The following is a 112157-nucleotide window of genomic DNA, read 5'->3' as shown; positions in this document are numbered from 1 at the left end:
TCTTGGCCGCGAGCGCCGCCGCAGTCACGAAAGACTCCTCGCAGGCAACGCCCGTCGGCAGCAGCACTCCGGAATAACCGAGCCGGTCGACCGCCTGGGCGATCTGCGTGAGATAGCCGATTTCCGGCGCGCGATTGAGATCGGCTGAGCCGAGATAGGTGCCATCGCCCGAGGTCGGGATGAACCAGAGGAAGTTGATGGGATCGGAAGTGGCGGTCATGGAAGACGGTCCTTTGCTGCGGAATTCAAAAATCTGAGTAGCTCGGGTAGCTGACAACGTCAGCTTTTCCAGAACTAGCTGGCCTTGGGGTGCCAGACGATGTCGCTGATCTTGAGTTTCTTCGGCACGATGCCGAGCGCGTGGAAATCGTCGGCAAGTCCCTGCTGGTAGGTGAGTGCCTGGTCGGGGAAGAGCGAGATTTTGCCGAGATCGGCCTGACTACGCGTCAGTGTCACCCGCGTGATGGTTTCCGGCACGCCCGTTATCTCGGACAGCGCCTTCACAGTGCCGTCGAGATCGGCCTGGGCAGCGGCGCCTACCTTGGCGAGTTCGTCGATCACCTCGGCGATCACCTCAGGATTGGCTCCGGTGTAGGCACCATTGCCGAGGAAATAACCCCAATTATCGAGCAGGCCTTCGGAAGTCGTCAGTAGCCGCGTCTGAGGATCTGCCTCGGCGACGGCAAAGAACGGATCCCAGATCGCCCAGGCATCGATGCTGCCGGTCTTGAAGGCGGCACCCGCATCCGGCGGAGGCAGATCGATCTCGGTAATGTCGGAGCGCGACAGCCCGGCCTTAGCGAGAACCTTCAGGGCGAAATTATGCGCACTCGAACCGCGCTTGTAGGCCAATTTTTTGCCCTTCAGATCCTGAAGCGTCTGGATCGGCGAATCCTTCTGCACCAGCAGTCCATGGAAAGCCGCCGGACCTCGATAGGCCCCGACATAGAGCAGGTCGCCGCCGGCCGCCTGGGCAAAAAGCGGCGGTACGTCACCGGAAACGCCGAAATCAAGCGCGCCGGCGCCGACCGCCTCGAGCAAAGGTGGGCCTGATGTGAACTCGTTCCATTCGACACTGACACCCTTGGCTGAAAGCCGTTTCTCCAGCGCGCCCGATGCCTTGGCAAGCGGCAGCACCCCGAACTTCTGCCAGCCGATACGCAGGGTCGTCGCTGCTCGTGCCGGGCGAATGCTTGGGAGGATCGCGGTGGCGGCGGAGGCTGTAAGAAGGCCGAGTGTCTGTCTGCGCGTGAACATCTGAAATATCCCTGTCGATCGAATGGCGATTGGTGTCCGCCTCCTGTTGAGGATATTGACATAGACTACCAATTAGATCGACAATATCAATTTGCCATTCTAATCCGCTTCGGAGAATAATTTTTCGCGCGAGGCGGCATGGAGGCCCTCCCCATGCCGCCTCGCGCAAATCATGGCCCAAGCTGAAAAATCAACTTGCCCCGGCAACTAATGCATGTCGCCCGGAAGTGTGCAGCGTTTCCGGGGTTACAACATGCATCAGAACAAAAAGCTAAAATGCGTCGCATGGATCAAGTTTGATGCGACGCGCTTTAGCTGGCCTTGGGACGCCAGATGATATCGCCGGTCACCAGCTTCTTCGGCACGATGCCGAGATTATAGAATTCGTCGGCGAGACCCTGCTGATAGGCGGCGGCAGCGTCGGTGATCGTCGAGACGCTACCAAGATCGGTGCCCTTGCGCGTCGCCGTCACGCGCGTCACTTCGACCGGCACGCCGGTGATCTCGGAAAGTTCCTTCACCGTCTCGTCGAGATTGCTCTGTGCCGACTTGCCGACCTTGGCAAGCTCGTCGATGACATCGACAATCACCTGACCGTTGGCATCGGTGAAATTGCGGCTGGCGAGGAAGAAACTGTAGGAGTCGACGATGCCTTCGGCGGTCGTAAGGACACGCGTCTCCGGATCGGCTTCTGCAATCGCCAGATAGGGGTCCCAGATCGACCATGCATCGATGCTGCCGTTCTTGAATGCGGCCGCCGCATCCGGGGGTGAAAGATCGATCTGCTCGACATCCTCGGGCTTGAGACCCGCGTGGCGTAAGACCTTGATTGCAACGTTGTGGGCGCTCGAGCCGCGCTTGAAGACGACCTTCTTGCCCTTGAGGTCCTCAAGTGTCTTGATGGGCGAATCCATGCGCACCAGGATGGCCGACGCCGCAGGGCTGCCGCGGTAGAGGCCGACATAATAGAGCTGCGCCCCCGCGGCCTGGGCAAAGAGCGGCGGCACATCGCCGGTCGCGCCGAAATCGAGAGCGCCGGCGCCGAGCGCTTCGAGAAGCGGTGGGCCTGAGGTGAATTCCGACCAACTGACGGTAATGCCGCGGTCGGCAAGCCGCTTTTCAAGGGCGCCGCGACGCTTGGCAAGCGCCAGCACACCGTTCTTCTGCCAGCCGATACGAAATTCCGTGGCGGCGGCGCGTGCCGGCTTCATGGCGGGCAACAACCCTACGGCGGCGGCCGCACCGAAAAGTCCAAGCGTCTGTCGACGTGAAATCATGATTATCCCCTACTTGAACGGTGCCGGAACTGCTTTCGGTTGGCCGGTTTGTCCGTTGTGACGATTCATGATGATGAAATCTATATTTTATATCGACAATTTTATTTGTGAGATTCCGCCTTTGATGAAATTTTGCCAACCGGAAATTGCCCCTTAAGCGGAATTTTTTTCCACGCGGCCACTATTCTGTCTTCACCGTCCCTGCCGGGCTCGGCGGCCAGCCGCTCCGGGATGCGGCTGGGGCCGCCAGCGAGCCGCGTCGCAAGCGGATCGACCATGCGCCAATAGGGCGTCACCGTCGACACAGGCTCGCCCTTCTCCAACACGCCAAAGGAAAGCTCGGCGATCGCGCGCAAATGCCGCTGCACGGTCACCGGGCAGCAGGCGCCAGCTCCGTATTGAACAGCGAGGCGGCGGCGAAGGACGCCAAGCCCGGTGAAAACACCTTGCTGGGCCGATCGAATCTGCTCTGCGACCATCTGCTGCGATGGAATAAGCATCGACTGCATTCCACTGCGGCCCTTGCGCCGCGGCTCGATCGTCGGAACGTCGCGCACATCACCCCCCGGAAACATTTGCCTGGTTCTCACCTAGGGCTGAGGCCAACGGTGACCAGTCTCATATCCATCTGTCGCAAGGAAGTCCGTCTTCACGGCTTTTCTGCTCAGGCCGTTTCGGTTAATCCTCAGGGCCTCGCACTCCGGATAAGGACAGGACATATGGCTAAAGTCGCATTCATCGGTCTCGGCGTCATGGGCTTTCCCATGGCCGGTCATCTGAAGACGAAGGGCGGCCACGATGTCACCGTCTACAATCGTACGGCCGAAAAAGCCGCCGCCTGGGCGGAGAAATTCTCCGGCAAGTCCGCCCCCACCCCGGCCGAAGCCGCCGCCGGGGCCGATTTCGTTTTCGTCTGCGTCGGCAATGACGAAGATCTCCGGTCGGTGACATCGGGCAAGGACGGCGCTTTGCATGGCATGAAGCCGGGTTCGGTGCTGATCGACAACACCACCGCTAGCGCCGAGGTCGCCCGCGAACTTTATGCCGCGGCAAAAGAAAAAGGCGTCGACTTCATCGATGCTCCGGTCTCGGGCGGCCAAGCCGGTGCTGAAAACGGCGCCCTGACCGTGATGTGCGGCGGCGACGAGACCGTTTTCGAACGCGCCAGGCCAGTCATCGACGCCTATGCCCGAATGGTCGGTTTGATGGGGCCGGCAGGTTCTGGCCAACTGACCAAGATGGTCAACCAGATCTGCATCGCCGGGCTCGTCCAGGGGCTTGCCGAAGGGCTGCATTTCGGCAAGCGCGCCGGTCTCGATATCGAAAAGGTCGTCGAGGTGATTTCCAAGGGGGCCGCCGGCTCCTGGCAGATGGAAAACCGCCACAAGACCATGAACGCCGGAAAATATGATTTCGGCTTCGCGGTCGACTGGATGCGCAAGGATCTCGGTATCGTGCTCACCGAAGCCCGCCGCAACGGCGCCAAGCTGCCGGTCACCGCGGTCGTTGACCAGTTCTACGGCGACGTCCAGGCGATGGGAGGCAACCGCTGGGATACATCCTCGTTGCTCGCCCGCCTCGAAAAATGATCACGTCAGCCTCCGACGCAGCCGAACTGATCGCCCATCTCGAAACGCTGCGTTCAGAGGAAAATGTCGCCGGCATGGCGCGCTTCGGCATTGTCACGAACCGCGCCCTCGGAATCTCAATTCCGATATCAGGGCAATCGCCCGACTGGCGAAAAAGAATCACGCCAGAGCGGTCGAACTCTGGCAAAGCGATATCCGTGAAGCCCGCCTGCTCGCACTCTGCACTGCCGAGCCGAAGCGGTTGACGGCGGAAGAAGCCCGCAATTGGGCCAATGATTTCAGTTCGTGGGAGATCGTCGATTGCGCCGCCGATCTCTTCGTCGAGGCCCGGCTGGACGATCTCATCTCAGAATTCGCCGCCGACGAGCGCGAATTTGTCAGGCGCACTGCCTTCGCCATGATTGCCGGCGCCGCCGTGCATCGGAAGAAGGAGCCCGACGCAACCATCTTTGCGTGGCTGCCGCTGATCAAGGCCTATTCCCGCGACCCGCGAAACTTCGTGCGCAAGGCGGTCAATTGGGCGCTGCGCAGTATCGGCAAGCGCAATCTCGCCTGCCATGCACCGGCGCTCGCCCTCGCAAGAGCTCTGGCCGAAAGCCCCGACAAAACGGCCCGCTGGATCGGCAAGGATGCAGTCAAGGAACTGGCCGGCGAAAAGCTGCTGGCACGGCTGAAATAAACGCATGCCCGGTTCCCTTCTCCGTCTATGCTGCTTCTTCAATGCTGCCGGGATTTTTCGACCAGGAAATCGATCAGCACCCGCACTGCCGGCGGCATGCCCTTGGCTGTGGTGAAGACGATATAGAACTGGCTCTCCTCCGACTGCCAATCCGGCAGCACCCGCACCAGCTTGCCGGCCTGGAGATCGGCTTCGCAGGCGCTTTCGAGCAAAAGCCCGAAGCCGAGACCGGCACGGGCCGCGTCGAGGATGGCGGTCATGCTGCGGCAGGTGAGCCGCGGCTGATGCCGAATGACTCGTTTGGCGTCATTCGGACCGATCAATTCCCAGCTGTGAAAAGACACCCATGAAGTCATCGCCAGCGTCGGAAGGTCGGCCAGTTCGTCCACACAATTCAGGCCACCGGTGCGCTCCACCAGCGCCGGACTTGCGACGAGAATACGCCGTACCCGGTCGAGCTTGCGCATCGTCAGGCTCGTCTGCGTCTCCGGCTCATTGGTCGCTCTCACTTCAAGATCGATCCGTTCATTGATGAGGTCGGCGCGCCGGTCGGAGCCGATGATCTGCAATTTGATCTTCGGATAACGCTCCAGGAATTCAGGCAGGATTCCGCCGACCGAGATGTCGACGAGACCGAGCGGGCAGCCCATCCGCACGACGCCTTGCGGATCGGATTGAGCCTCGCTGACGATTGACTTGGCGCGATCGGCCTCCTGCAAGATGGTCTGGCATCTTTCGTAGAAAGCCTGGCCGATCTCCGTCACCCGGAAGTGACGAGTCGAGCGTTCTATGAGCCTTGCGCCAAGCCCGTCCTCAAGCCGGCTGACCCGCCTGCTCAACTTCGAACGCGGTATCTTGAGATCGCGACTTGCAGAAGCAAAACCGCCGCTGGAGACGACAGCGGCGAAATAATAGTAATCGTTGAGATCGTCCATAAGAACAAGCTGTCCGCGAGAAGGAATGAAAGCCCAGCCCCTGCAAGGGTTGTATCCCCTCTCCAAAAAAGCTGTAATCACATTGTCGGCATTGGATTTGCTTTTCGCACCCTGTTGCGACAAAGCCAGCCGGCGGCAAATACGGCTCGCGCGGCGCAGCTGATCGACAGACAAGCTCGCTTGAAAATAGAAATAGGGGTGCCTCGATAACAAGGCTGGCAAGAAGCCCGGGTGCGATCAGCAACGAACCGGTTCGGTTACCTGAAAAGGTTTTTGAGAGACTGCCCGGAGGACTGTGCGTTAAAAACGCTGCAAGGACGGTCCGGCAGGGAAGACCGGACCCGTCCCCGTAGCTGATCGGAGGTCACTCGGATCAGAAACTGATTTGAAGTGCCCCCGGTCCGAAGACCGGGAGCATCCAGTATTTGGATTAGAACGAACGCTGCAGACGGAAGTAGCCCGTCGTGGAGTCGTCGCCATCATCCGGATCGAGGTACTGAACCGAAGCCTTGGCGTAGAAGTTGTCGACGATCTGGTAATCAACCGTCAGACCGACCTTCCAAGCATCGCCGAGACCGTCGAAGTCATCCGGAACAGCCTTGCCACCGCCGAAGTAGTTGCCGTAGTACTGAACGGCCGGGGTGATCTTCAGCTTGTCGGTTGCCTTGATGGCGTATTCGGCAGCGATAGCCCATTCAGCCGACGAGTAGTAGGAGTTCGGGCCGGAAGAATATACGCCAGCGAGGCCGAGCGTGCCGGGGCCGATGTCAACCGTACCCATTGCGCGGATTGCGCCGTCTTCATTGTCGAAGTCCCAGCCGCCGGTAACCTGGTAGCTGAATGCACCTGCCGTGCCGCCGACGCCGAAGGCAACGCCAACGTTGTTGGCTTCTTCATCAGCCTTGTAAACGCCGTCTTCCAGTTCGTCGACGCTGAGGCCAGCGTAGAAGGTGCCGCTTTCATACTGATAGCGCATGGAGTTGTGCAGCGTTACAACCGAGCCGATGTCGTCGGTTTCGCCGGAGAGGCCATCGTCCCACCAGCTGTAGAAGAGACCAGCGCGGAAGCCCGCGATGTCGAGGTAAGCGGAGTCGAGAATGGCTTCCTGATCGGTGGCATTGTCAGCATTGAACTGCATGACGATGACGCCGGTCAGCGGACCATACTCGGTGTCGCTCTTGGCCGTGAACTGAACCTGACCGCGGGTAACTGCATCCCAATCAGAATCGTTGTCACCACCTGGCTGGTCGCCAACGTTGACCTGGAAACGGATGTAGCCTTCGATCTTGAGGCAGGTTTCGGTGCCCGGGATGTAGAAGTAGCCGGTGCCGTAAGCGTCGCAGACGCGAACATATTCAACCGGTTCCGGCTCGGCAGCAACGATAGCGTCAGCTGCAAGAACCGGCGTCGATGCAGCAAATGCTGCTGCTGATGCAAGCAAAACCATTCTGATGTTCATTTACCAATCCATTCCTTTGTCGATCGGGGCTGGCTTCCAATCGGGTAGTCGATTTGAAGCCGGCCCAGTTTGAACAGCCATCTCGGCGTGCGGATCGATCGAACCGCCAAACCGTCATCCCATACACCGGCTTATCAAGCAATTCTCGATACACGTGAGATGGGCCCACCGAAGCTACTTTCCCCGTAGGCGTGATTTTTATACAACAATTTCAATTATCTAGGCCAAAAACAAGCCAAGCGGCCCCGCGACGGAAATCCTCCACCGCAAGCCGCAAACGCTATACCCCATCTGTCGAATTCTCCACCGTTCGACCCCCGTCGAACATTATTGGTGAAGTGTATAAACTCTACCGCCGGCCAATCAACACATACAAGGCAGCGGTTTAGAACATAGTGTCCTGAATTCGATACCAATGAGACGAAATGATGACACAACGCTCACGGGTTCTCGGTCAACATAGCCCCGCATTCGTTACCAGGCTATTTATTTTTTTGAATTTGGTGAGATTCGAGCGTTTTTTCGCTATTTCCAGGGCCTTTCTGCAGTTGCGACCACTTTCGCCTACTCCACGCGCCGCGATCGGCGCACTCAAATGTGGCCGGATTGCCTCAGACACTCAATCCTGGCGCGATTTGCGTGCGGCTGCAGGCCGCACGGCGGTTCAGTCCTCGTTGGATTTGGCGTTGTCGAGAATCATGTAGTCGAGCGGCAGTTGCGTCGAATACTTGATTTGCTCCATCGCAAAGGCGGAGGAGACGTCGCGAATCTCGATCTTGGCGATCATCCGCTTATAAAAAGCGTCATAGGCGGCGATATCGGGCACGACGACTCGCAGGAGATAGTCGACATCACCGCTCATCCGGTAGAATTCCACCACTTCGGGGAACTCGGCAACCACCTCGGAAAAGCGGCGCAGCCATTCGATCGAGTGGGTGGCAGTGCGAATCGACACGAAGACGGTGACTTTCGTGTTGACCTTCTCCGGATCAAGGATGGCGACTCGCCGCTTGATGACGCCGTCTTCTTCCATTTTCTGGATACGCCGCCAGCATGGCGTCGTCGAAAGCCCCACTTTCTTGGCAAGATCGGCAACGGCGAGGGTCGAATCTTCTTGCAGCAGACGCAGTATTTTGCGGTCGAGGCGGTCCATGCGCACAACAGTCCTTTCGAATTATTTTTCTTTGTATAGCGCGATTCCGCGCAACGAAAAGAATTTTGTTTCAGGAAAGCAGTATTTTCGTCCGCTCTCGCAGGACCGGGAGCAGTTCCTTTTCGAACCAGGGATTACGCTTCAGCCAGCCGCTGTTGCGCCAGCTCGGATGCGGCAGCGGCAGCACCGCCGGCGACCGGTTCGACAGAAGGCTGTCCCGCCATGCCCGTACCGTCTCTGTCATATTATCCAACCGCTCGCCCGCCATATGCCAGGCCTGCGCATATTGGCCGATGACCAGCAGCAGTTCGATCTGCGGCATGGCGGCAATCACCCTTTGCCGCCAGAACGGCGCGCATTCGCGACGCGGCGGCAGATCCGCACCCTTGTCGTCATAGCCGGGAAAGCAGAACCCCATCGGCACGATGGCGAATCGGTCGCGGTCATAGAAGCTTTCCCTGTCAACGCCGAGCCAGGACCGCAGCCGGTCGCCTGAAGTATCGTCGAACGGCAGGCCGCTCTCATGCACCCGAAGCCCGGGCGCCTGCCCGGCGATCAGGATGCGCGCGGTGGACGAAATCACGGCCACCGGCCGCGGCTCGTGCGGCAGCCGATATGCGAGACCTTTCGCCGGCGCGTCACGACAGATGCGGCAGGCGGCGATCTCCAGTCGCAACATCTCCAGCGTGGCTTCGTCGGTCATGGCTTCACTCCCATCCGACGATTCGTCTGATGAAGCGCAACGGGCCGCCGGAGTCGGAACTCTGGCGCGCATGGTCGCGCACATCGCGCGGCCGCTCGAAAGTGCCGGCCCAGAGGCCCGCCTTCGCAGCCCTCGCCTCGGCCTCCTCCCTGCCATAACCGCCATAGGAGATCGCCATGCCCCGGCGCACCATGGCGGCGTTGATGTCGCCGGCCATCCCGCTCCGGCAGATGACAAGCAGCCTGTCGTAGCGGTCGCGCCGGCTGCCCTGGCAAAGCGTTCCCGATGCCAGGACCATGCCCTGCAGCGCCTCGCGCGCCGCGCGCCCGCAGGCCCAGGCATGTCCCGCCCGCTCGCAGCTCTGGTTAAGTTCCGGTGCATCGATACCTTCGAGGCGCAAGCGTGCGGCTCCCAACGTCAGACTGTCGCCATCGGCAGCATGGAAAGCGCCCGCATGCTCAATTCTTGCTGCATCGTTGAATTTGGCGGCAATCAGCGCCAGGAGCACCAGCAGGGCAAAAGCGGTCACGCCGTCGCGAATCAGGCGCAGGCTCCGTGTCACGCTTTCGCCTCCTTAAAAAACAAATCCTTGGCAAAGATGGCAAACATCTTCTTAAGAATTGCCGGTTAAGCTCTTATCCACCCTGGGATGAAGTTTCAACGTGCACATGAGTACCGGCGTAAGCACATCGACCGACAAGATTATCGTCGACAGGTCGCGCAGCCACCGCAACAAGGCCGTTTCCAAGGCCGTGCGGCAAACGCGCGAACGTCTGCAGTCCGGCCATGCCTCCAATTCCTCCTTTGATCGTGACGTGCTCAAGATGTATGTGGCGTCGATGCTGCAGGGCGCGACGATCATGCCGCTCTTCATTGTCATCATCACCGCGCTTGGCGTTTATTTCACTCAAGATACGCGATTGCTTTTCTGGGCGCTGCTGACGCTCACCTGCCACACCGGCAATATCCTGCTTGCGCGGCGGGCCCGCAGGCAGGAAATCACCGCCGAGAGCGCCCGCAAATGGCGCCGCCTGTTGCTGCTCGGCCAGTTCATGATCGGCTGCTGCTGGGCGGTGTTCGCGCTGCAGGGCTGCGACACCTGCGAGCCTTCGAGCTTCATCCTTTATAAGGGTGCGACGCTGCTAATCGCGCTCTCCGTCACGGCGATGTCCAATTTCATGCTGACGCCAGCCGTGCTCGTCGCCTTCGCGCCGGCGATCCTGGCGCTCGCCGCCAAGAGCGGCCTGTCGCGCGACCTGCTCGAAATCAGCCTGACGGGCCTCTTCACCAGCACCCTTGTCTTCTTCAACTATATCAGCGACCGGCTGTTCAAGTCGAACCTCAAGATCCTTTCCTACCAGTCGGAGAAGGACGACCTGATCGCCGAGCTTGAAGTGGCGAAATCGATGTCGGACGAGGCGCGCCGCCGCGCCGAAGAGGCAAACCTCGCCAAGTCCCGCTTCCTCGCCTCCATGTCGCACGAGCTCAGGACCCCGCTCAACGCCATCCTCGGCTTCTCCGAGGTTATGTCAGCCGAAGTCATGGGGCCGCTCGCCAATCCGACTTATAAGGAATATGCCGGCGACATTCACCGCTCCGGCCAGCATCTGCTCGATCTCATCAACGAGATCCTCGACCTCTCCCGCATCGAGGCCGGCAAATACGAACTGAGCGAGGAAGCGATTTCGCTGCTCGATATCACCGAAGATTGCATCGGCATGGTCCAACTGCGCGCCCGCGCCAAGAACATCGCCATTTCGGATCAATTCGAGCGGCAGTTGCCGGCCATCTGGGCGGACGAGAAATCGATGCGCCAAGTGGTGCTCAACCTTCTCTCCAATGCCGTCAAGTTCACGCCGCAGGGCGGCGAAATTCACGTCAAGGTCGGCTGGACTGCCGGCGGCGGTCAGTACATCTCTATCAAGGACAATGGCCCCGGCATTCCGGAAGAGGAAATTCCCGTCGTCCTGTCGGCCTTCGGCCAGGGCTCGATCGCCATCAAGAGCGCTGAACAGGGCACCGGTCTCGGGCTGCCAATTGTCCAGGCGATCCTTGCCAAGCATGACGGACAATTCCTGCTGAAATCGAAGCTGCGCGAGGGCACTGAGGTCATCGCAATCCTGCCAGCCAAACGCGTGCTGCAGAGCCTGCCGGCTGTGGAAGAGGCTCAGGCGGTCGCGCGCAAGCGTAAGAGTTTTGCCTGATTCAGCGCAAGCAGGCTGACATCATGCTTCAATTTGTTGGAGCCGTGGCTGAGCCGGATCGGCCTAAGTCATGCGAGGGTGAAAAACAGGTGCTTGGCGAGGACGAAGCCGAGATAGAGGCAGCAGGCGGCAATCATGCAGCTCACCGCGAAGGAGCCGAGATCCTTGGCATGTTTGCCGACGATCGAAATCTCCGGCGAAATCCGGTCGATGACCTCCTCGACGGCGGTATTCATCGCCTCCATCGAAAACAGCCCGAGAAACAGGACCACCGCAACGACGATCTCGCCGGCGCTCGCCCCCACTAACGCCAGCGCTGCGATCGAAACGACGAAGAAACCAAGTTCCTGGCGGAAGGCTGCCTCTCTCAGAACGCGCAGGAAGCCTGCCCAGGAATAGCTGGCGGCGGCGGTGAAATGCCGAAATCCGGTCTCTTTCGTCACCGCAGGCTTCGTCAAGGCGCCCTCCCTCTTGCAGACCGGGAAAGGCTTTGCCGCCCCGTTTGATGACCGAATACGCAGATACCGAATCCACCCGGGCGGCGCAAGCAAAGCCGCGCGGGCTCAGTCTTTGTTGGTCACACCGGCCTGGGCGAAGGTCGCCATGCCGGAATGGCAGGCGGCGGCGGCTTTGACGATGCCGGCGGCGAGCGCCGCCCCGGTGCCTTCGCCGAGCCGCATGCCAAGCGCCAGAAGCGGCGTCTTGCCGAGCATCTCGATTGCGCGCAGATGTCCGGGCTCGGCCGAAACGTGGCCGATCAGGCAATGGTCGAGCGCAGAGGGATTGGCGGCTTTCAGGATCGCCGCCGCGGCGGTCGCGACATAACCATCGATCAGCACCGGGATCCGCTCCATGCGGGCGGCAAGCATGGCTCCGGCCATCGCCGCAATCTCGCGGCCGCCGAGCCGGCGCATGATTTCCAGGGGATCGTCGAGATGGTCGCTATGCAGCGCCACCGCCTTTTCCACCGCCGCAACCTTGCGCTCCAACATCTCGCCTTCCGATCCGGTGCCGGGTCCGACCCAGTCTCGCGCCGAACCGCCGTAGAGCGCGTAATTGATCGCCGCGGCAATCGTGGTATTGCCGATGCCCATTTCGCCGATGCAGAGCAGGTCGGTGCCGCCGGCGATGGCCTCCATGCCGAAGGCCATGGTCGCGGCGCAATCGCGCTCGGAAAGCGCTGCTTCCTCGGTAATGTCGCCGGTGGGGTAATCGAGCGCCAGATCGAAGACTTTCAGCCCGAGATCATAGGCGACACAAATCTGGTTGATCGCAGCCCCCCCGGCGGCAAAATTCTCGACCATCTGCTGCGTCACCGCCGGCGGAAAAGGCGTAATGCCTTGCCTGGTGACGCCGTGATTGCCGGCAAAGATCGCCACCAGCGGCCGGTTGACGGCAGGCGTACGGCCTGTCCAGGCGGCAAGCCAGAAGGCGATTTCCTCGAGCCGTCCGAGCGCGCCCGGCGGCTTGGTCAGTTGCGCGTCGCGTTCCCGCGCGGCCACCAGCGCACGGGCATCCGGCCCCGGCAGATCGCGGAGCAGGGTACGGAAATCGTCGAACGGCAGGCCTGAAACGCTCATCTGTACGGTCTTCCTATGAATCCGGGTATTCTTGTTTTCACGCAAACCACTTGTTTGCGTCGAGCAAATCAGCTTCTTTGCGGGTCGCACTCTCTTAAAGCGGCCCGACGGGACGAACAACACCAAAAGCACCGCCGCGAGCATAAGCCGGGCCATAAGCGGAAACCTTGGGCAGAACGAAGCAGAATGAAGATCAAGGACCATGCGGTCGATACCGCCCGCGCCGTCGCCTTCCTCAGCCGCATCCCCATGCCGCAATCGCTGTTCAAAACCTATGACGGTAGGCTCGGCCGGCTGGTGCGCGCCTTTCCTTTCGCCGGCTTCGTCATCGGTGTCGCGCCCGCACTCGCCCTCCTCCTGCTTTTGGAGCTGCGCGCCGATCCGCTGATGGCGGCCCTCATCGCGCTTTGCATCCAGGTCGTCGTCACCGGCGCGCTGCACGAGGACGGCCTGGCCGATACCGCCGACGGCATCGGCGGCGGAAGGAGCCGCGAGCACAGCCTCGACATCATGAAAGACAGCCGGATCGGCACCTATGGCGCGATAGCGCTGATCCTCTCCTTCGCGATCCGCGCCGCAGCACTTGCCGCCATCGCCCGCCACGCCTCGCCTCTTACTTCAGCCCTTGCCATTCCCGCCGTCGCAGCACTCAGCCGCGGCGCCATCGCCTGGCACTGGCAGCGGCTGCCGACGGCCAAGACCGATGGCGTCGCCGCCTCGACCGGCCAGCCCGACGAGGCGGCGATGCAGTTTGCGCTCGCCGCGGCCGGGCTCGTCGCAGCGCTTCTGATCTGGCCGGCTTTCGGCCTGCGGCCGCTGGTCGCAAGCCTGCTCGCCGCCGGCATCACAGCACTTGCCTTTACCGCCTTCATCCGCCGCAAACTTGCCGGCCATACCGGCGACACACTGGGCGCGACGCAGCAAATTTGCGAGGTTGCCGCGCTTTGCACCCTTGCCACGGCTCTTTGAAACTCCGATATGTCCTTCATGCAAACACCCTGCATTCACCTCTGCTCCCTGGTTTCAGACACCGGATTTTGCGCTGGATGCGGCCGGACTCTTGAGGAAATCGGCAGCTGGGTGAGCTACTCCGACATTGAACGAAGACGGATCATGGCCCTGCTGCCGGCAAGGCTTGCAGGCGCCGCCGCGGGATCGAACCACATGGAAACAGGCTCCGCCAGCGGGCCGGAGCAAGCTTTATGATCCGTTTGACCGTCTTCCTCGTCGTGATCGGCATCGGCCTTGCGGTGCTGATCGTCAACCATGACAAAGGCAGTATCCTCGGCCTGCAGAGCGACGACTTCGTCCGCGTCGTCTATCTGCTGCCGATCGCGCTGATGCTGTCGGCCGGCATCTGGGCGAGCCGGCGCAGCCTTGGTGAGACGATGCGCCAGATGATGATCTGGCTGGTGATCATCCTGGCGCTCGTGACCGTCTATCTCTATCGTCAGGACGCGCTCGGCGTCGGCAACCGGCTGCTTGCCGGCCTCGTTCCCGGCCGCGCCGTCGTTGTCACCACAAGCGAAGGCGGCCAGGAGATCATCCTGCACAAACTGCTGAACGGCCATTTCGAGGCCGATGTCGCCGTCAACGGTCAGACGATCGAAATGCTCGTCGATACCGGCGCCAGCATGGTGGCGCTGTCCCGCGAAGACGCCGAGCGGATCGGCATCGACCTCTCCCGCCTCACCTATTCCATGACCGTCATGACCGCCAACGGCCGCGGCCGCGCAGCACCCGTCACGCTCGACCAGGTGGCGATCGGCCCGATCGTCCGCAACAATGTCGCAGCCAGCGTCGCCGAGGACGGCCGGCTCGACCAGAGTCTACTCGGCATGAGCTTCCTGGAAACGCTGGGTTCGCTGCAGATGCAGACCGACGAACTGCGCATACGCGATTGAACCCGGCGCAGCTTTACGCCGGCATTCGGATCTGTCACCTTCAAGCGCAAAAACAAGACCACAAAGAGCCAAAAGAAACTCCTAGTCTGGTGGCACCGCATGTTCGACCGGCTTTCGCCCAAGGCGAAGCCTTGCCCCATGGGTGCGACAGGAGTTTCGCGATGAATTCGCTCTGGCCGATCGTCATCGGCGGCATTTTGCCCGCCATGTTCTGGGGCATCACCGCCATCTTCCAGAAGCAGAGCGCCACGGCTGCCACCGGCTCTGCCATCTATCTGATCGCCTTCGGCGCCGCCTGTGCGCTGGCCGGCCTGATCGTCGCACTGATCTGGCGCCCGGCCCCCTGGACGGCCGAAGGTATCGGATTTGCCGCCACCGCAGGCGCCTGCTTCGCTCTCGGCACCGGCCTGATCAGCTTCGCGCTTTTCGCCTATGGCGTCCCGGTCTCCAAACTCGCCCCGATCTGGAGCTGCAACGTGCTGGTGACGCTGGCAATCGGCGCTGTCTTCCTCGGCGAAGCCTCCGAGGTCAACCTGATGAAGCTTGCCGCGGGCACCCTCCTCATCCTGTCGGGCGCCCTGCTCGTCAGCAGTGCCTGAGGGGGAAACTGGCCCAACACAGACTGGCCCTTCGTCGCCAAACGCTCCTGCATTGCAGCACGTTCTGCTTTGTTGATATCCTGCGTCAAGGCGCCTGCGCGCCCACCGGAGCTCGAGATGAATCCACGACAATTGAAGTCATTCCTTGCGGTCATCCGGCATGAAAATCTCACGCGCGCCGCTGCCGAGGTCAATCTCGCCCAGTCGAGCCTCAGCGATCAGATACAGGCGCTGGAAGAAGAGCTTGGCGCAGAACTCTTCCGCCGCTCCCGGCAGGGCGTTGCCCTGACAGCGGCGGGTGCGGCGCTGAAGACCTATGCGGAAGAAATCCTGGCGCTGAACGACGAGGCGAAAGCTGCCGTCCGTGCCGCCGCCGGCAACGCCGAACAGTCCGTCAGCGTGGGTACGCTTGAAACCATCGCCGCCGAAACTCTGGCGCCCTGGCTGTCGGTCTTCGGCAAACAGAACCCGGGCCTTGGCCTGAAGCTCAAGATCGGCGGCAGCGGCGAATTACTTGCTCAATTGCATGACGGCTCGATCGACGTCGCCTTCACCTTCGATCGCGGGCAACAAGACGAGCGCTTCGCCACGCGCCATATCTCCAGCGAGCCGCTGGTGCTGATCGCCGGCCGTAATGCGCACGCCCGGCCACCCGAAAGCCTCGCGGCATTGAGCACTGCGCCCTTCATCGCCACCGAATCCGGCTGCGTTTACCGCCACTTGTTTGAGACTGCCTTTGCCGAGGCAGGTGTGCCTGCACCGCCTATCGTTACGGAAGCCGACAGTATCGCGACGATCATCCGGCTCGTTGCCTCAGGCGCCGGTTACGGGCTGGTCCCTGGTCTGGCTGTCGGGGCGGCACGCGGCGATGTCATCGCGCTGCCATGGCCGGGTGAACCACCCACCGCCGCGCTGGTGATGATGTGGCGGCGCCGGCGCGTGCAGCCGCCGGCGCTCGCCCTCCTGCTGCAATCGGCAAGCAACAAACTCTTGCCGGCGGCAAGCGACGAACTGTCGCCGGTCAGACCAGCCGATGCCCGCCTTCGACATGCAGGATAGTGCCGGTGGTGAAGCCGTTGCCGATCAGGAAACGGATCGCGTCGGCAATATCCTCCGACTGGCCGACACGCCCTGCCGGCAGGCGCTGCGCCATCGCCTCCAGCGTCGCCTGCTTGGCGTCCCCGGCAACAAAGTTCCAGATCGGTGTATCCACCCAACCCGGCGATACGGCATTGATGCGGATCGGCGCCAGTTCGACGGCAAGCGCCCTGACCAGGCCTTCGAGCGCCGCATTGACGGCTGCGACCACCGATCCGCGAGCCGCCGGCCGATAGGCCGCGACACCCGAGGTAAAGGTGATCGATCCTGATGGCGGCAGACGGGCTGCACCATATTTTGCGAGCAGCAGTGGCCCGTAGAACTTGCTCTCGACCACCCGTTGCGCTGCCGCGAGTTCGATCGATGGCAGCAACTGGTAGGCGCCTTCGATATCGGCCGCCGTACTGACGATATGGTCGACCGATCCGCTCTCTCGAAACAGCGCCGCCACGTCTTCCTCCCGCGCTATATCGACGACATGGGTTGCAAGCTTCGGATGCCCGCCGAGGTGACGGCACGCCGCAGCAAGCCTGTCTTCGCTGCGTCCCGCAATCGTCACCGATGCCCCCTCCTCAAGCAGGCGCATGGCAAGCGCCAACCCCATGCCGGAGCTGCCGCCGACGATTACCACCTTCGCACCTTCGATCCCGATACCAGTCATCTCGCTTCTCCTTTTGGCTGGGGAGAGCAGATGCCGCGAACCGAAGCGGAAGAAAAACGGAAGAAACCGATAGCATCATCGGATTTTCCGATGATGCTATCGGAGCGATCAGTTGCGCAGCCGGTAACCGGTCTTGAAGATCCAGGCGAGCGTTCCCAGGCAGATCGCCAGGAACACCGTGATCATCGCCAGGCTGATCGCCGGGTTAACGTCGGCGATCCCGTAGAAGCTCCAGCGAAAGCCGCTGACGAGATAGAGCACCGGATTGAGGTGGCTGACACCCTGCCAGAAGGGCGGTAGCATATTGACCGAATAAAAACTGCCGCCGAGGAAGGTCAGCGGCGGCACGACCAGCATGGGAATGAGGTTCAGCTGTTCGAAATTGCCGGCCCAGATGCCGATCATGAAGCCGAACAGGCTGAAGGTGATCGCCGTCAGCAAGAAGAACAGCACCATCATGAAGGGATGCTCGATCCTGACGTCGACGAAGAGATTGGCGGTCAAAAGGATGATGAAGCCGATGATCATGCCCTTGGTGGCGGCGGCTCCGACATAACCGAGCAGGATTTCGGTCATCGCCACCGGCGCCGACAACACCTCGTAGATCGTGCCGGTGAATTTCGGGAAATAGATGCCGAAGGAGCCGTTGCTGATGCACTGGCCAAGCAGCGTCAGCATGATCAGGCCGGGCGTGATGAAGGCGCCGTAGGATACGCCCTCCACCTCCTGGATGCGCGAGCCGACTGCTGCACCGAAGACGATGAAATAAAGCGAGGTCGAGATAACCGGCGAGATGACGCTCTGCAGCAGCGTGCGGCGCGTGCGGGCCATCTCGAAGAAATAGATGGATTTGATCGCCTCGACGTTCATTTGCCTGCTCCTACCAGCGCCACGAAGATATCTTCGAGCGAGCTCTGTCGCGTCGACAGATCCTTGAAATGGATATTGTTTTCACCCAGCCGCGTCAGGAGTGTCGCGATGCTTTCCTGCTCATTGTCGGCGTCGAAATCGTAAGTCAGCCGGCTGCCCTCCGCCTCCAGCGTCAGTCCGTTGCCGGCAAAACAATCCGGCAGGCGCTCGAGCGGCTCTGTGAGATCGAGAATGAGCTGCTTGCGGCCGAGCTTGGCCATTAGCGCCGCCTTGTCCTCAACGAGAAGCAATTGCCCGCCATTGATGACGCCGACACGGTCGGCAATTTCCTCGGCTTCCTCGATATAGTGGGTGGTCAGGATGATGGTGACGCCCGAGGCCCGAAGCTCCTGAACGACGTTCCACATATCCTTGCGCAGCGTCACGTCGACACCGGCTGTGGGCTCGTCGAGGAAGAGGATATCCGGCTCATGCGAAAGCGCCTTGGCGATCAACACCCGCCGCTTCATCCCGCCCGAGAGCTGGCGCAGCATATTGTCCTTCTTGTCCCAGAGCGAAAGCGCGCGCAGGACCTTCTCGATATGGGCAGGATTGGCCTTCTTGCCACGCAGGCCGCGCGAAAAGCTCACCGTATTGAACACCGTTTCGAACTGATCGGTTGTCAGCTCTTGCGGCACAAGGCCGATCATCCCGCGCGTGGCGCGGAAATCCTTCACGACATCATGGCCGGCGACCAATACCTTGCCGCCGCTCGGATTGGCAATGCCGCAGATGATCGAGATCAGCGTCGTCTTGCCCGCACCGTTCGGCCCGAGCAGCGCCAGGATCTCACCCTTTTCGACGTCGAGGTTGATGCCTTTCAGGGCCTCGAACCCATTGGCGTAGGTCTTGGTAAGATTCTGAACAGAAATGATGGGGGTCATGCGTTACTCTTGATATTATCGAAGTATTTGGCTCGCTATATAGTCCCTTCATGACGCATTAACATCCGTGGGAACGTGAACACTGCATTCGCCTTGCTAACACAGTTGCCTTGCGCAAGCGGATGACCCGCTGTTGCAAGTGGGCCCGCCGGCGCAGGCGAAGTAGCCGCATCGGTCTTCGCGACGACACCGATCTGTCCGGGACAAAGCAAGGCAGCAGTCGGCTCGGATGTCATCATCCGGTGATCTTCATGACCGATAAGAAGGCCGAGGCCAGCACCGGCATCCGCCCCGCCGCCCACCCCTTTGCGGAGCCGTCTCCGGGTGTTCTCGTTGCACCCTTTTTCGCTGCCTCGGCATGTAGTCAAAGTTATTGTTCAGTCACGAAGTGTTTGGAACCGGCTAGCATCCCCTGTCCAGCCGCGTTCGTCTTAGCCGGCCCTGCGCCGGCTTTCTTTTTGTTCGGAAAGAGGTCGCGTCTCGCGCCTATCGATCCGTCGCCAACGCAAGGCACACCGGTGAAAACCCAGATGCCCACCCCTCACAACTCATCGTAATTAAACCAATCAAAATCCGCGACCTTGCCCCTCCCCGACGTGTCGAAGGCAAACACACCAGCGAAGGCGCCGGTGAAGGAACCGTGTTCGCCGCGGCCGCCTTCGTCGGAAATCATCCCGGCATCGAGGATCGGGCCGATCGGCTGCCAGGCGCCCTTGCCTTCGGTCTGCCAGAAGAATTGCAGATCGTTCTCGCGGATTTCCATGGCGAGCTGGACACGCCCCTCGGCGGGAATGGCGATGCCGCTTTCGACGGGAAAACTGAGGCGTCCATTCGGATAGTCGCCATTGCAGGAAAGGATCGTCACGCAGCGGCCGAGTGTTTCGTGCAGCGTCACCGCGACGGCGTGGAACTTGTGGCGGTTGTAATAATGCGTCAGCCCGGCGACCTGCTGATAGGTGTCGGGTGAGAACTCGACCACGGTTTCGGCGCGGAAGCTGTGATGTTCCTGCCGGCGAGCGACCAGCGCCTGTTCGAACCACGAGCCAATGCTTTCACGCCCGATCAGGCGCAGATGGCCTGGGCGGTCCGTCAGGTTGAAGATGCGGTTGGGTTCGGGCGTGCGCAGCCATTGGAAATCAGCTGGCAGCGTACCGCCGTCGAAGCTATATTCACTGCGCATCGGCTTTTCCACCGGCACGGCGCCAAAGAGGCCCGGCACGTCGATATCGGGCACTGAGGTGCCGTTTTCGAGGTAGAGCCAGTCGTCGTCGCGCCAGAGGCATTTCTGTAACGATGTCTCGCGCCCCAGCGTGCAGCGCCGCTTCGGCGGCAGCGGCCGGCCGCAGAGATGGGTGTGATAGGCCTCACCCTCCGGCGTCTCGACATATTGGCCGTGCCCCGCCCGCTGCAGCGCCGCGCCCGGATGATCTTTGGAGGTGATCAGATGCATGTTCGGATGCATCTCATAAGGCCCATCGATCCGGTGCGAACGCGCCATGGTGACGGCGTGGTCGTAGCCGGTGCCGCCCTCGGCGGTCGTCAGATAATACCAGCCGTTGCGCTTGAAGAGATGCGGTCCCTCGACAAGGCCGAGCGGACTGCCGGCAAAGATGTTCTGGATCGGCCCCTTCAACGCCTTTGTCGCCGGGTCCCATTCCTGCAGCAGGATGCCGTCGAAGGCCGGCGATTTCGGCGAGCCGCCATAGCTCTCGGTACGGTGGTTCCATTGCATGTTGAGGAACCACTTGCGGCCGTCATCGTCGTGGAACAGCGAAGGATCGAAGCCGGAGGAATTGACATAGACGGGGTCGGACCATTCGGCTTCGATCGAGGGCGCGGTGACGATGTAGTTCGGGGCATCCTTGAAACTGCCGTCGAAGCGTTTGACGTCGGTATAGACGAGCCAGAACTGGCCGTCGGCATGGGAAAGACACGGCGCCCAGATGCCGCAGCTATCGGGATTGCCCCGCATGTCGAGCTGCGATCGGCGTTCCAGCGGCCGGCGCACCAGCGTCCAGTTCACCAGATCGCGCGAATGGTGGATCTGCACACCCGGATACCATTCGAAGGTGGAGGTGGCGATATAATAATCCGCGCCGACGCGGCAGATTGACGGATCGGGATTGAATCCGGGCAGGATGGGGTTGCGGATCATGGCGGCTCCTCCGAAATTATTGTTGTGGTACGTGCATCACATAGGAACGGCGGTTACTGCACCAAGTTGCCACCCTCATTCCTGTGCTCGTCACAGGAATCCAGCCGCGCGTCCGCGCGGCGAAAAGAGTCTATTCGGCCCAAGGGATTTGGGCTGGCTGGATCTCTGTGACATCGCTCGGGTCAAGTCCGAGGACAGAGATGAGGGAGGATGTGGCAGCGCGCTGCCCCAAACGCCCAGTCTGCCTTCCCTATTCCCGCTCCGCCGACTTCGCCCAGAGATTGATATCCGCCTCCTTGGCATAGACGTCAACCTCGGCAAGCTCCTCGGCCGAAAATTCGAGATTATCCAACGCCTTGACGCAGTCGACGATCTGCGACGAGCGGCTGGCGCCGATCAGCGCCGAGGTTACCCGTCCGCCGCGCAGCACCCAGGCGATCGCCATCTGCGCCAGCGTCTGGCTGCGCTTCTCGGCGATCTCGTTGAGCTTGCGGATATTGTCGATGATCGAGGGGCGGATGTAGTCTCTCTTGAGAAAATGGTTCTGCGCCGCGCGGCTATCTTCGGGAATGCCGCCGAGATATTTCGTCGTTAGCATGCCCTGGGCCAGCGGCGAGAATACGATCGAGCCCATGCCGACCTCGTCGAGCGTATCGAGCAGCCGGTCGTCCTCGACCCAGCGATTGAGCATCGAATAGCTCGGCTGGTGGATCAGGCACGGCGTGCCGAGTTCCTTCAGAATCTTTGCGGCTTCGCGCGAGCGCTGCGAGTTGTAAGAGGAAATGCCGACATAGAGCGCCCGGCCGGAGCGGACGATATGGTCGAGCGCGCCGCAGGTTTCTTCCAGTGGCGTCTCCGGGTCGAAGCGGTGCGAATAAAAGATGTCGACATAATCGAGGCCCATGCGCTTCAGGCTCTGGTCGCAGGAGGCGATCAGATACTTGCGGCTGCCCCACTCGCCATAGGGACCTGGCCACATGTCGTAGCCGGCCTTGGAAGAGATGATCAGTTCGTCGCGAAGCCCGGAAAATTCGCTGCGCAGGATCTCGCCGAAAGCGGTCTCGGCGCTGCCGGGAGGCGGGCCGTAATTGTTGGCGAGGTCGAAATGGGTGATGCCGAGGTCGAAGGCCGTGCGGCACATGTCGATCTTGCGGTCATGCGGCGTGTCACCGCCGAAATTGTGCCAGAGGCCAAGGGAAACGGCCGGCAGCTTCAGGCCGGAACGGCCGACGCGATTATATTTCATCTTCGAATAACGGTCTGCAGCCGGTTGCCAGCTCATCTGAATAACTCCTTTAAAGTATCTCTATGATCGTCACGCGGTATCTTCGGCCCAAGAGATCGCCGACACCTGCCCCTCATCCGCCTGCCGGCACCTTCTCACCGCATGCGGGGCGTAGGGAATATGCCGTAACCTCTCCGTCTCTCGCCAGCGTTTCGCGTGGCAAGTCCCCTCGCCCCGTTTTTAGGGGGAGAGGGTTAGGGTGAGGGGCAGCCATCGGCGCGAACCGAACAGCCGCAGGACAGGCCCGATGATGACCGAACTATTGAGACAAACGCGCCGATACGGCAAGCGCACCGCGCGAATTTCTACTATCTCAACAGCGCCTGCGCCTCTTCGATGCCGAGCGCGGCCGGCTGCGTGCAAGTCGTCGTCAGCTCGATGAAGCGGCCCTCCTCGCCCGATTTCAGGATCGAGGTCATGACGTCGACGCCATGCAGCGTGCGGTCGAGCGAGCAGCGTGCGTCGCGGCCTTCGATCAGCGCCATCGCCATGTCGGCTAGGCCGGCCGTGCGGTAATTGGCGCGCGCCCCGTTCGGGTTTTCCTGGTTGATCTTGCCGAAGGGATGGTCCCAATCGTCAAGCGGCTTGATGTCCTTGTCGCGGCCGCTTGCCTCAACGGTGCCGCCGAAGAAGTTCGGGTCCGGCACATAGAGCGAGCCGTCGGTGCCATAGATCTCCATATTCGCATGGCGGTGCGACCACACATCCCAGCTTGCCGACAGCGTCACGGTGGCGCCGCTGACGAATTCGAGCAGCGCCTGGATCGTTGTCGGCGTCTTGACCGGGATGATCTCGCCGTTGCGCGGCTGGCTGGTGATCGTCCGGGTCGGCGATGCCATCGAGGTCATGGCACCGACGCGTTTGACCGGACCGATCAGGTTGATCAGGTTGGCGATGTAATAGGGGCCGAGATCGAGGATCGGGCCGCCGCCCGGCAGGAAGAAGAAATCCGGGTTCGGATGCCACATCTCCATGCCCGGGCTCATCACGTAGCAGGCGCCCGAGGTCACCCGGCCGATGCCGCCATCGTCGATGAATTTGCGGGCGAGCTGGTGGGCGCCGCCGAGGAAGGTGTCGGGCGCACAGCCGACGGCGAGGTTCTTCGCCTTGGCGAGACGGCGAAGCTCCTCGCCCTGCTCCAGCGAAAGCACCAGCGGTTTTTCCGAATAGACGTGTTTTCCGGCTTCAAGGATCGCCTTCGACACCGGAAAATGCGCATCCGGGATCGTCAGATTGACGACGACGTCGATCTCGTCATTGGCGAGAAGCTCCTCGATTGTCTGCGCCTTGACGCCATATTCCTTGGCACGCGCCTCGGCCGCCTGCACGTTGATATCGGCGCAGGCCAGCACCTTCAGCCCCTTGAAGAGCGGTGAAAGCGAAAAGTAAGTGGTGGAGATATTGCCGCATCCGATGATGCCTACGCCAAGTTCCCTGGTCATGATATGCCTCAATAAGTCTGGAAGGATGCGATCGAACGGCTGATATTGCGGTCGATATCTTTTGGATTGTCATGTTCGACGACGAAGTGTTTCGCCTTGGTGGCGCGCAGCGCCGTCATCAGCCTGCCCCACTCGACCTTGCCATGACCGACATCGGCCCAGCCGTCTTCGTCCTTCGCCTCGCCGGCAGGCGCGATGTCCTTGACATGTACCGCGGTGATACGCGGCCCGAGCTTTTCGATCCAGGCGAAAGGATCGGCGTTGCCGCGAATGACCCAGGCGATATCGGCTTCCCAGGAAATATCAGGCGCGCCCTCGAAGATGCGCTCGATCGGCAGCGAGCCGTCGGCCAGCTTGACGAATTCGAAATCGTGATTGTGCCAGCCGAATTCATAGCCGGCTTCCTTGTAGGGCTTGCTCATTTCCTGCAAGCGCTTGCCGAAGGCGACCCAGCCGGCGGCGTCGGAGGGGCGCTGCTCAGCTGCCAGATGCGGCGCATAGATCGAATCCATGCCGAGAATTTTGGCAATGTTCAACGACTTCTGGACGTCCTTCTCGAGGAAATCCGGGCTGAAATGGCCGGTCGCCATCACCAAGCCGTTCTTGTCGAGATCGGCGCGAAGGCTCTTCAGGCCGTCATCGTCGAGATCGGCATAGATGCCGCCGAAGCCTTCGACCTCGGCATAACCTGCCTTGCCGAGCTTTTCGAAAATTGCCGAATAGGGCTGGAAGTTGCGGGCGCTATAGAGCTGGTAGCTGAGTTTCGTCATCATCGTCTCCTTGGGCCTCGTGCCCATTTCTTGGAAGGATCAATCCGCCGATTGGCAGGAATGCAGGTCGTAAAAGCGGAAATCCGGCAGCTTGCCGCGTTCGAGCGGATGTGCCGGGGTGAAGGTGATGCGGCGGCTCTCGCCGGGTGCAAGATCGAAGGCGTTGTCGGAATATTTGCCGTCCGCCTCGGTCTCGATCATTACGAAGAGCGCAAGTCCCGCTGCGGTGACATTGATATCGATCGCGCCACTCGCCTCGACATATTCGTGAGTGACGGTCAGGCCAGAAGGCTCCAATTCCAGCGCCTTATAGGTGCCGTTGACATAGTGCCCCTCGCCTCCCATGCCGTTCGACGCGGTAAAATGCCAGGCAAGCAGCGTGCCCTCAGCAATGTCGGACACATCAATCGCCGCGGCCGTCACCGCCGCATCCGGCGAGCACATGGCCTGCACGTTTTTCAGGTGCCGCCGCTCGCCATTCATCGTCAGAAGCGAGATCGAAAGATCGACGCTGACATCATTGAGCGTATCGTTGACGAGCGAGAAGCGGATCGTCTTGCCGTCCTCGGCGGGAATGGCGGCAACCGCCACCGGCTGGAAGAAGCGCTTGACGAGATAATGCATCGCCTTCCAGCGGCCGCCGTAGTCGAGGCTCGACCAGGAGGCGACCGGCCAAGTGTCGTTGAGTTGCCAGTAGATCGTGCCCATGCAATGGGGCTTCAACGAGCGCCAATATTCCACCGCCGTCTTGATCGCCAGCCCCTGCTGGATCTGGGAGAGATAGACGAAATTCGGGAAATCCTTGGGGAAGCGGAAATAGCGGAACATCGTGCCGGCGATGCGTTCGTTGCCGCCGGCATTCTTCTGGTGCAGCTCCATAACGGGAGAAGCGATGTTCATGTCCTTCTCCTCGGCATAAGTTTTGATGACGGGCAGCGAGGTGTAGGACTGGAAGCCGAACTCCGAACAGAAGCGCGGCCGCACCGAACGGTAATTGTCGAACGACTTGTTCTCGTGCCAGACTGACCAGTAATGCATGTCGCCCGACCCGTCGGCATGCCAGGCATCGCCGAAATCGAGATAGCCGGATGCCGGGCTCGACGGCCACCAGAGCGCGCCCGGCAGCGCCTTCTTCACCGCCTGTTCGATCGTCCGGTTGAGGCGGTCGTAGGAGACGAGATAGCGGTCGCGATCCTTCCTCGATTCCTCGAACCAGGTCAGCGCTCCGACAAGCTCGTTGTCGCCGCACCAGAGCGCGATCGAAGGATGCGAGGAGAGCCGCTTGACCTGGTAATCCACCTCGATCGCCACATTGCCGAGGAAGTCTTCGGTCGAGGGATAGAGGTTGCAGGCGAACATGAAGTCCTGCCAGACCATCAGGCCCAGCCGGTCGCAGAGGTCGTAGAAATGATCCTGCTCGTAGAAACCGCCACCCCAGACACGGATCATGTTCATGTTGGCGGCTTTCGCCGATTGCAGCAGGTCCTCTGTCTTTTCAGGCGAAGAGAGTGAATAGAGCGCGTCGGCCGGGATCCAATTGGCGCCGCGGCAGAAGATCTCGCGGCCGTTGACCTTGAAGGCGAAGCGGCTGCCTGATGCATCCGGCGTGGTGATCAGTTCGACAGTGCGCAGGCCGATCTGCTTGCTCACCTCATCCGTCGGCAATTCGACGGACAGCGTATAAAGCGCCTGCTCGCCGCTGCCGGAGGGCCACCAGAGACGCGGATTGTCGATATGGAAGAGATGGTGGACCTCCGTCTCGCCCTTGACGCCGACATCGAGACGCACGCGCTCGCCATCGAGGTCGAAATAGACCTGGGCGATGCCGGCATGCTTGGCAAACAGGCTCGCCGTCACCAGGAGATCGACCGAGCCGTCGCTATTGTGGGTTTGGCGTGTGACGACATGTTCGATGCGCGCCGTCTCGAGCTGCTTCAGCGTGATCGTGCCGTAAAGGCCGAACGGCGCAATGGCGATGTTCCAGTCCCAGCCGAAATGGCATTGCGGCTTACGCAGCATGTTGCCGTCGGGGATCGGCGAATTGCCGGTGCTGTAGGGGATGTAGAACGGCTGCTTCTTCTGCCGTTCAGCCCCGACGGCGGGGTTGGAGGCAAAGACGATCCGGATGACGTTGTCGCCAGGTTTCAGCATGCTCGACACGTCGGGCCGGTAGCGGCGGAAGCTGTTATCAGCTTCGAGCGCCAGGAAGCCGTTGACGTGGACGGTTGCGACGGTGTCGAGATAATCGATATCCAGATACCAGTCCCCTTCGACCTCCTGCAGCGCGAAGCTGCGCTCGACCGCCCATTCGCGCTCGGCGACCCACTGCACCTTTTCCTCGTTCCGGCCGAAATAGGGATCGGGGATCAACCCTGCCCGGTGCAGCGCCGTGTGCACGTCGCCCGGCAGGGTGATGACGCTCTTGATCTCGCCGTCGACGGAAGTCAGCTGCCACGAACCGGAAAGGTCGATGTTGGGGGGTGTCGATGGATGCGTCACGATGTCATTTCCGAATTACGTTTTGGACATGGACGGCGGATGATCGCCGTCCGGTAGCTGTCGTTCGTCAGAAGCCGGCTTGGCTCCCTCTTCTCCCCGCTGGGAGATATGTAGCAGCGCCTTGGTCTCTCGCTCTCCGTCATCCTCGGGCTTGACCCGAGGATCCAAGCCGCATCCACCAGCAGCGGCGGGCATAGATCCTCGGGTCAAGCCCGAGGATGACGGAGAGCGGGGTTGGGCTTCTCGCCAAACTCGCCCCGGCCGATTGACCTCACATCAGGCAGGCGGGCACCATCTCCGACTCCGCCCGCAAAATTCCTCTAAAGACGCAGCTCGCTCTCGGCATCGAACACCGAAGCCAATGCCATGTCGAAGCTGAGCTTCACCTTGGCTCCGACGTTAAAACGCCGCGCGCCGTTGACGCGGACCGACATCGTGTGACCGGCATGTTTCAGCCACAGAAGATTATCGGCACCCATCGGCTCTTCGATATCGACGGTGGCGTCATGTTCTTCGCCGCCGGCATTCTCGTTGACCTTGATGTGCTCCGGGCGGACGCCGAGCACCACCTTGCGGCCGGGCTGCAATGTCTCGTTGGCGTCGTAGGCAGCGAGCGAGAAAATGACGCCGTTGGCCGAAAAGGCAATGCCGTCACCGGCCTTGACCAGCTCGCCGCGCAGGAAATTCATCGACGGAGAGCCGATGAAGCCGGCGACGAAGAGATTACGCGGCCTGTTGTAGATCGTCGTCGGATCGTCGAGCTGCTGGATGATGCCGCTCTTCATGATGGCGATGCGGTCGGCCAGCGTCAGCGCCTCGATCTGGTCATGGGTAACGTAGATCATCGTGTTCTTCAGCGACTGATGCAGCCGCTTGATTTCGACGCGCAACTCCGAGCGGAGTTTGGCGTCGAGGTTCGACAGCGGCTCGTCGAACAGGAAGACGTCGACATCGCGCACCAGCGCCCGGCCGATCGCGACGCGCTGACGCTGACCGCCGGACAGTTCGGCGGGCTTGCGCTTCAAGAGCGGCTGGATCTGCAGGATCTCGGCTGCCCGCGCCACGCGCTTGTCGATCTCGGCTTGCGGTATCTTGGCGACGCGTAGGCCGAAAGAGAGGTTCTTCTCGACGGTCATCTGCGGATAGAGCGCATAGGACTGGAAGACCATGCCGATGCCACGGTCCTTCGGCTCTTCCCAAGTGACATTCTTGCCCTTGATGAAGATCTGGCCTTCCGAGGCGTCGAGCAGGCCGGCGATGCAGTTCAGCAAGGTCGACTTGCCGCAGCCGGACGACCCGAGCAGCACCAGGAATTCGCCGTCGTTGATATCAAGGTTCAGATCCTTCAGCACGCTGACGGCGCCGAAGTTCAGCGACAGATCCTTGATCGAGACGCTTGCATTGGAGACACTTGAATTCATGTTCATGGGATCAACCCTTCACTGCGCCGGCGGCGATGCCACGGACGAAAAGCCGCCCCGAGACGAAATAGACGATCAGCGGCACGAGACCGGTGAGGATCGTTGCCGCCATGTTGACGTTGTATTCCTTCACGCCCTGGACGGAATTGACGATGTTGTTGAGCTGCACGGTCATCGGATAGGTATCCGGACGGGTGAAAACCACGCCGAACAGGAAGTCGTTCCAGATGCCGGTCACCTGGAGGATCATCGCCACGACGAAGATCGGCAGCGACATCGGCAGCATGATCTTCAGAAAGATCTGCCAGAAGCCCGCCCCGTCGACACGCGCCGCCTTGAACAGCTCCTCCGGCAGCGACACGAAATAATTGCGGAAGAGCAGCGTCAGGATCGGCATGCCGAAGATCGAATGGACGATGACGAGACCGGTCAGCGTGCCGTAAATGCCGATTTCGCGCAGAATGATGACGATCGGATAGATCATCACCTGGTAGGGAATGAACGCCCCGATGATCAGGATCGAGAAGAAAAGCTCGGATCCCTTGAAGCGCCAGTTGGCGAGCGCATAACCGTTCACCGACGCGATCGCGATCGAGATGATGACCGATGGCACGGTGATACGCACCGAATTCCAGAAGCCGCGCGACAGGCCATCGCAGTTGAGGCCGGTGCAGGCCTCGGCCCAGGCCTTCACCCAGGGTTCGAAGGTGATCTCCAGCGGCGGCGAAAAGATATTGCCGAGCCGGATTTCCGGCATGCCCTTCAGCGACGTCACGACCATCACGTAGAGCGGCAGCAAATAGTAGAGCGCCGCCACACCAAGCGTGCCGTAGAGTATGATGTTGCGCGACGACAGCGCCGGGCGCGGCTTGGCGCCGCTCGGGCCTTCGCCAAGTCTCGGCGCAACGGCGTCGATACCGGCGGCTGTGGTGTTGAGAGTTTCGATATTAGCCACGCTTGCGCCCTCCTCCGAATTCCAGATAGGCCCACGGAACGATGATGATCGCGACAGTGACGAGCATCATGGTCGAGGCGGCAAAGCCCTGCCCCAGGTTCTGCGCCTGGAACATGTAGTCGTAGACATATTTCGCCGGCACTTCCGAGGAGATGCCCGGCCCGCCCGAGGTCTGTGCGACGACGAGGTCGTAGACCTTGACGATGCCGGAGGCGATGATGACGATGGTGGTGATGAACACCGGCCGCATCATCGGAATGACGATGAAGAGATAGGTCCTCCACATCGGGATGCCGTCGACGCGCGCCGCCTTCCAGATGTCCTCGTCGATGCCGCGCAGGCCGGCGAGCATCAGGCACATGACGAGGCCCGTTCCCTGCCACAGCGCCGCGATCAAAATGCCGTAGATGACGATTTCAGGCGTATAGAGCGGATTGAAGGTGAAGCTCGTCCAGCCCATCGAACGCACGACCGACTGGATGCCGAAATCCGGGTTGAGAACCCATTGCCAAACGAGACCTGTCACGATGAAGGACAGCGCGAAGGGATAAAGGAAGATGGTGCGGAAGGTGTTTTCGAAACGGATTTTTTGATCCATCAGGGCGGCGAGCATGAAACCGATCACCAGGCTGAAGATCAGCGAAAGCACGCCATAGAGGGCGAGATTTTCGATCGCCGTCACCCATCGGGGCGCCGCCCAGAGGCGCTCATACTGATCGATGCCGACAAAGCTCAACCGCGGAAGGAGCTTGGAATTGGTAAAGGAATAAAAGACCGTCCAGAATGTGCCGCCGACAAAGATCACCACGGCTGTCAGGATCATCGGAATGGACGCAATCTTGGCATTCAGATTGCGTAGTAACTTGTTTGGCCGGCCTGCTTGCGCTTGACCCGTCATGAATACTCCTCCTCAAATCGCAATTGCGACCTGTGACGAAACGGCATGGCGCCGCCTCTCGTCCCCACGTCCGAAATCTGCTGAAGATAGCGGAGAGAAGCTGCCGCCGGCCGGACCATCAAAGTCGTCCGGAGAGGATCCGGCCCCATGGGAGCCGGATCGCAAAGGCAGCAAATCTACCGATCAATCAGCCGAAGCGATGATCCCGGCGAAACGCTTCTGCGCGTCCTCCGGCGTCATCGACGGATTGGCGAAGAATTCGGAGAAGAGGTCTTCCTTTTGCTTCTGGCTGTCGGCCGAAAGCAGCTGGTCGGTGCCTTGGATCACGTTGCCCTTCGCCAGGATGTCGAGACCCTTCTTCATGCAATCATTGGCGGCGGCGAGATCGACGTCGCCGCGCACCGGCAGCGAGCCCTTCTTCAGGTTGAAGGCAACCTGGGTCTTGGGATCGAGCAGGGTCTTGGCAAGCACTGCCTGCGCCTTGGACTTTTCTTCGTCCTTCAGCAGCGGGAAGTAGAAGGCGTCGCCGCCGGTCGAGATGATCTCGTTCACGCCGAGGCCGGGCAGGCAGGTATAATCCGTGCCGGCTTTCTGGCCGGCGAGTGCGAATTCGCCCTGTGCCCAGTCACCCATGATCTGGCCACCGGCCTTGCCTGTGATGACCAGGTTGGTTGCCTGGTTCCAATCCTGGACGTTGCTGCCCTTGGACATTTTGCGGGCATCGTCGGCGGCCTTGAAGACCTTGGCGATCTCCGGACCGGCAGCGACTTCCGCATCCTTGTCCTTGAAGACCTTGTTGAAGACGTCCTTGCCGGCAACCGCGACCATCAACACGTCGAAGGCGCCTGTCGCCTGCCACGGCTGACCGCCGACGGCGAGCGGAATGATGCCGGCCTTTTCGAGAGCCGGAGCGGCAGCGACGAACTCGTCCCAGTTCTTCGGCACTTCGACGCCGGCCTTCTTGAAGGCTGCGTTCGAAAGCCACAGCCACTGCCAGGAGTGGATGTTGACCGGAGCGCAGTAGATCTTGCCGTCGATGGTGCAGGAATCGAGCAGGCTCGACGGACGAATAATGTCCTTCCAGTGCTCGGCAGTGGCCACATCCGTCAGGTCGCGCATCAGGCCGGCCTGGACGAGTTCTTCGGCCTGGCGGCCGTGGTTGAACTGGGTGGCGCCCATCGGGTCGCCGCCGGTGATGCGGCTGATCATGATCGGGCGTGCCGTGCCGCCGGAACCGGCGATTGCACCGTCGACCCAGTGGTTGCCGGTGGCGTCGAACGCCTTTGCCAGCTCGGCGACAGCAGCGGATTCGCCGCCGGATGTCCACCAATGGGTGACTTCGAGATCGGTGGCGCTGGCGCTAAACGGAAGCGCCGCGGAAGCGGCAAGCATAGCCGCCATCAGACGAATTTTCATGAGTTCTCCTCCCTCACTGAAACGTTGCCGGAAAAACTTAGTTCAATCGATTTCCACGCGCAACTGTCAGCTGGCAAATTTTTCCCGAGCAACCGCAATTGCAGCTTCTGACTGTTTTCCATCGAAGCGCCTCGCCCTCGTTAGCGACACCAAATCAACTCTTCTCGCAAATGCGTTTTCAGGTCATCTATTTGAATATATTATATTAATTTTAATTATTAGATTCACAGCCCATATCGCCGGTTTCGCAACTGCAAAAAAGCCGCGGAATAATTGCCGATTCAACCTTAGAGCGTGATGCTGCGGTGCACATAAGAAAAAGCGCTCGACATTTCTACTGTATCGTTACAGATTTGCTTTTCTTAGGGAGGCGCGATTTTGGCAAGCGCGGGCTTACGGCGCTTGAAAAAGCCTCTATAAGCGACACCAATTCGCGCGAGGCAGGCCTACAGGGATGGAAAACAAGGGAAATTTCGGGCAAGCGGCGCCGGCGGCGCGCGAGCGTCCGACATTGAAGACGATCGCCTTCATGACTGGCCTTGGCGTCACGACGGTGTCGCGCGCGCTGAAAGATGCGCCTGACATCGGGGCGGAAACCAAAGAGCGGGTGCGTATGGTCGCCCGCCAGCTTGGCTACCAGCCGAACAGGGCGGGCGTGCGCCTGCGCACCGGCAAGACCAACGTCATCGCCCTTGTCCTCAGCATAGATGAGGAGATCATGGGCTTTTCCAGCCAGCTGGTCTTCGGAATTTCCGAAGTACTGTCCGGCACGCCCTATCATATCGTCGTCACGCCGCACTCCCACAGCAAGGACCCGATGCTGCCGGTGCGCTACATCCTCGAGACCGGCTCGGCCGACGGCGTCATCATCTCACGCATCGAGCCGGACGATCCGCGCGTGCGGCTCTTGACCGAGCGCGGCATGCCCTTTGCCACGCATGGGCGCACCGATGCGGGTCTCACTCATCCGTTCCACGATTTCGACAACGAAGCCTTCGCCCACGAGGCTGTGGAAAAGCTCGTTAAGCGTGGCCGGCGCCGCATCGCCCTGCTGCAGCCGCCGAGCAAGCTCACCTACTACGCCCATATCCGCATCGGCTTCCAGACCGGACTGCACGATTACGGCGCCGAGGAAGTGCCGCTGCGCATCAACACCGACGCACCGCTCGCCGACATCCGCGACGTCGTCGAGGTGATGATGCGCTCGGCCAACGCGCCCGACGGCATCGTCTGTTCGGCCGGCAGCGCCGCGATCGCCGTCAATGCCGGCATCGAAGCTGCCGGCAAGACGCTCGGCCGTGATCTCGATATGGTCTCAAAGCAGTCGGTGCCGATCCTGAACTGGATCCGCCCGGAAATCATCACTGCCCAGGAAGACGTGCGCCAGGCCGGCCGCGAAATGGCCAAAGCCGTCATCGCCCGCATCGACGGCGTCGAACCGGAACTGCTGCAGAGCATCAGCCAGCCGATCTGGCCCGAGAGCGGCAGGTAAGGCGGATTGAGAAGCGCGACCCGTCGGACTTACCGGCAGCCGAGAAACTCATCTTCGGCGGTCCAAGGTTTGGGTGGCTCAAATCGCTTCCAGCGACGTAGTGACCTCAGTCGCCCCGACTTCGCCGCGCTAACCGCAAGCGCGGCATCGGCTCGAAAAAAGCCAAGATTGCTCGCCATCTCATGAGCGAGCGACGGGGAGATCGACAGAATGCAAGAAAGTGGCGTGCCCTATTTCAGCCAATGGGAAACACCCGGCATGACGCTGCCGGTGCTTGCCGCGGGATCGCAGGCTCTGCTCAGCGATCCGCTCTGGCGCCATTCGGGAGCCGCAACGATCGAGGAATATGCGCATTGGGCCGTGAACGTCTGCGGCATGGCCTGCCTGAAGATGATCCTAGCCGCGCGCGGCGAGATCCATCCCACCCTCGAACTCGCCCGCGCCTGCACTCGTTATGGCGGTTATGTCGTCGACGAGATCGACGCTTCGATCAAGGGGCTGATCTACGCGCCCTTCGTCCGCTTCGCCGCCGACCGATTCGCGCTCGATGCGAAGACCATCACCGGCTTGGACACATCGGCCATTCCGGAGCTGCTGTCGAAGCGCAGGTTCTTCATCGCCTCGGTGCATTCGGCCATCCGCTGGCCGGAGCACGAGCCGCCGTCGAAGGGCGGTCATCTGGTGCTGGTGACGGCGGCCAGCGATAAGACGATCCGCTTCCACAATCCGTCCGGCCACGACGCGGCAAGCCAGGCCGATGTCACGCTGCCGCTTGCCGTCTTCGATCGTTTCTTTGCCAATCGCGGCATATCGGTCGAGGCCTGATCTTTCCGATATCCCATCGCTTCGGAGGCTTTCATGACCCCTTCCCCCAACAGGCTGCGCATCGCCGTGCTTTTCGGTGGCCGTTCGGCCGAGCACGAGGTTTCCATCCTCTCGGCGACCAACGTCATGGCTGCGCTGGAGCCCGAGAAATATGACGCCGTTCCCATCTTCGTCACCCGTGAGGGACAATGGCTGCTGAGCGGCTTCGGGGACGGCCGGCTGGCGACACCCTCGTCAGGGACGGAAATCTGCCTCGTGCCGGGCGGCCGCGGGCGCATGCTGGCCATGCCGGCCCATGGCGCGCCGCATGAATTGCCAAGGATCGACATCCTGTTTCCCGTGCTGCACGGCCCGCATGGCGAGGACGGATCGGTGCAGGGCGCAGTTGAAGTGGCACGCGTGCCGCTCGCCGGCTGCGGCATCCTCGGCTCGGCCGCGGCACTGGACAAGGATATCGCCAAGCGTCTGCTGCAGGCGGCGGGCCTGCCGGTGGCGCGCGCCGTGACGATCCATGAGGGTGCGGCTCCATCGCTTGCCGCGCTCGAAGACGAGCTCGGCCTGCCGCTCTTTGTCAAGCCGGCGCGGCAGGGATCCTCCGTCGGCGTCGCCAAGGTCCATGCCAGCCAGGAATTTGCAGCAGCCCTTGCCGGAGGCTTCCGCCACGACCGGACGCTGCTCGCCGAGGAATTCATCGCCGGCCGCGAGATCGAATTCAGTGTGCTGGAGGATGTGGACGGAGAGCTTTTTGTCTCCCGGCCGGGTGAGATCGTGCCGGCGGAAAGCCACGGCTTCTACAATTACGACGCCAAATATGTCGATGAAAACGGCGCGGCGCTGAAAGTCCCGGCCGAGTTGCCGCTGGAGGTCGAGACCGCCATGCGCGATATGGCCGCCCAAGCTTTCCAGGCTGTCGGTTGCGATGGCATGGCGCGCATCGACTTTTTCCTGACATCGGACATGCACTTCGTCATCAACGAACTCAACACCATTCCCGGCTTCACCGATATCAGCATGTATTCCAAGGCGTTGGCAGCAAGCGGCGTCAGCTATGCCGAAATCATCGACCGGCTGGTGGAGCACGGCATGGCGCGCTTCCGCCGGACAGGCTAGATGATGAACGGATCGGTCCTGATTTCGGGATGTTCCGGCGGCGGAAAATCGACGCTGCTTGCGGAGCTTGGCCGCCGTGGCCATACGATCGTCGAGGAGCCCGGCCGCCGGATCGTCAAGCAGGAGCTGGAGAGCAATGGAACCGCCCTGCCCTGGGTCGACATGGTTGCCTTCGCCCGCCGCGCGATCGAGATGGCGATCGTCGACCACGCGGCGGCGCGCGAAGAGCAGGGCTGGACATTCTTCGACCGCGGGCTGATCGATGCCGCCTCGGCGCTTCAGCACCTGACGGGAGAACCGATCCTGGAAAGATTGAGCGCCGCCCATCGCTATAACAGAAGCGTTTTTCTCACGCCGCCATGGCTGGAGATTTACACGACCGACCCCGAGCGCCGCCATGGCTTCGAAGAGGCCGTCGCGGAATATGAGCGACTCGCCGCGACCTATCCGACAATCGGCTACGACGTCGTCGTGCTGCCGAAAATCACGGTCGCCGACCGGGCGGATTTCATCCTCGATCGCCTGAAGGCAAAGGAGTAGTCTTTCGGCAGCCGGCCGATCTCAGCGCCGGCGAAAGACGCACCACTGAAACGACTGCCGGCCGCCGCCGGGCGTCGCGTGCTCCTCGCGCCATTCGCGCTCCAAGGCAAAGGCGGAGCCGAATTCTGCCGCCAGCGCAGCGGCATCATAACGTTGGACCGGCAAGCCGCTGCACCGCTCCGGCCCGTCGGATGCGAAGGTCGCGATAATCACGACGCCGCCCGCCGCCGTGCCGGCTTCAAGCGCATTGCGATAGGACAGCCGCTGCTGCGGCTCGGTCAGGAAGTGAAAGACGGCGCGATCGTGCCATACGTCGTAGCGGCGCTTCGGTCTCCATACGGTGATATCGGCCACCATCCATGCGACCCGAGCCGCGTCATCCCGCAACCGCGCCTTGGCGACGTCAAGTGCCGGCGCAGCAATATCGAGAACGGTGAGGTCGGACCAGCCGCGCTCGACGAGTCGGTCGACAAGGCTGGACGCGCCGGCACCGATATCGATCAGGGCGGCCGTCACCGGCAGTTGTAGCTCGTCAAGCGCCCGCAGCGAAGGCTCGGGCGTCGGTTGATACCAGCTGACGCTGTCGGCAGCTTTCGTGCGGTAGACCTCGTCCCAGTGCTCCTGATTCGCTTCCGTCATCCGGCATCCCCGTTTTGGCAGCGTCCGATCCTGACCCATCAACATGTAGGGATTGAGACGTCAGGCCCCAAACCTCCTGCACCCGCAATCATATGCGCGCTTCAGGGAGGAATGTGACGATAAACACGATCCTTAGGATCGTCTCGGGGCGCTACGCGATCAAGACACGCGCCCAGCCGTTCTGCAACGGCAATGGAAGCGACATTGCCGGGAGCGATATAGCTGACGAGCGACGGCAGCTTGAGTGTCTCGAAAGCCCAGCCACGCAACGCCAAGGCCGCCTCGGTCGCATAGCCCCTGCCCTCATGCCCCTCATAGACGAACCATCCGAGTTCCTTTTCCGGAAAGAGCGGCCCGTGGTTGATCCCCACCTGGCCGACACATTCGCCGGTTTCGGCCAGATCGATCATCAGCGCCCCATGCCCGAAGAACTGCCACAGAGCAATGTCGTGGCAGAACATCCCCCACGCCGCCCGCAGATCGAAGGGGCCGCCCATTCCGGCAGAGCGCGGCGAGGCCATCAACCGAGCGTAAGCCTCGAAGTCGCCGATATCGGGCAGGCGGAGCGCCAGACGCTCTGTCCGGATGCTGATGGCGCCGGTTTTGGTCATGTCGTCGCCTTTCTGCTAACTTTCGAACGCCGGAGCGAACCGAAGCGCCCCGCTCGGCGCTGGCCCTCGAAAAACGATCCGCTGCACCAGCCGCGTATCGAGATCATGATATGACAGCCGCCCGTCGCTGCTGAATCCCGCGCTGCCATAGACGTCCGGATTGCCGATCAGCGCGCATCCGCTAGCGCCCATCTCCTTCAGCAATTCGAGCCCCCTGGCGATCAGAGCCCCGCCGATACCCTGCCGCTGTCTCGCCGGCGTGACCGATATCGGCCCCAGCCCGAACCAGTCGTCATGGACACCTTCGATCGTCACCGGCGAAAACGCGACATGCCCCAGGATCTCGCGGTCCTCCTCAGCGACGAGCGATATCGCCAGATCGCCGCTCATACGAAGTTTTCGGATAATCTCCGCTTCCGTACCGTCACTGTAGGCCATCGGCCTGAAGGCGGTGGAAGTCAGATCGTGGATCGCGTCGATATCATCAGGTGTCTCGTATCGGATATGCATCTCTGTCAGGTCCTCATGCCCCAGCGGTCCTCAGACGCTATGTAGAGAAAATCGAAGAGCAGCAAGCCGGGTTCCTCCAACGGGAGTTGCGCCACGACGTGGCCTTCCGGGTCGAGCACAGCCGTCGGCCCCCAGGAGATACGCCCGTCACGCTCTCCGGTCACATCGGACGATATCAGCCACAGTCCCGTTTCGCGGCACCTCTCGCCGCGGACCGCGTTATGCTGCTCCTTAAATGCTTCCGCCTTGTCCCGCGGCATCATATTGTTGGCGAGGCACAGGATCAGGGTCGCGCCGGACGCTCTGATCTTCGCCGCAGCTTCCGGAAAATTGGTGTCGTAGCAGATGTTGATCCCGAAACGCATATCGCCAATCGCAAAGAGCGGGCTCTCCTCTCCCGCCGAGAAAATCCGTTCACCACGCAGCAGGTGGGCTTTCCGATAGCGGCCGATGAGAACGCCGCGCTCGATGATGACAGCGGTGTTGAACAATCGCCCATCATCGATCTCGATCAGCCCCACCACCAACACCGGCCCCGACTTCGGCAGCCGATCCAGGACTGCCGAAAACTCGGCCGATGCGAGATCTAACGCAACGCGGCGCGCCGATGGTTCATCGATCAGGTAGCCCTGGAGAAAACCTTCGGGAAAGAGCAGCAAGGCAACGTCATCGACTTCGGCTCGTGCTGCGACTTCAATAGCATGGTCCAAGGCCGCATCGACATTCTCCCGAAATTCCGGCGTCTGCGCCGCGGCTATCCGAATGCTCTTCACCTTCAACTCCGCGTTCGCGACATACCTCACGAAAAAGCCCGGCGCGACGGCCGGGCTTCTCCTTGATCTCTTCTCCGCAAACCTCAGAAGGTCGCCGCACCGCTGCCCCAGGGGCCGTGGTGGAAATCCTTGCCATCAAGGCGGTCGAAACCGTGGGCGCCGAAGAAGTCGCGCTGCGCCTGGATGAGGTTTGCCGTCCCCCGGCCCTGGCGGTAGGCGTCGAAATAGGTGAGCGCCGAGGTCAGCGCCGGCACCGGCAGGCCGGCGGAAATCGCAGCACCGACGACGCGGCGCAGCGCCGGAATCGATTCCTTGACCATGTCGGAGAAGGCCGGCGTGACGATCAGGTTTGCGGCGTCGGGCGCCTTTGTGAAGGCCGAGGTGATCTCGTCGAGGAACTGCGAGCGGATGATGCAGCCGGCGCGCCAGATTCTGGCGATCGTTGGCATCGGCAGCGACCAGTTGAACTCGCGCGATGCTTCCGCCATTACTGCGAAGCCCTGCGCATAGGCGCCGATCTTGGCGGCAAACAGCGCCAGTTCCAGATCCTTGTTGAGCTCGGGACCATAGGCGATCGGGAAGGATACGGCCTGCGTGCCGAAGATCTTTTCAGCGGCTTCGCGCTGCGATTTCATCGAAGAGAGGCTGCGGGCGGCGACCGCGGCTTCGATCGCCGTTGCCGGAATGCCCATGTTCTGCGCCTCGATCGCCGACCATTTGCCAGTGCCCTTCTGGCCTGCCTTATCGAGGATCATGTCGACCATCGGCCCACCGGAGACGGGATCGTTGGCGGCCAGCACCTTTTCGGAGATCTCGATCAGATAGGAGTTCAGCCGGCCCTTGTTCCACTCGCCGAAAATGCCGGAGATGTCGGAGGCGCTCTTGCCGAGGCCGTCGCGCAGGATACCGTAGATTTCGGCGATCATCTGCATATCGGCATATTCGATGCCGTTATGGATGGTCTTGACGAAATGGCCGGCGCCGTCGTTGCCGAGCCAGGCGACGCAGGGCTCGTCATTGTAGCGAGCGGCAATCGAGGTCAGCACCTTCTCGACGCGCTTCCAGGAGTCTTCCGTGCCGCCGACCATGATCGACGGGCCGTGGCGCGCACCTTCCTCGCCGCCTGACACACCCATGCCGATAAAGGTAAGATCGGTGTTCTTGAGGCGGTCGAAGCGGGCGACGGTGTCGCGGAAGTTGGCGTTGCCGGCATCAATCATGATGTCGCCCTTGGCGAGATGCGGGCGCAACGCCTCCATCTGCTGATCGACGGCATCGCCCGCCTTGATCATGATGATGATCGGGCGCGGCGGCCGGATCGCATCGACGAACTCTTCGATCGTCTTGCAAGGAATGATCTGCTTTTTCAGATCGCCGGCGCTTTCGTAGAATTCGTCGGTTTTCTCAGGCGTACGGTTGAAGACCGCAATTTTATTGCCTTTCTCCGCGATGTTGAGCGCCAGGTTGGAGCCCATGACCGCAAGACCGATCAGTCCGATTTCTGCCTTTTCCACGACAAACCTCCGATGTGTCATTTGGACCGGTGTTGTGGCACTGTCTCGGTCAAACGGCAAGTCTCGCAAGGGTCTAATCGGTTCGCAAAAGCAATGAAATGAAGCTTGCAATATCCCGACTTGTCCGACAACCGCTTGCGTCGGTTCATCGACAACCAAGTTTTCGTGCGACCTGCCCTTGATGCCCTATCTGGTGGTATCATCGGCGTTTCGGGAGATATCGCCTTGGCACCGGAAAGACGAAAAGATACGGCGCTGCTTGCTGCCCGTGCCGGCCGCTACCGCGAATATGCGCCGCCGCCAGCGCTGCGACGCCATTTCAGCCGGTTCTGGTCGCATGCGCTGCATGACGGACCGCCGGCACTGGTGGCGATCGTGCCGGACGGCTATTGCGACCTGCTCTGGATCGACGGCCGGCTGGCAGTCGCCGGGCCCGACAGGACGGCGGCCTTTCCCGTTCTCCGGCCGGGCACGACGATCATCGGCGCCCGTTTTGCGCCGGGCGCCGCAGCACCCTGGCTGAAGACGCCGCTCTCGGCGCTGGTCGGCCGCTCGGTGCCGCTTGTCGACATCGGCTGGAAGGACACGGCCGAATTGCCGCAGACAGCGGTCGCCCGGCGTCCGGGCTGCTCGGCCGGCTCGACATGAGCGAAAGGCAGTTGCGCCGCCGCTGCCACCATCATTTCGGCTATGGCGCCAAGACGCTGGAACGGATCCGCCGGTTCCAGCGTTTCCTCGATCTCTGCCGCAGCTCGGGCACGATGCCGCTTGCCCGCCTTGCGCTCGAAGCGGGCTTTGCCGACCAGGCCCACATGACGCGCGAGGTTGGCGACCTCTCGAGCCTGACACCCGCCGCCATTCTTGACCAACTCTGCATGCCGAAAAGGCCGGGCTGACCGTTTTGTTCAAGACGCCGCTGATTGGCCTGTTACGACAGCGAGACCCAATATCGAGGACCTGCCCATGTCGACGATGCCCGCGAAAATCATCCACCAATCGATCGAGCGCGACTGGCGCGACGTCTACGATTTCGCCGGCAAGCCGGAGAACATGCCGCTCTGGGCCTCCGGCCTTGCAAGCGGTCTCGAGCCGCACGGCGCTGACTGGATCGCCCGCGGCCCGCTTGGAACCATCAAGGTGAGCTTCGTGCCTGCCAATGAATTCGGCGTAATCGATCACACGGTGACGATCGAATCCGGTCTCAGGGTCTATAATGCGCTGCGCATCGTGCCGAACGGCGATGGCTGCGAGGTCATGTTCACGCTGCTGCGCCTGCCCGGCATGACCGACGCGCAGTTTTTTGCCGATGCCGCCCATGTCGAGAAAGATCTCGCCATGCTGAAAGCCCTGATGGAGAGATAGATGGCCGATAATTCAGAAAATCACGACCGCCGCATCGACTATGTCGAATTCAACGTCGCCGACATCGCCGCCGCCAAAGCCTTTTACGGCTCGGCCTTCGGCTGGCGTTTCACCGATTACGGGCCGAACTACTGCGAATTCGACGATGGCCGGCTGAAGGGCGGTTTCACCGATTTCGGACCCGTGCGGCCGGGCGGCCCGCTTGTTGTCGTCTATGCCAGAGATCTGGAGGAGGTGCTGACCTCGGTCGAGAGGGCCGGCGGCACGATCGTCCGGCCGATCACCGATTTTCCCGGCGGCCGCCGCTTCCATTTCCTCGACCGCGACGGCTACGAGCTCGCCGTTTGGGCGACCGCCTGAGGCTACCGATCGGGCAGCCCGGTCGTCCGGCCGGGGTTCAAGCAGAGTTGGGCTGCTGATCGAGGTCGTGCATGACGATCAGCGCGCCGATCACCGTGCCGCCCGCATCGCGCAGCGGCGACATGCGACAGCGCACCCGCCGTGATCCCTCGCTGCCCGCCGAGCGCTCATAGGTGTAATCGATCTGGCCGCCGGCAAAACAGGCGTCGAGCTTGTGCTTGGCGCATTCGGCAAACCGCTCTTCACCGATGAATTCGCAAATATGACGGCCGATCAGTTCCATCGGCTTCCTGTTGAGATGAGCGCTGTTGGCCGGATTGGAATAGAGGTAGCGATAATCCCTTGTCAGCACCGCCACCCGGTCCGGCATGCTGTCGAGGATCACCGCATTGAGGAACTGGCCGTTGTCGGCATCAGGCACATAGGCCGGCGGCGGCTCGATGCGCACATCCTGCGGCGAAGGCACGCGCCAGTCCGGCCCATGCGTGCCGAAATAGCGGTCGAGGAGGTAGGAGAGCACCATCGTGTGCTCGGTGACGCTGGCGCTGTCGTCAGCGTCCTGGGCGATCAGATGAGTCACAAACTGCAGTTGCATGTAGACTTCGAGCAGATTAACCGCCCGATGAGCGAGGATTGCCTCGACCAGCGGCTCGACATAGCGGTCAAGCGCCGTGACGCGCCGGTCGTCGCCCAAGCGTATGGCTTCCTCTATCTGCGTGCAACGCAAGGAAAAAGCTCGAAAAAGCTCCAACAAGACGCCTCCAACTACGATTGCCCCAAGAGACGAGTCCGAAACCGGATCTGGTTTACACCTCTAAAATGCGCCTAGCGGTAGACATTATTCGCGCCTTGGTGGTGACGGGTAACATGAAGTGTGCTCTGTTTCAATCCGAGGAGCACCTGCCGCTTTTCACCGCTGATAAATGAGGGTGGACCTTTTGATTTGCAACAGGTTTCGGATTTTATGCCGAGCCAGCATAAAATCATTAGGTTCTAAGGTGCGAGTGTGTTCTTGATCTGCCAGCGATCGTGATACCAGAGCCACTGTTCCGGGTACTCCCGCACCCAGCTTTCCACCTTGTCGTTGAGCAGCTGGGCGGCTGCCGGTAGGTCGAGATTGCCCTTGGCGTCGCGCGGCATGTCCAGCCGCGGCTCGATTTCCAGCCGATAGCGGTTGCCGGGCAGCCGGATGCAGCGCGCCGGATAGACCTCGCAATCGAACTGGCGCACCAGCTTCGGCAGCAGCGGATTGGTCTTGACCTCGCGCCCGAAGAAGGTCCCCTTCAGCCCCTTGCGGAACTTCTGGTCGACGAGCACCCCGACCCCCTGGCCGGCTTCGAGCTGACGGGCGAGCGCGAAGGAGGAGCCGGCATGAGACGGCACCAGCTTGCCCATCCGCGCGCTTCTGAAATCGAAGACCTTCTTCGCGACATAGGGATTGTTCGGCGGCCGAAAGAGCACGGTTACATGGAGCCCGAAGGCGGCACCCGCTACCGGCAGCAGCTCGAAATTGGCTGTATGGCCGGTAAAGACGATGAAGGGGCGCGGATTGTCGCGCAGATCGAGAAAGATCGGGATGCCCGACACCTCCACCCTGCCCGGCTCCGCGTTCTCGGGATCATAATCGAACAACTGGTCGAGGAAGACGTATTCGGCTGCAAGCCGGCCCATATTGCCCCAGCTTGCGAGCGCGATCTCTTCGATCTCGGCCTGGCTCTTCTCAGGGAAGGCGTTGCGCAGATTGACGAGCATCAGTCTGTGGCGGCGCGTCCGCCGGCCAAGGCGGCGCATTATCCTGTCGGCGAAGCGAATCGCGCCATCGGCCGGAAACAGCTTCAGCACGTTCAGAAAGCCGAACATCACCTGCGCCACCAGCCATTGCTGGAAGTGCCTGAGCGCCAGAACGATCCGGGTGACGAAGAGCTTCACTTCGGGCTCAATCCATTTTCAGAATGATCTTGCCGAAGATCTGGCGCGATTCCATCCGCTCCAGCGCCCGGTCGATATCGCTGAAGCTGACCTCGGTGTCGATGACGGGATGGACGAGCCCACGGCCCATCTTCTGCATCGCATCCGCCATGTTCTCCATGCGGCAGCCGAAGGAGCCGAACAACTTCAGCTGCTGCTGGAACAGCATCATCAGGTTCATCTCTGTCGAAACACCCGAGGTCGAACCGCAGGTGACGAGCCGCCCGCCGCGCTTCATGCAGAGCATCGAGCCCGCCCAGGTATCCTTGCCGACATGTTCGAAGACAACGTCGACGCCCTTCTTCTTGGTGAGCTTGCGCACCACGCCTTCGAAACGATCGGTGCGGTAGTTGATGACGTGATCGGCGCCGAGCGCCTTGGCCTTTTCGATCTTGTCATCGGAACCGACGGTGGTGATGACGGTGCAGCCGATCTTCTTGGCGAGCTGGATCGCCGCCGTGCCGATGCCGGAGCCGCCGGCATGGACGAGGATCGTTTCGCCGGGCTCGAGCTTGGCATTGTCGAATAGCATGTGCTCCACGGTACCGAAGGTGACGGGAGCAAGCGCTGCACCGATCGCATCGACGCCGGGAGGGGCTGGCACCAGCAGCCGCGCGGGAAGATTTACCTTCTCTTGCGCGAAGCCATCGAGATGGAAGCCGTGCACGCCGGAGACATGTTCGCAGAGATTGTCACGACCTCCGCGACAGGGACGGCAAAGGCCGCAGGTGCGCGCGCCATAGATGGAAACGAGCTGGCCCGGCAGCACATTGGCGACACCCGGGCCGATCGCTTCAACCACGCCCGAGGCTTCCGCACCGATGACCAGCGGCATCTTGCGCTTGGCGAATGCCATACCGCGCCAGCCCCAGACATCGATATGGTTGAGCGCCACCGCCTTGACGCGCAGCGTCACCTCGCCGGCAGCAGGCGCGTCCGGTTCCGGCAGGTCGGTGATCTCAAGCTTGCGGTCATCGATCAGTTGCAAAGCGCGCATTGCAAAATCCCTCGCCTTGAAGGCGTCATCTCATCTCAAAAATGTGTCGGGAACCGCTTAAGCCGGTTCGAGCGCCATGACAAGGCTGGCATTCTGCCCGCCGAAGCCGAAGGAGTTGGAAAGCACGGCGGAAACCTGCGCTTCCCGTTTCTTGTTCGGCACGACATCGAGAACGATCGACGGATCGGGATTGGCATAGTTGATCGTCGGCGGCAGCGTGCCGGTCAGCATCGTCTGCAGCGAGAACACCGCTTCGACGGCGCCCGCCGCCGTCAGCGTATGGCCGATCATCGACTTGTTCGAGGAAACCGGAATGCCGACGAGCCGTTCGCCGAAGACGGCCGACATCGCCCCATATTCCATCTTGTCGTTCTCAGGCGTCGAAGTGCCGTGGGCATTGATATAGCCGATGCCGCTCTCGTCGATGCCGGCATCGACAAGCGCCGCGCGGATCGTCGCGATTGCCGGCCCACCATCGGGTGAGGAGCGCGTGCGGTGGAAGCTGTCGGCCTTGTCTCCGGCGCCCTTCATGATGCCGAGCACCTTGGCACCGCGGGCGACCGCCGCTTCCAGCGATTCCAGCACCAGCGTCGCCGCACCTTCGGCAATGACGAAGCCGTCGCGATCCTTGCTAAACGGCTTGGAGGCCTTGGTCGGCGGATCGTTCTGAGTCGAAAGCGCCGACAGCAGCGAGAAGCGGATCAGCGCTTCGGCGCTGAGAGAGCCATCGGTCGCAACCGTCAGGGCGCGATCGGTGCGGCCCTGGCGGATCGCCTCGATGCCGAGCTGGATCGCCGTGACACCGGAGGCACAGGCCGTCGACAGCGTGACGGGAAGGCCGCGCGTGCCAAACCGGTCGGCAAGGCGCTCGGAAATCGCGCCGAACAGGGCCGCCTCATGGAAGGCTGGGTCTGGCCGCTGGCGCAGCGCCGTCAAAAAGCGCTCATAGGCGTCACCAGGATGCTCGGAGGCCGGCGAACGGTCGGCAAGTTCGAAACGCGCGCTCCATTCCGGCTCGATCGGCGGGGCAGCGAGAAACAGCGGGCCGTTGAAATCGCCTGAAAGACCGGCATTGGCCAGGGCCTCGATCGTCGTTTCCCGGGCGAAGGCATAGGAGCGCTCGACGGCGTTCGGGGCCGGGATGCCGATGAAATCGACGGTGCCGGCGATCCGCGTCGACAGTCCCTCAGTCGGGAAACGGTTGATCTCGTGAATGCCCGACGTGCCTGACGTTAGGGCCGCCCAGTTGTCATTGAGACCCTGGCCGAGTGAGGTGATGATGCCCATGCCGGTGACGGCGACGATTGGACGGCCGAGATGATCTCTGTAAGCGGAAGCTGTCATATCTCTCACTCCTCACGCATCTGCGGAAAGAACCGCGACGCCCTCGCCGCGCTGGTGGCCGACCGTGGTCACGACAGCGGCGGTTGTGCCTGTGCGCATCGGCGCCTCATGGGCGGCATCGAAAGGCGGCACTTTGGCCTTGCCGTCGACGGCAAGGGCTGCAAGCGCCAGACCCAGCGTGAACTGCGTCTCGATCGTGTGGCCGGTGATGCCGCCAAAACCGCGGATTGCAACACCAGGCAATTGATGTTCGAGAACCGCCCGCTCGCGGGCGGCAATATCGTGCATGCCGGTCGAGCCGGAAAAAATCGCCGTGCTTTCGGCGGAAAGCCCAGCGGCGGGCGCCAGAAGCCGCTCCAGGCGGACTTCGAGATTGCCGGCATTGCGGTTGCCACGGTCGCCCTCGACCGCGTCGATGACGGCATAGATATGGGCGCCGCGGGCCTCCGCGTGCTGGCGCGATTCGAGCACCAGGAAGGCGCCTGCCGAACCGGTGATCATGCCGCCGCCGTCGCTAGGTCGGCGTGACCAGAGCGGCACCCAATCGCCGCGCGCATGGGCGCCGATCGCCTCGGTGAGCAGGATCATGTCGGGCCGTTCGGCAGCGAAGGCGCCGCCAACAAGCGCATGCGAGGATTCGCCTGACTTGATGCGGTAGAAGGCGGTCTCGACGGCTGAAATCCCTGCCGCTTCCTCGCCCATGAAGGTGCGCGACGAGCCGGTGACCTTGTGCACGATCGAAATGTTGCCAGCGAGCAGGTTGGAAAGCTGGGCGAGGAAAAGCGTCGGCCTCAGCTCCGTCGTCAGCTTCTCGTTCAAGAGCAGCTCACGGTCGTTCCGCTTCAGCGCCTCGTCGACGATCAGCGTATCGACATTGATGTCGCGCTCGCCGCCGCCGGCTGCCACGATCATGTCCATCGTGCCGCAGGCCTCGAGATTCTCCTTGAAGCCGGCATCGTCGAGCGCAAGCCCGGCGGCAAAGACGCCGATACGTTGCCAGTTCTCCATCTGGCGCTGATCGCCGCGCTTGGCGATCTGCTGCGACCAGTCGATCTCGGGCAGCGGATGCACCGGATAAGGCTTGAACTTCTCGGTCTCGACGATCGCCTTCGGCGCGCTGCCGGCCTTGAGAAGCGCGATATGCGCATCCTTGCCGACGCCCTGACAGGTGACGATGCCGATGCCCGAAATGACGACGTCGTTTGCAGCCTTGCTCATCCAATCACCCCCTGCGCCGCGATCGCTTCGAGAAGCCCGATCTCGCCGGCACGTTTTTTCACGATATCGCCGAGCGGCACCTCGGAAAACGGCATGGTGCGAAGCTTCAGCTGCGCATCGCAGACCTTTTTGCCGGCGCTGGTGATTTTAGCCTTGGTAACCGCGAAACCCGAACCGTCGTGCTCGAGCACCGCCTCGATGTCGAGCACGGCTTCCGGCTCGACGAAGGTGCGCATCTTGGCGCCGTCGACCGTCATCAGGAAGGGCATGGCGGCAAAATCGGTGACGGCAAGCACCAGCATGCCGGAGGCCTGCGCCATGGTCTCGATCAAGAGCACGCCGGGAACCAGCGGCATTCCGGGAAAATGACCCTCGAAGACGGGACTCTTGGCCGGCACGACGGATCGCGCCTTCAGCGTGCCCTTCTTCAGGTCCACCGCTTCGACGCGGTCAATCATCTGGAAATATTCCAGCAGCATTCGGATCCTCCGGCCCGACAGGCCAGATCCGCCCGCCGGTGACGCCTAGTTAGGAACGAAACCGCCCAGCCGCCATAGTCAGGCGGCAGGGCGCTCAAAAAAAGACGGTTATGTCCTCAGGCCTTGGCTGCTTTGAGCTCGTCGATCTTGGCGCAGAGGTTCTTCAGCACGAAATATTCTTCGGTGGAAACCTTGCCTTCGTTGACTTCCTGCGTCCACTTTTCGAGCGGAATCTTGATGCCGAATTCCTTGTCGATCGCAAAGACAATGTCGAGGAAGTCGAGGCTGTCGATACCGAGGTCGTCGATCGTATGGCTCTCCGGCGTGATCGTCGCGCGGTCGATCTCGCTGGTTTCTGCAATAATGTCGGCAACTTTATCGAATGTAGCGGTCACGCGCTGTACCTCATGAAATGACGATTTAAACCCCCTCATAGGCAAATCCATTTCAAAAGCCAATGCTTTCGTCCGGGCGTTGCGGCAATTTGCCGATTGGGTGTTGCCTAAACAGCAATGGAATGCGGGCCATTGCCGTCACCCGAGGCGGGGCGATGCCGCCGCAGGCAGCCCCGCTGCGCCGGCAGCGCCAACGGGTCGTCCGAATCAAAACCGCGCACGGCCTCGCCTCGCCTTCCACGCGCGGAGCCGCAGGCACGGACATTTGATCTGGATCAAATCGCGAGCCCGGCGAATTTGATAGTCATCAAGCGGCGCTCAAAGAAATCGGGATAGCCGAAGCCGCAATCGGGGCGTAATCGTCTCGATTATGCCGAGCATGCAAGCCATGCTGGGATGCATCAGGATTGCGAAGGATCAGGAAATGGACGTCGCACGCAGTGAGCTTTCCGAGGCCGGCACTCCTGTCGCTTGCCGATCCTGCCAGGCGCGGCACGGCGTCGTCTGCGGCGCCTTGTCTCGCCACCAGCTGAGAGAACTCGGCCGCCATTCGCTGCGCCGCAAGGTCGATGCGGGCTCGCAGATCGTCGCTCAAGGGGCGGAAAGCTCTTTCTATTCGAACATCATGCGCGGGGTGGTGAAACTCTGCAAGGTGATGCCGGACGGGCGCCAGCAGATCGTCGGCCTGCAATTCGCTCCCGATTTCGTCGGAAGGCCCTTCGTGCGCGAGAGCACGCTGTCGGCAGAGGCTGCGACCGATGCCGAAATCTGTGTCTTCCCCCGCAATCTGCTCGACCGCATGATATCGGAGACGCCGGAATTGCAGCGCAGCCTGCACGATCAGGCGCTGAAGGAGCTGGATGCCGCGCGCGAATGGATGCTGACGCTCGGCCGGCGCACCGCCGAGGAGAAGGTCGCAAGCCTTCTCCACCTCATCGCCACGCATGCCGAGCCGCAAACGGCCACCAGCACCGCCTTCGATCTGCCGCTATCGCGCGCCGAGATCGCCGATTTTCTCGGATTGACGATCGAGACCGTCAGCCGTCAGTTGACCCGGCTGCGCAAAGGCGGCGTCATCCGCATCGAGAACGTCCGGCATATCGTCGTCCCAGACATGGATGAGTTGGAAAAGAAAATCAGCGCGTAATCACCACGCGGGTATTGGCAAGGCCGGCTTGACGCGTCAGCGAGAAGAACTGAGCCGCATTGTCGGGATGCAGACGAACACAGCCATGCGACGCCGGCCGGCCCAGGCGCTTCAGGTCGAAAGTGGCGTGAACGGCATAACCGCCGTTGAAGAACACGGCGTAGGGCATCGGCGCATTGTCGTATTTGCGCGAGCGATGATCGCGCGACAGCCACTTGGCGCTCCACGAACCGGTCGGCGTGACATAGCCGTTGCGCGCGGTCGAAACCTTCCAGCGATACTTGACGAAGCCGTTCTCGGTGACAGTCATCGTCTGCTTGCCGATGCTGATATTGGCGACCAGCGTTGCTGCCTCGGCGGCAACGGGAGAAAACTGCAGCAATAAACTTGCGGCCGCAGCCGCCAAAATCGTCTTCATCATAGCCCCTCTTCGCACCCGCGCGGTTTAATCGCGCCCTCACGATAGGGAGACTAAGGCAATACTTATTAGATTGCTTTAACCCGAATGGTAATCACAATTTTAACACGTCTAACCGACAGCGGCTCGCCTACTGGAGCTTGCGCCCAGCCGCAGGCCGGTTGAGCCTCTGGTAGGCCTTGTTCATCTTCTCGCGGATAGAGGCCATCGTACCGAGATTATGACCGCACGCGGCACAGGTGATGATGTCCGTCTCCCGGATCTCCGGCCGCTCGAACTTCATCTTGGTGCTCTTGCACTTCGGGCACGGTAATTCAACCTGAACTGTCATCGCTCTGCTTCCGGTCTGATGAGATATGAGGCGGTTCAAATAGACGTTTGAGCAGAGCATGTCCACTGGCGGGTGTATGCCGTGCGGCACCCCTACAGAAAACACAAGAACAACCCGAAGACCACACCGGTGAACACCATACAGCTGGCATAAAACACCGACACGCCGTCTTCGATATCGCCAGCGGTGGCAATGTCGCGGCCGGCGTTGTTGATCATTGGCTCCGTCACGATAACACCACCATAGATGCGCGGCCCGGCGAGCTGGACGTTAAGAGCGCCGGCCATTGCCGCCTCCGGCCGGCCGGAATTCGGCGAGCGGTGCAGGCCTCCGTCGCGCATCGCCACCCGGATCGCCTCGCGGCAGGGGCTGATGCCCCGCCGGATCCAGGCGCCGGCAGCGATCAGCAGGATGGAGAGCCGGGCGGCCGGCCAATTGGCGATATCGTCGAGCCGGGCGGCGGCCCAGCCGAAATCGATGTATTTTTCCGACCTGTGGCCGATCATCGAATCCGCCGTGTTCAGCATCTTATAGGCGAGCAAGCCCGGCAGGCCGAAGGCGGCATAACAGAGCGCCGGCGCGACGACGCCGTCGGAAAAGTTTTCAGCAAGGCTTTCGATCGCCGCGCGGCAGACGGCCGGCTCATCGAGCGTCTCCGGATCACGCCCGACGATCCGGGAAACAGCGGTTCGTCCGCCGGCAAGCCCGTGGTCGCGCAGAGCTGTCGCGACGGCCGCAACATGATCGGCAAGGCTCTTCTGCGCCAGGAAGATCGCCACCAGACCGGCCTCCAGCACCAGGCCGGCAAGGCCGAAGAGCGCAAAAAAACGGTCGAACACGAAGCCCGCGGCGATCGACAGCAGCAGCAGCGCCAGGATCGCGGCAACGCCGTTCATCCGGCGTTGGGAGCCCGTAAGGCTCGAGGGATTGAGCTGCTGGTCGGCATAGGAGATCGCTGCGCCGAAGACGACGACGGGATGCGGCACCCGCGACCACAGCCATTGCGGATCGCCGGCGATGCGATCGAGCAGCAGCGCCAGAAGCAGTACCAGAAGGTTTTCGTCGATCGTCATCGCTCAAATCCCTGAAGGGCTTCGCCAAGCCGTCTGTCTGCCGCCGGATCGGGCGTTAGCCCGAAACGCAGCCAATCCGGCGCATAATCGAACTTGCGGACGAGAATATGATGCCGGCAAAGATGGGTGTAAATGTCGACGGCTCTCGCATCGGCGACAAGGGTAAAAAGCGCCGTCCCTCCCGCCATCCGCAATCCGGCGCCGGTCAGCACCGCAGACAGGCCGGCGCAGCGTTCACCGATGCCGCCGCGGATGGCAGACACATCCGAACGCAGCAGCGAGGCGGCCAGTGACAGCGCCGGGCCTGAGACCGCCCAAGGGCCGAGCCAGTTCTCGAAACGCTCCAGAATATCAAGGCGCGCAATCGCAAAACCGAGCCGCAAGCCGGCAAGCCCGAAAAACTTGCCGAAGGAGCGGAAGATGATCAGGTTGGAAAGATTTTGCGCCTGGGCTGCGAGACTCAGCGCCGGGTCGGTATCACCAAAGGCCTCGTCGACGACGAGAATCCCACCCGCCGCCTTCATCCTGTCGTGCAGAGCAATCAGCGTTTCGGCCGGCCAAGACCTGCCGTCCGGATTGTTCGGATTGACGACGACCGCCAGCCGATGCTCGGCCCGAATTGCGGCGACATCGCCGACCGCATCGACGGCAAAACCCGCCGACGTAAAGGCGCGCGCATATTCGCCATAGGTCGGCGATACCACGGCGATCCTATCGTCCGCCATAGGGGCTTGCCCGTCCTGTCGAAGCAGGCGCGGCAGAAGCTGGATCACCGATTGCGTTCCGGGCACCGGCAGCGGTAGAATCTCGCCGCTGCGGTAATAGTCGCGTGCCGCAAACCGTGCCGCGTCGACGAGATGCCCGTCCGGCAGGCGGTGCCAGGCCCTTGCCGGAATGTCAGGCAGGGCGACGGGGCACGGATTGATGCCTGTCGAGAGGTCGAGCCAGTCTTCCGGCCTGCCGCCGAAGGCGGCAGCAGCGGCGGTGATGCCGCCGCCATGGACAATCGGCGCGCTCATGCGGCCGCTCTCGCGAGATCGATCAGATGCATATAGGATCCCGCCACCTGACCGCGCCTCAGACCGACGGCACCGAGATCGGTTCCGAGCGCATCCTGCGCTGTAAACAGCCGCTTTCCATCACCTTCGGAAACGACGGTAGAATAGTGAAATTCGTGCGCCGTCATCGTCCGTGCGAAGAAGGCGCCGTCGAGCGGTGTCACCCGGCGATAGCCGAGATGGCGCCGGCGCTCGGCATAGCTGGTGACAACCGGCAGCAGGCCGAGCATTCCGTGGCGCTTGCCCCCCGCATCGATCAGCCCATCGCCCAGCACCATGTAGCCGCCGCACTCGCCGTAAATCCTGATGCCGCGCGCCGCCGCGTCGAGCATGCCGGCGCGGAAATTCTGCGCTTGGGAGAGCCGCCCGGCATGCAGCTCGGGATAACCGCCCGGCAGATAGACCGCGTCGGCATCGGCGGCCGGTGCCTCGTCGGCGAGCGGCGAGAAGAAGGAAATATCAGCCCCGCGCCGGCGCCAGCCGAGCAGCATATGCTCGTAGGAAAAGGCAAAGGCGATATCACGCGCCACGGCGATACGGGCGCCGATCGGCATCAGCCGGTCGATATTGGCTGCCGATGGCCGGTTGAGCCCCTGCCTGGCGATGCGCAGCAGGAATTCGAAATTGCATTCCTCGGAAACGGCGTCGGCAGCATGGTCGATGAAACTCTCAAGCGTCGCATGTTCGCCGGCCTGGACGAGGCCGAGATGGCGCTCCGGCAAGGCAAGCGCCTTATCGCTGCCGATCACGGCGACAACAGGCATGCGGATAGCCTCCAACGCCTGGCGCAGCATTGCCTCGTGCCGCTCGCTGCCGACCTTGTTGAGGATGACGCCGGCAACGCGGACATCGGCACGGAATCCGGCAAAACCTGACACCAGCGGCGCCACCGACTGCGACATGCGCGAGGCATCGACGACGAGCACCACGGAAAGGCCGAGTTGGGCGGCAAGATCGGCCGCCGTTCCCTTTCCGTCGGCCGCTCCATCGAAGAGACCCATCATTGCCTCGATGACCAAAATCCGGTCGCCGGAGCGGTGAAGAGCGGCATTGGCCGAGATCAATTCCCCGCGCATCGCCCAGGGATCGAAATTCAGGCAAGGCGCCCCGCTTGCGGCCGCATGGAAGGCGGGGTCGATGTAATCGGGGCCAGCCTTGCCGGGTGCCACCGCGACGCCGCGCCGGCGCAGCGCCCTGAGCAATCCGAGCGTCACTGTCGTCTTGCCGGCGCCGGAGGACGGCGCTGCGATCAGGAGGCCGCTCATATCAGCACCTCGCCGGACCGGCGGAATGGATCGGGCTGCAACCGCCGGCCCGCCAGCGCACCCAGCCAGTCGAGCGAGGCCCGGAGCCGTACCACCTCGCCGACAACGACCACCGCCGGTGGTTCGAGCCCGGAAGCGGCGGCAGCATCGGTCGCTTCGCCGAGCGTCGTCTCCAGCACCTGTTGCGCGCCGGTCGCCGCATTGCAGACAAAAGCCACGGGCTCGGATGCCGAGCGGCCCGACGCAATCAGATTGGCGCTGATCTGGGCGATATGCTTCATCGCCATATACATGACGATGACGGGCGACCCCTTGCCGATCGCCTCCCAATTGATCGCATCCGGCACGATGCCGGAAGAATCATGACCTGTGAGAAACGTCACGGCATGATTGATCTCGCGATGCGTCACCGGAATGCCGGCATAGGCAAGCCCGCCGATGCCGGCGGTAATCCCGGGTACGATGCGAAACGGGATGTTGTGCTCAACCAGCGTCAGCGCCTCTTCACCGCCGCGTCCGAAGACGAAGGGATCGCCACCCTTCAGCCGCAGCACCCGCTTGCCGGCGCGCGCCAGTTCCACCAGCCGGAGCGAAATGTCGCGCTGTTTCGCCGAGGGCTTGCCGCCGCGTTTTCCCGCATATTCGATTTCCGCGCCTGATCGTGCGAGCGTCAAACAGTCCTCGTTGACGAGCGCGTCATGGACCACCACATCCGCCTCCGCGAGTCCCTTGGCGGCGAGCAGCGTTAACAGCCCTGGATCACCGGGGCCGGCCCCGACGAGCCAGACGCTGCCCGGCTCCAGCGCCGGCAAATGGGAGAAAGCGGCATCGATCATCCCGCTGATCTAGGCCGTGCAATGGGCAAGGTCAACGCCGCACGCCGCGCCTCACTTGAAGTTGCTGAGATGACCATGACTCACCTTGGGAGGAAGCGGATTCAAATTCTCGGAAAGCCCGAATAACAATATGAATATATTATCACATGGGAGCGAAAACCGGCCGCGATGCAGCCGGCTTCCAAAGCGGTCAAGCCGTAAGCAGCGTGTCGCGGATCAGGCCGATGACCGTTTCCGACTCGATGCCGGTGCAGACTATCTGGCTTGGCTGACCATCCCAGTCACCGGGCGGGAAACGGCGGCCGTCCGGCTTGATGATCGTCTGGCCGTCGGCAATGCCGCCGCAGACGACACGCACCGCGCCGGTGACCGTGGTGAAAAGCTCGGGCGCCACGACATAGACTGAGGCGCAGCTATCATGCACCATCATGCCGTCCTCGACCGCATGCTTGTAAAAATCGATGTAGGACTGCGACAATGCGTCGAGCAGCTTCACCGCCCCGTCTCCCCTGGTCGCCATCTCGCCAAGATAGCTGCGGCTCATCGTGGTGATCGAGGTGACGTCGAGGCCGATGACGGCCACCTTCCAGGGCGCGGTCATGACGATGTCGGCAGCTTCGGGATCGCCGTGGATATTGGCCTCCGCGACCGGCGAGACATTGCCCGGCACATAAAAATTGCCGCCCATGATGACCACGTCCTTGACCAGGCTCGCAATCTCCGGGTCTTCCTTCAGCGCCCGCGCCAGATTGGTCATCCTCCCGACGGCCACCAGCCTGACTTCGCCGGGGTTGGCGCGCACGGTGTCAATGATGAAGCGATGCGCCGGGCGCGGATCGAGCGGCAGGTCGATCGTCTCGGGCACCTTGATATCGCCGAGGCCGTTCTCGCCATGCACCATAGCCGGCCATTCCCGCTCCGCACGCTCGGGATCGATAGTGACGCTGGCGCCCTTGGCGACGGGGGCGGCAATATTCCATTCGCGCTTGAGGAAGAGCGCATTGCGCGTCGTCGTTTCGACCGAGGCATTGCCGAAAACGGTAGTGATGCCGATCAGATCGATCTCGGGATGGCGATGCAGGAAAAGAAGCGCCATGGCGTCGTCGACGCCCGGGTCCGTGTCATAAATGACCTTGTGCATTGGTAACCTCTATAGAGCAATTCCAGCAAAAGTGCCTGAGCGGTTTTGCGCCCGGAATTACGTTGAAACAAAGATGTGATTCGCTGATCTGCCGGACGGCGTCGCGACGTGCGGCCACCATAACGCCCGTCAGGCTTTCTGCAACCCGATGCGGGCAATCGCCGCCGTCGCATGCGCCGATTTGATCTTGCCGAGCAGCAGTTCTGCATCCGCGCCGATAGCCGCGAGCGCCGCCGATTCTGCTACGCCGTGACAGCCGACGCGGGCAAAGACGATAGCGGACGGATTCTCGAGCCGCGGTGTTTCCTGTTCCAGCCGCCGCGCATCGAAGAAGACCGCCGGCACGGCAAAATGGCTGGCAACGGCCAGGATCGCCGCCTCGTGCCTGCGGCTGTCGATGGAAGCAATGGCCGCGAGCTCCGTCCCAGCGATGCCGGCTGCCCTCAGCGCCTCGACAGCAAGCGCCAGCACTTCCGCAGCCGGCGTCCCGCGCTCGCAGCCGAGTCCAAGAACATGCCGCCCTGCCATCTCGAAGGAAATATCGCCCATTGAAGCCGTTGAATGCGCCCCGCTGTGTCCCTGCAGCCATTGCAGCTTGGAACGGCAAATGCAACAACGCCGCCAGAAATCCCCACTTGGAATACCGTCTTGCCCGACATTGCCCTTCATCTTCTTCTGCTGCTTTGTGCGGCTGCCTTCTTTGCCGGTTTCGTCGACGCCATTGCCGGCGGCGGCGGCCTGATCACCGTTCCCGCCATGCTGATCGCCGGCATTCCGCCGCTGCAGACGCTCGGCACCAATAAGGTGCAGTCGATCTTCGGCGCCGCCTCGGCAACGATCGCCTATGCCCGCAAAGGCCATGTGCGGCTTCACGAACAGCTGCCGATGGCGATGATGGCGGTCATGGGCGGAGCGCTCGGCGCCGCTCTCGCGACGATCGTGCCCGGGCAGGTGCTGCAGGCGATCATGCCGGTGCTGCTGCTCGCGATCGCCATCTTCTTCGCCGTCAAGCCGAACCTCAACGACCTCGACACCCACCGTCTCATCACGCCCTTCGCCTTCGGCCTGACGCTGGTGCCGGTCATCGGCTTCTATGACGGCGTCTTCGGCCCCGGCACCGGCTCCTTTTTCATGCTCTCCTTCGTCACCCTCGCCGGCTTCGGCGTGCTGAAGGCCACCGCCCACACCAAACTTCTCAATTTCGGCTCGAACCTCGGCGCGCTGATCGTCTTCGCAAGCTTCGGCGCGATCCTCTGGAAGATCGGCCTGTTAATGGGTGTCTGCCAGTTCCTCGGCGCGCAGCTGGGTTCACGGCTCGCTATGCGCATCGGCGCAAAGCTGATCAAGCCGCTGCTCGTCATCGTCTGCGTCGCGCTTGCGGTCAAGCTGCTCGCCGATCCGGCAAATCCGCTGCGTGTCTGGCTCGGACTCTGAACGATCGCGGCAGTCTTCATTACCTCAGGCGTAATTGATAGGGTGCACCACCTTCCCGCATGATCGCGCTGCCTGACACCAACGGGCGATCAAAAGGAGATGACCCGATGAACGACGCAAACGACAACGCAGAACGTTACCTCGCCATCTGGAACGAGACGGATGCCGCCCGCCGCCGCGTTCTTATCGCCGAGAGCTGGTCGGAGGCCGCAACCTATATCGATCCGCTGATGCGCGGCGAAGGTCATGAGCAGATCAATTCGCTGGTCGAAGCCGTGCAGAGCCGCTTCCCCGGCTTCCGCTTCGAACTGATCGGCGCGGCGGACGGCTATGGCGACAATCTGCGCTTCTCCTGGGGCCTCGGCCCTGAAAATGGCGAAGCGCTCATCAAGGGCACGGATTTTGCCGAACTTGCGGGCGGCAAGCTGAAATCCGTCCGCGGCTTCATCGATCAATTGCCGGAAGCCGCCTGATGACGCCGGCCGCCCGCTCTCTCGGAGATCACCTGCGCGAATGGCGCCAACGCCGCCGCATGAGCCAGTTGGATCTCGCGCTCGAAGCCGAGATCTCGCAGCGGCATCTGAGCTTCATCGAGAGCGGACGCTCGACCCCGAGCCGCGAGATGCTGCTGCACCTTGCCGAACGTCTCGAGGTACCGCTGCGCGACCGGAACCCGCTGCTGCTGGCAGCGGGTTTCGCCCCTGTCTTTGCCGAACGCAAGCTCGATGACCCTGTCCTTCAGGCGGCGCGCCGTGCCGTCGATATGGTGCTCAAAGGGCACGAGCCCTTCCCGGCGCTCGCCATCGACCGCCACTGGACCCTGGTCGCCGCCAACGCCGCGATCGCTCCCTTACTGTCCGGTGTTGCCGATCAGTCGCTGCTTGCACCGCCCGTCAACGTGCTGCGCCTCAGCTTGCATCCGCAGGGATTGGCGCCACACATCGCCAACCACGCTGAATGGCGCGCGCACCTGCTCGACAGGCTGCGTCAGCAGATATCGGCCTCGGGCGATCCTGTCCTGGAAACACTGCTGAAGGAGTTGCGGTCCTATCCAGCGCCGGAACGGGCCGGCGAAGTCCATGCCGATTACGCCGGCATCGCAGTTCCCCTCCGGCTTGCGACCAAGGCCGGCTTGCTTTCGCTGATCTCGACAACGACGGTCTTCGGCACGCCCGTCGATATCACTCTGTCGGAACTGGCCGTGGAGTCCTTCTTTCCAGCGGATGAAGAAACGGCCGCCATCCTGCGCAGCCTCGCACTCAATTGAGCGCTTCAGAACTCCACGCCGGGCTGGCCCTTGATACCGGAGCGGAAGGGATGTTTGACGAGTTCCATTTCGGTGACCAGATCGGCGATCTCGATCAATTCTTCCTTGGCGTTGCGGCCGGTCAGCACGACATGCGTCATATGGGGCTTCTCGCTCTTCAGGAAGGCAACGACCTCGTTGATGTCGAGATAGTCGTAGCGCAGCGCGATGTTGATTTCATCGAGCAGCACCATGGAATTGCGCTCGTCGCGGATCAGTTCCTTGGCCTTTTCCCAGGCAGCCGAGGCTGCAGCGACGTCGCGGGCGCGGTCCTGCGTCTCCCAGGTGAAACCCTCGCCCATGGTGTGGAACTGGCAGAGGTCGGAGAAATGCTTCTCGATCAGATCGCGTTCGCCGGTCCACATCGCGCCCTTGATGAACTGCACGACGGCGGACGGTTTGCCATGGGCGATGTGGCGGAAGATCATGCCGAAGGCGGAAGACGACTTGCCCTTGCCCTTGCCGGTATGGACGATGATCAGCCCCTTGCCATCGATCTTGGTGGCCATGATCTTGTCGCGCGCGGCCTTCTTCTTCGCCATCTTCTCGGCGTGGCGAGCATCGTCCTTGCCCGTTTCGTTGTCCGGGATCTCGTCGCTCATCGGTTCACCTCATTCTGTTGTTTGGCCAGGTCGAACCGGGCCGAATTGCTGCGCGGCGTCCAGAGGCTGCGGTCGATCGCCTCGCTGAGCCGCTCCCTCATCTCGTCGAATGCCGCCGGATTCTTCTCCATCATGAAGTTGGCGACTGCCGGATCGGTGACGAAGGCCTGGTAGACCGCCTCGAAATGATGCGCACCGACAGCATTCGTCGTCGCTGCGAAAGCGAAGAGATAATCGACGGTGGCGGCGATCTCGGCCGCTCCCTTGTAGCCATGGCGCATGACGCCCGCTATCCATTTCGGATTGACCACGCGCCCGCGCACGACGCGGCCGATCTCTTCTTCCAGCGAACGGATCACCGGCCGCTCGGGCCTGGAATGGTCGTTGTGATAGATCGAGGGACGCGCGCCGGCGAGCTGTTCGGCCGCCGCCGCCATGCCGCCTTCGAACTGGTAGTAATCGTCGCTGTCGAGCAGATCGTGTTCGCGATTGTCCTGATTCTGAATGACGGCCTGCACCGAGCGCAGCCGCTCCTCGAACAGGCCGCGTTCGGCCTTGCCCTCTTCGCCGGCGCCATAGGCATAAGAACCCCAGACGAGATAGGCCTCAGCAAGATCGGCGCGCCGCTCCCAGCCCTTTTCGTCGATCAGCGCTTGCAGGCCGGCGCCATAGGCTCCCGGTTTCGAGCCGAAGACCCGGTAGCCGGCCCGGCGTTTCGCCGCGACAGCATCGAGACCGGCAACTGCCAGCCTTGCCGCCTCGCCGCGCATGCGCGCTGCGATCGGGTTGTCCGCCTCGTCCTCCTCAAGCGCGCCGACGGCGCGGACCGCCTTGTCGAACAGGGCGATCTGCTCGGGAAAAGCATCGCGGAAGAAACCGGAAATGCGGAGCGTCACGTCGACACGCGGCCGCCCGAGCATCGCTTGCGGGATGATCTCATAGCCCGTGACGCGGCGCGAACTCATGTCCCAGAGCGGCTTGACGCCGATCAGCGCCAGCGCCTGGGCGATATCGTCGCCGCCGGTGCGCATGTTCGACGTGCCCCAGGCGGTCAGCCCGAAGGAGACCGGCCATTCGCCGTGATCCTGCACGTAGCGGCGCACCAAAAGCTCGGCCGATTTTTTGCCCAGCTCATAGGCCGCCGGCGTCGGCACGGCGCGGCTGTCGACGGAGTAAAAATTGCGGCCTGTCGGCAGCACATCCGGACGCCCGCGCGTCGGCGCGCCGGAGGGGCCGGGCGCGACGAAGCGGCCGTCGAGGCCGGCAAGCAGGCCTTCGATCTCGGCCCGTCCGCAGGCGAGGATCGAAGGCTTGAGACGGGTCTCGATCTCGGAGAGTACCGCATTCGTCGCCTCCCATTCCGCGGGGCTGGCGATCTCGCCGGAGACGAGTTTGGCCGCCAGCAACTCGATGCGCTCGACAGTGTCGCCGTTGCTGCGCCAGGGGGCGTCGAGAAGGTCCGCGAGGATGGCGGGACGTGGGCCGGCCCAAAGGGCAGCCATGTCGCAGTCGAGCGGGTCGAAGGAAGACCCCTCCCCAACCCCTCCCCACAAGTGGGAGGGGCTTGCGGGGCGCACCGTCTCCACGTCATCTCTGATCGCAGAGGTAGCCGCGAGCGCAACGGCAAGTCCCTCCCCCTTGTGGGGAGGGGTTGGGGAGGGGTTTTTGCTGAACAGAGTTGGGGAGGTGTTTCCTAACGCATCCCCCGCAATCGCCCGCTGCAGACTCGCATCCCCACCTTCGCCCAGCCCGCGCGGCACCCGCGCCAGCGCCACCGTCAAATCCGTCAGCAGCCGTCCCTGCGGCGACACGCCGAACACGTGCAGCCCGTCGCGGATCTGCATCTCCTTGAGGTCACAGAGATAGGCGTCGAGCTTCTTCAGCGCCTCGCCCTCGCTTTCGCCGCTCGTTATCCCGGCATCCCGGTCGAGGCCGATATCGGTGACGAGGTCGAGAATCTGCCGGCTGAGCAGCCGGATGCGGCGGGGATCGCCGCCGGAGGCCTCATAATATTCGTCGACCAGCGCTTCCAGATCCTTGAGCGGCCCGTAACTCTCGGCTCGTGTCAAAGGCGGCGTCAGATGGTCGATGATGACGGCGGCCGCCCGGCGCTTGGCCTGGGTGCCCTCGCCCGGATCGTTGACGATGAAGGGATAGAGATGCGGCAGCGGCCCGAGGATCGCTTCCGGATAACATGTCTCCGACAGCGCCAGCGCCTTGCCAGGCAGCCATTCGAGATTGCCATGTTTGCCCATGTGGATAACGGCATCGGCGCCGAACTCGCACCGCAGGAAAGCATAAAAGGCAAGGTAACCATGCGGCGGCACGAGATCCGGCGAATGGTAACTTTCTTTGGGATCGATATTGTAGCCGCGCGCCGGCTGGATGCCGACGAGCACGCCGCCGAAGCGGGCGAAAGGCAGGGCGAAGACGCCCTCGCGAAAATACGGATCGCTCTCGGGATCTCCCCAGCGGGCTCTCACCTCGTCCTGAATCTGATTGGGAAGATATTCCAAGAAGCCATTGTAGCGACTCAGGGAAAGCGTCTCGCGGATGATCCTGCCGTCATGCCCTGAATTGGTCGGCCCTTGCATCAGATGCTGGATCAGCGCGTCGTCGTCGGCCGGAATATCGGCAAGCGGATAACCCGCGGCTTCCATCGCCCGAAGCACCTCGATGCTGCCGGCCGGCGTATCCAGGCCGACCCCGTTGCCGAGCCGACCGTCGCGGTTCGGATAGTTCGCCATGACGAGCGCGATGCGCCGGTCACGCGCCGGCCTTCCACGCAACCGCGCCCAATTGGCGGCGAGTTTCGCCGTATAGCGCACCCGGCCGGCGTCTGGTTCGCTGGCGACGATGTTCGTCTCGACCGCCGCATCGTAGCGCGCCGCCGTCTTGAAGGAGACTGCCCGCGCCAACACCCTTCCGTCGACTTCCGGCAGCGCCACATTCATGCCGAGATCACGCGCCGACAGACCTTGCGAGGAGGCAGCCCATGCCTCCCGCGACGAGGCCGACAGGATCGCCTGCAGCACGACCGCCCCATCCGCCTCCAGCACTGTCGGCTGCCGGTCCGCACCCGGGGCCGAAACTGCAAAGCCGGTGGTGTTGATGACGACATCGGGTTTCAGCGCCGAAAACACGCTCTCGATGATGCCCATCGAAACCGGATCCTTGAGGCTGTAGGCAAAGACCGGCAGCGGCCTCAGGCCAAGCGACTGCAAAGCGTCGATCAACGCCTCGATCGGCTTGGTTTCGCCGCTCTGCACGAGGGCGCGGTAGAAGCTGATGGCGACGATGGGGGAAACTGTAGGTTCGAATTCCACGTCTTCCGTCGAGCTTGGGGTACCCCCCTCTGTCCTGCCGGACATCTCCCCCACAAGGGGGGAGATCGGGGATGAGAGGCCTCGTGCCGCCTCTTCCGGCGAAAGTGCGGCATTCTCAAACGTTTCTTTTGTTGGAAGCCCAAGCGACTTGCCGATCTCCCCCCTTGTGGGGGAGATGTCCGGCAGGACAGAGGGGGGTACCACAACCTCCATCGATAAGGAGGGCACCTCCAGAGCCACCCGCCGCCACTCCTCGACCCCGATCAGCCCCCGCCCCGGCCACCAGATGCCGGCCTTCATCAAGGGTGCGGCCGGTGCCGGCTTCTCCGCCCCCGACAGCATCGCCCCGGCATAATCGAGAAAGGCCCGCGCATTGGCATCGCCGCCTTCGATCAGATAGGCCCAGAGCGCGTTCAGATCGTCGAGATCGACATTCGAAAAAGGCACAAGCCCCGCATCCGGCCTGGCATCGCCCGGCAGCACGGCAATCAACGCACCGCTGCGAGCCGCACAAGCATGCAGCGCCTCCAGTGCATAGTGGAAATAGCTGGCGCCGCCGAGCGCGCGCACGATGATCAGCTTGGCGTGCCGCACTGTCCGCTCGACATAGGTATCGACCGACATCGGGTGCTTGAGGCTCATCAGGCTCGCAAGCCTCAGCGAATGCCGCCCCTCGCCGCCGTGACGGGCGGCCGCGATCGCCGCAAGCTCGCTGTCGGCCGCCGACAGGAACAGGATATCGCCGGGCGTCTGCCCGAGGTCGATCGCCTCCTCGCCGTCGCTGATCGTTCCCTGTTGAGCCAGAAGCAGATGCATGGGCTTACGCCAGCGCCTCGATCGCCGCCCTTACCGCACCCTCATCCATTTCGTGCAGGCCGATGACAACGAGGCGCGTTGCGCGCGTTTCGCCCAGGCCCCAAGCCCGGTCGAAGTAATGGTCGATGCGGCTGCCGACCGCCTGCAGCTGCAGGCGCATCGGCTTGCCCGAGATATCGACGAAGCCCTTGAGGCGCAGCACGTCATGGGTTGAGATGATCGTCTTCAGCGCTTCGACGAAGCCGGCGGGATCGGCAACGGCGCCAAGCTCGACGACGAAGCTGTCGAATTCATCGTGATCGTGCGGCGCGCCGTCCTCATGCTCCAACTCGTGATGCGACTTGCGGTTGGCGATATCATCCTCCGTGCCGATGCCGAGGCCGAGCAGGATGCCGGCCGGAACCTCGCCGTTTTTCGCCTCGATAATCACCGGCTTGCGCACGGTGCGGGAGGCGACTTCGTCACGCACGCGGCCAAGGCCGGCGACGTCGATCAGGTCGGTCTTGTTGAGCACGATCAGATCGGCGCAAGTGAGCTGGTCCTCGAACAGTTCCTCGATCGGGCTTTCGTGATCGAGCGATGCATCCTCACTGCGCGCCGCATCAACGGCATCATGGTCGTCGGCGAAGCGGCCGGCGGCGACAGCCGCACTGTCGACCACCGTGATGACGCCGTCGACGGTCACCTGAGTGCGAATGTCGGGCCAGTTGAAGGCGGCGACCAAAGGCTGCGGCAAGGCAAGCCCCGAGGTTTCGATGACGATATGGTCGGGCCGCTGCTCTCGTTCCAGGAGCTTCGTCATCGTCGGAATGAAATCGTCGGCAACGGTGCAGCAGATGCAGCCATTGGTGAGCTCGATGATATCGTCCTCGGTGCAATTCTCAGCGCCGCAGCCTTTCAGCACCTCGCCATCGACACCGAGATCGCCGAATTCGTTGATAATCAGCGCAATCTTCTTGCCCCCGGCATTGGTGAGCAGGTTGCGGATCATCGTCGTCTTGCCGGCGCCGAGGAAGCCGGTGATGACGGTTGCTGGAATCTTCTGCTGGTTCATGGACTTAACCCTTCATTTTCATCGGCAGACCTGCCGCGATAAAATAGACTTCGGCGGCCTTCGCCGCGATCGATTGGTGCAGCCGGCCGGCATGATCGCGAAAATCCCGCGCCATGCGATTGTCGGGAACGATGCCGAGGCCGACCTCGTTGGAAACGAAAACGAGCCGCGCCCTGGCGCCAGGCAGGAAATCGGCAAGCGCCGTAAACTCCGCTGCCAAATCACGCTCCTCCATCATCAGATTGGTGACCCAGAGCGTCAGGCAGTCGATCAGCACGATGCGCCCCTCGCCGTCGATGGCGGCAAGCTTGCCGACAAGATCGAGCGGCTCCTCATGCGTCGTCCAGGAGGGACCGCGGTCGGCCCTGTGCTGATCAATGCGCGCCCGCATCTCGTCGTCCCAGGCGCGGCCGGTGGCGAGGTAGTGGCGACCGAGGCCGGTCGCGACGACGAGGGATTCGGCAAAACGGGATTTGCCCGAGCGTGCACCGCCGAGGATAAGGGTGGAGTTGGAGGGGGCGATCGTCATGCGCAGATGGCCTCGTGCGAGAATGCGACGCCCCGCCACACTCCCTCATTCCTTTGCTCGTCACAGGAATCCAGCCACGGCGCGTCCGCGCCGTGAATGACTCCATACAGACTCTCAAGAATTCTCCCGCGCCCAAGGACTTGGGCGCACTGGATTCCTGTGACGAGCACAGGAATGAGGGAGGATAGGAAAGTGCGTATCACACGCCCCTCACCGAGAGGGACGGAATGGCCACCCAATGGCGCCGCACCAGGCCGCGCCGAATTCAATCGTTCAGCCAAAACAACCTCCGTGCTGGCAGCGGGCCTCTTGCCCAGGGGTGGGCTTCTTGCCCGGCACGAATGGCAGGTCTCCTGGCTCGCGGGTATCGGCGGCGATCGGGGCGACCCGTTACGGTCGCCCCTGATCGTGCCAGCGGGTCTGCCTCGCCTTCCCGGCTGCATCGGCGAAGAGGTGGACGATTCGTAGAAATAGAGGCGTCCGACCCCGGTTGATCACCATGCATGTCCAGTGGCTTTTCCGGCATGTCGCCCGTCCCGTCCGCCTGCACCATTGCGAGGCCGCCGGCCGAAAGGGCTCGATGCCGGATGGAAGACCCTGACCGCTCTACAGTCGCGGGGTCGGCTGTGATGAAGGCCCCCGGTTTGGGTCCGCCCCGTCACATTCCCTTTTCATCCGGAAAGGCATTACACCGATCCGGAACCATCCGTTATATCTGGATGGTCAGGCGACCATCCGTTGAGGGATGGTTAGGCAAGCTCAAGGGTGAAGTCAACCGGCCTTGGCGGTGGGCCAATCGTTTGCGACGCGGCACGCTCGGCCAAACACGACTTACCCTACCAGAATTATCGTCATTTATCAGAGACTTACGTCATAAATATTTGACTCTCGCGCCGGCTTTTCGCCGCAATTGCAAGGCAAGCGGACGGCATCACCGCCCTTGACCGGGTCTCTCCCCGCCTAGTTGTCTAGCCATGTTTATGAAATTGGATCAGCGCCGCCTGCGCGCGCTGCGTGTTTTCTTTGATCCGGAGCGGTTGCGCGCGCTGACCCGTCGCAGCGAGGTCGGCCTGTCGCTCGCCGGCGCCGTCGTCGGCATCGCCTCGGGACTTGCCGTCACCGGTATGAGCTTCGTCTCCAATGAATTGCACCAGCTGGTCTTCGGCATATCGGACGACGAAAGGCTGAGCTCCTCATTGATCGAAGACAAGCTGCTGCTGCTCACCGCCCCCGTCGTCGGCGGCGTCCTGCTCGGTCTGCTGCTTTTCGTCCTGGCGAAACGGCGCAAGAAGCCAATGGTCGATCCGATCGAGGCGAATGCGCTGCATGGCGGCCGCCTGTCCTTGACCGACAGTATCATCGTCGCGGTGCAGAACCTGATTTCCAACGGTTTCGGCGCCTCGGTCGGCCTGGAGGCCGGTTATACCCAGCTTGCCGCCGGCCTCGCCTCGAAATTCGGCCTGAAGCTGCAGCTTCGCCGCTCCGACCTGCGCGTGCTCGTCGGCTGCGGTGCGGCCGGCGCCATCGCCGCCGCCTTCAACGCACCGCTGACCGGCGCTTTCTATGCCTTCGAGCTGATCATCGGCACCTATACGATCGTGTCGCTGACCCCCGTCGTCGTCTCAGCCCTCGTCTCGACCCTCATCGCGCGATTACTCACCGAGGGCGATTTCACCATCGATATCGGCAGCTTCGGCTCGGTCGTGCCGGCCGATTATATCCCGGCTCTACTGCTCGGCGTCTTTTGCGCCGGCGTCGGCATCCTGCTGATGCAGGGCGTCGCCTTCATCGAAGAACTGGCGCGCAAGAGCGCGATCGCCCCGCCCTTTCGCCCGGCGCTGGGCGGCATCGTTGTCGGGCTCTTGGCGATGATCTCGCCGCAGGTGCTTTCGGCCGGCCACGGGGCGCTACATCTCAACCTTTCCCGCGACGTGGCTGTCCCGGCGCTGATCGGCCTCTTTCTGTTGAAATCGCTGGCCTCGGCGATCTCGATCGGCTCGGGCTTCAGGGGCGGCCTGTTCTTCGCCTCACTGTTCATGGGCGCCCTGCTTGGTAAGCTTTTTGCTTATTGCGGTCCCTATTTCGCCGATGCGACGCTGACGCCCGTCATCTATGCCGTTGTCGGCATGAGTTCGCTTGCGGTCGCCGTCATCGGCGGGCCGCTGACGATGACCTTCCTGGCGCTCGAAATTACCGGCGATTTTCCGATCACGGCGCTGGTGCTCGCCGCCGTCATCACCTCCTCGCTCGTCGTGCGCTCGACCTTCGGCTACTCCTTCGCCACATGGCGCTTCCATCTGCGCGGCGAAAGCATCCGCAGCGCCCATGACGTCGGCTGGATCCGTAACCTGACGGTGGACAAGCTGATGCGCGCCGACGTCAAGAAGGCCAGGGCCGGTATCACGCTGGAAGAGTTCAAGCAGGCCTTTCCGATCGGCTCCACCCAGCGCGTTATCCTCGTCGAGGAGAGCGACAAATATCTGGGCCTCGTGCTGGTGCCGGAAATCTACGCCAACCCGACCGACGCGCAGGACGAGGGCAAGACGCTCGCCGATTTCATCCACTACCGCAACGATTTCCTGCAGCCACAGATGAACGCCAGGCAGGCGGCGGCGATCTTCGACAAGAGCGAAAGCGAAGCCCTTGCCGTCGTCAATAACCTGATCGAACGCAAGGTGATCGGCCAGCTCAGCGAAAGCCACACCCTGCGCCGCTACAGCGAAGAACTCGACCGTCGCCGCCGCGAAGTGTCAGGCGAGATCTGAGCCGTTACGACCTGCAGCGTCGCGCGTCTTTCAGACACACTATGATATTTCGAATCAGAGAGTAGCCACGGCAAGCTTGAACACATCGGCCCTCTTCGAAACGCCGCGCAATTCGAACGATCCCAGACGTTCGCAGGCAGTCCCGCAGGCGACGGCGAAGCTTTCCGACATCAGAAGGTGCTGGCCAAGTTCGCCGCAGAGTTTCTCCAGCCGCGAGGCCTCGTTAACCGCCCTGCCGATCACCGTGAAATCAAGCCGGCCGCGCGCGCCGACGTTTCCGTAGAAGACCTCGCCAAGATGCAGGACGACGTCGACGCCGATATCGGGACCGCCCTCACGCTTCCGCTGAAGGTTCAGAGCCTCGTTTGCCTCCAGAACATTCCGTGCGGCGGCAAGCGCGGCCGTGCAGGCCTTCCGGGGATCCTCGCCCTCCTCGCTGCCTGTCGGAAAGATCGCCAACACGCTGTCGCCCATGAACTTGAGGATTTCGCCGGAATTTTCCTCGACATGCCGGCCGATCAGCTCGAAATGTTCATCCAGAAACCTCGCGATCTCGCCCGGCTGATAGACTTCGGTCAATGCCGTGAAGTTTCTCAGATCCGCAAGCAGGACCGCAGCATTGATGGCAGCGCCCTTTCCTCTCTGGATATCACCTGCGAGGATGCGCGCGCTCGTCTTGGCGCCAGTATAGACCGCGAGGATGTCAGCGGCGGTTTTCGATGCCGCGATGCGGTAGCAAGCCAGCCCAAGCGCCGGAAAAAGCTGTGTGACAACAGCCAGTTGATCGTCGGAAAATCCGCCCGGCAGGTCGCTGGTCAACGACAGGCTGACGCCGCGCAGCGCAGCCTCCTTCGGGAACTCCAGCAGGTTGACCAGATGATCCGTGCCGCCGCCAAGCGCGAATTCAGCCAGCTGCGGATAGCTGTCGATCCCCTCTCCGTCGGCAAGAATCCAACGCCCAGACGCTTCGCCACGCCCCAGAAGATAGTATATTGGCGTCTTCTCGAACTTCAGCACTGCTGCTGTGCCATATTCGGCATTCTCGATCGTGGTCGCCCCGCCGCGCAGGAAATTGGCCGAGACGCCGCCATACATGGGATGAATGGACGGCATCGCGATGCTGCCTCGCCAAATGGGAAAACCATCGGCGATCAGCCGATCGCATAATCCGGTAATCAGCTCGCTAATATGCTCGCTGGTGATTCCCTGCTCTATCAGCCAGTGGATATGATCGTTAATTTTTAAAACCTCCGCATCGGGCCGAGAGCCGGAGAAGCCGTCTTACAATCGAGGCCAGGCACCGGGAACCGCGGGACAGGCGCTGAAACAGCCATGTCGCGCATGCCATCCATTAGCCTGCTTCGCGTCACGATACTACTCCCACGCGAATGAAGGATGCGGAATTCGAGAGGGGCAAACGCGGGTTACGGATGACAATGCCTCAGTCTCCCAGTGGCTAGCGAAGCTACTCCAGTTTGAGGCTCGCGAGGCGATAAAAGGCGACCTCGCGTCGCCACACGATCCCAGCCGCTCACATCCTGACTGTCATGCCGCCGTCGACCGTCAGCACATGGCCATTGACGAAGGAAGCGGCGGCGCTTGCCAGAAACAGCGCCGCGCCGGCAATCTCGTCCGGGCGTCCCCAGCGCTGGACCGGGATGCGCTCGCGCACGAACGGCATCAATTCCTCATTCGCGGCCATCGCCGCGTTCGTCTCGGTGGCAAACCAGCCGGGCGCAATCGCGTTGCTGGTGATTCCGTGTGGGCCGAATTCCACCGCCATGCCGCGCATCAGGCCGGTCAGGCCCTGCTTGACTGCCGGATAGACGCAATCGCCGGGCATGACGACATGGCCGCTGATCGACGTCACCGCGATCAGGCGGCCGTAGTTGCGCCGTTTCATCAGCGCGGCCGCATCGCGCGAAAGCGCGATTGCCGCAGCAAGATCGGTGCGCAGCAGCTCGATGATCGCATCATCGTCGAATTCGGCCAGCGGCCGCCGGTCGCGGGCGCCGACATTGTTGATCAGGATATCGAGACGGCCGTGGAGTTTTTCGATATCGGCCATCACTTTACGCTGTGCCTCGCGGTCGGCGATGTCAAATGCGGCGGCTTCCGCCGTCCCGCCTGCGGCTTGGATGGTCCTGACGGCATCTTCCAGCGTTGCCGCCGTCCGCCCCGTGACGATGACATGCGCGCCAGCCTCAGCAAGGGCGCGTGCCATCTCGAAGCCCAGGCCACGGCCGCCGCCGGTCACCAGCGCCACCTGATCCACCAGTGAAAATCGATCCAATATGCGCATGGGATTCATCGCTCTCCACCGGATTCGCCGCGCCGATTAATGGACTCAGTCAACTAATTTGGCAAGAGGAGAACGGTGGACCTAACCGACGAACCCGGCCAACCAGCGCGGGTCGAGGTGACGCTCCAGTTCTCCGGCGACCTCGTCGAGCGCCCGATCGACGCTCTCGCGGTAGTTTCTCCGCTTACCGGAGAGCCCAAAGCTCTGAAGCAGCTGGGCGCGGTAGGCGTCGCTTCCGAACAGCCCGTGCAGATAGGTGCCCATGATCCGGCCGTCGGCCGAAAGCGCTCCGTCGGACGCGCCGTCGATAATCGCCGATGGCCTGTCGCAATCCGGGCCGCGGGTGATGCCGAGATGGATCTGGTAGCCGGCAAGCGGCGCGTCATATTCGGTCGAGCGGGCCTGGCTGTTGCGCACGGTTTTCTCAGGCGCCATCTCGGTCTCGACGTCAAGTAGCGCCAGCCCCGGCGTCTCGAGCGCCCCGCCCTCTATGCCGAGCGGATCATGCACCGTCCGACCAAGCATCTGGTATCCGCCGCAGATGCCAATTACCCGGCCGCCGCGCCTGACATGCGCCTGAAGATCGCGGTCCCAGCCTTGAGCGCGGAAATCGGCGAGATCCGATATCGTCGATTTCGAGCCGGGAAGGACGACGAGGCCGGCGTCCGCGGGCAGCCGTTCGCCTGATCGCACGAAGACCAGCTCGACATCCGGCTCGGTCCTCAACGGGTCGAGATCGTCGAAATTGGCGATTCGCGGCAGCACCGGCACGGCAATCTTCAGCGCCCCCGCTCCGCCCCTCGCCAGACGTTCAAGCACGACCGAATCTTCGGCCGGCAGGCGCGCCGCGGCCTGCAGCCATGGCACGACGCCGAAACACGGCCAGCCGGTAAAGCCTTCGATGGCGCGGATGCCATCGTCAAACAGCGAGACGTCGCCGCGAAACTTGTTGATGATATAGCCCGCAATCATCGCCCGGTCCTCGTCCGGCAGGATCGCATGCGTGCCCACCAGCGAGGCGATGACGCCGCCGCGGTCGATATCGCCGACGAGTACGACAGGCACGCCGGCCCGCGTCGCAAAACCCATATTGGCAATATCGCCGGGCCTGAGATTGATCTCGGCCGGCGATCCGGCACCCTCGACGATGACGAGATCGGCACCCGCAGCGACTTTTTCGAAGCTTTCGAGCACGGCGCCGAGCAGCTGCGGCTTCAGCCGCTGGTAGTCGCGCCCCTTCGCCTGGCCGAACACCCTCCCCTGCACGATGATCTGGCTGCCGTTATCCGAATGCGGCTTAAGCAGTACAGGGTTCATGTGCACCGAGGACGGCGTGCGTGCAGCCAGCGACTGCAGCCACTGCGCCCGGCCGATTTCGCCGCCGTCATCGGCAACCGCCGCATTGTTCGACATGTTCTGCGGCTTGAACGGCCGGACGGCGAGCCCGCGATTGGCCGCCAGCCGGCAAAGGCCGGCGACCAGCACCGTCTTGCCGACATCCGAACCGGTGCCCTGCAGCATGATCGCTCTTGCCATGGTGGCCGCCTTTCGCTGGGGCGAGGCCTACAATGGCCTGTTATACCGGGTCAAGCTTCTCGCAAAAACGCGAAAACCGCGCATGGCCTTGGCTCTGCGCGGTTTGCCGAAAACTCAGGCGTCTTCGCCCCTACACGGCGAAGCTCGCTTTCTCCGGTACGCACTACCTGAACCGGAGAAGCGGCGGTCATTCCCGCCACGACCCAACTGATAACGGCACATTCTTACCGGAGAGTTATTGAAGGCTTACGCAAAAGTTAATTTCGATCTTTTTTGACTTTCGCGCCGAAATTTCTGCCGAAGATCCGCCGGCGATCGCCAAGAGCGTGGAGTTCGCTTGAAGGCGCCATTTTCGGGATATTGAGATAAATTCTTCGAATTCAATCATTTAGTTCAGCAACCTTCAGCAGAAGACGGTTGATTTCTGCGAGCGAACGCGTAGGCTTCCAAAAAAACGCCATTTTCGAGCCATGACCTGCGACAAGCTGCCGGAGAGCAAGGCGAAGGCGCCGATGAACCGGAAACGTCTGTCTATCGCGGTATCGCCCGCGAGGCATTTCCTTTCGGGCGCCAGAGAAGCTTGCCGCTGATATCCGATCTCCGGCTGCGCGTCCGTAGATTCAACGTATCACAGCATTCTTAGCGCGCATGAAAAGACGCGGCGCTGTAAAGAAGAATTCGGGGAATGACGATGAAGACGTTTCTGATTCCGGCCGTCTTTGCCGCGGCTCTTTCTATGGTTGCGCCGGTCGAAGCCGCAGAGTGCGGCAAGGTTTCGATCGCCGAGATGAAATGGGCCTCGGCCGGTATTGCGGCGAATTTCGACAAGATCATCCTGGAAAAGGGCTACGGCTGCTCCGTCACCATCGTCGACGGCGACACCCTGCCGACCTTCGCCTCGATGAACGAGAAAGGCACGCCAGACATCGCCTCCGAATACTGGATCAATTCCGTCAGAGCCTTGCTCGATCAGGCCGTCAGCACCGGCCGGCTGGTGCAGGGAGCCGAGATCCTGGCCGATGGTGCGGTCGAGGGCTGGTGGATCCCGAAATTCATTGCCGACGCCCACCCTGACATCCGGTCGGTCGAAGATGCGTTGAAACATCCCGAACTCTTCCCCGCCGAGGACGATGCGGCGAAGGGCGCAGTCTACAATTGCCCCGCCGACTGGAGCTGCCAGATATCGACCACCAACTTGTTCAAGGCACTTGCCGCGGACAAGAAGGACTTCGAACTCGTCGAAACCGGCAGCCCCGAACGGCTCGATGCCTCGATTGCCCGCGCCTTCGAAAACAAGGTCGGCTGGCTCGGTTATTATTGGGCGCCGACGGCCGTCCTCGGTAAATACGATATGACGCGGCTGAGCTTCGGCGTCGGCCACAACAAGAGCGAGTGGGACCGCTGCACAGCGGTTGCCGGCTGCACCAGGCCGGAACTTAATTCCTACCCGGTCTCTCGCGCCTTCACCTTGATGACCCGGTCTTTTGCCAGCCGTGCCGGACCTGTCACCGCCTATCTCAAAACCCGCAAATGGGACAATGCGACAATCAACCAGGTGCTTGCCTGGCAGGACGAAAACCGCGAAAGCAACGAGGATGCCGCGATCCATTTCCTTCGCAATTACGAGGGCCTGTGGATGAAATGGGTTCCAGCCGATGTAGCCGAAAAGGTCAAGGCGAGCTTATAACGACAAGCAAGATCAAGCATGGACGATTCGATGACCGGCAATGTTCCCTTTCCCGACCGCGATACCGTCGCGGAAAAGCTCGCCGCGCTGTCAGAGACGGACAAATCATATCTGACGCTGCTCATGGAGAATGTCGCCCAGGACGATAACCTGCTTGACGGCCTGCGCCGCCATCTCGATCTTGCCGCTGGTTCGCGGTTCCTCAACTCGCTGAAGCTCGAAAATCTCGGCCTATGGCTCGGAGCCCAAGCGCCGGATCGGCTGCAGATCCGGCTGATGGAAGCCGCCCGCTCCAGCCAGCATCCGGCTTACCAGGCCTTCCGGACCGGTCTTGACCGATCCGGTGGCCTGGAAAAGGCTTATCCCCCGACCATCTAATGATGGGCCGGCCGCCTGATTGGATGGTCCGGCCCCGGCCGGCAAACTTCTCAGCCGATTACTTCTTCGCTGCGCGGTCAACCGAGCGGCCGGCGTCCTGCGTGGCGTTCACAGTGTTTGCGGTATCTTTTCCTATGCCGCGGATCGTGTTGCCGCACGAGGAGAGGGCAAGAAGAACCATAAAGGCTGCGGCGATTTTGGCCGTTGTCGTCATCTCGAATATCCTTGTTTGAAATCAACCCCGAACGGCACTCATGCCATCCGCGCCGATAACGCACAAGGGAGCAAAAGGTTCAACGGCCGAACGGCAACCTCAGGCAGCGACCGCCTTCGCTCTCTCGGCAAAGGCGCCGCGAATGCTGTCGGCCACCGTCTCGATCGGCCCCGACACCTGCGAGGCGGTCAACAGGCGAATATCGAAAGCGCCGAGCTCCGGCAGTCCTTCCTGAGGTCCGAGGATCGCCATGTCCTCGTTGATATAGGATAGCGGCAGTGGCGCAATGGCGAGATCTGACAGTACGGCGGCGCGTTGCGCCATGGTGTGGCCGCTGAGATAGGCGACGCGATAGGGTCGCTTGTTGCGTTCGAGCTGGGAGAGCGCCTCTTGGCGCCAGATGCAGCCGTCCTCCCAGATCGAGATTGGCAGCGGATCGCGGCGATGCGCCGAACCGCACCTTGCGCCGGCCCAGACCAGCCGCTCGCGGAACACCACCTCGCCGCCCGTCGGGAAAGGCCGCGTCGCACAGTTGATCAAGGCCAGGTCGAGCCGCTGTTCCTCCATGCGCTTTTTCAGCCCGATGCTCATGTCGATCGTCACGTCGACCATGATGCCGGGATAGCTCTCTGCGAAACTCTTCAGGATGCTCGGCAGCAGCCGCTCGCCGATGTCCTCCGGCGCGCCGAGCCTGACAACGCCGCTGAGCTCCGGCATGATGAAGCGCGACACCGCCTCGTTCGACAGGGCCAGGATATTGCGGGCGTAAGACAGCAGCATCTCGCCGTGGCGCGTCAGCGATACCGAGCGGGCGTCGCGCAGAAAAAGCGTCGCGCCCAGTTGCTCCTCGAGCTTCTTGATCTGCATCGACACCGCCGAGGGCGTGCGGAAGACCGCCTCCGCGGCGGTTGAAAAATTGCCTGTCTCGGCGATGGCGACGAAGGTGCGCAGCACATCGTTGTCAAGCAAAGGAATGGGACGGCGAAAGGGAAGGCTCATCGTCGCATCTTTCAATTTTTCTGATTTATAACCGCATATCATTTTGTTTGATTGAATGTCAATCGAGCCGCATATCTGGACCGTCGGAACGGATGCAGCAAAGGAGGACCGACATGTCTCAAACAAGCATCTGGAATATCGTACAAGCCCTTTCCGCATTCAAGTCGCAGCGCCGCAGGCACGCCAATTACGAAGAGGCGATGCGGCAAATAAAATGTTTTCCGCCGCATCTGCTGGCCGATGTCAGCCGACCCGCCGAAGCCGCGCCATCGGGCGCGGCAGAAGGGATAGCCTCTAGTCACGGCGGGTTCGGTTCCCGGCCTGCCTACGTCGAACCCAGCAGCTTGAAGGCGATGATCCACATGGTGACGGCAACGAGCGTTTCCAGCATCCGCCAGGACGACGGCTTCGAAAAGATCGGCCGCAGCCATGCCGCGCCATATCCGAGGGCAAAGAAAAACAGGAAAGAGCCCGTCACCGCGCCAGCGGCAAACGATGCCTGCTGTCCCGGATAGCGCGTCGAGATCGTGCCGAGCAGCACGACCGTATCGAGATAGACATGCGGATTGAGCCAGGTGAGCGCAAGACAGGTCGCGAGCGTCTGCCGAAAGCTCGCTGTCTTGGCCTCCGCCTCCGTCAGGGTGGCGGATGACCGAAAAGCGGAATAGAGGCTTTTAGCGCCATACCAGGCGAGAAACGCCGCTCCGCCATACCGCATGAGCGGATCGAGCCAGGGCAGCAGCCTGGCAATCTGCTGCAGGCTGGTCACGCCGAGCACGATCAGCGCGGCATCCGACAGAGCGCAGGCGAGGCAGACGGCGAAGACGTGTTCGTTGCGCAGGCCCTGGCGAAGAATGAAAGCATTCTGGGCGCCGATCGCGACAATCAGACTAAGCCCCATCATCAGGCCCGTGACATAGATCGAAAAATTCATCGCTTTGGCAAACACCCCTCAACTCGGTGATGATTGGGTATTGCCATTCCTAGAATTAGGCTAGTTAATCTGACTTATTCCGATTAAGCGAAACTAATCCGTGCTCGACTACCCCGCTCTCCGCGCTGTCGCAACCATCGTCCAGACGGGCAGCTTCGAAAGGGCTGCGACGGTGCTGAACGTAACGCCATCGGCCATCTCGCAGCGCGTGAAGCAGCTCGAAGAGCGGCTCGGCACCGTCCTCATCGTGAGAGGTTCTCCCTGCACGGCGACCGAAAAGGGGGAATGGCTCTGCCGCCATATGGAGAATGTCGGCATGCTCGAAGCCGAACTCTTCGGGCAACTGCCGGCTCTGGTCGATCCCGACGAGCCGCGCCAGAGGGTGACGCTTCAGATCGCGACAAACGCCGACAGCCTCGGGACGTGGTTCGTCGAGGCGATGTCGAATTTCGCCGAGGGCTCTTCCTATCTGCTGAACATCGCCGTCGACGACCAGGACCACACCGCCGAATGGCTGCAGCGCGGGCGGGTGATCGCCGCCGTCACCAGCCTGGAAAAACCGGTCCGCGGATGCCGGCGTTTTGCCCTCGGCGTCCTGCGCTATCACGCCACGGCCACGCCCGGCTTCGTCGCCTGTCACTTTCCCGACGGCGTGACCGCCGAGGCCATCCGCAACGCTCCAGCCCTGACCTTCAATCAGAAAGATAGACTGCAGAGCAGCTGGGTACGCAGCGTGTTCGGACGCGATCTCGACTATCCCACCCACTGGCTGCCCTCGCCGCAAAGTTTCGTCGAGGCGAGCGTCTCGGGCATGGGATGGGGAATGAACCCGACCCAGCTGACCGGCGAGCATCTCGCATCGGGACGGTTGGTAGAACTGGTTCCTGACACGCCGTTGGACGTCCCACTATACTGGCAGATAAACCGCCTCGCCGCGGATCGCCTGGCGGATCTGACGCGCGAAATCGTCACGGTAGCGAAGCGACGTCTTTGATCGCGATTACCGACGCGGCGCGATCAAGCGTAAGCCGTGCGGCTGCCGAACTCGCTTGTCTCGCCGGAGCGCTCCTTCGGAGCCTCGGCGGCTGGCTTCGATCCGGCGGATGCCTCGGTCTTGCTGCTCTCGGACGCATCGAGCCTGTCAAACTTGGCCACCAGCGCCTCGATCGATTTCGATCGTGGGCTTCACTTTATCGTCCTTTGCGCGACAGGGATGCCTGCTTTTCGGCAAACTGGCCGAACCCGGCACCGCCCAGAGTATCGCGTCCTACGCGATGGCGACGATCTCCAACTCCTGGCCACCTGTTTCCGCCACGTCGCCGACCGCCTTGCCCATCAGCAACCGCGCCACCGGGGAGACATAGGAAATCGATCCGGCCTTGGGATCGGCTTCGTCCTCGCCGACAATACGATAGGTCTGCACACGCCCGTCGTCGCGGCGGAAGGTCACCGTATTGCCGAAGGCGACAGCGTCGGTTGACGGTGAGTCCGCCATGAGCTGGGCAGTGCGCAGCCTTGCTTTGAAGTAGCGCAGGTCGCGCAAGGGACCTGACGCCTGCCGCCGCCGTTCATTCACGTCATCGATGGTACTCGCCGCATCATAAGCCTCGCGCGCTTGCTGGAACTGCAATTCCAGAGCCTTCAACCCGGCCTCCGTGACAAGGTTCAGATACGGCGAAATCGGACGGTCGGGCAGCAGGGTTTCCGAAGCGGTTTCGAAACTCTCTTCCTTGGTGAAGGCGACGGCCAATTCAATACTCCATTTGAAGCGCAATGCGCCCATAGCTGGCGGGCAAGCTGCCCATAGTGGGAAGTAACCATACACCGGCTGCGGCCGAACCGCCAATATCGGCCCGGCGGCGGCGACGGAACGTCCTGCGCCGCATGGCGTTTTAGACCCGGGACGCATCGAGGCTGAGGAGGATCGCATGCCCGGCAAGCAGCGGAAAGGCCGTGACGAAGGCTGGAGACAGACATGCCTTCTTTCCTGACCGACGCCATGCCGCTGACACCGAGCTGGTGGGATATCGGTGCGCGCATCGCATTGACGGTGGTCGCTGGTGGCCTCATCGGCCTCGATCGCGAGCGCGGCGGTCATGCGGCGGGCTTCAGGACCACGATCCTGGTGGCGCTTGCCGCCTGCCTGGCGATGATCCAGGCGAACCTCCTTCTGTCGACCGATGGAAAAACCTTTAGTTATTTCACGCAGATGGACGTGCTGCGCTTTCCCCTCGGTGTGCTGACGGGGGTCGGCTTCATCGGCGGCGGCGCGATCCTGAGGCGTGGCGATACGATGACCGGCGTCACAACGGCAGCGACCATGTGGTTCATGACCGTCGTCGGCCTCTGCTTCGGCGGCGGCCAGGTCGTGATCGGGATGATCGCCACCGTGGTTGCCTTCATCGTGCTTTCGCCCATGAAGCGCCTGGATAACTGGCTGCGCTGCGAACGCAAGGCAACTCTCGTCATCTACGGGTCGAGTTCCGCCATACCCGACCTGTCGGATGTGCTTGAACCCCTCGAATGCAGCGCGCTGTTCGGATCGGTGAAACGGACCGAAGACGGCCGCATGGGGACCACGTTCGAGTTGCGCTGGCTGGCGAAAGATCCGGACGCATCCGCGCGTGCGATCCTGGCCGCCGTCTCCGACGCGCACGAAGTCGCGGAATTTTCGATGCAGTCCACGACAACCTGATTCGAGGGAACCATTCCCTATTTGGAGGCGTGCTCGGGTTTGCCCTTTCTCTTGGTCGACGCGAATTCTTCGAGCTGCTTTTCGCTCATGGATTCGACCATCTGCTTTGAAGCGCCCTTGAGTTCCTTCTTCGGCGTCTCGCCGCGCTTGGCCGAAAGCGCGGCGCCGGCTGCCTTTTGCTGGGCTTTGGACTTGGCTGGCATATCGATCTCCTTCTGCCTGAATAAGGCGCCCGCTGCCGTCAAAGCTTCCGGAGTTCGCCGGGCTTGTGCGCGGCCCGCTTTCCCGATTTGTCACTTTTGACGATATATTGCGGCAGCGCTGCCGACGCCTTCACCTCATGACCCTTGATCTTCGTCTCGCGGGTCTGCTTCCTGATCACTTTGCCCTTGGTCTTTCCCCGGCTGGTATCCCAGCTCACTTCGTCGCCCCCCTCCAATTGTTTCGACATGGCCCTCCCCGTCGGTGAGGGGCTGCGGCAAAAGCCGCAGCCGATCGCTCGTCAGTTGATGGTGGCCCACTGGCTGCGGACATCCCTTGCGTTTTTCGACAGGTGAACGTGAGCGTCGACATGATCGACCCAGTCGAGCGGGATCAGGTGGTGCTTGCCGTCCTCCGAGTCGGTCTTCGTCAGCTTGATGCGGGTCGGACCATCGAGATGATCCACGGTCCCGACATGGGTGCCGTCGGCGGTCAGAACTTCCATATGTTCACGGATCTGATCTGCGGAAATCATCGTTTGCTCCTTTGCGTCGTTGTCGGTATCAGACGCCAACGACGTGGAGCGAACTTGGTTCCCCAGTTCGATGAACCTCGTTCGTTACCTACTCAGTCATCTTGATCGACATCATCATGTCGGCAATTTCAGCATCGTGCTTGTCCTCGTCGCCTTTCGTCCCCCAGTACGTAACGACAAGAGCTTTCTCGCCGGTGCTTGATACGAATGCCATGCCAACGCTCACAGGCCCGTCTTCGTCCTTGCCGTCCCAGTCCAGCGTCGTCATTTGGAGGCCGTTCACTTCGGTTACCGGCGTCTCCTTCTGGGTTTTGACGTCCAGTGTCACACCATTCTTCGCGAGAAAGTCGATGGCATCGGTGGTGACCTTATCCATCGACTTGGAGTCCGCCACATCAACAGAGAAGTAGATCGCCGAGTCCGACGAATTTGCCTGGACACCGGTTTCCGTCTCTTCGGGTTGCCAGCTGTCCGGGATGGTGATGCTCGCAACCGGAGCGTCGCTTGGAAACTTCATCGTGGCAGCGTCTGCGAAGGCCGGCATGGAGGCTGTAATAAGCGCGTAGGCGAAGGTCCGGTACATGACAAAACTCGACGTTGGTTGCGATGATGTGATTTTGGCCAACGTTCGTTAAAATCGCTTCCCCGCGATCGTTAAAGAGCGATGGAAATGTCGCAGCCTCCGGGACAAGGGCGACTTCTCGAACGGGGAAATCTAGAGCCGAACTGGGTGAGGCGTGACGCCGGACGGCCGGCAGGGGGCGCCGCGATCATTCAATAACTCTGATGTTATCCATAAGCTCTATTCGTTTGAATGATGAGTGCCCGAGGCCCATATTAGGATCATGGACATGGACGAACCTCCCATTCAACGACCATGCCCCTGACCCTTAGAAAGGAACCGGACAATGACCACGCTCACCTATCGCGGTGGCGGCAAGCCCCTCACCTCCGGCCACGGCCATTTCGATCTGACGCATTATGCCCGCAGGCTGGTGCTCGCTTGGACACGCTGGCAGACCGCCCGTGAAATCGAAGCCATGCCCTTCGACATCCGCAAGGACATCGGCTGGCCGAGCACGGACGACAACAAACACCGGACCGTATAATGAATGCGACATTCCTCTCGAGATGAGGGCGGCGTCTGCATCTCGCAACGCCGCCTTTTTCTTGGTCTGAGCGTCCATTCTGAGGCGGTTGCCAGTCTTGAATTTCAGTCGCCAGTCAGCCCATTCCTTTCCCAACCTGCGGCCATTCCGGCGGCTTGACCAGTCAAATCGCGGTCAATGTCGCATATTTGCTCTTCCCGGCCGCATTTTTCCATGTCAGTGTCGCTTTCAGGACATCGGCGCGACGCATTCCGCGCAACCAATATGCATCGCCCCTCGAGCATGGATTTCGCTATGAACAGGATGCAGATCAAGAAGCGTTCGCTGGTCTTCTTTATGGTACCGCAATTCACCATGCTGCCCTTCTCGGCGGCCGTGGATACCTTGCGCATCGCCAATCGCATGCTCGGCTACCAGGCCTATACCTGGCGCCTCGCTTCCCTCGACGGGGAGAAAGTCTATTCCTCCTGCGGCATCGGCGTCGAGGCGAATTCCTCGCTCGCTGAAGAGCGCCGCCATCTCGGCGGCGAAAACCGGCCGGGCATGGTGCTCGTCTGTTCCGGCATCGATGTCGAGCAGTTCAACAACAAGTCGGTCAATGCCTGGCTGCGTGAATGCTACAATCGCGGCGTTGCCGTCGGCAGCCTCTGTACGGGCGCGCATGTGCTGGCCCAGGCCGGCCTCCTGAACGGCAAGCGCTGCGCCATCCACTGGGAAAATCTGCCGGGCTTCTCCGAAGCCTTCCCGCAAGCCGAAGTCTATGCCGATCTCTACGAGATCGACGGCAATCTTTACACTTGCGCCGGCGGCACCGCCTCGCTCGATATGATGCTGAACCTCGTCGGCGAGGATTTCGGCGAAAGCCTCGTCAACCGCATCTGCGAGCAGCACCTGACCGACCGCGTGCGCAACCCGCACGACCGCCAGCGCCTGCCGCTGCGCGCCCGCCTCGGCGTGCAGAACGCCAAGGTGCTGTCGATCATCGAACTGATGGAGGGCAATCTCGCCGAGCCGCTGTCGCTGATCGAAATCGCCGACGGCGCCGGCCTCTCGCGCCGCCAGATCGAACGGCTGTTCCGCCAGGAGATGGGCCGCTCACCGGCCCGTTATTATCTGGAAATCCGCCTCGACCGTGCACGCCACCTGCTGGTGCAGTCCTCGATGCCCGTCGTCGAGGTCGCCGTCGCCTGCGGCTTCGTCTCGGCCTCGCATTTCTCCAAGTGTTATCGCGAACTCTACCATCGCTCGCCGCAGCAGGAACGCGCCGAGCGCAAGATGACCATGGCGACCGCGCGTCAGCAGGCGGTCGCGGCCTGAGAGTTGAAAGCAAGAGACCGCCGCCTGAAAAGGGCGGCGGCTCGCCCGAACGGCTCTACTGCGCCGCCTCTTCCGTCATCCTGGCGTCGGAATAGACCTGATTGCGGCCCCTGTGCTTGGCCATGTAGAGGAACTGGTCGGCGGCGTTGAGGTAATTTTCGAAAGTCTCGTAACCGCCGATCTCGGCAATGCCGATCGAAATCGTGACGCCGAGTTCCTCGTCGTCGGCGGTGACCTTCAGCCGCGAAATGTCCGAACGGATCTCGTCGCAGAGTTTGGTCGCGGCAAGAGAATCCATTTGCGGGAAGAGGATGGCGAATTCCTCGCCGCCGAGCCGCGAGAGAAGATTGTCGCTGCCATCGAAGATCGTGAACAGCCTGTTTGCGACAGCCTTCAGCACCTTGTCGCCGATCTCGTGGCCATAGGTGTCGTTCAGCCGCTTGAAATGATCGATATCGAGAATGGCCACCGAACTCGGCACTTTCAGCCGCAGACACTCGTTCACCAGTTTCGGGCCGTTGTCGTAAAAATAGCGGCGGTTATAGAGGCCTGTGAGATAGTCGCAGGCCGCCGCCGCCCTCAGCTGCCGCATCTGCGTCAGCGTTTCGGCATTGTTGGCGATGCGGCACTGCAGTTCCTCGGCGACGAAGGGCCGGTAGACGAAATCGCTGGCACCAGCCTTGAGAAAACTCGCAGACAGCATGCGGTCGCTGGAGGAGGAAACACCGATGACGCGCAGCCGATCCGAACCGAAGCGATGGCGGATGCGCCGCGTCAGCTCGTAGCCGCTCATATCGGGCATGTTGTGGTCGGTGACCACGAGTTCGATATCGGTGTAGGCTTCGAGTGCTGCCAGCGCCTCCAGCCCCGAGCTTGCCTCTATGACGAGATATTGCTGTGCCTTCAAGAGGTCGACGAGCACCTGGCGCGCCGAGGCGACATCGTCGACGACGAGCACCCGCGTCTTGCGGTTGGAAATCGCCCGCCGGACAGTAGAGACCAGATTGTCGAGCGCGAATTCATTGTCCTTCAGGACATAGTCGATGACATTGCGCTCCATGATCTTGTTGCGCGTGTTGATATCGAATGTCGCGGTGAAGACGATCGCCGGGATATCGTGCTCGATCGTGCAGTCGAGCGCCTCGCCATAGGGCGAATCCGGCAGGTTGAGATCGACGACGGCAATGGAGTAGCCATGACCGTCCTCGGCAAGTTCTTCGCGAAGCGCCTTCAGCGACGGGCAGGATTTGACCGCAAGGCCGAGTTCCGTCTGGAACCGATGACAGAGCACGGCGGAAAACATCCGGGAATCTTCAACCAGAAGTAGCCTCAGCCCGCCGGAGCGCAGCCCGATGCCATCCCGCTGAAAATCCGCTTGAAAAGCCACAGCCGCTACTCCCCCATGCGCCCTATGGCCTCGACTCGGCCCTCTCCCCGGCGGGGCGGACGATAACCGAGAGGCCTGCGCGCGTGAAGGGGACAAATGACGACGTTACTTATAATTGCAGAAATTCGATGACTGTCTGCGACCGTCATCTCCGCCCCCCTGGCGAAACCGATACTGGAAGGGCCGTCAGGCAACCGCCCGCTCCCTACGCATCGACTGGATTTGCAAGAGCGTATCGAGGTTCTGGTTGACGCGGCAGTAGAACTCCTCGTCGATGAAGGGGCGCAGCATGAAGTCATTGCCGCCGGCCTTCAGGAACCGCGCCGAAAGCAACCGGTTCGAGGAGGAGGAAACGCCGATGATGCGCAGCTCGTGCGAACCGATATTGGAGCGGATCCGCCGCGTCAGCTCGAAGCCGTCGATGTCGGGCATGTTGTAGTCGGTGATCATCAGGCCGATATCGCGGTTGGCCTTCAGGATCTCCAGCGCCTTGGCGCCGTTCTCGGCAACACTGACGCGGAAATTATAACGCTTCAGCCGGCTCGACAACAGCGCGCGCGCCGTCGCGCTATCGTCGACGATCAGCACGTGATGGCGGTGGTTGGTCAGGAACCGGCAGATCGATTCCGCAAGAAGGTCGACGGCGAAGATATTGTCCTTGAGGATATAGTCGACGATGTCCTTGGCCATCAGCTTGTCGCGCATGCCTTCCTGGAAGGTGCCGGTGAAGACGATAGTCGGGATGGAGAGGTCGACCAGATATTCGAGCGCTTCGCCGTTTTCGGCACCCGGCAGATTGATGTTCGAGATCGCCAGGGTGATCGGCTCGGAAGACTTGTCGTAGGAATACTGCAGATCCTCGAAGCTGCGGCAGATCTCGACCTCAATGTCGAACAGCTCCTTGAGCCGTTTGCTGATCATCGAGGTGAATACGTTGGAATCTTCCGCGACAAGAATACGCGCACCGGCAAACATTTCCCCGGAATATTGCATGCCCGAAATACCTAGAAACGCCATAGCAAACCTTTGATGTAAAATCTGTCCCCGGATCAAATTGGTACATCAATTGATTTGAGTAATTATTAATCGGCGCGCCCGGATATGAAACGAAGAGGGGGCCGAAGGGGCAGCTTCTGGTTTCTTTGCGGATATGATTAAGAAATAAGGCGTGAAGCGAGAGAGCCCGGTAGCCGACCTCGTCCTTCGGGGCCCTGCGGGGGACCTCAGAATGAGGTCGGAGAGTAGGCAGAGATCGCCTCACTGAAAGGCAAACCCAGCAAGCGCAGAACATGCGCCTCGATCTTGTGCAGCAATTCGGCGCGATCAGCGGGTGTTTCGCCGGTGGGCTGATTGACTACGCCGTGCAGGGCATTGAACAGAAACACCGCCGTAAAGCCGGGATCATCGACCGACCACGCGTTCCCGCCTGCCCCGGCGGCGAGCAGTTCGCTCAGATGGTCGATCAGGATGTTGCGCGAAAGCCCTTCCCGCGTTGCGGGGGGTGTCGCCACGAAGGCGAGATGATGCAGTCCGGCCGCGTCCAGATAGCCGGTGGCGCACGCCCTCGACCAGGCCGCCAGCTTGCCGCGCCAGTCTTCCTGTCTCCGTCTTTCGACAGCCGCAACGATACCGTCAAGCACGCCCTGCACGAAACGGACGCGCAGCGCCTGGAGAACATCGGCCTTCGAAGAAAAGTGCAGATAGAAGGTGCCCTTGGCGACCCCTGCTCCCGTAGTGATCTCCTCGACGGTGGTCTGCTCGAGGCCCTTCTCCAGAAACAGCCGTTCGGCCGAGACCATGAGCTCGTCACGCCGCTCTTCAGCGGGCTTGGTTCTCGGCTTTGAAACGGGATTTCCCGACATCGGGTCTAGTCTTGTTGACGGCGCGCGGGCTCTGTCCTGTGCAGATAGCCGGCAAACACGTCGCGCATTGCGGTGCTCTCGATATCCGGCAGCAAACGACCGACCTCACCGCGATGATAACCGGCATGCGTCACCACATGGGCCAGCATCTCCTCGCGCGACATGCGTCCGCGCCCGCCGTCGGTAAAGGTGAAATCGACGACCTCCTCCAATTGCTCGGGCATTAGGCGCGAGGTGAAATCAATGTACCAACGGTCCGTCTCCCGGATGTCCGAGGCGAGCTGCGCCAAGGGCGGCACCTCGCTGCTCCAGCTTGCTGCGTAGGAGTGGGGCTGCCGCTGAAGATTGGCGGCGAAGATGCGGTCGACGAGGTGGGCATGGTTGAGCACACGAAGGGCCGAGGAAACCGCCTCCGATCGTGCCTCCTCGCCGAGCCCGTTCAGGGCGTCGAGAAGCTCGTTATCAATGCTGGCTTTGTATTGGAACAGGGAGTTCAACAGGGTCTGCGCACTCATGGCGATCTCCGGGCGGTGAACGGGTGATGCCAGAATTAGGCCGGCAATCATCTGTAAATGACTGACTGATGGTCAGTCAATGGTGTTTAGACGTTTCATATCGATGTAAACAGCGGCGCAAACAAGACCGAGAATTGGCCCCTCCGGGCCGTGATGATATGGTCACCGAGCTCTGCCGGCTGGCCTCGCAACTGCGATGACTACACGGCGCCGCCCTTTTCCTGTTCGCCCAGTTGCGATAGTTCATGGAAAAGCCAATCCTATCACCGCAGGCAAAACATGAGCGTCACCATCTACCACCACCCCGGCTGCGGCACCTCGCGCAACACGTTGGCGATGATCCGCAATGCCGGCATCGAACCCACGATCATCGAATACGCCAAAAGCCCGCCGTCGCGCGCGGCGCTGATCAGGATGATCGCCGATGCCGGCTTGTCGGTGCGCCAGGCCCTTCGCGAGAAGGATACGCCCTATGCCGAACTCGGCCTCGACAATCCTGATCTCAGCGATGATCAACTGCTCGACGCCATGCTCGCGCATCCGATCCTGATCAACCGGCCGTTCGTCGTGACACCGCTCGGCACCCGCCTGTCCCGGCCCTCCGAGTTGGTTCTGGAAATCCTACCGGAGACGCACAAGGGCGCCTTTGCCAAGGAAGACGGCGAGAAGGTGCTCGACGCCGACGGCAAGCGGATCGTCTGATCGTCTACTTGACGACGGCCGAGCCCTTGACGATGTCGATCGTCTCGCCGCCGTCGAGCCCGATGCGGTCGCCGTCCGGCGTCGTCATGAAGCAGCCGGAGGAGCAGAGGCTTTCCGAAGCACCGGCATCGACAACCACTTCGACGCGCTGGCCGCTCTCGGTGATGACAAGCACCACGGCGGCGGGATCGGTATTGGTGACGGATGCCGCATGAACCGCCGGCGCGGCAAGCAGCGGGACAAGCAGAACGGCGGCAAACCTTGCCATCATGTGCGGCGGCGCGGACGCGCCCTCCCCTCGAACGATCGGTGCTGCCCTCGGCAGCGATCCCGATGCTGGAGATGATGCACATAGATCTGTGAATGATGGCTGAATGAGCCGTTCAGCTCTTCAGGCCGCCCTCCGCCGTCCGCCCGCGCAGCTGCCGCACCGGCCGCTCCTCGTCTTCCATCGGCTTATCCCGGGGCGTTTCCTGGCCGTCGGCCTGATCCTTGCGTGCGTTGGCAGGGAGAGGCGCCGCATCGCGATGGATGGTGAGATCGCTCTGCGGCAGCGGGATCTCGATGCCTTCGGCCTTGAAGCGCCGGAGGATCTCGATCCTGAGATTGTTGCGCACTGTCATGCCGTCGCCCATGTCGGCGAGGAAGAAGCGCAGCTCGAAATCCAGCGAATAGGGTCCGAAGCGCAGGAACTCGACATGCGGCTCGGGATTACGCATGACGAGCGGTATCTTGGCCGTCAGCTCCAGCAAAATATCCATCACCTGCTGCGGATCGGCATTGTAGCTGACGGAAACCGGAATTTCCGAGCGGCCGATCTTGTTGCGATGCGTCCAGTTGCCGACCAGGCCGTTGATCAGCTCCGAATTCGGCACGATGATCGACTGCTTGCGGAAAGTCTCGATCTCGGTGGCGCGCACCGAGATGCGTTTGACGATGCCTTCGGCAGTGCCCGAGACGACATGGTCGCCGACCTTGAACGGCCGTTCGACCAGCAGGATCAGGCCGGAGACGAAGTTTGAAACAATGTTCTGCAGGCCGAAACCGATACCGACCGAGAGCGCCGAGGCGACGAGCGCGAAGCTCGACAGATCGATGCCGGCGGCCGAGACGCCGATGATCGCGGCGATGCCGACGCCGAGATAGCCGATGCCTGTTTTGACCGAATTGCGCACGCCGAGATCGACATGGCTTCTTGCCATCACATTGCCGTCGAGCCAGCGCTGCAGCCAGCGCGTCAGCAGGTAGACGCCGGCAAACAGCAGGATGCCGGTGCAGATGCCGAGCAGCGAGATGCTGATGCCGCCGAGCCTGACCTCGGTAAACAGCCGGTAGGCGATAAGCTGCAGGTCCTGTATGTGGAAGCCCCACAGCAGCAGGATCAGCGGCAGGCCGACCACCAGCGCCACTGCATAGATCGCAAGGCCGACAACCAGACCCGCCTGGTCGATCGCCACCGGGCCGAGATTGAAGCGGCGTGTCAGGAAGCGCGCGAAGAAGGTATCGCCGAAGCTTTCCTGTTTGGATATGGCTTTGCCGGAAAGCAGGCCGACATACATGGTGACGACGACCGCGCCGGTGATGATGAGCTGGGTGGCGACGAAGCGAGCGAGCCCGACGTAACCCGTCAGCGCAGCGATGATGAGGCCGGCGCCGAGGACGCGCAGGATGATCGCCATTCCGCGCGGCCAATGCCGGCCCGGCGCATCCGGATCGCCGTTCTTTGCCAGCATCGGCTTGCCGAAGGACGCCGAGATCAGAATGATGCCGATGATCAACGCGGCGATCAGACTTCTGACCACGGTCAGCACCAGCGGCGAACCCATCGCCTCGCTGACCGTGCTGAAGAGATAGTCGAGCGCATTGACGATCGCCATCGCCAGCAGGCAGTAGCCGATCGAGCGGGCGCCGAGATTGGAAAGATGCACCAGCCGCCAGCGCGGTTCGTTTGGCGCGAAGATGGCGTTGACGAAGCGGCCGACGAAATAGACGAGCCCGATCGCCGCGAACAATGCGCCTATGACGGGCGCGATATCCGGCCGCAGCACGTTGAAACCGTTGAGGAAGAAGAAGGAGGTGACGAGCAGCACCGAAAGCGCCAGCGTACGGATCAGCGTCGACCAGAAGGCGATCGACAGCCGGCCGATATAGGACGGGTTCTCAACTGCCTCGTCCCGGCGCAGATAAGCGCCGAACAGCCGGTAGCTGCCGGAGAGCAGGATCAACGCCGAGGCGAGTGACAGGAAGATCGCGGCAAACAGCGGGAAACGTTTGAATTTCCAGACGAAGACGGCCCAACTCGACAAGGCCTGCGAGAATTCGCTGACCTCGTGCACGAAGGCGCTCGCAGCATCGTCGAGCACCGAAACGGAAATCTCGGTGCGTCTGAAAAGCGTATCGGCAAAAAGCCGCCGCCGCATCTCGATGATCTCGTTGACGAGCTTCGTCACCGTAATCGACAGGTTTTCGGCATCGCCCGTCACCGCGTTGATCTGCGCCCGCTCGGCGGCGAGCGCGTTGCGCTCCTGGGTGACGATCGCGGCCTCGGGCGGCTGCCCGTCCTTCGGCGGTTCGCCGATCTCGGCAAGTCGGTTCTTGATCTGGTCGAAACGCGGCCTGAGATTGACCGATATGGTAATGACGGCGCGGCTGAGCTCGTCGGCCTTCGTCGCAAGCCCGACCAGTGCATCGTCATTATCGGCGTTCTGCTTGACGCCGTCCTGAAGCGCCGTCAGCTGGACCTTTGCCTTGTCAATCTCCTTCGCCGCCTGGTCGAGCGGCGTATCGGCCAGCGGCGCCTGCGCGGCCGCCGATGCCTGCGGCTCCTGTGCGAAGGCCGCAGCACCCTTGAAATGCGTGCCGGCGAGCGCCAGCGTCACGAGAAGAATGGTGCGAAGCAGGATGGACCTCAGCCGCAAAAGCGCCTCCGGGAAGGTTGTCGTCGGGATGGAATTCCAGCTTTTCCTAGCAAAGAAAGGCGACAGAAAGGCGGAAGCTCCTGGAAAGGGTCAGAAGCCGGCGCCGGGCTTGGAGAGATATTCGCGTTCCACAGCCGTCGATTCCCGTCCGAGCATGACATTGCGGTGCGGAAAGCGGCCATAGGCGGCGATCACGTCGCGATGGCGGATCGCATAATCCAGATATTCCGCATCGCCGAGGGCAGTGAACAATTCCACCGAATGTTCCTGCTCGCCAGGGTTTTCGGCATGTTCGAACGGCAAATAAATGAAGGTGCGGCAAGCGGTCTCGACCGCCTGGTCGGCCCCGGCGGCAAGCGCGAGCTTGGCCTCCCGAAGCGCCAGCCCGTCAGTGGCGAAGGCGAGCGGCGTGCCGCGATAAATGTTGCGGGAAAACTGGTCGAGAACAATGATGGCCGCGAGCCGGCTTTCGGCATCCGCTCGCCATTCGTCGCCGATACCAGCAGCAAGCGCCAGATGCGTGTCGCGGAAGCCGTCGCGGATCTCGACGTCGAGCTCCGGCGTGGGGCGGAACCACAGCTCCCGACCGCATCGGACAAACCAGAAATCGTAGACTTCGCGCGGTGTGCGGATGGTTGCCATTTTAGCCTCCCCTAGCGTCAGGTAAGATGATGCGACGTCAATAAACTGTTGCAGAAAAAGGGGTAATGGTGTGCCGTACGCCCCATTCCCTACTTCCCCTCGTGCAACGAAAACACCAGCGTCGCCTTCGTCCCATCATGCCCGGGATCATAAGCGAAATCCGACTTCAAACTTGCTGCCATGGCCGTCAGGATGCGTGTGCCGAGGCCGGTTCCCCGCGCCGGGTTCGCTGGGTCGAACCCAGCCCCATCGTCCTCGACGATGACCCTCAACGCCTCGTCCGTCTGGTCCACAAGGACGCGGATCTCGCCCGGCACACTGTCCGGATAGGCATATTTGAAGGAATTGGTGACGAGTTCGCTGACGATCAGCCCCAGCGTGATCACCTTGTCGGTCGACAGATTGACCGGCTCAGCGGCCAGTACGATGCGGTGCGGCCGCTTGTCGTCGCGCATCGCTGCTTCGAGTTCGGTGAGCAGGCTGTCCAGATATTCGTCGATCTGCACCGAACCGACCTGCCGATTGGTGTAGAGCCGGCGGTGCACGCTGGCGATCGCATTGATGCGCATCTGGGTTTCGTGCAGCGCATCGATCGCCACCTGGTCCGTAGTCATCGACGATTGCATGCGGATCAGCGCGCCGACGAGGCCGAGGCTGTTGGCGATGCGGTGATTGACTTCGGAAAGCAGCATCTCGGCAAGATCCCGCTGCTGGCGGATCACCTCTTGCGCCTGCGCCGTCTCGCGGCGAAAACGCGCCCGCTCCAGTGCCTGTTCGAGCGCGGCGGCGAGCAGGTCGAAATAATCGGCCGAAATCCCCTTGAGCATGTAATCGTCGGCGCCGGCTTTCAGCGCCGCCACCGCGATGCTGGTATCGTCCGAACCCGTCGCATAGATGACCGGCGGATGATCCGGCAGTGACGTGATGCACGGCAGGATGTCGAGACCGGTCTCGTCCGCCAGGATATGATCGAGCACGACGGCGTCAAAGCCGCCCTTGCCAAGTCTGTCGAGGCCGGCAGCACCGTTCTCAGCCCATTCGACCGAAAAGCCGCGCCGGCCAAGGTTCTCCTGCATCGAGAGGGCGAGCCTCTCATCGTCATCGATATAGAGGATGTGGATCAGGGCATCCGCATCGCCGCTAGAATTGCTCATTCCGTCTCCCGGCTTTCTCTCGCAGCGACGACCGTCCGCAAGCGTCCGAGTCGTCCGCATGGCAATGTCGTATTGCATTGGCCGCCTGCGGTAAACAGCGGTTATCCCTCGCCCTTGTCGCAGGCGGTGCGGAAGAAGGATGTCGGAAAGCCGGCATTTTCAGAACATGACTCTGGGCTGGAGGAGGAAGCCGTTGAAGGCGATCGGAAACGGAAAACCTGAAATGAAATGCCCAAACGCCGAGCGCCGCGATTGGTTCCGCCGGCGGGCTAATTTTTCTGGAATTTCCGATGGCCGGATACTTCGGCCCCCGCCTCCACAGGCAATTGCAGAAAGCGCAGCGACGAGATGACGCCGATCGCGCCCACCACGAGGAAAGCCCAGCGGAAATCGGCAAGAACGGGATTGTCGGCGCCCTTGAGGGCCGAGGCGATATTGAGCACGGCCGCTGCAACCGCGACGCCGAGCAGCATCGACACCTGTTGCAGCATGCTCGAGAGCGTCGAGGCCGAGCTTCGCTGCGCCGGACCGATATCGGCGAAGGCGAGTGTATTCAGCGCGGTGAATTCCATCGACCGCGACAGGCCGGCGAGAAAAAGCAGCGCATGAATGAAAAACTGCGGTGTATTGGGCGTCAGGAAACCGCAGCCGGCGATGGAAAGCGCCGCGATCAACCCGTTGAACACAAGCACGATGCGGAAGCCGAAGAAGCGCAGGAGCGGTGTCGTCACCGTCTTCATGCCGAGATTGCCGAGGAAATAGACGAGCAGATAGGCGCCGGCGGCAATCGAGCTCAGCCCGAAACCGAGCTGGAACAGAAGCGGCAGCAGGAACGGCGTCGCATTGATCGCCACCCTGCAGGCCGTGCCCGCCGACAGCGTCGACATCGAGAAGGTCTGGACGCGGAAGGCCGAAAGGTCGAGCAGCGGATTGTCGACGGCAAGGAAATGCCGCGTCGCCATGACCGACAGCACAATGCCGGCGGCCAGCATCGATATAACAGGCAAGAGACCGCCGTCCCATTTGACCGAAAGCTCCAGGGCGGCGAGCAGGAAGGTCAAGCCCGTAGCACTCAGAACGAAGCCGGCGAAATCCAACCGGCCGGGATCGGTCTCCCGCTGCTCCGGCACGAAGTGCAGCACCAGCGCCATGCCGAGAATACCGATCGGAATGTTGATGAGGAAGTTCCAGTGCCAGCTGGCATAGGTGGTGATGAAGCCGCCGAGCACCGGGCCGATCACCGGCGCCGTCAGCGCCGGCCAGGTGATCAGCGCGATCGCCTGGACGAGTTCGGACTTGCGGGCGTTCTTCAGCACGATGATACGCCCGACCGGCGTCATCAGCGCGCTCCCCGCCCCCTGGACGGCGCGCCACAACACGAATTCCGCAAGGCTGCCGGAGAGGCCGCAAAACAGCGAGGCGCCGGTGAAGACCGCAATCGACATCAGGAAGACGCGCCGCGCGCCAAACCGATCGCCGAGCCAACCCGACAGCGGGATGAAGGCGGCCATCGTCAGCATGTAGACGGTGATGCCGATGCTCATCGACACCGGCTGGACGCCGAAGCTTGCCGCCATCTGCGGCAGCGAGGTGGCGACGATCGTGCCATCGAGGATCTGCATGAAGAAGGAAACGGCAACGACCAGCGCCACGATCTTCGCCTGGCGGCCGCTTGCCGCCTCTTGCCCGTTCTCGCTTGTCTCTGCCGTGGTCATCGATCTGCCAATGAAAATTCCGGATGGCGCGGCGGGGAAACGGACGGAAGCCGATCGGAAATCTGCCGCGCGAAGAGCGCGCGGACATGGAAAACCGCGCATTGGCTGAATACGCCCGTTGCGGCTGGCCGGAAAGGCTAAATCTTGCACTGCATTGGAATATTCCGATGCGACTGGGCAGCCGGCGGCGTCGACACAAGAAAAAGGCCCCGCCGAAGCGAGGCCAAGCTGAACCACTCCCGGGAAAACAGGAGGGTGTGGTCTCCATAGCGCTCAGCCCATGAGGCAGCGAGGCCAGATTTCGCCGGATCGGTACGCCTTCGCGGGAAATTTCACGGATTTCGCACGAAACTTCCTGTGCGCTGCAGCAACGATTACCGCTTGCATTGTTTATAAAAACATCTATCACTAAACATATTGCTAAACATGATGATTGAGGAGTTCATGTGAGCATTCTCTGACTTGGGTCAACGTGCGACGCCGGCGGGGAGCCGGCTTGGTTCTGGGAGGAACTTATGCAGAAAACATCGAAAGCCCTTTTGGGGCTGGCCTCGGCATTCATCATGTCGTCGGCATCGCCCAATCTCGCCAAAGCCGATGAACTGACGCTGTGCTGGGCTGCATGGGACCCCGCCAACGCGCTGGTCGAACTGTCGAAGGATTTTACCGCCAAGACCGGCACCCAGATGAAGTTCGAATTCGTGCCGTGGACGAGTTATGCCGATCGCTTCCTCAACGAGCTGAATTCGCATGGCAAGCTCTGCGACCTGATCATCGGTGACAGCCAGTGGATCGGCGGCTCGGCAGAGAACGGCCATTACGTCAAGCTCAATGACTTCTTCGACAAGGAAGGCATCAAGATGGATGACTTCGTGCCGGCGACGGTCGTCGGCTACTCGGAATGGCCAAAGAACACGCCGAACTATTGGGCGCTGCCTGCCATGGGCGACGTCGTCGGCTGGACCTACCGCAAGGACTGGTTCGAGAAGCCGGAACTGCAGAAGGAATTCAAGGAGAAGTACGGCCACGATCTCGCAGCCCCGAAGACTTACGATGAACTGAAGCAGATCGCTGAATTCTTCCAGAGGCGCGAGATCGACGGCAAGACCGTCTACGGGGCCTCGATCTACACCGAGCGCGGCTCCGAAGGCATCACCATGGGCGTAACCAACGTGCTCTACGACTGGGGCTTTCAGTACGAGAACCCGAAGAAGCCGTACGACATGGAAGGCTTCGTCAACTCGGCCGACGCGGTCAAGGGCCTCGAATTCTACAAGTCGCTTTATGATTGCTGCACGCCGCCCGGCAGTTCCAACGTCTACATGGTCGAATCCGCCGACGCCTTCAAATCCGGCCAGGTTGCCATGCAGATGAACTTCGCCTTCACCTGGCCCGGCCTCTACAAGGACGAGAAGGTCGGCGGCGACAAGATCGGTTTCTTCCCCAACCCGGCTGAGAAGGCGCATTTCGCCCAACTCGGCGGCCAGGGCATCTCGATCGTCTCCTATTCCGACAAGCGCGATGCCGCCCTGCAATACATCAAGTGGTTCGCACAGCCAGACGTGCAGGCCAAGTGGTGGGAGCTCGGCGGTTTCTCCTGCCTGAACTCCGTCGTCAACGCGCCGGACTTTGCCAAGAGCCAGCCCTATGCCCAGGCCTTCCTGGACTCGATGGCGATCGTCAAGGACTTCTGGGCCGAGCCGAGCTATGCCTCGCTGCTGCAGGCCATGCAGAAGCGCGTCCACAATTACGTGGTCGCCGGCAACGGCACGGCTAAGGAAGCGCTCGACGGTCTGGTGAAGGACTGGAGCGACGTCTTTAAGGACGACGGCAAGATCTAGTGTCCGAGCGGACAGGCGGCATCGCATTGCGCGCCATCCTGGCAAGGGCGGCGGCCCGGATCGGCAGACGAGCCGGGCCGCCGGATCCCCCATATCCAGAAAGACCTGATACCCCAAATAGACCAGGTGAAAACTTGACCATTTCCCCTTCCATTGTCGACAAGGCGGCCGATGCCACCGCAAGGGCAACGCCGACATCGCTCGCCCGCCATGTGCGCGGCCTCTCCGACAGAGCGATCGCCTGGCTGTTCATCGCGCCTGCCATCATCCTGCTTCTGGCGATCAACATCTTCCCGCTCCTCTGGGCGATCTATCTGTCCTTCACCAATTACCGCGCCAACCGGCCGAATGCGCCGGTCCAGGGCGTCGGTCTTGGAAATTACCAGCGCGTTCTCAACGACCCCGATATCTGGCAGGCGATGCAGACCACGGCGCATTTCGTCTTCTGGACGATCGTGCTGCAGACGCTGATCGGTTTTGCGCTCGCCTATCTGATCGATCGCAAGTTTCGCGGCCATGCCTTCTGGACGACGATCATCCTGATCCCGATGATGCTGTCCCCAGCCGTCGTCGGCAATTTCTGGCGCTTTCTCTATGAACCGCAGATCGGCCTCTTCGCCTATGCCGTATCGCTGATATCGGGCATTCCGACCTCTGATATCCAGATGCTCGGCAATGTCCAGCTGGCACCCTGGGCAATCATCATCGTCGATACCTGGATGTGGACCCCCTATGTGATGCTGATCTGCCTGGCCGGTCTACGCTCGATCCCCGACTATATCTATGAGGCGGCCGAGGTCGACCGCGCCTCGCCGTGGCGCCAATTCTGGTCGATCACCGTGCCGATGGCCCTGCCCTTCATCATGCTCGCCGTGCTCTTCCGCGGCATCGAGAATTTCAAGATGTTCGACATGGTGACGCTGCTGACCGGCGGCGGGCCTGGCTCCGTCACCGAGGTCGCCTCGATCACGCTGAAGCGCGCCGCCTTCGAAAGCTGGGCGACCGGCCGGGCCTCGGCCTTCGCCATCGTCCTCTTCGTCGCAGTGTTCGGCCTCGCCAACATCTACGTCAAGGCTCTGAACAAGGTGAAGCAACGATGAGCGCCGCCAATTCAGCCCATTCGGTCGTCGTACCGAGCCTCACCAGCAAGCGCATCGCCGGCACGATCGTCATCCTCTATGCGCTGATCACGCTGATCCCGCTCGCCTGGATCTTCCTCACCAGCATCAAGTCGCCGCCGGATTCGATCAGCTATCCCCCTAAGATCGTCTTTACGCCGTCGCTCGAAGGTTATTGCAACCTCTTCACCACGCGCACCCGGCAGACGCCTGACTATATCGCCTCGCTGCCGGCGCCGACCGGCACCTGCGATGAGGTGACGCGCAAGCGCAACATGGTGATAGCCGGCCCGTCGAACTTCGTGCCGCGCTTCGTCAATTCGCTGGTGATCGCCTTCGGCTCTACCTTCCTTGCGGTCTTTCTAGGGACGCTTGCCGCCTACGGCTTTTCGCGCTTCAAGGTTCCGCTCGCCGATGACCTGCTGTTTTTCATCCTGTCGACGCGCATGATGCCGCCGATAGCCGTCGCCATCCCGATTTACCTGATGTACCGCGAGCTCGGGCTCTCCGACACGGCCATTGGCATGATCCTGCTCTACACCGCCGTCAACGTCTCGCTCGCCGTCTGGCTGCTCAAGGGTTTCATCGACGAGATCCCGCGCGAATACGAGGAAGCGGCGATGATCGACGGCTATACCCGCCTGCAGGCCTTCCGCAAGGTCGTGCTACCGCAGGCAACCACCGGCATCGCCGCGACCGCGATCTTCTGCCTGATCTTCGCCTGGAACGAATATGCCTTCGCCGCCCTTCTGACCTCGGGCGAAGCCCAGACGGCGCCGCCCTTTATCCCGACGATCATCGGCGAGGGCGGGCAGGACTGGCCGGCGGTTGCCGCCGGCACGACGATCTTCTTGATCCCGATCCTCGTCTTCACCATTCTCCTGCGCAAGCAGCTGCTGCGCGGCATCACCTTCGGAGCCGTCCGCAAATGACCCATCTGATCGGAACATCAGCCCCTGCCCGCTCGAAACGGCCGTTCTTCCTGCGTCGCGGGCCGATGGAAAACATCGCCACCGTGCTGATTGGGCTCGGCTTCCTGATGCTGTTCCAGCCCTTCCTGCTGGTGCTCTACACCTATTCGCTGGTCACCCTGCTCATAGGCACCGTCATGTTCATCATCGTTTCAAAATTCCCGGAGTGAATCATGGCGGACATCCGGATCGAAAATCTCCGCAAGGAATTCGGCAGCTTCGTCGCCGTCCAGGATTCGAGCTTCACCGTCCATGACGGCGAGTTCCTGGCGCTTCTCGGGCCTTCCGGCTGCGGCAAGACGACCACGCTTCGCATGATCGCCGGCCTCGAGCTGCCGTCGAGCGGCAAGATCTATCTCGACGGCGAGGACGTCACCTTCAACCGCGCCAGCGCCCGCGACATCGCCTTCGTCTTCCAGCTCTTCGCGCTCTATCCGCATATGAACGTGCGCAAAAATATCGGCTTCCCTCTGCTGTCGCAGGGCATGCCCAAGGCCGAAATCCGTCAGCGCGTGGAAGAAACCGCTCGCCTGCTGCAGATCGACCATATCCTAAATCGCTCGGTCTCGGGCCTTGCCGGCGGCGACCGGCAGCGCGTGGCGCTCGGCCGCGCCATCGTCCGGCGCCCGAAATGCTTCCTGATGGACGAGCCGCTCGGCACGCTCGACGCCGAGTTCCGCGAGATCATGGTCCATGAGCTACGCGAACTGCACAACCGCATCCACGCGACCACCGTCTATGTCACCCATGACCAGCACGAGGCGATGGCGATGGCCGACAAGATCGCCGTCATGAACCATGGTGTCATCGAGCAATTCGGCACGCCGCAGGAGATCTACGCCAAGCCGGCGACCATGTATGTCGCCGACTTCATCGGCTCGCCGCCGATGAACTTCGTACGCTTCACCTCGGGACTCAAAAGCGGCGATCGCTCCATCCGGCTCGACGGCATCGATGTTGCTGTTCCCGAAATCCACCAGGACATGGCCGAATGCGAGCTGGCCCTCGGCGTGCGGCCGGAGCATATCCGCTTCAGTGACGCCTCGGCCCTCCGCGGCGCGGTCTACGGCAGCGAATATCTCGGCACCAACCAGGTCGTGGCGGTCGAAACTCAGGGCGGCCTGATCAAGGCCCGCGTTCCCGCCAATCGCAGCTTCCAGATCGGCGAGACCGTCGGCCTCGAATTCAACCCGGCGAAACTGGCGCTCTTCGACTGCACGTCGGGCCGCGCCGTGCAGTCCTCGCTCTATCAGGAGACCCGGCATGGCTGATGTCGTCCTCAGGAACCTCGCCAAACGCTTCGGCGACACCCAGGCTTTGGTCGACCTCGATCTTTCGATCCGCGACGGCGAGTTCGTCGTGCTGCTCGGCCCGACCGGCGCCGGCAAGACCACGACGCTCAGGCTGATCGCCGGCCTCGAGAAGCCCGATCGCGGCCGCATCGAGATCGGTGGCCGCAATGTCGCGGCTGAGGCGCCGGCCGGGCGCGATGTCGCCTTCGTCTTCCAGCAATATTCGCTCTATCCGCACATGACAGTCTACGAAAACCTCGCCTTCCCATTGAAGGCGCCGGTCCGCAAACTCAGCGCCCAGGAGATCGACCGGCGCGTCCGCGAGGTCGCACGCATGGTCCGCATCGACCACAAGCTGGAGAATCGCTCGACCAGGCTTTCCGGCGGCGAGATGCAGCGTGTCGCCATCGGCCGGGCGCTGGTGCGCCGACCGGCGATCTACCTGATGGACGAGCCGCTGTCCTCCCTCGATGCCAAGCTGCGCGCCGAACTGCGCCTGGAGCTCAAGCGCATCCAGAAAGAAATGGGCTCGACACTGCTCTATGTTACCCACGACCAGGTGGAAGCCATGACCATGGCCGACCGCATCGGCATCGTCGCCGAGGGACGGCTGATGCAGGTCGGAACGCCGCGCGAGATCTACGGCAATCCCGCCAACCTGCACGTCGCCGCCCGCCTCGGCCAGCCGCACATCAACCTTCTGCCGGCCGACCTGCTTCCCGGCGGGCAGCCACCCGCCGGCACCAAAACCGTCGGCGCGCGCACCGAACATCTCGACATCGTGATCGGCAAGGACGCCAATGCCGAAATCGACTGGATCGAGCATCTCGGCGACCAGAACCATCTGCACATCAGGGCTGGCAATCACAAGCTCGTCACACTTGCCGATCCATATCTGGCGATCGCGCCGGGCGACCGGATCAGCCTGACGCTGCGCGATCCGCTTTATTTCGATGCGGCTGGACAGCGCTTGTCCTGACCGGCAAACAGACGTGATGATGGCATAAGAACGAACAGACGGGTCTCAATCGATGAAACACTTTTTCAACCGCAGAGAAAACATCGTCACCGAAGCTCTGGACGGTCTGCTTCTGACAAGCAGCAACGGCCGTCTTGCCCGCCTCGACAGCTTTCCCGATATCAAGGTGATCCTTCGTGCGGAGTGGGACAAATCGAAGGTGGCGATCATTTCAGGCGGCGGCGCCGGCCATGAGCCCTCCCATGCCGGCTTCGTCGGCAAGGGCATGCTGACAGCGGCCGTATCCGGCGAAATCTTCGCTTCGCCGAGCGTCGATGCTGTGCTCACCGCGATTCGCGCCGTGACCGGGCCGAGCGGTGCCCTGCTCATCGTCAAGAACTACACCGGCGACCGCCTGAACTTCGGCCTCGCCGCCGAAAAGGCGCGCGCCGAGGGCTTCGACGTCGAAATGGTCATCGTCGCCGACGACATCGCCATCCCCGATATCAACCAGCCACGCGGCGTCGCCGGCACGCTGTTCGTCCACAAGATATCAGGCTATCACGCCGAAAAGGGCGAGGACCTGAAGACGGTCGCAGCCCATGCCGCGGCTGCCGCCGGCGACATCGTTTCGCTCGGCATGTCGCTCTCCACCTGCAGCGTGCCCGGCCAAGCGCATGAGGACCGCCTCGGCGCCGACGAGGGCGAACTCGGCCTCGGCATCCATGGCGAGCCGGGCGTCGAGCGCATCACACTGCAGCCGGTCACCGATATCGTCGATACGATGGTGGCGCGCTTGTCGCCGACGCTGCGCGAGGGCGGAAGCCATGCCCTCCTCATCAACAATCTCGGCGCCGTGCCGCCGCTCGAAATGACCGTCATCGCCAAGACGGTGCTGTCCTCTGCCCTCGCCAAGCGCGTCCGGCTCATCATCGGCCCTGCGCCGATGATGACGGCGCTCAACATGAACGGCTTCTCGCTGTCGCTGATGCGGCTGGATGCAGGCCGCGAAGCAGCGCTGACGGCAGCCGTCGAGCCGCATGCCTGGATGCCGGCCATCGAACGCCACGAGATCCGGATCATCGCCGCGCCGAGGACGGCGGCGGGATTGAACGGCACAGCCGAAGCGGGAGAAAACCTCCGCAACCGGCGACTGATCACGGCGCTCTGCGAGCATCTGATCTCGCAGGAAAGCGAACTCAACCGGCTGGACGGCCGCGTCGGCGACGGCGATACCGGCTCGACCGTGGCAACAGGCGCGCGCAGCGTGCTTGCCCGTCTCGATGAGCTGCCGCTCGACCGGCCGGCGGCAACGCTCGCCTCGCTCGGCGATATCCTCGGCACAAGCATGGGCGGATCGAGCGGCGTGCTGCTGTCGATCTTCTTCACCGCAGCGGCCAAGGCGATGGCCGATAAGGCCGATATATCGGCCGCACTTCTTGCCGGGCTGGACAGGATGACGTTCTATGGCGGGGCCGCGGTCGGCGATCGGACCATGGTCGATGCGCTGTCGCCCGCCCTGCAGGCGCTCGCATCGGGTGATGTCGCCGCGGCCGCAAGGGCTGCGGCATCAGGCGCGGAGTCGACGAAGACGATGATGAAGGCGAGAGCCGGGCGCGCCTCCTATGTAGGCGAAAGGGATCTGGCGGGTGTCGCCGATCCCGGCGCAGTCGCGGTTGCCGCGGCGTTCGGCGTGGTGGCAAGCCTGGCCTGAACGGCGTAAAGTTCGAGAGCCGCGCAGGAGGCGCAGCGACAGGGAGGATGGCAGTGCAGGCGGAACCGGTGCTAGTGGCGGGATTGATCGAAGTGTGCCGCGCGACGATCGCGGAAAACAGCGACCACCTCTGCGCGCTTGATCGCGCCATCGGTGACGGCGATCACGGAACCAACATGCGGCGCGGCTGCGAAGCCGTCAGCGCTGAAGGTAAAAGCCTGTCCAGCCTTCCCTTCCCCGAGGCCGTGGAAAAGATCGGTTTGACGCTGGTGATGAGTGTCGGCGGTGCTGCCGGCCCGCTCTACGGCACATTGCTAATGGAGATCGGCCGCGAACTCCGCAAAAGTGAGGAAAAGGCCGATTTTTCGCTGGTGCTGAAACAGGCGATCGATGCTGTAGCAAGGCGCGGCCGGGCGCATGCCGGCGACAAGACGCTGCTCGACGTGCTCTATCCCGTCCATGCCGCGCTGGCGAAGCGGTCTCCACTCGGTGACATCGCCCGCAAGGCCGAACGCTCCGCCAGCCGCACGGCCGATATGAAGGCGATGCGCGGGCGCGCCGCCTATCTCGGAGACCGTTCGATCGGCCATGTCGATCCCGGCGCTTCGAGCTGCGCGCTGCTGACCACGGCGATCTGCCGCTATCTCGGGGAGAATCGTCCGTAATGAATGGAAAGACCGCAAATGTGGGTATCGTGATCGTCTCCCACTCACCCCTGGTGGCAAGGGGTATCGCCGACATGGTGCGGCAGATGGTTGGTGACTGCGTGCCGCTCGCCTGGTCGGGCGGCAATGCCCATGGCGAACTCGGCACCGATGCCAGCGGCATTCTGAGAGCGATCGAGGCGGCTTGGTCCGATACCGGCGTCGCCGTCTTCGTCGATCTAGGCGGCGCAGAAACCAACAGCGAGATGGCGATCGAAATGCTGGGCCTTCCCCGCTCGGCCCTCGTCTCCATCTGCAACGCGCCGCTGGTCGAAGGCGCCGTCATCGCCGCTGCCGAAGCGTCGGGGGGCGCGTCGCTGGCCAAGGTCGTCGCCACAGCCGAGGAACTGTCCCCCTGATGACGAGCCGATTGCGCAGTGAAAAACAGGAGCCCGGTCCATTGCCCGAGCCATTTAAGGTGAACTGCCAGACGGAGGTGGAAGTCAAGCACGGCGTCGGGCTGCACGCTCGCCCCTCCGTCACCTTCACGCGGCTTGCCAAGTCCTTCCCCTGTTCGATCGAGATCGCCGTCAACGGCAGCGATGTCTGGCTGAACGGCAAGAGCATCATCAAGATCATGGGCGCTAAAATCCGCAAGGGATCGATCCTCCGGATCCGCGCCGACGGCATTCTCGCCGAAGAGGCGATCCGCGCGCTGAAGGAACTCATCGAGCGCAACTTCGATGAGGAAAAGAAACATGGCCGAACCGCTTAGACTGAAGGCAAAGAGCGCATCCCCGGGAATCGCGTCCGGCCCGGCCTTTCTGGCCGAGCGACCGGGCGCTGCTCCTGCGCCCAAAACTGCCGGCGGATACGGCGCGCTGGAGATGGCGATCGACATCTCGATCGGCGAGCTCGAGCGCCTTGCCGAGGGGGCCGATCCCGAAAGCCGCGATATCATCGATTTCCAAATCGAGGTGCTGCGCGATCCGTCGATCGCCGAAGCGACCGGCGCGCGCGTCGAAGTCGACGAGAACGTCGTCTTTGCCTGGGTCGCTACCCTTGACGCCTATATCGGTGAACTCGAAACGGCCGACGAAGAGCAGATGCGGGCGCGCGCCGTCGATATTCTCGATATCAAGAACCGTGTGCTCGGAGCCCTCGCCGGCACCCCGATCGCCGACTTCCCGCCCGGCTCCGTCTTTGTCGGCAAGGACATGGAGCCGAGCCGCTTTCTCGCCCATGACTGGTCGAAAGGCGGCGGCATCGCGCTATTTTCTGGCAGCACCGCCGGCCATGTCGCCCTGCTGGCTCGGGCGAAGGCGGTGCCGATGGTGGTCGGCACGGGCCGCTTTTCGGCCGAAGACGGAGATCCTGTTCGCGTCGACGGCGATGCCGGCGCGGTCGTCCTACAGGCTGGCAGAATGCTGATCCCGCCTCTGGTTCCCACACAAGCGCCTGCCGGCGACACGCAAATCGAAAGCGGCGAACTGCGCACGGCGGACGGTGTGCCGATCCTCATCTCCATCAACATTAACGATCCCGCGGAGATCGACTCGCTCGATCCGGCAACGGCAGGCGTCGGCCTGATGCGCTCGGAATTTTCGATCGCCTCGATCGCCGATGCCGCCAATGAGGAGCGGCAGCTGGCCATCTATCGCCGCGTGCTGGAACAGGCCGGGGAGAAGCCAGTAATTATCCGCATGCTCGATATCGGCGGCGACAAGCCGCTCGTCGGCCTGGAAGACCTGCCGGCTCTGGATTCGGGCCTGCGCGGCACCCGGCTGCTGCTTGCCCGTCCGGAAATCGCCCGCGTCCAGGCGCGCGCCCTACTGCGCGCCGCCGCCTTCGGCGGGCTTTCGGTGATGCTGCCGATGGTGACCTTTCCAGATGAGATCGACAGGATGCGCGAAATATTCCGCGAGGAAGCCGAAAAGCTCGGCCGCCGTTCCCTGCTCCACCGGATGCCGCCGATCGGCATGATGGTGGAGGTGCCGGCAGCCGCATTGATGCTCGACACTTTTGGATCTGCCGCGTTCTTCTCGTTCGGAACCAACGATCTCACCCAATATCTTGCCGCAACGGCCCGCGACGATCTCGAAGCCGATGCCGGCAAAACGGCACCCGCCGTGCTCCGGCTGATTGCCCAGGCGGTGAAACTTGCGGCCGGGAAGCCCGTCAGCATCTGCGGCGACATGGCCGGCGACCCGCATTATCTGCCGGGGCTGCTCGCCGCCGGTCTCAGGCATTTTTCCGTGGCGCCGGCCCGACGTCCCGCGATAAGATCGGCGATCACAGGCTTCAACGCCGATGGCACCAGGGCAGCCGGAGAATAGGATGGCGCGCGAAGATACCGAAGACGCCATTATCGCCTACAAGTCCATTCTGGCGCAGATCATCGACAACAGGCCCTCGGGTACGCGCCAGCGCCTGGCGACGGCGCTTGGTAAACACCGCAGCTTCGTCACCCAGATCACCAGCCCGACCTATGCGACGCCGCTGCCGGCGCGTCATCTCGCCACGATCGTCCGCGTCTGCCATTTCAACGCCTCAGAACAGGAGCGTTTTCTCGAAGCTTACCAGGTCGCTCATCCCGGCAAGCTGCCGGACCTCGGCCATTCCGAGAAATTGCGGCACCTGTCGCTGATGGTACCGGATTTCGGCGACGACAGGAAAAACCGGCTGCTGGAGGAAGCGATCTCCGATCTGGTGCAGAAAATCGTCGCGATTTCAGGCGGATCGGAATGAACGGCAAGCTGAAGATTGACGTAACGTAATGACTTTGGCCTTGGGAGAGGCTTGATGAAGAAGTTCATGAACACTGCGGAAACCATGGTGACCGAGAGCGTCGAAGGCTTCGTGCGCGCCCATGAGGCTTTCGTGGTGTTCGGGCCAGAACGCAAATGCATCCGCCGCCGCCATCTTACCCCTGACAAGGTGGCACTCATCTCCGGCGGCGGCGCCGGCCACGAACCGATGCATATCGGCTTCGTCGGCCACGGCATGCTGGATGCCGCCTGTGTCGGCCATATCTTCACCTCGCCGACGCCGAGCCAGATCATTGCTGCAATCGAAGAGACCGATACCGGCGCGGGCTGCCTGCTCGTCGTCAAGAACTATGACGGCGACCTGATGAATTTTGAAATGGCGATCGAGATGGCCGGCGACCGCCACAGCCTCGGCATGGTCGTCGTCAGCGACGATATCGAGACGTCGAGAACAGGCGAAGGCCGCGGCCGGCGCGGCGTCGCCGGAACGCTGATCGTCGAAAAGATCCTCGGCGCGGCCGCCGAACGCGGCATGTCGCTTGTCGAATTGAAAGGGCTCGGCGAAGGATTGAACGGGCGGATCCGCTCGATGGGCGTCGCGTTGAACGGCGTGACGGTGCCGCAGACCGAGCGCCCGACGTTTTCGCTCGGACCCGACGAGATGGAAATGGGCGTCGGCATCCATGGCGAGCCCGGCCATGCCAGGCAGCCCTTCGCAGCCTCCGACGCTATCATCGGCCATCTTTGCGAGACCATCACCAATGACATCGCGGCAGCGCCGGGCGCCAGGGCGCTGCTCTTCATCAACGGTCTCGGAGGCACCCCGCCCGCCGAACTCTATCTCGCCTATAACGGCGCCCGCCGCTTCATCGAGGAGAGCGGCATCCCGATCGAGCGTTCTCTTGTTGGAACCTACGTCACCTCGCTCGACATGCAGGGACTGTCCGTTACCCTGGCCTTACTGACTGACCAGGAGATCGCCCTCTGGGACGCGCCGGTGGCGACAGCGGCATTGCATTGGCCTTGACCCCTGTCCAAGGGCCTCAGAGATAAAGCGCCGCCATCTTCCGCCAGGCGCCGGCGCGGTGGGCGCGGCCACCCCGGACATGCAGTTGATGGCCGACATTTTTCTCGGCGAGCAGCCGGCTGAGATAGCGGTTGTTGTCGAGGAAAGGGTCGGCATCGCCGATGGTGAGAACGATGTCGAGCGAACGCAGCTTCTCGAGCCGCCAGTCGCTGCCGAGACCGGGCAGAAAATGCGTCGGTGTGTGGAAATAGACGCTGTCGTCGTAATAGCCGTCGAACAGGTCGCCGAAGGATTCCACCTTCATCGTCAGGTCGTAGCGCCCGGAAAAGGCGACGAGTTTTCGGAAGAGATGCGGATGGCGAAAAGCAAGGCTCGCCGCCTCGAAGGCGCCGAGGCTGCATCCGTGCACGATGGTGCAGTCATGCGGATTCTTCGCCGCCATCAGCGGCAGAACTTCGTTGAGGATATAATCCTCGAGCGCAGCATGCCGGCGGATGCGATCGGCCGGATGGCGGTGGAAACCATAGAGGCTCTCGGCCGCCAGTCCCTCGATGCAATAGAGCTGGAGATGGCCGGCCTGCAGCTTGTTGCAAGGGTCGCGACCAGGCCGAGCTGTTCATACTCGAAGAAGTGTCCGTCCCGCGTCGGAAATACCAGCACCTTTGCGCCGCCATGGCCGAACACCAGCATCTCCATGTCCCGATGCAGCCGCTGACTGTACCAGCTGAAATATTCGCGATCATGGCACCCTGAAAAACTGTCCGATCTTGTCGCGGAGAACCGCCTCTTGTTCAGCGCTGCCAGGGTAGTCGAAATGCCCGGCATCCAGGATGAAGATTTCACTATATTTCGGCATCGCATTTGCGACAGCAAACTGGCAGGGTGGCGCGACGGCAGAGTCGAACAGCGCGACGGCCGTCAGCATCGGTACCTTGATACGGCAACCGGCCGTTGCCGCATCATAGAGCCGCAGCGTCTTGAGCACGTCTCCATGTTCTGCCTGATATTCCTGCACTGATTGCGCGCTGCCGACGCTCGGCAGCGTCAGCCGCAGCGGCTGCTGCCCGAAGCTCGGGAGCGCCAGATGGCCGCGATCGATGCGCTGGTCGTAGGCGATCGCCATCGCCCCGACGCCGCCGCCGAAGCTGATGCCGCTATAGCCGATATGTCCTGTGAGCCAGGGGTAGAGTGTTTCAAGCGTCGAGACGGCAAGCCAGGTATCCTCGACGCAGCCGCCGATGATATAGGAGTCCCGCTTGTCGATATCGTGCAGCACATGCCAGGAGGGATTCTGAGAAATCGCCGGATCGGCGCTGAGCGACAGCCCGCGGCAGCAGAGAAAGAGTAACGCCGTTTCCGTAACCGGCAGGTCGAAATCAGGCCGGTCCCGCCCGCCGTAACCATGCCCGACGACCAGACCGCGCCGCACCTTCCCCTCGCGCGGCAGCAGCAGCCAGCCGCCGATCCGGAATTGGCCGGTCGAGAAATAAACGAGATCGAGCACGTGCCAGTTGGGATGGGTGAGCTCACTGCGGGAAAGCGCCGGCTGCGGATCGACCGTCAGCGCGTTGAGATAACGCGCCTTCCAGAATTCGTCGAAACCATCAGGCTCCTCGGGCGGCTTAACCGCGAGAAGCTCTTCGAGCTGCATGCCGTAGGTCGGATCGAAGGCGAAGGGATGGGTCTTGGGAACGCTCATCCGGGATTAGTCGCGTGAAAGGGCCGGCCGCGCAAGGCTATGCCGATGAAAACACCGCACCGTATATTCGCTGAAGGGCCGCGTCTGCGCCCATGTTATCCTGACGGCGGCCGTTGCAGCCTTCTCCAGGGCGCCGGCCTCAAAGGAGACAATGCCATGACCACGATCGTCAAAATGCGTAACAGCGCAGGCTCGGCATCCGTAAACCTCGACAGACGCAAGTTCTTGACTGTTACGGCGATAGGGATCGCCGCAACCGGCGCGGCCGGTCTCTTGCCCTCCCCTTCGGCATCGGCTGCGACCAGCGATGAGATCCGTCCGTTCCGCGTCGATATTCCCGAGGCAGACCTCGTCGACCTTCGCCGGCGCGTGCTGGCGACACGCTGGCCCGAAGGCGAGACGGTCGACGACCAGTCGCAGGGCATAAAGCTCGAAAAGATCAGGCCGCTCGTCGCCTATTGGGGCAAGGGCTACGACTGGCGCAAAGCCGAAGCGAAGCTGAACGCCCTGCCGCAATTCATCACCGAGATCGACGGCCTCGAAATCCACTTCATTCACATCCGCTCGAAGGAGCCCAACGCACTGCCCGTCATCATCACCCATGGCTGGCCGGGATCGGTGTTCGAAAACCTGAAGATCATCGGCCCGCTGACGGACCCCACAGGTCATGGCGGCCGCGCGGAGGATGCCTTCGACGTGGTCATTCCGTCGATGCCGGGCTTCGGCTTCTCCGGCAAACCGACCGGCACCGGCTGGGGCACGGACCGCATCGCGCGGGCCTGGGCCGAGCTGATGAAACGCCTCGGCTATACCAGTTACGTCGCCCAGGGCGGCGACTGGGGCTCGCCCGTCGCCAGCGCCATGGCGCGGCTTGCGCCACAAGGCCTGCTCGGCATCCACATCAACCTGCCGGCGGTCGTACCGCCCGAGATCGCCGCGGTGCTCGCGGTGAACGGACCGGCGCCGGAGGGGCTTTCCGAGAAGGAACGCGCGACGTTCGACATGCTTGCTGCCGGCGCCAAGATGGGGAGCAGGTCCTATGCCACGATGATGGGCACGCGGCCGCAGACGATCGGCTACGCCATATCGGATTCGCCTGCCGGCCTTGCCGCATGGATGCTCGGCCATCCCGGCTTCGCGAACTGGACCTACGACGACAGCGATCCGGAAAAGTCTCCCGACGAGGTGCTGGATGACGTGACACTCTACTGGCTGACCGACAGCGCCGCCTCTTCGGCGCGGATCTACTGGGAATATGGCGGCGGCCGTAGTCCCGTCCTTGCGGCAGGCGAGATGACCGACCAGATCGGGCTGCCGGTCGCCATCACAGTCTTTCCGGGCGAGATCTACCAGGCCCCGGAGACCTGGGCCCGGCGCGCCTACCGTAACTTGAGGTACTTCCACGAGGTCGACAAGGGCGGCCACTTCGCCGCCTGGGAGCAACCGGAACTCTTCTCCACCGAACTCCGAGCCGCCTTCAAGCCACTGCGGAAACCGGCATGAGATGAGGATGCTGACTGCGTCTCGAGGCGGTCGACCGCTCGGCATGACCGCCTCGCCGACCAAGCATCAGTCCGTATTCTGCCCCGCTGCCTCGAGGATCAGCCGGGTGATTTCGTCGGGGTGGGAGATCAGCGACAGGTGGCTGGCCTTCACTTCGATGGTCTTTGCCCCCATACGCTTGGCCATGAAACGTTCCAGGTCGGGATTGATCGTCCGGTCCTCGGTTGAGACGGCATACCAGCTCGGCTTCGAGCGCCAGGCGGCCTGCGTGGTCTTGCCTGTCAACAGCGCCTTTTGGAACGGTTGCTGCACAGCATAGAGCACCTTGGCCTTCGCCTCCGGCAGGTCGCCGGCGAAATCGCGCAGGAAGGCCTCTTCGCTCAGCCGTCCCTCGTCGCCGTCGAAGACGATGCCGGCCGATGCCGGTGGCGTCGGGAAGGTCTTGGCGAGCGCGGTATAGTCCTCGCTGGCATCCGGCGCGCGGGCCGCGACATAGACGAGCGCCGAAACGCTGGGATGCACGCCCGCCTCGGTGACGAGCATGCCGGAAAAGGAATGTCCGACCAGAACCGTCGGTCCATCCTGCCGGTCAAGTACGCGGGTTACCGAAGCGACGGCCTCGGGCAATGTCGTCAGCGGGTTCTGCACCGCCGTCGCGTTCAGTCCGGCCGCCTGCAGCCGCGCGATCACCTCGGTCCAGCACGAGCCGTCGGCAAAAAGCCCGTGGGCCAGCACAACATTGCGCGCTTTGACGGCAGCGGCTGTCGCAGCCATGCTGCGGGTGGAGAGAAGAGTGGCACTGGCAACGAGGGCCGCCGAGAAAGCTCGTCTGTTCATCATCATGATCTGATTTCCTTACGAGTGGAGAGCGTTGAAGGATCGAAAGCATGTTGGCTGGCGACCGGAGATCCGGCGCCGCTAAAAATCGGTTGGTCTTTGATGCTCTGTCGAGGCGCTCATGCCGTCCGGCGCGAGGCGCTGGCCTCGTCGCTTCACGTGAGTTCCCATGCATATTCCATTTCGGCATTTGAAGCGGCTTGCCGATGCGAAAGCCTGCTTGCTGGAGATATATGTATTCCCAATATGCAGAAAGTCACCTCGCTCACCCACTTCATCGAAGCCGGCAGGCGGGCGCTTAATATTCTTACGGCACGGGGCGGAAATTGGGGCTTTGGCGGTGGTCGGGCTCAAAGCAACGTCCAGCCAAGCAGAGGGAGGAAATATTCCACAGCGCTCCGCTCACTCGTTCCTCGCGTAACGTCCCTTCGTAACTCATCTGATCGTAGCCTCAAAAGATGCGGGTAGAAAAGATGCAGCCCGCTCCCCACCCTCCGTCATTCCTGTGCTCGTCACAGGATCCCGCCACCGCGCGTCCGCCGGCTCCTGGTATTCGGTAAGGCCGATACGACGGAGAAGTTCGGTTAATCCGTAGGACGCCGACGCCGGCCGCCGCTCCGGAAGCTGCGGCGACGGCCGGACACGCTGTTAGAAAGCAGCCGGATAAACATTGCGATTTAATCGGATGCGATGTATATATTGCTAGCCAATCAGAGCGTTGAGGATTCCCATGCCCACCTCCAAAACCGCGAAACAACCCGAGACGCCTTCGCCCAACGCCCCGGGCGCCGACGGCCGTAAGCTTTCGAACTTCCTGTGCTTCGCGGTCTATTCGGCCAACCTCGCCTTCGGCCGCGCCTACAAGCCGGTCCTGGACGCGCTCGGCCTGACCTATACCCAATATATCGCACTGGTCGCCCTCTCCGAAGGAGACGACCAGACGGTCAGCATGCTGGGGGAAAAGCTGTTCCTCGAATCCAATACGCTGACGCCGATCCTCAAGAAGCTGGAGTCGGTCGGCTATCTCACGCGCCATCGCGATCCCGCCGATGAACGGCAGGTCCGCGTGAGCCTGACGCCGGCCGGGCGCAATCTCCTCCTCGACGTTGACCCCAACGGCACACTGATTGCCGCTACCGGCCTCGGTGACGATTTCCCCGTCGTACAGAAGTCGGTGACGCGGCTGCGCGACAATCTGCTGCAGGCGCAGGCCGAACCGGAAAAGTCATGATCGCGGCACATTCGGCACTTGGTGACATGCCCGAAATCGCAATCGGCGCCTTGATTGGGAATGGCAGCGTTCTTCTTGCCAGGCGAAGTTCCGAGCGCAGGACGCATCCGGATCGGTGGAGCCTGCCGGGCGGCCATGTTGAGAGCGGCGAAGACGCCGAGGCGGCGATGCGCCGGGAATTGCTGGAAGAAATCGGCGTGACGCCGCAGCGCTGGCTGTTTGCAGGTAAATTCATTTCAGAAAGCCCGCCCGGGGCATCCGCCATCTTCCATGTCTATCACGTCGACCAATGGCGCGGTATCCCCAAGCTCGTCGCTGATGAACACACCGCGCTGAGATGGTTTACCGCCGCGGAAATAGCATGCGAGACCGAGCTGGCGCCGCCTCAGCTCGTTGAAATGCTCCTAAACCTGCTCAGGCGGGAAACGAGCCAACAGACATAATGACACGGAATAGGCCTGGCTGAGACGACCCCCGCCCCAGCCTACAACGCCAACGGCCGGACCATTTCCGCAAGCGCGCCCTCCTCCATCATCTCGGCCGCCTTGGCATACCCGCCCCCCATTCCATCGAGGAAATGCAGGTGCGAATCCGGCCGCCCCGATGGCACGAGGCAAGTCATCAGCGCATGCGATTGTCGGTGCAGACCGAAATCGATTTCGCCGCGCGCCCGTGCCGCAATGAGGATGGCTTCGACGCTGTCGATCTCCTCCTCCGTGCAGTCCAGCGTCAGGCGCAGGCCGTCATCGAACTTGCGAAAATCCGAGTTGGAGGCGACCTCCGACCAGCGTTGCGCATCGACATGCTTCGCATTGCCCCTCGCCATAGCGGTAATTCCGGATAGCGGATGAGACCCGCGCGGCGCGGCATCGAAGACGGCAAGCACGCGCTTCGCCAGGGCGGCAAAAACCTCAGGACGCACGTGATCGCGAGGTTCGACCAACAGCGACAGGATCTTGCCGCGCTGGCTCGGGAAAGGCGCCCAGTCGCAGCTCAAGCCCGTCAGGTCAGGCTTCATCGCATAACGGCCGGGCTTCACCAGAAAGCGGCCCTTCTTGATCTGCTGCTCTGCCCATTTGAGCCCGCCCCCGGCAAACATCGCATAGGTCGCGCTCTCGGAAGCGGCATAGCGCGCGATCTTGACGTCGTGCCCATTGGTCCGGACTTCGCTGACGGCAACGAGCCCGACACGCAGGTCGAGATGAAGATCGGCTTTGGCAAAGCCCGCGACATCACGCAAGGCTGATGTCGCGGCCATGATGCCTTTTGCCGGCAAGGCGAAGGCTGCTCCGTCGCCGCGAAACACGAAGGGAAAATCGAACGAACCCCAGGCATTACCAAGAGCGGCGATGATCGATGCGCCGGCATAATTGACGTCTTCGTAGCGCCCCGATCGGATCGCCGCAGTCGAGCTGACGACGTCGGTGATGCCGATCAGCCAATCGTCAGGCAACGGCTCATAGACATCGGGATCGAGCACAAGCGAAAACTCGTCATAGGCCCGGCGCTGTCCCGCGCGGCTATTGATCATGGCATGTTCTCCGGATCGATAGGTTTGGCTGCTGGCTCAGAAAGGGGTCTGCCGCCGACCGGCAGACCCCCGCTTGAAGATGACGGCGCGAGGCCGGCCCTTCCCGTTCAGACAAGCTTGGTTTCGATGTCGATATTGCCATGGACCGCCTTGGAGTAAGGGCAGATGCCATGGGCCGCCTCGATCAGTTCCTGTGCGATCTCGCGATCGATGTCGGCCAGGCTGACATTGAGCCGCGCACGCAGGAAGTATGAGCCGTTATCGCCGTTGAGCGTAATCTCGGCGTCGACCTCGGGACCGGCTGGCAGCGCGATCTTCCGTTGCGCGGCAGCAAGTTCGATAGCCCCGATATAACAGGCTGACCAGGCGGCGCCGAACAGGTTTTCGGCGGCCGGATGCGGCTGCGGCAGCTTGATGTCGAGCGTGCCGTCGCTGCTGCGTGCATAGCCGTTGCGGCCGCCAGCGATATGGGTCTTGCCGGTGAAAAGAAGCTTCTCAGTCATTGTCGTATCCTCTCGGTTGATGTCTATAGCGCGTCCGATTAAATCGGTTGCGCGTTAATACTTCGAGCTAAGGTCGATGTCAACAACATTCCGATTTAATCGGATGCGATTTATTTTTCTCACAGAAGGAGAACCGAGATGAGCCGTGCGGGGAGCTCGACTGGTTGCGCATAGTCACATCTTGTCCAGGAACGAGGCCGTCTATAGGCTCTGCCTTAAGGCGCCGGGGCTTCACGAAGAAGGCGGAGAATTGAGATGTCCTCCATAACCGAAGGCAACGCCGTTCAGTATGGCGACAGCCGCAAGCTCGCCGCCCGCGCCAGGTTGCATACCGAATATACCATCGCCGAAACCGGCTGGTTTCCCTGGGTCGCCGCGCAGTTGCCCCTGAAACCCGGAGATCGCATCCTCGATGTCGGCTGCGGGCCGGCATGGTTCTGGGCGGCAACGGCAGCTCTTCTGCCGGAGGATCTGCAGCTGACGCTCGCCGACCTTTCGCCAGGCATGGTTGATGAGGCAGTGGCGCGCTGCAGTGCACTGCCCTTTGGCTCCGTTCGCGGCTGCCGGGCTGATGCCGCCGCACTTCCCTTCGAAGACGGCGTCTTCGATCTCGTGATCGCCATGCATATGCTCTATCACCTGCCGGACCCGGCCGCCGGCATCGCGGAGATGGCAAGGGTGCTGAAACCGGGCGGCTTTCTGGCGGTTACCACCAACGGCATCGGCAACATGCGCGAGATCTATCGCC

At 62.0% G+C, this 112157-nt stretch carries 114 protein-coding genes, 3 pseudogenes and 1 riboswitch (2 of these 118 only partly in view); of the genes and pseudogenes, 44 read left to right on the top strand and 73 right to left on the bottom strand.

Features of this window, described 5'->3' with window-relative positions:
• From ssuD to FFM81_RS09075, 4 genes are all read right to left on the bottom strand, one after another.
• Window positions 1-220, bottom strand: the 5' portion of a protein-coding gene (ssuD, locus tag FFM81_RS09090; RefSeq protein ID WP_003569182.1) for an FMNH2-dependent alkanesulfonate monooxygenase. Its footprint begins 956 nt before the window's first position; only the first 220 of its 1176 coding nucleotides appear in the window; it begins with the start codon at window positions 218-220; its stop codon lies beyond the left edge, outside the window.
• 74 nt (window positions 221-294) lie between these two features.
• The gene (locus FFM81_RS09085) at window positions 295-1257 is read right to left on the bottom strand and encodes an aliphatic sulfonate ABC transporter substrate-binding protein (RefSeq protein ID WP_003569184.1); all 963 of its coding nucleotides are present in this window, start codon (window positions 1255-1257) and stop codon (window positions 295-297) included.
• 311 nt (window positions 1258-1568) lie between these two features.
• Window positions 1569-2534, bottom strand: coding sequence for an aliphatic sulfonate ABC transporter substrate-binding protein (locus FFM81_RS09080; RefSeq protein WP_138384182.1), 966 nt, complete (start codon window positions 2532-2534; stop codon window positions 1569-1571).
• 101 nt (window positions 2535-2635) lie between these two features.
• Window positions 2636-3091 carry a hypothetical protein gene (locus FFM81_RS09075; protein ID WP_138384181.1) on the bottom strand — a complete coding sequence of 152 codons (456 nt, stop codon included), beginning with the start codon at window positions 3089-3091 and terminating at the stop codon, window positions 2636-2638.
• Window positions 3092-3253: 162 nt separating this feature from the next.
• Between FFM81_RS09075 and FFM81_RS09070 the strand changes: the two genes are divergently transcribed.
• Both FFM81_RS09070 and FFM81_RS09065 read left to right on the top strand, forming a co-directional pair.
• Window positions 3254-4123, top strand: a complete 870-nt coding sequence (locus tag FFM81_RS09070; RefSeq protein ID WP_138384180.1) for an NAD(P)-dependent oxidoreductase — start codon at window positions 3254-3256, stop codon at window positions 4121-4123.
• A pseudogene (locus FFM81_RS09065) lies at window positions 4120-4802 on the top strand (DNA alkylation repair protein). Before FFM81_RS09070 ends, FFM81_RS09065 begins: the two are co-directional and overlap by 4 nt.
• Window positions 4803-4840: 38 nt before the next feature.
• On the opposite strand, the gene FFM81_RS09060 reads toward FFM81_RS09065, so the two are convergent.
• From FFM81_RS09060 to FFM81_RS09040, 5 genes are all read right to left on the bottom strand, one after another.
• Window positions 4841-5737, bottom strand: a complete 897-nt coding sequence (locus FFM81_RS09060; protein WP_003569193.1) for a LysR substrate-binding domain-containing protein — start codon at window positions 5735-5737, stop codon at window positions 4841-4843.
• A 430-nt stretch (window positions 5738-6167) separates the two neighbouring features.
• The gene (locus FFM81_RS09055; RefSeq protein ID WP_025416377.1) at window positions 6168-7196 is read right to left on the bottom strand and encodes a porin; all 1029 of its coding nucleotides are present in this window, start codon (window positions 7194-7196) and stop codon (window positions 6168-6170) included.
• 664 nt (window positions 7197-7860) lie between these two features.
• On the bottom strand, window positions 7861-8349 hold the full coding sequence (locus FFM81_RS09050) for an Lrp/AsnC family transcriptional regulator (protein WP_003540387.1): 489 nt from the start codon (window positions 8347-8349) through the stop codon (window positions 7861-7863).
• Between the two features lie 70 nt (window positions 8350-8419).
• Window positions 8420-9052 carry a uracil-DNA glycosylase family protein gene (locus tag FFM81_RS09045; RefSeq protein WP_003564160.1) on the bottom strand — a complete coding sequence of 211 codons (633 nt, stop codon included), beginning with the start codon at window positions 9050-9052 and terminating at the stop codon, window positions 8420-8422.
• A 4-nt stretch (window positions 9053-9056) separates the two neighbouring features.
• Window positions 9057-9614 (bottom strand): thermonuclease family protein, encoded by a 558-nt coding sequence (locus tag FFM81_RS09040; RefSeq protein WP_003564162.1) that lies wholly within the window; start codon window positions 9612-9614, stop codon window positions 9057-9059.
• A 106-nt stretch (window positions 9615-9720) separates the two neighbouring features.
• Here FFM81_RS09040 and FFM81_RS09035 point away from each other — a divergent pair, with 106 nt between their 5' ends.
• Window positions 9721-11256 (top strand): sensor histidine kinase, encoded by a 1536-nt coding sequence (locus FFM81_RS09035; RefSeq protein WP_003564164.1) that lies wholly within the window; start codon window positions 9721-9723, stop codon window positions 11254-11256.
• A gap of 68 nt (window positions 11257-11324) precedes the next feature.
• Here the strand turns inward: FFM81_RS09035 and FFM81_RS09030 are convergent, their stop codons facing one another.
• Together FFM81_RS09030 and cobT are read right to left on the bottom strand one after the other, a co-directional pair.
• Window positions 11325-11714 (bottom strand): diacylglycerol kinase, encoded by a 390-nt coding sequence (locus FFM81_RS09030; RefSeq protein ID WP_003564166.1) that lies wholly within the window; start codon window positions 11712-11714, stop codon window positions 11325-11327.
• A 105-nt stretch (window positions 11715-11819) separates the two neighbouring features.
• Complete coding sequence (cobT, locus tag FFM81_RS09025) at window positions 11820-12836, bottom strand: nicotinate-nucleotide--dimethylbenzimidazole phosphoribosyltransferase (RefSeq protein ID WP_003564168.1); 1017 nt, start codon at window positions 12834-12836, stop codon at window positions 11820-11822.
• A gap of 186 nt (window positions 12837-13022) precedes the next feature.
• Here cobT and FFM81_RS09020 point away from each other — a divergent pair, with 186 nt between their 5' ends.
• From FFM81_RS09020 to FFM81_RS09000, 5 genes are all read left to right on the top strand, one after another.
• Window positions 13023-13805, top strand: a complete 783-nt coding sequence (locus FFM81_RS09020; RefSeq protein ID WP_138384179.1) for an adenosylcobinamide-GDP ribazoletransferase — start codon at window positions 13023-13025, stop codon at window positions 13803-13805.
• An 18-nt stretch (window positions 13806-13823) separates the two neighbouring features.
• Window positions 13824-14042, top strand: a complete 219-nt coding sequence (locus tag FFM81_RS09015) for a DUF1289 domain-containing protein (protein WP_003564172.1) — start codon at window positions 13824-13826, stop codon at window positions 14040-14042.
• Complete coding sequence (locus FFM81_RS09010) at window positions 14039-14740, top strand: TIGR02281 family clan AA aspartic protease (RefSeq protein ID WP_025416382.1); 702 nt, start codon at window positions 14039-14041, stop codon at window positions 14738-14740. The genes FFM81_RS09015 and FFM81_RS09010 overlap by 4 nt, the downstream gene beginning before the upstream one ends.
• Before the next feature lie 161 nt (window positions 14741-14901).
• Window positions 14902-15339, top strand: a complete 438-nt coding sequence (locus tag FFM81_RS09005; RefSeq protein ID WP_003564176.1) for an EamA family transporter — start codon at window positions 14902-14904, stop codon at window positions 15337-15339.
• A gap of 117 nt (window positions 15340-15456) precedes the next feature.
• On the top strand, window positions 15457-16398 hold the full coding sequence (locus FFM81_RS09000) for a LysR family transcriptional regulator (protein ID WP_003564178.1): 942 nt from the start codon (window positions 15457-15459) through the stop codon (window positions 16396-16398).
• On the opposite strand, the gene FFM81_RS08995 is transcribed toward FFM81_RS09000, so the two are convergent.
• The 12 genes from FFM81_RS08995 to FFM81_RS08940 all read right to left on the bottom strand — a co-directional run bounded on the left by FFM81_RS08995 (window position 16361) and on the right by FFM81_RS08940 (window position 31732).
• Window positions 16361-17098 (bottom strand): SDR family oxidoreductase, encoded by a 738-nt coding sequence (locus FFM81_RS08995; RefSeq protein WP_138384178.1) that lies wholly within the window; start codon window positions 17096-17098, stop codon window positions 16361-16363. The genes FFM81_RS09000 and FFM81_RS08995 overlap by 38 nt on opposite strands.
• 108 nt (window positions 17099-17206) lie before the next feature.
• Window positions 17207-17968 (bottom strand): ABC transporter permease, encoded by a 762-nt coding sequence (locus FFM81_RS08990; RefSeq protein WP_003564182.1) that lies wholly within the window; start codon window positions 17966-17968, stop codon window positions 17207-17209.
• The gene (locus FFM81_RS08985) at window positions 17965-18891 is read right to left on the bottom strand and encodes an ABC transporter ATP-binding protein (RefSeq protein ID WP_138384177.1); all 927 of its coding nucleotides are present in this window, start codon (window positions 18889-18891) and stop codon (window positions 17965-17967) included. Before FFM81_RS08985 ends, FFM81_RS08990 begins: the two co-directional genes overlap by 4 nt.
• 541 nt (window positions 18892-19432) lie before the next feature.
• Window positions 19433-21046, bottom strand: coding sequence for a glycoside hydrolase family 43 protein (locus tag FFM81_RS08980; RefSeq protein WP_003564186.1), 1614 nt, complete (start codon window positions 21044-21046; stop codon window positions 19433-19435).
• A gap of 250 nt (window positions 21047-21296) precedes the next feature.
• Window positions 21297-22328 (bottom strand): L-glyceraldehyde 3-phosphate reductase, encoded by a 1032-nt coding sequence (mgrA, locus tag FFM81_RS08975; protein WP_003564188.1) that lies wholly within the window; start codon window positions 22326-22328, stop codon window positions 21297-21299.
• 311 nt (window positions 22329-22639) lie between these two features.
• Complete coding sequence (locus FFM81_RS08970) at window positions 22640-23773, bottom strand: Gfo/Idh/MocA family protein (RefSeq protein WP_097532734.1); 1134 nt, start codon at window positions 23771-23773, stop codon at window positions 22640-22642.
• A gap of 8 nt (window positions 23774-23781) precedes the next feature.
• Window positions 23782-24543 carry a sugar phosphate isomerase/epimerase family protein gene (locus tag FFM81_RS08965; RefSeq protein WP_003564192.1) on the bottom strand — a complete coding sequence of 254 codons (762 nt, stop codon included), beginning with the start codon at window positions 24541-24543 and terminating at the stop codon, window positions 23782-23784.
• Window positions 24544-24582: 39 nt separating this feature from the next.
• Window positions 24583-27042 carry a beta-mannosidase gene (locus FFM81_RS08960; protein ID WP_138384176.1) on the bottom strand — a complete coding sequence of 820 codons (2460 nt, stop codon included), beginning with the start codon at window positions 27040-27042 and terminating at the stop codon, window positions 24583-24585.
• A 320-nt stretch (window positions 27043-27362) separates the two neighbouring features.
• Entirely contained in the window at window positions 27363-28469 is a 1107-nt protein-coding gene (locus FFM81_RS08955) for an ABC transporter ATP-binding protein (protein WP_138384175.1), read from the bottom strand.
• Between the two features lie 4 nt (window positions 28470-28473).
• Window positions 28474-29418, bottom strand: coding sequence for a carbohydrate ABC transporter permease (locus FFM81_RS08950; RefSeq protein ID WP_003564198.1), 945 nt, complete (start codon window positions 29416-29418; stop codon window positions 28474-28476).
• Window positions 29411-30316 carry a carbohydrate ABC transporter permease gene (locus tag FFM81_RS08945; RefSeq protein WP_138384174.1) on the bottom strand — a complete coding sequence of 302 codons (906 nt, stop codon included), beginning with the start codon at window positions 30314-30316 and terminating at the stop codon, window positions 29411-29413. The genes FFM81_RS08950 and FFM81_RS08945 overlap by 8 nt, the downstream gene beginning before the upstream one ends.
• Before the next feature lie 183 nt (window positions 30317-30499).
• On the bottom strand, window positions 30500-31732 hold the full coding sequence (locus FFM81_RS08940; protein WP_003564202.1) for an ABC transporter substrate-binding protein: 1233 nt from the start codon (window positions 31730-31732) through the stop codon (window positions 30500-30502).
• Between the two features lie 454 nt (window positions 31733-32186).
• Between FFM81_RS08940 and FFM81_RS08935 the strand changes: the two genes are divergently transcribed.
• From FFM81_RS08935 to FFM81_RS08920, 4 genes are all read left to right on the top strand, one after another.
• Window positions 32187-33224, top strand: a complete 1038-nt coding sequence (locus FFM81_RS08935; RefSeq protein ID WP_138384173.1) for a LacI family transcriptional regulator — start codon at window positions 32187-32189, stop codon at window positions 33222-33224.
• Between the two features lie 210 nt (window positions 33225-33434).
• Window positions 33435-34049: a C39 family peptidase gene (locus tag FFM81_RS08930; protein ID WP_003564206.1), complete on the top strand. Its 615-nt coding sequence runs from the start codon at window positions 33435-33437 to the stop codon at window positions 34047-34049.
• Window positions 34050-34082: 33 nt separating this feature from the next.
• Window positions 34083-35159, top strand: a complete 1077-nt coding sequence (locus tag FFM81_RS08925) for a D-alanine--D-alanine ligase family protein (RefSeq protein ID WP_138384172.1) — start codon at window positions 34083-34085, stop codon at window positions 35157-35159.
• A 3-nt stretch (window positions 35160-35162) separates the two neighbouring features.
• Complete coding sequence (locus FFM81_RS08920) at window positions 35163-35699, top strand: AAA family ATPase (protein ID WP_025416391.1); 537 nt, start codon at window positions 35163-35165, stop codon at window positions 35697-35699.
• A 21-nt stretch (window positions 35700-35720) separates the two neighbouring features.
• On the opposite strand, the gene FFM81_RS08915 is transcribed toward FFM81_RS08920, so the two are convergent.
• The 5 genes from FFM81_RS08915 to gndA form a co-directional block, all read right to left on the bottom strand.
• Window positions 35721-36338 (bottom strand): class I SAM-dependent methyltransferase, encoded by a 618-nt coding sequence (locus FFM81_RS08915; RefSeq protein WP_025416392.1) that lies wholly within the window; start codon window positions 36336-36338, stop codon window positions 35721-35723.
• Between the two features lie 101 nt (window positions 36339-36439).
• Window positions 36440-36949 (bottom strand): GNAT family N-acetyltransferase, encoded by a 510-nt coding sequence (locus FFM81_RS08910; RefSeq protein ID WP_138384171.1) that lies wholly within the window; start codon window positions 36947-36949, stop codon window positions 36440-36442.
• A 15-nt stretch (window positions 36950-36964) separates the two neighbouring features.
• Window positions 36965-37459: a GNAT family N-acetyltransferase gene (locus FFM81_RS08905; RefSeq protein WP_003564215.1), complete on the bottom strand. Its 495-nt coding sequence runs from the start codon at window positions 37457-37459 to the stop codon at window positions 36965-36967.
• A gap of 5 nt (window positions 37460-37464) precedes the next feature.
• A complete protein-coding gene (locus tag FFM81_RS08900; protein ID WP_138384170.1) occupies window positions 37465-38232 on the bottom strand; it encodes a carbon-nitrogen hydrolase family protein in 768 nt (255 codons plus the stop codon).
• 83 nt (window positions 38233-38315) lie between these two features.
• Window positions 38316-39767: an NADP-dependent phosphogluconate dehydrogenase gene (gene gndA / locus FFM81_RS08895; RefSeq protein WP_025416395.1), complete on the bottom strand. Its 1452-nt coding sequence runs from the start codon at window positions 39765-39767 to the stop codon at window positions 38316-38318.
• Between the two features lie 204 nt (window positions 39768-39971).
• Here gndA and FFM81_RS08890 point away from each other — a divergent pair.
• From FFM81_RS08890 to FFM81_RS08880, 3 genes and pseudogenes are all read left to right on the top strand, one after another.
• A pseudogene (locus tag FFM81_RS08890) lies at window positions 39972-40642 on the top strand (DUF6597 domain-containing transcriptional factor).
• A gap of 67 nt (window positions 40643-40709) precedes the next feature.
• Window positions 40710-41108: an SRPBCC family protein gene (locus tag FFM81_RS08885; protein ID WP_003564221.1), complete on the top strand. Its 399-nt coding sequence runs from the start codon at window positions 40710-40712 to the stop codon at window positions 41106-41108.
• Window positions 41109-41468 (top strand): VOC family protein, encoded by a 360-nt coding sequence (locus tag FFM81_RS08880; RefSeq protein ID WP_003564223.1) that lies wholly within the window; start codon window positions 41109-41111, stop codon window positions 41466-41468. It abuts the gene before it with no gap.
• A gap of 37 nt (window positions 41469-41505) precedes the next feature.
• Here FFM81_RS08880 and FFM81_RS08875 read toward each other — a convergent pair whose 3' ends face one another.
• From FFM81_RS08875 to FFM81_RS08845, 7 genes are all read right to left on the bottom strand, one after another.
• Window positions 41506-42222: a PAS domain-containing protein gene (locus FFM81_RS08875; protein WP_138384169.1), complete on the bottom strand. Its 717-nt coding sequence runs from the start codon at window positions 42220-42222 to the stop codon at window positions 41506-41508.
• 239 nt (window positions 42223-42461) lie between these two features.
• A complete protein-coding gene (locus tag FFM81_RS08870) occupies window positions 42462-43397 on the bottom strand; it encodes a lipid A biosynthesis lauroyl acyltransferase (RefSeq protein WP_003564227.1) in 936 nt (311 codons plus the stop codon).
• 7 nt (window positions 43398-43404) lie between these two features.
• On the bottom strand, window positions 43405-44433 hold the full coding sequence (locus tag FFM81_RS08865) for a zinc-binding dehydrogenase (protein ID WP_097532739.1): 1029 nt from the start codon (window positions 44431-44433) through the stop codon (window positions 43405-43407).
• 57 nt (window positions 44434-44490) lie between these two features.
• On the bottom strand, window positions 44491-45777 hold the full coding sequence (locus FFM81_RS08860; RefSeq protein WP_097532740.1) for a beta-ketoacyl-ACP synthase: 1287 nt from the start codon (window positions 45775-45777) through the stop codon (window positions 44491-44493).
• A 12-nt stretch (window positions 45778-45789) separates the two neighbouring features.
• Window positions 45790-46995 (bottom strand): beta-ketoacyl-ACP synthase, encoded by a 1206-nt coding sequence (locus tag FFM81_RS08855; protein ID WP_003564233.1) that lies wholly within the window; start codon window positions 46993-46995, stop codon window positions 45790-45792.
• Complete coding sequence (locus FFM81_RS08850; RefSeq protein ID WP_003564235.1) at window positions 46992-47474, bottom strand: 3-hydroxyacyl-ACP dehydratase FabZ family protein; 483 nt, start codon at window positions 47472-47474, stop codon at window positions 46992-46994. The genes FFM81_RS08855 and FFM81_RS08850 overlap by 4 nt, the downstream gene beginning before the upstream one ends.
• Before the next feature lie 116 nt (window positions 47475-47590).
• The gene (locus FFM81_RS08845) at window positions 47591-47869 is read right to left on the bottom strand and encodes an acyl carrier protein (RefSeq protein ID WP_003540486.1); all 279 of its coding nucleotides are present in this window, start codon (window positions 47867-47869) and stop codon (window positions 47591-47593) included.
• A gap of 424 nt (window positions 47870-48293) precedes the next feature.
• On the opposite strand from FFM81_RS08845, the gene FFM81_RS08840 reads away from it, so the two are divergent.
• On the top strand, window positions 48294-49016 hold the full coding sequence (locus FFM81_RS08840) for a Crp/Fnr family transcriptional regulator (protein ID WP_003564237.1): 723 nt from the start codon (window positions 48294-48296) through the stop codon (window positions 49014-49016).
• Here FFM81_RS08840 and FFM81_RS08835 read toward each other — a convergent pair.
• The 8 genes from FFM81_RS08835 to FFM81_RS08800 form a co-directional block, all read right to left on the bottom strand.
• The gene (locus tag FFM81_RS08835) at window positions 49006-49437 is read right to left on the bottom strand and encodes a L,D-transpeptidase (RefSeq protein ID WP_025416400.1); all 432 of its coding nucleotides are present in this window, start codon (window positions 49435-49437) and stop codon (window positions 49006-49008) included. The genes FFM81_RS08840 and FFM81_RS08835 overlap by 11 nt on opposite strands.
• Before the next feature lie 127 nt (window positions 49438-49564).
• Window positions 49565-49765 carry an ECs_2282 family putative zinc-binding protein gene (locus FFM81_RS08830; RefSeq protein ID WP_003564241.1) on the bottom strand — a complete coding sequence of 67 codons (201 nt, stop codon included), beginning with the start codon at window positions 49763-49765 and terminating at the stop codon, window positions 49565-49567.
• 92 nt (window positions 49766-49857) lie between these two features.
• The gene (gene cbiB / locus FFM81_RS08825) at window positions 49858-50838 is read right to left on the bottom strand and encodes an adenosylcobinamide-phosphate synthase CbiB (RefSeq protein ID WP_138384168.1); all 981 of its coding nucleotides are present in this window, start codon (window positions 50836-50838) and stop codon (window positions 49858-49860) included.
• Window positions 50835-51857 (bottom strand): threonine-phosphate decarboxylase CobD, encoded by a 1023-nt coding sequence (gene cobD / locus FFM81_RS08820; RefSeq protein WP_138384167.1) that lies wholly within the window; start codon window positions 51855-51857, stop codon window positions 50835-50837. The genes cbiB and cobD overlap by 4 nt, the downstream gene beginning before the upstream one ends.
• Window positions 51854-53161 (bottom strand): cobyrinic acid a,c-diamide synthase CobB, encoded by a 1308-nt coding sequence (locus FFM81_RS08815; RefSeq protein ID WP_003564247.1) that lies wholly within the window; start codon window positions 53159-53161, stop codon window positions 51854-51856. The genes cobD and FFM81_RS08815 overlap by 4 nt, the downstream gene beginning before the upstream one ends.
• On the bottom strand, window positions 53158-53997 hold the full coding sequence (gene cobA / locus FFM81_RS08810) for a uroporphyrinogen-III C-methyltransferase (RefSeq protein WP_003564249.1): 840 nt from the start codon (window positions 53995-53997) through the stop codon (window positions 53158-53160). Before cobA ends, FFM81_RS08815 begins: the two co-directional genes overlap by 4 nt.
• Window positions 53998-54187: 190 nt before the next feature.
• Window positions 54188-55138: a nucleoside hydrolase gene (locus FFM81_RS08805; protein WP_003564252.1), complete on the bottom strand. Its 951-nt coding sequence runs from the start codon at window positions 55136-55138 to the stop codon at window positions 54188-54190.
• Between the two features lie 129 nt (window positions 55139-55267).
• Complete coding sequence (locus tag FFM81_RS08800) at window positions 55268-55687, bottom strand: cobalamin biosynthesis protein (RefSeq protein WP_138384166.1); 420 nt, start codon at window positions 55685-55687, stop codon at window positions 55268-55270.
• A gap of 99 nt (window positions 55688-55786) precedes the next feature.
• On the opposite strand from FFM81_RS08800, the gene FFM81_RS08795 reads away from it, so the two are divergent.
• The 3 genes from FFM81_RS08795 (at window position 55787) to FFM81_RS08785 (ending at window position 57839) form a co-directional block, all read left to right on the top strand.
• Window positions 55787-56572, top strand: a complete 786-nt coding sequence (locus FFM81_RS08795; RefSeq protein ID WP_138384165.1) for a TSUP family transporter — start codon at window positions 55787-55789, stop codon at window positions 56570-56572.
• 107 nt (window positions 56573-56679) lie between these two features.
• Complete coding sequence (locus FFM81_RS08790) at window positions 56680-57045, top strand: nuclear transport factor 2 family protein (protein ID WP_128398269.1); 366 nt, start codon at window positions 56680-56682, stop codon at window positions 57043-57045.
• Complete coding sequence (locus tag FFM81_RS08785) at window positions 57045-57839, top strand: helix-turn-helix domain-containing protein (protein ID WP_003564257.1); 795 nt, start codon at window positions 57045-57047, stop codon at window positions 57837-57839. The genes FFM81_RS08790 and FFM81_RS08785 overlap by 1 nt, the downstream gene beginning before the upstream one ends.
• Window positions 57840-57844: 5 nt before the next feature.
• Here FFM81_RS08785 and cobO read toward each other — a convergent pair whose 3' ends face one another.
• The 4 genes from cobO to cobU are packed head-to-tail and all read right to left on the bottom strand — an operon-like array spanning window position 57845 to window position 64205.
• Window positions 57845-58480, bottom strand: a complete 636-nt coding sequence (cobO, locus tag FFM81_RS08780) for a cob(I)yrinic acid a,c-diamide adenosyltransferase (RefSeq protein WP_138384164.1) — start codon at window positions 58478-58480, stop codon at window positions 57845-57847.
• Complete coding sequence (gene cobN, locus FFM81_RS08775) at window positions 58477-62622, bottom strand: cobaltochelatase subunit CobN (RefSeq protein WP_138384163.1); 4146 nt, start codon at window positions 62620-62622, stop codon at window positions 58477-58479. The genes cobO and cobN overlap by 4 nt, the downstream gene beginning before the upstream one ends.
• Window positions 62623-62626: 4 nt before the next feature.
• Entirely contained in the window at window positions 62627-63676 is a 1050-nt protein-coding gene (gene cobW, locus FFM81_RS08770; protein WP_138384162.1) for a cobalamin biosynthesis protein CobW, read from the bottom strand.
• Window positions 63677-63680: 4 nt separating this feature from the next.
• Window positions 63681-64205: a bifunctional adenosylcobinamide kinase/adenosylcobinamide-phosphate guanylyltransferase gene (gene cobU / locus FFM81_RS08765; protein WP_138384161.1), complete on the bottom strand. Its 525-nt coding sequence runs from the start codon at window positions 64203-64205 to the stop codon at window positions 63681-63683.
• Window positions 64206-64531: 326 nt separating this feature from the next.
• A riboswitch (cobalamin riboswitch) is annotated at window positions 64532-64927 on the bottom strand.
• Window positions 64928-65179: 252 nt separating this feature from the next.
• Between cobU and FFM81_RS08760 the strand changes: the two genes are divergently transcribed.
• Entirely contained in the window at window positions 65180-66970 is a 1791-nt protein-coding gene (locus tag FFM81_RS08760) for a chloride channel protein (protein WP_128398273.1), read from the top strand.
• 54 nt (window positions 66971-67024) lie between these two features.
• On the opposite strand, the gene FFM81_RS08755 is transcribed toward FFM81_RS08760, so the two are convergent.
• From FFM81_RS08755 to FFM81_RS08745, 3 genes are all read right to left on the bottom strand, one after another.
• A complete protein-coding gene (locus FFM81_RS08755; protein ID WP_164895927.1) occupies window positions 67025-68083 on the bottom strand; it encodes an adenylate/guanylate cyclase domain-containing protein in 1059 nt (352 codons plus the stop codon).
• 418 nt (window positions 68084-68501) lie between these two features.
• Window positions 68502-69272, bottom strand: coding sequence for an SDR family oxidoreductase (locus FFM81_RS08750; RefSeq protein ID WP_138384160.1), 771 nt, complete (start codon window positions 69270-69272; stop codon window positions 68502-68504).
• An 81-nt stretch (window positions 69273-69353) separates the two neighbouring features.
• Window positions 69354-70808 (bottom strand): cobyric acid synthase, encoded by a 1455-nt coding sequence (locus FFM81_RS08745; RefSeq protein ID WP_138384159.1) that lies wholly within the window; start codon window positions 70806-70808, stop codon window positions 69354-69356.
• Between the two features lie 685 nt (window positions 70809-71493).
• Here FFM81_RS08745 and FFM81_RS08740 point away from each other — a divergent pair.
• Window positions 71494-72495 carry a glycine betaine ABC transporter substrate-binding protein gene (locus tag FFM81_RS08740; RefSeq protein WP_172644314.1) on the top strand — a complete coding sequence of 334 codons (1002 nt, stop codon included), beginning with the start codon at window positions 71494-71496 and terminating at the stop codon, window positions 72493-72495.
• Between the two features lie 18 nt (window positions 72496-72513).
• Window positions 72514-72873, top strand: a complete 360-nt coding sequence (locus FFM81_RS08735; RefSeq protein WP_173883767.1) for a hypothetical protein — start codon at window positions 72514-72516, stop codon at window positions 72871-72873.
• A gap of 58 nt (window positions 72874-72931) precedes the next feature.
• On the opposite strand, the gene FFM81_RS08730 is transcribed toward FFM81_RS08735, so the two are convergent.
• The 3 genes from FFM81_RS08730 to FFM81_RS08720 all read right to left on the bottom strand — a co-directional run bounded on the left by FFM81_RS08730 (window position 72932) and on the right by FFM81_RS08720 (window position 75020).
• Window positions 72932-73087, bottom strand: coding sequence for an entericidin domain-containing protein (locus tag FFM81_RS08730; RefSeq protein ID WP_003560194.1), 156 nt, complete (start codon window positions 73085-73087; stop codon window positions 72932-72934).
• Window positions 73088-73186: 99 nt separating this feature from the next.
• Window positions 73187-74128 carry a LysR family transcriptional regulator gene (locus FFM81_RS08725; protein WP_025416416.1) on the bottom strand — a complete coding sequence of 314 codons (942 nt, stop codon included), beginning with the start codon at window positions 74126-74128 and terminating at the stop codon, window positions 73187-73189.
• 283 nt (window positions 74129-74411) lie between these two features.
• A complete protein-coding gene (locus FFM81_RS08720; RefSeq protein ID WP_025416417.1) occupies window positions 74412-75020 on the bottom strand; it encodes a LysE/ArgO family amino acid transporter in 609 nt (202 codons plus the stop codon).
• 100 nt (window positions 75021-75120) lie between these two features.
• Here FFM81_RS08720 and FFM81_RS08715 point away from each other — a divergent pair, with 100 nt between their 5' ends.
• The gene (locus tag FFM81_RS08715) at window positions 75121-76014 is read left to right on the top strand and encodes a LysR family transcriptional regulator ArgP (protein WP_138384158.1); all 894 of its coding nucleotides are present in this window, start codon (window positions 75121-75123) and stop codon (window positions 76012-76014) included.
• 23 nt (window positions 76015-76037) lie between these two features.
• Here FFM81_RS08715 and FFM81_RS08710 read toward each other — a convergent pair whose 3' ends face one another.
• Together FFM81_RS08710 and greA are read right to left on the bottom strand one after the other, a co-directional pair.
• Window positions 76038-76175, bottom strand: coding sequence for a hypothetical protein (locus FFM81_RS08710; RefSeq protein ID WP_155256630.1), 138 nt, complete (start codon window positions 76173-76175; stop codon window positions 76038-76040).
• A 112-nt stretch (window positions 76176-76287) separates the two neighbouring features.
• Window positions 76288-76770 (bottom strand): transcription elongation factor GreA, encoded by a 483-nt coding sequence (greA, locus tag FFM81_RS08705; RefSeq protein WP_025416419.1) that lies wholly within the window; start codon window positions 76768-76770, stop codon window positions 76288-76290.
• Between the two features lie 225 nt (window positions 76771-76995).
• Between greA and FFM81_RS08700 the strand changes: the two genes are divergently transcribed.
• Window positions 76996-77715 (top strand): MgtC/SapB family protein, encoded by a 720-nt coding sequence (locus FFM81_RS08700; protein ID WP_097532755.1) that lies wholly within the window; start codon window positions 76996-76998, stop codon window positions 77713-77715.
• Between the two features lie 17 nt (window positions 77716-77732).
• On the opposite strand, the gene FFM81_RS08695 is transcribed toward FFM81_RS08700, so the two are convergent.
• The 4 genes from FFM81_RS08695 to FFM81_RS08680 form a co-directional block, all read right to left on the bottom strand.
• Window positions 77733-77918 (bottom strand): DUF3008 family protein, encoded by a 186-nt coding sequence (locus tag FFM81_RS08695; protein ID WP_003564288.1) that lies wholly within the window; start codon window positions 77916-77918, stop codon window positions 77733-77735.
• 38 nt (window positions 77919-77956) lie between these two features.
• A complete protein-coding gene (locus FFM81_RS08690; RefSeq protein ID WP_025416421.1) occupies window positions 77957-78166 on the bottom strand; it encodes a hypervirulence associated TUDOR domain-containing protein in 210 nt (69 codons plus the stop codon).
• A 51-nt stretch (window positions 78167-78217) separates the two neighbouring features.
• Entirely contained in the window at window positions 78218-78451 is a 234-nt protein-coding gene (locus FFM81_RS08685; RefSeq protein WP_003564293.1) for a DUF2171 domain-containing protein, read from the bottom strand.
• An 88-nt stretch (window positions 78452-78539) separates the two neighbouring features.
• Window positions 78540-79034 (bottom strand): histidine kinase, encoded by a 495-nt coding sequence (locus FFM81_RS08680; protein WP_128398279.1) that lies wholly within the window; start codon window positions 79032-79034, stop codon window positions 78540-78542.
• 325 nt (window positions 79035-79359) lie between these two features.
• Between FFM81_RS08680 and FFM81_RS08675 the strand changes: the two genes are divergently transcribed.
• Both FFM81_RS08675 and FFM81_RS33325 read left to right on the top strand, forming a co-directional pair.
• Window positions 79360-79560, top strand: coding sequence for a hypothetical protein (locus FFM81_RS08675; RefSeq protein WP_003564297.1), 201 nt, complete (start codon window positions 79360-79362; stop codon window positions 79558-79560).
• Window positions 79561-79854: 294 nt separating this feature from the next.
• Entirely contained in the window at window positions 79855-80877 is a 1023-nt protein-coding gene (locus FFM81_RS33325) for a GlxA family transcriptional regulator (RefSeq protein ID WP_003564299.1), read from the top strand.
• A 55-nt stretch (window positions 80878-80932) separates the two neighbouring features.
• On the opposite strand, the gene FFM81_RS08665 is transcribed toward FFM81_RS33325, so the two are convergent.
• From FFM81_RS08665 to FFM81_RS08650, 4 genes are all read right to left on the bottom strand, one after another.
• Window positions 80933-82264: a diguanylate cyclase gene (locus tag FFM81_RS08665; RefSeq protein WP_025416423.1), complete on the bottom strand. Its 1332-nt coding sequence runs from the start codon at window positions 82262-82264 to the stop codon at window positions 80933-80935.
• 186 nt (window positions 82265-82450) lie between these two features.
• A complete protein-coding gene (locus tag FFM81_RS08660; RefSeq protein WP_003564302.1) occupies window positions 82451-83281 on the bottom strand; it encodes a response regulator in 831 nt (276 codons plus the stop codon).
• Between the two features lie 206 nt (window positions 83282-83487).
• Entirely contained in the window at window positions 83488-84126 is a 639-nt protein-coding gene (locus tag FFM81_RS08655; RefSeq protein ID WP_097532758.1) for a TetR/AcrR family transcriptional regulator, read from the bottom strand.
• 5 nt (window positions 84127-84131) lie between these two features.
• Complete coding sequence (locus FFM81_RS08650) at window positions 84132-84641, bottom strand: DinB family protein (RefSeq protein WP_025416425.1); 510 nt, start codon at window positions 84639-84641, stop codon at window positions 84132-84134.
• A 279-nt stretch (window positions 84642-84920) separates the two neighbouring features.
• Here FFM81_RS08650 and arsC point away from each other — a divergent pair, with 279 nt between their 5' ends.
• Window positions 84921-85343, top strand: coding sequence for an arsenate reductase (glutaredoxin) (arsC, locus tag FFM81_RS08645; protein WP_025416426.1), 423 nt, complete (start codon window positions 84921-84923; stop codon window positions 85341-85343).
• A gap of 4 nt (window positions 85344-85347) precedes the next feature.
• On the opposite strand, the gene FFM81_RS08640 is transcribed toward arsC, so the two are convergent.
• The 5 genes from FFM81_RS08640 to FFM81_RS08620 form a co-directional block, all read right to left on the bottom strand.
• The gene (locus FFM81_RS08640; protein WP_003564312.1) at window positions 85348-85614 is read right to left on the bottom strand and encodes a hypothetical protein; all 267 of its coding nucleotides are present in this window, start codon (window positions 85612-85614) and stop codon (window positions 85348-85350) included.
• A 112-nt stretch (window positions 85615-85726) separates the two neighbouring features.
• Window positions 85727-88261 carry a mechanosensitive ion channel family protein gene (locus tag FFM81_RS08635; protein ID WP_138384157.1) on the bottom strand — a complete coding sequence of 845 codons (2535 nt, stop codon included), beginning with the start codon at window positions 88259-88261 and terminating at the stop codon, window positions 85727-85729.
• 90 nt (window positions 88262-88351) lie between these two features.
• Window positions 88352-88903: a DUF924 family protein gene (locus FFM81_RS08630; RefSeq protein WP_138384156.1), complete on the bottom strand. Its 552-nt coding sequence runs from the start codon at window positions 88901-88903 to the stop codon at window positions 88352-88354.
• An 89-nt stretch (window positions 88904-88992) separates the two neighbouring features.
• Window positions 88993-90057, bottom strand: a complete 1065-nt coding sequence (locus tag FFM81_RS08625; protein WP_138384155.1) for a sensor histidine kinase — start codon at window positions 90055-90057, stop codon at window positions 88993-88995.
• A 269-nt stretch (window positions 90058-90326) separates the two neighbouring features.
• Entirely contained in the window at window positions 90327-91772 is a 1446-nt protein-coding gene (locus FFM81_RS08620) for an MFS transporter (protein WP_138384154.1), read from the bottom strand.
• 515 nt (window positions 91773-92287) lie between these two features.
• On the opposite strand from FFM81_RS08620, the gene FFM81_RS08615 reads away from it, so the two are divergent.
• The 13 genes from FFM81_RS08615 to FFM81_RS08555 all read left to right on the top strand — a co-directional run bounded on the left by FFM81_RS08615 (window position 92288) and on the right by FFM81_RS08555 (window position 104105).
• The gene (locus FFM81_RS08615) at window positions 92288-93613 is read left to right on the top strand and encodes an ABC transporter substrate-binding protein (RefSeq protein WP_003564320.1); all 1326 of its coding nucleotides are present in this window, start codon (window positions 92288-92290) and stop codon (window positions 93611-93613) included.
• A gap of 134 nt (window positions 93614-93747) precedes the next feature.
• Complete coding sequence (locus FFM81_RS08610; protein WP_003564322.1) at window positions 93748-94713, top strand: carbohydrate ABC transporter permease; 966 nt, start codon at window positions 93748-93750, stop codon at window positions 94711-94713.
• The gene (locus tag FFM81_RS08605) at window positions 94710-95663 is read left to right on the top strand and encodes a carbohydrate ABC transporter permease (RefSeq protein ID WP_003564324.1); all 954 of its coding nucleotides are present in this window, start codon (window positions 94710-94712) and stop codon (window positions 95661-95663) included. The genes FFM81_RS08610 and FFM81_RS08605 overlap by 4 nt, the downstream gene beginning before the upstream one ends.
• Entirely contained in the window at window positions 95660-95872 is a 213-nt protein-coding gene (locus FFM81_RS08600) for a hypothetical protein (protein ID WP_003564325.1), read from the top strand. The genes FFM81_RS08605 and FFM81_RS08600 overlap by 4 nt, the downstream gene beginning before the upstream one ends.
• A gap of 3 nt (window positions 95873-95875) precedes the next feature.
• Window positions 95876-96973: an ABC transporter ATP-binding protein gene (locus FFM81_RS08595; RefSeq protein WP_138384153.1), complete on the top strand. Its 1098-nt coding sequence runs from the start codon at window positions 95876-95878 to the stop codon at window positions 96971-96973.
• Window positions 96966-97973, top strand: coding sequence for an ABC transporter ATP-binding protein (locus FFM81_RS08590; RefSeq protein WP_025416431.1), 1008 nt, complete (start codon window positions 96966-96968; stop codon window positions 97971-97973). Before FFM81_RS08595 ends, FFM81_RS08590 begins: the two co-directional genes overlap by 8 nt.
• A gap of 52 nt (window positions 97974-98025) precedes the next feature.
• A complete protein-coding gene (locus FFM81_RS08585) occupies window positions 98026-99666 on the top strand; it encodes a dihydroxyacetone kinase subunit DhaK (RefSeq protein WP_025416432.1) in 1641 nt (546 codons plus the stop codon).
• A gap of 47 nt (window positions 99667-99713) precedes the next feature.
• Window positions 99714-100331 (top strand): dihydroxyacetone kinase subunit DhaL, encoded by a 618-nt coding sequence (dhaL, locus tag FFM81_RS08580; RefSeq protein WP_025416433.1) that lies wholly within the window; start codon window positions 99714-99716, stop codon window positions 100329-100331.
• A complete protein-coding gene (gene dhaM / locus FFM81_RS08575; protein ID WP_025416434.1) occupies window positions 100331-100729 on the top strand; it encodes a dihydroxyacetone kinase phosphoryl donor subunit DhaM in 399 nt (132 codons plus the stop codon). Before dhaL ends, dhaM begins: the two co-directional genes overlap by 1 nt.
• Window positions 100729-101085: an HPr family phosphocarrier protein gene (locus FFM81_RS08570; protein WP_025416435.1), complete on the top strand. Its 357-nt coding sequence runs from the start codon at window positions 100729-100731 to the stop codon at window positions 101083-101085. Before dhaM ends, FFM81_RS08570 begins: the two co-directional genes overlap by 1 nt.
• Window positions 101069-102646, top strand: coding sequence for a putative PEP-binding protein (locus tag FFM81_RS08565; protein ID WP_003564339.1), 1578 nt, complete (start codon window positions 101069-101071; stop codon window positions 102644-102646). Before FFM81_RS08570 ends, FFM81_RS08565 begins: the two co-directional genes overlap by 17 nt.
• A 1-nt stretch (window position 102647) precedes the next feature.
• Window positions 102648-103058, top strand: a complete 411-nt coding sequence (locus FFM81_RS08560; protein WP_003564341.1) for a hypothetical protein — start codon at window positions 102648-102650, stop codon at window positions 103056-103058.
• A gap of 54 nt (window positions 103059-103112) precedes the next feature.
• Window positions 103113-104105, top strand: a complete 993-nt coding sequence (locus tag FFM81_RS08555; RefSeq protein WP_003564342.1) for a dihydroxyacetone kinase subunit DhaK — start codon at window positions 103113-103115, stop codon at window positions 104103-104105.
• A gap of 16 nt (window positions 104106-104121) precedes the next feature.
• Here FFM81_RS08555 and FFM81_RS08550 read toward each other — a convergent pair.
• Window positions 104122-104801, bottom strand: a pseudogene (locus FFM81_RS08550) (esterase family protein).
• Window positions 104802-104844: 43 nt separating this feature from the next.
• Window positions 104845-105804 (bottom strand): acetylxylan esterase, encoded by a 960-nt coding sequence (locus FFM81_RS08545; protein ID WP_138384152.1) that lies wholly within the window; start codon window positions 105802-105804, stop codon window positions 104845-104847.
• A 156-nt stretch (window positions 105805-105960) separates the two neighbouring features.
• Here FFM81_RS08545 and FFM81_RS08540 point away from each other — a divergent pair, with 156 nt between their 5' ends.
• Window positions 105961-107307: an epoxide hydrolase family protein gene (locus FFM81_RS08540; RefSeq protein WP_138384151.1), complete on the top strand. Its 1347-nt coding sequence runs from the start codon at window positions 105961-105963 to the stop codon at window positions 107305-107307.
• 66 nt (window positions 107308-107373) lie between these two features.
• Here the strand turns inward: FFM81_RS08540 and FFM81_RS08535 are convergent, their stop codons facing one another.
• Window positions 107374-108150 (bottom strand): alpha/beta fold hydrolase, encoded by a 777-nt coding sequence (locus FFM81_RS08535; protein ID WP_025416439.1) that lies wholly within the window; start codon window positions 108148-108150, stop codon window positions 107374-107376.
• Window positions 108151-108874: 724 nt separating this feature from the next.
• Between FFM81_RS08535 and FFM81_RS08530 the strand changes: the two genes are divergently transcribed.
• Both FFM81_RS08530 and FFM81_RS08525 read left to right on the top strand, forming a co-directional pair.
• Window positions 108875-109375 (top strand): MarR family winged helix-turn-helix transcriptional regulator, encoded by a 501-nt coding sequence (locus FFM81_RS08530; protein WP_003564353.1) that lies wholly within the window; start codon window positions 108875-108877, stop codon window positions 109373-109375.
• A gap of 26 nt (window positions 109376-109401) precedes the next feature.
• A complete protein-coding gene (locus tag FFM81_RS08525) occupies window positions 109402-109818 on the top strand; it encodes an NUDIX hydrolase (RefSeq protein WP_037091576.1) in 417 nt (138 codons plus the stop codon).
• A gap of 41 nt (window positions 109819-109859) precedes the next feature.
• On the opposite strand, the gene FFM81_RS08520 is transcribed toward FFM81_RS08525, so the two are convergent.
• A complete protein-coding gene (locus tag FFM81_RS08520; RefSeq protein ID WP_128398288.1) occupies window positions 109860-110906 on the bottom strand; it encodes a DUF3095 family protein in 1047 nt (348 codons plus the stop codon).
• Window positions 110907-111013: 107 nt separating this feature from the next.
• Window positions 111014-111409 carry an Ohr family peroxiredoxin gene (locus tag FFM81_RS08515; protein ID WP_003564359.1) on the bottom strand — a complete coding sequence of 132 codons (396 nt, stop codon included), beginning with the start codon at window positions 111407-111409 and terminating at the stop codon, window positions 111014-111016.
• 255 nt (window positions 111410-111664) lie between these two features.
• Between FFM81_RS08515 and FFM81_RS08510 the strand changes: the two genes are divergently transcribed.
• Window positions 111665-112157 carry the 5' portion of a class I SAM-dependent methyltransferase gene (locus tag FFM81_RS08510; RefSeq protein WP_003564361.1) on the top strand. 305 nt of this gene lie beyond the right edge of the window, so the window shows 493 of its 798 coding nt (coding positions 1-493); its start codon is at window positions 111665-111667; its stop codon lies off the right edge, out of view.

The organism is Rhizobium hidalgonense (assembly GCF_005862185.2).
Taxonomy (GTDB): Bacteria; Pseudomonadota; Alphaproteobacteria; order Rhizobiales; family Rhizobiaceae; genus Rhizobium; species Rhizobium hidalgonense.
This window is presented reverse-complemented; position numbering and strand designations above follow the sequence as displayed.

What these genes read in the sequence shown, in the direction of transcription:
- FFM81_RS08815 (WP_003564247.1), bottom strand. Translation starts at nt 53,161, where the DNA reads ATGAGCGGCCTCCTGATCGCAGCGCCGTCCTCCGGCGCCGGCAAGACG.
- FFM81_RS08655 (WP_097532758.1), bottom strand. Translation starts at nt 84,126, where the DNA reads ATGTCGGGAAATCCCGTTTCAAAGCCGAGAACCAAGCCCGCTGAAGAG.
- FFM81_RS08615 (WP_003564320.1), top strand. Translation starts at nt 92,288, where the DNA reads ATGCAGAAAACATCGAAAGCCCTTTTGGGGCTGGCCTCGGCATTCATC.
- cobU (WP_138384161.1), bottom strand. Translation starts at nt 64,205, where the DNA reads ATGACGATCGCCCCCTCCAACTCCACCCTTATCCTCGGCGGTGCACGC.
- FFM81_RS08605 (WP_003564324.1), top strand. Translation starts at nt 94,710, where the DNA reads ATGAGCGCCGCCAATTCAGCCCATTCGGTCGTCGTACCGAGCCTCACC.
- FFM81_RS08535 (WP_025416439.1), bottom strand. Translation starts at nt 108,150, where the DNA reads ATGATGATGAACAGACGAGCTTTCTCGGCGGCCCTCGTTGCCAGTGCC.
- FFM81_RS08525 (WP_037091576.1), top strand. Translation starts at nt 109,402, where the DNA reads ATGCCCGAAATCGCAATCGGCGCCTTGATTGGGAATGGCAGCGTTCTT.
- FFM81_RS09060 (WP_003569193.1), bottom strand. Translation starts at nt 5,737, where the DNA reads ATGGACGATCTCAACGATTACTATTATTTCGCCGCTGTCGTCTCCAGC.
- FFM81_RS08935 (WP_138384173.1), top strand. Translation starts at nt 32,187, where the DNA reads ATGGAAAACAAGGGAAATTTCGGGCAAGCGGCGCCGGCGGCGCGCGAG.
- FFM81_RS08590 (WP_025416431.1), top strand. Translation starts at nt 96,966, where the DNA reads ATGGCTGATGTCGTCCTCAGGAACCTCGCCAAACGCTTCGGCGACACC.
- FFM81_RS08940 (WP_003564202.1), bottom strand. Translation starts at nt 31,732, where the DNA reads ATGAAAATTCGTCTGATGGCGGCTATGCTTGCCGCTTCCGCGGCGCTT.
- cobA (WP_003564249.1), bottom strand. Translation starts at nt 53,997, where the DNA reads ATGATCGATGCCGCTTTCTCCCATTTGCCGGCGCTGGAGCCGGGCAGC.
- FFM81_RS08540 (WP_138384151.1), top strand. Translation starts at nt 105,961, where the DNA reads ATGACCACGATCGTCAAAATGCGTAACAGCGCAGGCTCGGCATCCGTA.
- FFM81_RS08560 (WP_003564341.1), top strand. Translation starts at nt 102,648, where the DNA reads ATGGCGCGCGAAGATACCGAAGACGCCATTATCGCCTACAAGTCCATT.
- FFM81_RS08970 (WP_097532734.1), bottom strand. Translation starts at nt 23,773, where the DNA reads ATGACCAGGGAACTTGGCGTAGGCATCATCGGATGCGGCAATATCTCC.
- FFM81_RS08520 (WP_128398288.1), bottom strand. Translation starts at nt 110,906, where the DNA reads ATGATCAATAGCCGCGCGGGACAGCGCCGGGCCTATGACGAGTTTTCG.
- FFM81_RS08660 (WP_003564302.1), bottom strand. Translation starts at nt 83,281, where the DNA reads ATGGCGTTTCTAGGTATTTCGGGCATGCAATATTCCGGGGAAATGTTT.
- FFM81_RS08920 (WP_025416391.1), top strand. Translation starts at nt 35,163, where the DNA reads ATGAACGGATCGGTCCTGATTTCGGGATGTTCCGGCGGCGGAAAATCG.
- FFM81_RS08850 (WP_003564235.1), bottom strand. Translation starts at nt 47,474, where the DNA reads ATGCTGCTGGAATATTTCCAGATGATTGACCGCGTCGAAGCGGTGGAC.
- FFM81_RS08840 (WP_003564237.1), top strand. Translation starts at nt 48,294, where the DNA reads ATGGACGTCGCACGCAGTGAGCTTTCCGAGGCCGGCACTCCTGTCGCT.
- FFM81_RS08735 (WP_173883767.1), top strand. Translation starts at nt 72,514, where the DNA reads ATGGACGATTCGATGACCGGCAATGTTCCCTTTCCCGACCGCGATACC.
- FFM81_RS08675 (WP_003564297.1), top strand. Translation starts at nt 79,360, where the DNA reads ATGACCACGCTCACCTATCGCGGTGGCGGCAAGCCCCTCACCTCCGGC.
- cobT (WP_003564168.1), bottom strand. Translation starts at nt 12,836, where the DNA reads ATGAGCGTTTCAGGCCTGCCGTTCGACGATTTCCGTACCCTGCTCCGC.
- FFM81_RS09050 (WP_003540387.1), bottom strand. Translation starts at nt 8,349, where the DNA reads ATGGACCGCCTCGACCGCAAAATACTGCGTCTGCTGCAAGAAGATTCG.
- FFM81_RS08650 (WP_025416425.1), bottom strand. Translation starts at nt 84,641, where the DNA reads ATGAGTGCGCAGACCCTGTTGAACTCCCTGTTCCAATACAAAGCCAGC.
- FFM81_RS08985 (WP_138384177.1), bottom strand. Translation starts at nt 18,891, where the DNA reads ATGACCCCCATCATTTCTGTTCAGAATCTTACCAAGACCTACGCCAAT.
- FFM81_RS08755 (WP_164895927.1), bottom strand. Translation starts at nt 68,083, where the DNA reads ATGCCGTCCATTCATCCCATGTATGGCGGCGTCTCGGCCAATTTCCTG.
- FFM81_RS09010 (WP_025416382.1), top strand. Translation starts at nt 14,039, where the DNA reads ATGATCCGTTTGACCGTCTTCCTCGTCGTGATCGGCATCGGCCTTGCG.
- FFM81_RS08740 (WP_172644314.1), top strand. Translation starts at nt 71,494, where the DNA reads ATGACGATGAAGACGTTTCTGATTCCGGCCGTCTTTGCCGCGGCTCTT.
- gndA (WP_025416395.1), bottom strand. Translation starts at nt 39,767, where the DNA reads ATGACACATCGGAGGTTTGTCGTGGAAAAGGCAGAAATCGGACTGATC.
- FFM81_RS08835 (WP_025416400.1), bottom strand. Translation starts at nt 49,437, where the DNA reads ATGATGAAGACGATTTTGGCGGCTGCGGCCGCAAGTTTATTGCTGCAG.
- FFM81_RS08630 (WP_138384156.1), bottom strand. Translation starts at nt 88,903, where the DNA reads ATGGCAACCATCCGCACACCGCGCGAAGTCTACGATTTCTGGTTTGTC.
- FFM81_RS08600 (WP_003564325.1), top strand. Translation starts at nt 95,660, where the DNA reads ATGACCCATCTGATCGGAACATCAGCCCCTGCCCGCTCGAAACGGCCG.
- mgrA (WP_003564188.1), bottom strand. Translation starts at nt 22,328, where the DNA reads ATGAGCTGGCAACCGGCTGCAGACCGTTATTCGAAGATGAAATATAAT.
- FFM81_RS08980 (WP_003564186.1), bottom strand. Translation starts at nt 21,046, where the DNA reads ATGATCCGCAACCCCATCCTGCCCGGATTCAATCCCGATCCGTCAATC.
- FFM81_RS09085 (WP_003569184.1), bottom strand. Translation starts at nt 1,257, where the DNA reads ATGTTCACGCGCAGACAGACACTCGGCCTTCTTACAGCCTCCGCCGCC.
- cbiB (WP_138384168.1), bottom strand. Translation starts at nt 50,838, where the DNA reads ATGACGATCGACGAAAACCTTCTGGTACTGCTTCTGGCGCTGCTGCTC.
- FFM81_RS09055 (WP_025416377.1), bottom strand. Translation starts at nt 7,196, where the DNA reads ATGAACATCAGAATGGTTTTGCTTGCATCAGCAGCAGCATTTGCTGCA.
- FFM81_RS08680 (WP_128398279.1), bottom strand. Translation starts at nt 79,034, where the DNA reads ATGTACCGGACCTTCGCCTACGCGCTTATTACAGCCTCCATGCCGGCC.
- dhaM (WP_025416434.1), top strand. Translation starts at nt 100,331, where the DNA reads ATGAATGGAAAGACCGCAAATGTGGGTATCGTGATCGTCTCCCACTCA.
- FFM81_RS08620 (WP_138384154.1), bottom strand. Translation starts at nt 91,772, where the DNA reads ATGACCACGGCAGAGACAAGCGAGAACGGGCAAGAGGCGGCAAGCGGC.
- FFM81_RS08725 (WP_025416416.1), bottom strand. Translation starts at nt 74,128, where the DNA reads ATGATATGCGGTTATAAATCAGAAAAATTGAAAGATGCGACGATGAGC.
- arsC (WP_025416426.1), top strand. Translation starts at nt 84,921, where the DNA reads ATGAGCGTCACCATCTACCACCACCCCGGCTGCGGCACCTCGCGCAAC.
- FFM81_RS08880 (WP_003564223.1), top strand. Translation starts at nt 41,109, where the DNA reads ATGGCCGATAATTCAGAAAATCACGACCGCCGCATCGACTATGTCGAA.
- FFM81_RS09005 (WP_003564176.1), top strand. Translation starts at nt 14,902, where the DNA reads ATGAATTCGCTCTGGCCGATCGTCATCGGCGGCATTTTGCCCGCCATG.
- FFM81_RS08990 (WP_003564182.1), bottom strand. Translation starts at nt 17,968, where the DNA reads ATGAACGTCGAGGCGATCAAATCCATCTATTTCTTCGAGATGGCCCGC.
- FFM81_RS09015 (WP_003564172.1), top strand. Translation starts at nt 13,824, where the DNA reads ATGCAAACACCCTGCATTCACCTCTGCTCCCTGGTTTCAGACACCGGA.
- FFM81_RS08530 (WP_003564353.1), top strand. Translation starts at nt 108,875, where the DNA reads ATGCCCACCTCCAAAACCGCGAAACAACCCGAGACGCCTTCGCCCAAC.
- FFM81_RS33325 (WP_003564299.1), top strand. Translation starts at nt 79,855, where the DNA reads ATGAACAGGATGCAGATCAAGAAGCGTTCGCTGGTCTTCTTTATGGTA.
- FFM81_RS08625 (WP_138384155.1), bottom strand. Translation starts at nt 90,057, where the DNA reads ATGAGCAATTCTAGCGGCGATGCGGATGCCCTGATCCACATCCTCTAT.
- FFM81_RS08910 (WP_138384171.1), bottom strand. Translation starts at nt 36,949, where the DNA reads ATGACCAAAACCGGCGCCATCAGCATCCGGACAGAGCGTCTGGCGCTC.
- FFM81_RS08685 (WP_003564293.1), bottom strand. Translation starts at nt 78,451, where the DNA reads ATGATTTCCGCAGATCAGATCCGTGAACATATGGAAGTTCTGACCGCC.
- FFM81_RS08700 (WP_097532755.1), top strand. Translation starts at nt 76,996, where the DNA reads ATGCCTTCTTTCCTGACCGACGCCATGCCGCTGACACCGAGCTGGTGG.
- FFM81_RS08745 (WP_138384159.1), bottom strand. Translation starts at nt 70,808, where the DNA reads ATGGCAAGAGCGATCATGCTGCAGGGCACCGGTTCGGATGTCGGCAAG.
- FFM81_RS09020 (WP_138384179.1), top strand. Translation starts at nt 13,023, where the DNA reads ATGAAGATCAAGGACCATGCGGTCGATACCGCCCGCGCCGTCGCCTTC.
- FFM81_RS08865 (WP_097532739.1), bottom strand. Translation starts at nt 44,433, where the DNA reads ATGCGCGCTTTGCAACTGATCGATGACCGCAAGCTTGAGATCACCGAC.
- cobO (WP_138384164.1), bottom strand. Translation starts at nt 58,480, where the DNA reads ATGAGCGACGAGATCCCGGACAACGAAACGGGCAAGGACGATGCTCGC.
- FFM81_RS08555 (WP_003564342.1), top strand. Translation starts at nt 103,113, where the DNA reads ATGAAGAAGTTCATGAACACTGCGGAAACCATGGTGACCGAGAGCGTC.
- FFM81_RS09070 (WP_138384180.1), top strand. Translation starts at nt 3,254, where the DNA reads ATGGCTAAAGTCGCATTCATCGGTCTCGGCGTCATGGGCTTTCCCATG.
- FFM81_RS08855 (WP_003564233.1), bottom strand. Translation starts at nt 46,995, where the DNA reads ATGAGCAAGGCTGCAAACGACGTCGTCATTTCGGGCATCGGCATCGTC.
- cobW (WP_138384162.1), bottom strand. Translation starts at nt 63,676, where the DNA reads ATGAACCAGCAGAAGATTCCAGCAACCGTCATCACCGGCTTCCTCGGC.
- FFM81_RS08805 (WP_003564252.1), bottom strand. Translation starts at nt 55,138, where the DNA reads ATGCACAAGGTCATTTATGACACGGACCCGGGCGTCGACGACGCCATG.
- FFM81_RS08785 (WP_003564257.1), top strand. Translation starts at nt 57,045, where the DNA reads ATGACGCCGGCCGCCCGCTCTCTCGGAGATCACCTGCGCGAATGGCGC.
- FFM81_RS08995 (WP_138384178.1), bottom strand. Translation starts at nt 17,098, where the DNA reads ATGACTGGTATCGGGATCGAAGGTGCGAAGGTGGTAATCGTCGGCGGC.
- FFM81_RS09080 (WP_138384182.1), bottom strand. Translation starts at nt 2,534, where the DNA reads ATGATTTCACGTCGACAGACGCTTGGACTTTTCGGTGCGGCCGCCGCC.
- FFM81_RS08945 (WP_138384174.1), bottom strand. Translation starts at nt 30,316, where the DNA reads ATGACGGGTCAAGCGCAAGCAGGCCGGCCAAACAAGTTACTACGCAAT.
- FFM81_RS08790 (WP_128398269.1), top strand. Translation starts at nt 56,680, where the DNA reads ATGAACGACGCAAACGACAACGCAGAACGTTACCTCGCCATCTGGAAC.
- FFM81_RS08545 (WP_138384152.1), bottom strand. Translation starts at nt 105,804, where the DNA reads ATGAGCGTTCCCAAGACCCATCCCTTCGCCTTCGATCCGACCTACGGC.
- FFM81_RS08595 (WP_138384153.1), top strand. Translation starts at nt 95,876, where the DNA reads ATGGCGGACATCCGGATCGAAAATCTCCGCAAGGAATTCGGCAGCTTC.
- FFM81_RS08925 (WP_138384172.1), top strand. Translation starts at nt 34,083, where the DNA reads ATGACCCCTTCCCCCAACAGGCTGCGCATCGCCGTGCTTTTCGGTGGC.
- FFM81_RS08885 (WP_003564221.1), top strand. Translation starts at nt 40,710, where the DNA reads ATGTCGACGATGCCCGCGAAAATCATCCACCAATCGATCGAGCGCGAC.
- FFM81_RS09000 (WP_003564178.1), top strand. Translation starts at nt 15,457, where the DNA reads ATGAATCCACGACAATTGAAGTCATTCCTTGCGGTCATCCGGCATGAA.
- FFM81_RS08750 (WP_138384160.1), bottom strand. Translation starts at nt 69,272, where the DNA reads ATGCGCATATTGGATCGATTTTCACTGGTGGATCAGGTGGCGCTGGTG.
- FFM81_RS08760 (WP_128398273.1), top strand. Translation starts at nt 65,180, where the DNA reads ATGTTTATGAAATTGGATCAGCGCCGCCTGCGCGCGCTGCGTGTTTTC.
- cobD (WP_138384167.1), bottom strand. Translation starts at nt 51,857, where the DNA reads ATGAGCGCGCCGATTGTCCATGGCGGCGGCATCACCGCCGCTGCTGCC.
- FFM81_RS08955 (WP_138384175.1), bottom strand. Translation starts at nt 28,469, where the DNA reads ATGAACATGAATTCAAGTGTCTCCAATGCAAGCGTCTCGATCAAGGAT.
- FFM81_RS08930 (WP_003564206.1), top strand. Translation starts at nt 33,435, where the DNA reads ATGCAAGAAAGTGGCGTGCCCTATTTCAGCCAATGGGAAACACCCGGC.
- FFM81_RS09045 (WP_003564160.1), bottom strand. Translation starts at nt 9,052, where the DNA reads ATGACCGACGAAGCCACGCTGGAGATGTTGCGACTGGAGATCGCCGCC.
- FFM81_RS08515 (WP_003564359.1), bottom strand. Translation starts at nt 111,409, where the DNA reads ATGACTGAGAAGCTTCTTTTCACCGGCAAGACCCATATCGCTGGCGGC.
- FFM81_RS08830 (WP_003564241.1), bottom strand. Translation starts at nt 49,765, where the DNA reads ATGACAGTTCAGGTTGAATTACCGTGCCCGAAGTGCAAGAGCACCAAG.
- FFM81_RS08640 (WP_003564312.1), bottom strand. Translation starts at nt 85,614, where the DNA reads ATGATGGCAAGGTTTGCCGCCGTTCTGCTTGTCCCGCTGCTTGCCGCG.
- FFM81_RS08585 (WP_025416432.1), top strand. Translation starts at nt 98,026, where the DNA reads ATGAAACACTTTTTCAACCGCAGAGAAAACATCGTCACCGAAGCTCTG.
- FFM81_RS08570 (WP_025416435.1), top strand. Translation starts at nt 100,729, where the DNA reads ATGACGAGCCGATTGCGCAGTGAAAAACAGGAGCCCGGTCCATTGCCC.
- FFM81_RS08695 (WP_003564288.1), bottom strand. Translation starts at nt 77,918, where the DNA reads ATGCCAGCCAAGTCCAAAGCCCAGCAAAAGGCAGCCGGCGCCGCGCTT.
- FFM81_RS08730 (WP_003560194.1), bottom strand. Translation starts at nt 73,087, where the DNA reads ATGACGACAACGGCCAAAATCGCCGCAGCCTTTATGGTTCTTCTTGCC.
- FFM81_RS08905 (WP_003564215.1), bottom strand. Translation starts at nt 37,459, where the DNA reads ATGCATATCCGATACGAGACACCTGATGATATCGACGCGATCCACGAT.
- FFM81_RS08690 (WP_025416421.1), bottom strand. Translation starts at nt 78,166, where the DNA reads ATGTCGAAACAATTGGAGGGGGGCGACGAAGTGAGCTGGGATACCAGC.
- FFM81_RS08720 (WP_025416417.1), bottom strand. Translation starts at nt 75,020, where the DNA reads ATGAATTTTTCGATCTATGTCACGGGCCTGATGATGGGGCTTAGTCTG.
- FFM81_RS08915 (WP_025416392.1), bottom strand. Translation starts at nt 36,338, where the DNA reads ATGACGGAAGCGAATCAGGAGCACTGGGACGAGGTCTACCGCACGAAA.
- FFM81_RS08860 (WP_097532740.1), bottom strand. Translation starts at nt 45,777, where the DNA reads ATGACAGCTTCCGCTTACAGAGATCATCTCGGCCGTCCAATCGTCGCC.
- FFM81_RS09035 (WP_003564164.1), top strand. Translation starts at nt 9,721, where the DNA reads ATGAGTACCGGCGTAAGCACATCGACCGACAAGATTATCGTCGACAGG.
- dhaL (WP_025416433.1), top strand. Translation starts at nt 99,714, where the DNA reads ATGGCAGTGCAGGCGGAACCGGTGCTAGTGGCGGGATTGATCGAAGTG.
- FFM81_RS08800 (WP_138384166.1), bottom strand. Translation starts at nt 55,687, where the DNA reads ATGGGCGATATTTCCTTCGAGATGGCAGGGCGGCATGTTCTTGGACTC.
- cobN (WP_138384163.1), bottom strand. Translation starts at nt 62,622, where the DNA reads ATGCATCTGCTTCTGGCTCAACAGGGAACGATCAGCGACGGCGAGGAG.
- FFM81_RS08565 (WP_003564339.1), top strand. Translation starts at nt 101,069, where the DNA reads ATGGCCGAACCGCTTAGACTGAAGGCAAAGAGCGCATCCCCGGGAATC.
- FFM81_RS08965 (WP_003564192.1), bottom strand. Translation starts at nt 24,543, where the DNA reads ATGACGAAACTCAGCTACCAGCTCTATAGCGCCCGCAACTTCCAGCCC.